We start from the raw sequence: 113,680 nt of genomic DNA, 5'->3' as shown, positions 1-113,680 counted from the left end.
CAACCCAGGGATTATGAGTCCCCTGCGCTAACCGTTGCGCCATGAGCCCGTACGAAAAAGGGCGACGGCAAACGCCGCCGCCCTGAATGCATGGTGGAGAATAGGGGGTTCGAACCCCTGACCTCGTGACTGCCAGTCACGCGCTCTCCCAACTGAGCTAATTCCCCATGGGTTGGTGCGGGAATTACTATACCAGACGAGATTCATTGGTCAACAACTATTTTGAAAAAGCCGGTGATCGTCGAGAGGACAAGAAGAGGCCATTTGCGGGGCTTCGGACGGCCTTCCGTCCAAACCTTGCCGAAGGTCTTTTGCGGAAGACATGGGAAGCACTCCCTAGGCTGTGCCTGCTGGCGAGAATAACCGGTCGTGCGTACGCACGAACGCCACTTCTCGCCAGCCTGCCTACGTTTCCCGAGTTGGGTGAGAGGTGCCTGTCAACAGCTGAGGGTTGTGTGTACGCACGACCCCGGATTGCCGCCACCCGAGACCCTTTCAGAGGTGCAAATGGCAGAAGTCGCAGGTTGTGCGTACGCACAACCCGGATTTTCGGTCGCCGCGCGCCTTCCAGCCAGCCCCTACCAGCTCACCATGCCGTCAGTGATGTCGGCAACGGTCTCGGCACCGCACATCTCCATCGTGTTCGAAAGCTCGCCCCGAAGCTGGGCGAGATAATCGCGCACGCCCCGCTCTCCCCCACCGTACATGGCCACCACGAACGGCCGGCACATGAGGACCGCGCTCGCGCCAAGGGCAAGCGCGCGGAAGACGTCGATACCGGTGCGAATACCGCCGTCGACTAGCACGATGAGCTCCTCCCCGACGGCCCGCGCAATCTCGGGAAGCACGGTTGCTGTGGCCTCGACGCCATCCTGCACACGTCCACCGTGATTGGAGACCACGATGCCGTCGGCTCCGGCCTTGAGTGCCTTCTCGGCACCCCGCTCGGTCATGATCCCCTTGAGGACAAAGGGGGTATCCGCCGCGTGGCACGCTTTGGCGATCTCCCGCAGCTGCGAGACGCCCTTGGTCCCAGCAGGCGGCTGTTGCCCCTTGAGGAAGGGCAGACCGGCCCCGTCGATGTCCATAGCCACGGCCGCAGGACGGGCAGCCAGTGCAAGTTTCAGCTTGTCCCGCACCACATCTCTAGACCAGGGCTTGATGGTGCATATGCCACATCCATCAAGGCCGGAAATGGCACGACAGGCCCCCTCGTGCAATGACGCGGCGAGACCGTCGCCCGTCCAGCCCAGCGTGCCCGCTCCTGCCGCCGCCCGGAGCATGACGTCGTTATAAGAGTCCATGGTGTACTTGGGGCCGTAGTGGAGGTTCACGTCACCGAGCGGGCCCACCATTACGGGAAGGGATAGCTGCCGGTCGAAGAGCGTCACTGAGGTGTCTGGGACAAATGGCTCGTGAATCGTATCCATGTGCACCATCACCGACTGCCAGGCCTCGTAGTTGCGGATGGCCACCATCCCCGTACCCTTGGCACCTGGTCCCGGAATGTAGTTTTTGCAGGCCCTCCCATCACAGATGGGGCATGCCTTGCAGGCTCCCATCTGCCCGTGCGCCGCCTCCGCCAACTCTACGTAGCTCATGCCACCCATGGTGCTCCCCCAAATGCGAAAGGGGCCGCGGTTGTTCTGCGGCCCACATGCTGCTAAAGACAAGAGCTCACGCGCGCTCAGATGCAACGCGTGCCGAGAGAACCGATGCCACCTTGTCGATGTGGACCTCGGTCCGCTCGCCCGTCGCACGCACCTTGAGTTCGACGTTTCCGTTCTTGATGGCCTTCTTGCCGCAGACGACCTGATACGGGAAGCCCATGAGGTCCGCATCGGCAAACTTGACACCCGGGCGCTCCTTGCGATCGTCCACGACGACCTCCACGCCCCTCTCAACGAGTCCAGCGGCAGTCCTATCGGCCACAGGCCACACCACGTCGTCGCTCACGTCAAGGGGCACAACCTCCACCTCGTACGGAGCCACGGCCACGGGGAACGAGATGCCATGCTCATCGTGGTGCTGCTCGACCACGGCGGCAAGCATGCGAGAGACGCCTATGCCGTAGCAACCCATCTGGAGCAGGCGCTCCGTGCCATCGGGGTCGGTGTAGGTGGCTCCCATGGATTCGGAGTACTTGGTGCCGAGCTGGAACACCTGGCCCACCTCAATGCCGCGCGCCATGGAGAGAGGCTTTCCGCACTTGGGACAGAGGTCTCCAGCTTTGGCAGAGATCACGTCCACCCACTCTGCATCGGCAATCTGGAAGTCACGGCCAGGCTTGGCGTGCACGCAGTGGAAGCCCTCCTCGTTGGCACCGATGATCCACCACTGGGAGTCATGTAGCGACACGTCAAAGCACGCGCGCACCCCCTCGGGGAGGCCAATGGGCCCAATAAAGCCCTTGACCAGCCCAAACTGCGCGAATTCCTCCTCGGTCATCATGTGATACGCACCAAAGGCGTGTTCGGCCTTCACGTCGTTCATGTCGTGGTCGCCGGGAACAAAGCAGACGACCGGGCTCCCGTCGCCATCTACGAGCGCCAGCGCCTTGCGTGTAGCGCTCTCGGGAACGTGCAGGAATGCCGCCAGCTCCGCGATGGTGCCGCATCCTGGCGTCTCGAGCTTCTGAAGCTCGCCCCGCTCACCCTCCTCGAGCTGGACCGGTGCGGCTGCCGCCTCGGTATCTGCTGCAAAGCCGCACTCGTCACAGTAGGCGATCTCGGCCTCGCCAGCATCGGCCAAGGCCATGAACTCCACGGACGTGTCGCCGCCAATCTGGCCAGAATCTGCTGCCACGGGAAGCGCCCGCAGCCCCACCCGCTCGCAGATACGCGCATAGGCGCCCTTCTCGTCGTTGTAGGAGCGCTGCATGCCTTCCACGTCCGCATCAAAGGAGTAGGCGTCCTTCATGATGAACTCGCGGCCACGCATGAGCCCAAAGCGGGGGCGAAGCTCGTCGCGGAACTTGTCCTGAATCTGGTAGAGCGTCACAGGAAGCTGCTTGTAGCTGCGAAGCTCGTGACGGACCAAGTCGGTAAAGGACTCCTCGTGCGTGGGACCCAGCGCAAACTCGCGTTCGTGGCGGTCGGTCAGCCGCATGAGCTCAGGACCATAGGCGCTCCAACGGCCCGACTTGCGCCAGAGCTCGCCATCGGTGAGGATGGGCACGAGCATCTCTTGGGCGCCAATGCCCTCCATCTCGTCGCGGATGATGGCCTCGATCTTCAAGAGCGAGCGCCACGCAAGCGGCAGATAGCTGTAGAGCCCCGATGCAGACCTGCGAATCATGCCCGCTCGGAGCAGGAGTCGGTGGCTGGCAAGCTCCGCCTCGGCAGGGTCCTCCTTAAGCGTGGGCGCGTAGAGCCCGGTCATCCTTGCATACGTTTTCACGGTGAGAGTCCTCTCCCCCGGCACCGTGGCCGGGCATCATGCGCCATAAGCGGCACCATGCAATTCTACGGCCGATCAGGCATCAAAGGCGCCGGGGAAACGACGCGCAATCTCGGCCATGAGTTCGTCCACGATTTTGTCAGCAGCCACTTTGCGCAAGGGCTTTCCACTCTCGAAGAGCATCGCCTGTCCGCGGCCACACGCAACGCCAAGGTCCGCATCGGAAGCCTCGCCGGGGCCGTTCACCACACATCCCATAACGGCCACCGAGATAGGCGCCTTGACGCCAGACAGGCGCTCGCCAACCTCCTCGGCAATGGGGATCATGTCGACCTGGCATCGCCCGCAGGTGGGACAGCTCACAAGCTCTGGGAAGCGACGGCGCATGCCGAGCGCCGAGAGGAGCTCCCATGCCACACCCACCTCCTCGACGGGGTCTGCCGTGAGCGAGAGGCGCATGGTGTCGCCAATCCCCTCCTCAAGGAGGATGCCCACGCCTGCCGCATTCTTGACCGTGCCCTGCCTAAGCGTTCCAGCCTCGGTAACGCCTACGTGGAGAGGCACGTCGGGCAGCGCCTCCGAGAGCGCGCGGTAGGTGGCCAGCGTGGTGGGAACGCTGTGAGCCTTGGCAGAGAGCACGATGTCGAGAAAGCCGCGGTCGCGGAAGTGCTCGACAAATCCCCGTGCCGAGGCAACGAGCTTCTCGGGAAGCGTAAGGTCCTGCCGGGTGGCAACCTTATCGTCGAGAGAGCCGGCGTTAACGCCAATGCGTATGGGAATGCCCGCCTCGCCGCAGGCATCAATCACCGCGTCAACGCGCTCCCAGGAGCCGATGTTTCCTGGATTCACGCGGAGCGCCGCGGCGCCGCGGGCCGCAGCCCCCAGGGCAAGCCGATAGTCAAAGTGGATGTCCGCAACAACGGGCAGCGGGGACTCCGCGCAGATGTGCTCGAAGCCGTCGAGCGACGCCGCGTCGGGGACGGCCACACGGATGATCTCGCAGCCGGCCTTGGCAAGCTTGTCGATCTGGGCGAGCGTGGCGGCAGCATCTGCGGTCCTGGTGGTGCACATCGATTGCACCGAGACGGGCGCTCCGCCGCCAACGGGAACGTCTCCCACCATGATGCGACGCGTGAGCTCGCGTGGGAGGGCCTTCTCATCAAGCTGCATGGTTAGCCGCCAATCACAAAGTTGAGGATGTCGTTTCTCATGGCAACGACAAAGACGAAGAGGAAGAAAGCGAGGCCCACATAGCTCACGATGCTCTGGGTGCGGGCGGAGACCTGCCGCTTGGAGATTGCCTGGATGACCTCGATGAGAATCTTCCCGCCGTCAAGCGGCGGGATGGGGAGCAGGTTCATGAAGCCGAGCGACATCGAGATGGCACCCATGAAGAAGACGAGCGTAGGCACGCCAGCCGACGCCGCCTCAGAGGCCATGACCGAGATGCCCACCACCGAGCTGGACTGGTCAAGCACCTCCATCGTGTGGGTGGGAACGATGAGCTTCGCCGCATACTCCGCCACCAGACTCCCGTATGCAACCGAAGCACGAAGCGACTGGCCCAGCGAGGGGTAGTATGTGACGACGTCATTGGTGATGCCCAGATACTCAGCAGCCTGGCCGTCGACAAGGTCAACGGTGGTCTCGTATCGAACGCCGTCGCGCTCGTAGTCGATCGTGAAATCGGTTCCCGAGGAGAGGTAGGACTTGATCGCCGAGACGAGGCCCTCGTAGGTCGAGACCGACTGGCCGTCCACAGCGGTGATGCGGTCTCCGGCCTCAAGCCCGGCTGCCTCGGCAAACGAGTCCGCCGTAACGCTCCCGATTACGGGCTCGTTGGAGGCAACCTGGATGCCTGTGACCATGAAGGAGCCCGCGACAACCACGAGCGCCAAGAGCAGGTTCACGAGAGGACCAGCGAGGAGCATCGCGCAGCGGCGCCAGAAGCCGCATCCCAGGTAGGTGCGCGAGCGCTCGTGGGCGAGAAACTCCTCGGCATCCATGCCGGGATCGCGTGGCTCGCCATAGGCGGTGGTCCCAGCCAAAGAGAAGTCGTGTCCGCGATCGTACTCGGTGAGCAGAGCGCCATCACGGCGGAGGGCCTCGAAGCTCGCCGGCCAGTCGGACTGGCCCTCACGCTCGCCAAGCGCCGGGTCGTAGTGGGGCTTCACGGCGGCCCAGTCCGTAAGCGTGGCAAGAAGGCCATACGCCCTGTCCATGTCGCAGCCGAGCTTGGCGGCCAGGTCGGCAACAGAGATCCTGCCGGCGCGCTGGACGATCATAAGGGCGGGCGCCAGAAGCTCATCGGTGGTGTTCTCCATGCCACAGATGCGCGTGTAGCCACCAAGCAGGATGGGCGTCACGCCAACCTCAGTCCCGTGGCCCTTGCTCTTCCTCGAGAGCTTGAACCGGCAGGGCATTCCCAGGAAGAACTCGGTCACGCGTACGCCGCAGACACGAGCCGCAAGGTAGTGGCCGCCCTCATGCACAAAGACAAGAAGCGAGAGGACGATAACGCCCCAGAAGATTGCAGAGACGACCCCCATCACGAGCGGGCCTCCCTCACTAGCTTGCGTGCAAGGTCACGCGATCGGGCATCGACCTCAGAAAGCTGCTCCAGGCTATCGACGGGCACGGATGTGGTCTGCTCCATGACCCGAGAGATGACGCGCTCGATATCGAGGAAGCCGCACTCGCCTGCGCGGAACGCCGCATTGGCAACCTCGTTGGCCGCATTGGCAGCGCACGGCATCGTGCCCGCGATGCGCCCGGCCTCCTTGACGAGCGCCAGGCAGCCGAAGGTCCTCTCGTCAGCCTCGCCAAAGGTAATGGGAACCTCCTGGCACCAATCGACGGGCTTGGTGGGTGCGCACCAGCGCTCGGGGAAGCTCAGTGCGTACTGGATGGGGATGTGCATGTCCGAGGGGCCAAGCTGCGCCTTAACCGAGCCATCTGCAAACTCGACCATCGAGTGGATGCGGCTCTGGCGCTGGATGAGCACCTGGATGTCGTCTACGCCCATGCCAAAGAGGTGGTGCGCCTCGATGACCTCCAAGCCCTTGTTGGTAAGGGTTGCGCTGTCGATGGTGATCTTGGCGCCCATGCTCCAGGTGGGGTGCACAAGGGCGTCTGCGGGGGTCACGCGTGCGAGCTCCTCTCTCGTCATGCCGTAGAAGGGACCACCCGAGCAGGTGAGCCAAATGCGTACGAGGTCAGACTCCCGTTCCCCAACGAGACACTGGAAGATGGCGCTGTGCTCCGAATCGACGGGAATGAGCCTGCCCGGTTTGGCAAGCGGCACGAGAAGGTCGCCGGCAACGACGATGGACTCCTTGTTTGCATAGGCAAGAATCTTGTCGGCAGCCAGGGCGGCATAGCCGGCAGCCATGCCAGCCTCCCCCACCACGGCATTGACCACGCAGTCTACGTCGGAAAGCTCGGCAAGCCCGGTCACCGCTTGGGGACCAAAGCCCACCTCGCACCCCTCGGGAAGCTCGGCAAGAGCCGGGTCTCCCCTGTGCGAGGCGTCCGCAACGGCCAGGTGCGTGGCGCCAAGCTCCCTCGCGGCGGCGACAAGGGCCTTGCACGACGAGCTTACCGACAGGGCAACGACCTTGAGGCGGTCAGGGTGCTGGCGGCACACGTCAAGCGTCTGCTTGCCAATGGAGCCCGAGCACCCCAGGATGGCGACCCTAAGCACCTCGGGGCGCATGGGGCGCTTGCCCGGGGACGGGAACAAACTCATAGGATTCCCCCAAAGAAGAGTACGAAGTATGCTGCCATGCTGCCAAAGAGCATGGAGTCAGACCTGTCGAGAAGTCCGCCGTGGCCCGGCATGAGGTTGCCGGAGTCCTTGACGCCCACGCCTCGCTTGAGGCGAGACTCGAAGAGGTCTCCGATGACACCGGCGATGCCCACAAGAAGCCCACCCAAGACTGCACGGGGCATGTCGAGGCCCGCAATGCCAAAGGCGGCCAAGGCACCCCAGATGAAAACCGAGGCTATGATGCCGCCGTAGAACCCCTCCCAGCTCTTGCGTGGGGAGATGCGAGGGGCAAGCTTGTGGATGCCAAACCTGGAACCCACGGCATAGGCAAACGCGTCATTGGCCCAGATCGAGGACATGACGCCGAAGGTAAGCGTCGCACCCGTGAAGCCCGTATCCACAACGCGGATGAGAACCAGGCTCGAGAAGGCGAGCGAGGTGTAAAGAGGGCCAAAGACCGTGATGGCAACATCGGCCACGTTCGCGCGGGGCGTAAACACGTACCAGGCGGCGCAAACGGCCAGGAGCAGGAAGGCGACGATGACAAGCCCGCGGAGGCCGGTCGCGTACGCTGCGAGCGGGAAGAGGACGGCCGCACCAAGCCCCACGACCTCGTTGGGCATGCGACCACCCATGCGGGCAATGCGGAAGAACTCCGAGCAGCAGAGCCATGCCATGGCACTGATCATGAGTGTGGTGGCAAAGGGTCCAAGGTACAGGCAGACGAGAACGACAATGGCATAGATGGCACCCGACGTGGTGCGTGTAAGGAGCCGCTCCGTCCATCCCCGCGCGCGCTGTCCCACAAGCGCACCCGCAGTACGGCGCTCCTCCTTGGCATCGCGCCTGTCCTCAAGCTTGTCTATGTGGCGGTCGATGCCGACGCTCTCGCGCTGGTCCTGCGGCCTCTCGGGACCCTTCTCGCTCAATGCTCCACGACACCCCCAAACCTACGGTGGCGCCCCTGGAACACACGGACCGCACGCAGGAAGTCCCATCGCGAGAAGTCGGGCCACATGACGGGGGTCACATAGAACTCGGTGTAGGCAAGCTGCCAGAGCAGATAGTTCGAAAGGCGCATCTCGCCTGACGTGCGGATGAGAAGCTCCGGGTCTGGAAGGTCAGCCGTATAGAGACGAGAGGAGATGGCCTTCTCGTCAATGTCCTCGGGGCGCAGCGTTCCCAGCGCTACATCTTGGGCCACCTCACGGGCGGCGCGGGCAATCTCGGCACGCGACCCGTAGTTCACGGCCAAGGCGAAGGTCATGCCGGTATGGTCGGCTGTCTCGCGAAGGCCCTCATGGAACGCCTCTGCGGTCTCTGTGGGCAGGGCATCGATATCGCCAAAGAAGCGCAGGCGAACGTTTTCCTGGTGAAAGAGCGGAAGCTCGTTTAAGAGCGTGGTCGCGAAGAGGTGCATAAGGAGATTTACCTCGTGCTGAGGGCGGCACCAGTTCTCGGTCGAGAACGCATAGACCGAGAGCACGTCCAGACCGAGCCTCACGCTCGTGGTGACTGCCTCGCGCAGAGAGTCGACGCCGGCCACGTGACCCTCAGAGCGATCGAGCCCCCGAGCCTGCGCCCAGCGTCCGTTGCCATCCATGATGATGGACACGTGACGGGGAATGCGCCCCAGGTCAACGTTGGCAAGGCTTATGTCCTCGGGAGGGTTGGCGTAGTATTCCCCGAGCTTCTTCTCGTCTGCCCGCACCTAGATCTCCATGACCTCGGCGGTCTTCTCCTTGAGCATGGCATCGACGCGCTTGACGTAGTCATCCGTGAGCTTCTGGACCGCCTTCTTCTCGCGGGAGACCTCGTCCTCGGAGAGTTCCTCGTCACGGTCGAGCTTGTTGTTGGTGTCACGGCGGACGTTGCGGATGGAGACGCGAGCCTCCTCGGCGATGTCCTTGCACTCTCGGGCGAGCTCGCGGCGACGCTCCTCGGTGGGCTTGGGGAACGGCAGGCGGATGGTGACACCGTCATTGGACGGAGTGATACCAAGGTCAGACGCCTCGATGGCCTTCTCGATGCTCCTGAGGGCACTCTTGTCCCACGGCTCGATGACCATCATCGAGGCCTCGGGCACCTTCACGCCAGCAAGTTGCGTGATGGGCGTGGGCTGACCGTAGTAGTCGACCTTGATGGGGTCGAGGATGCGTGGGTTGGCGCGACCGGTGCGGACGCGGGAGAAGTTCGTCTGGAGGGCTTCCAGGCACTTGTCCATGTGCTGCTTTGCCTTATCGGTGTACTGGCTCATGCTTACTCCTCCTCGATGACGGTGGTGCCCACGTTCTCGCCCACGAGGGCTTTCATGAAGATCCCATCCTGGTCCATGTCAAAGACCATGATAGGCATCTTGTTGTCATGGCAAAGGGCGGTTGCCGTGGCATCCATTACCCTGAGGTCGCGGGCGAGGACCTCCTTGTAGGTAATGGTATCGAACTTGATGGCCTCCGGATGAGAGACGGGGTCGGCGTCGTAGATGCCGTCGACCTTGGTGGCTTTCATCAAAACCTCAGCGCCCACCTCGCAGGCGCGGAGGGCAGCGGCGGTATCGGTCGTGAAGTAGGGATTGCCGGTGCCTGCGGCAAAAATAACGACGCGACCCTTCTCGAGGTGCCTTATCGCGCGGCGGCGGATATAGGTCTCGCATACCTGGTGCATCTCGATTGCGCTCATGACGCGGCAGTCCATGCCGTTGCGCTCGAAGCAGTCCTGCAGCGATAGGGCATTGATGACCGTTGCGAGCATGCCCATGTTGTCACCCTGCGCGCGGTCCATGCCTGCAGCCGCGCCTTGGATGCCTCGGAAGATGTTGCCACCGCCCACGACGACGGCAATCTGGACACCGTCCTCCCACACGGGCTTGATTTCCTCGGCGAGCCTTTGCGGTACCTTAGGGTCGATGCCGAAGGTCTGGTCGCCCATGAGGGCCTCACCGGAAAGCTTCAGAAGAACGCGCTGGTACTTGTAGGTCGACAAGCAATCCTCCATTCATAGTAACGTCTCGGCAGCCCTTCGCCTTAACCGTAACCCTGTCGATTCTATCAGAGCTCCAAGGTTGCTCCCGTGCGCCCTCGGCGAGTGTAGGGTCTCTGCATACGGAGGACATTTCATCTACCTAAGCCTGCGGGCAAGACAAGAAAACGCCCCATCAGGCCTACGCCTGACGGGGCTCGATGGAGAACTCTGTATGAACCAGGGTTTGTGTCACTCGCCGAAGTTGAATCGGACGAAAGTAACAACCTTGATGTCGTCGCCAAGGTCCTTGGAGACCTTCTTGGCAAGGGAGGAGATGGTCTCGCTGGAATCCTTCACGAAGACCTGCTCGGTGAGGACGCTCTCCTTGTAGAACTTCTCGAGCTTGCCGAGGGCAATCCTCTCCTGGATGGCCTCGGGCTTGCCGGACTCGGCGGCCTGAGCCTTGTAGATGCCCATCTCGTGGTCAATGACGTCCTGGGGGACATCCTCGCGCACGGCGGAGACGGGGTTGGAGGCAACGACCTGCATGGCAACGTCATGCGCGAAGGTCTTGAACTCGTCGGCGGAAGCGGTCTCGGGCTTGGAGAAGGAGAAGCTCACCATGTCGGCGTGCTTGCCGTCGTGGTGGATGTAGCAGCCGATGGCACCATTCTCGGCGGTGAGACGCCCGAAGCGGTTGATCTTCATGTTCTCGCCGATGACGTGGATCATCTCGGTAAGCTCGGACTCGACGGTGCCCTGACCCATGGGGCAAGCCTTGAGGGCATCGACGTCGGAGGGGTTGCTCTTGGCGACAACCTCGGCAATCGCGTGAGCGAAGTCCTTGAACTTGCCGTTGGTGCCCACGAAGTCGGTCTCGCAGGTGAGCTCGACTATAGCGGCGACCTTGGCGTCATCGGAGACGTAAACGGCAATGGTGCCCTCGTTGGTCTCGCGGCCGGCGCGCTTGACGGCCTTGGCAAGACCCATCTTGCGGAGGACGTCGACGGCCTTGTCAAGGTCGCCATCGGCCTCGACGAGGGCCTTCTTGCACTCCATCATCGGGGAGTCGGTCATCTCGCGGAGCTGCTTGACGAGGGCGGCAGTAATCTGTGCCATGTGAACCTCCAGAAGTATTGGTGAGCGTGTCGGTGTGCGGTGGGCGTGACCTACTCAGCCGCAGGGGCCTCGGGGGCAGGAGCGGCGTCCTCCTCGGTTGCGACGGGCGCGGAAGCCTCGCCGGTCTGCATCTCCTCGGCAGTCACCTGGGTCTCGCCGGTGCCGGCCAGCACGGCGTCAGCCGCAAGCTCGCACATAAGGGAGACGGAACGGATGGCGTCATCGTTTGCGGGCACGCCGTAGTCGATGACGTCGGGGTCGGAGTTGGTGTCGAGAAGCCCGACGACGGGGATGTGCAGGCGGTTGGCCTCGCGGACGGCAATCTCCTCGCGCTTGGTGTCGACGACGAAGATGGCCTGCGGGAGCGAGGCCATGTCACGGACGCCGCCGAGGTTCTTCTGGAGCTTGTCGAGCTCCTTGGTGAGAAGCGCCTGCTCCTTCTTGGGGAGGGCGCTCATGCGGCCATCCTCGACCATGGCCTCGAGCTCCTCCATGCGGGCGATGCGGGAGCGCATGGTCACGAAGTTGGTGAGCATGCCGCCAAGCCAACGCTGGTTGATGTAGGGCATGCGGGCACGCTCTGCCTGGGTCTGAACGGGCTCCTGGGCCTGCTTCTTGGTGCCCACGAAGAGGACCTTGCCGCCCTTGGCAGCGGTCTCACGCAGGAAGGTGTAGGCCTTGTCGGCATCAAACAGGGTCTGCTTGAGGTCGAGGATGTAGATGCCGTTGCGCTCGCCAAAGATGTAGGGCTTCATCTTGGGGTTCCAGCGGCGGGTCTGGTGACCGTAGTGGCAGCCTGCGTCGAGAAGGGTCTGGATGGTAACCTTAGCAGCCATGTTTGACCTCCATTGGTTGGTCCTCCGCGCGATGTCATCCCCGAAGTGCCACCCCTGGCCTGGCTTAGAGCCCGGGGCACCACGGCCTTCGGGTCGTCGTGCGTGTGTGTTGTTGCCGCCTGGCAGCGACATGCTGGGCATCTGCGCAGCGATTGAGAAGTATAGCAGGGAAAAGGCAACAGGGGCAAGCGGCGGACCCGGTGCGCGCGGGTTCACCGTTTCACCTTGATTTGAGCGGCTTGGGCCCAAAGCAGAAGTGCTTCACTGCGCCCTCGGATGTGCATGGCGGGTCGCGTCCTTCAGCCGGTCCACCGAGAGGTGCGTGTAGACCTGCGTGGTCGAGAGGCTCTCGTGTCCCAGGAGCTCCTGAACGCTCCTCAGGTCCGCTCCTCCCGCGACAAGCTCGGTGGCGTACGTGTGGCGCATGGCGTGCGGCGTGAGCGTTGGGTCAAGCCCTGCAAGGCGCACGTGCGCCTCGAATGCGGTGCGCAAGGCGTCCGCACTCATGCGCCTTCCCCTGGTCGAGAGGAAAAGCGCCCCGGCGGGACCTTCTGGTGGCGTGCGCTTGGCAAGCGAGGCAAGCCCCTGGCGGGCCTCGTCGAGGTAGCGCCGCAGCCAGTCGAGGGCAACGCCATACAGTGGCACAATGCGCTCCTTGGAGCCCTTGCCAAAGAGCGTGGCTTGGGCCCGGCCAAAATCAATCGAGGGGACGTTGAGGCGAGACACCTCGGAGATGCGGGCACCCGACGCGTAGAGAAGCTCGAGGAATGCGCGATCCCTCAGGCCCGTCGCCGTAGAAGGGTCGCACGTGGCAAGGAGCTTTTGCACGTCCTCATCCGACATCGTCTTGGGAAGGTGGCGCTCCCCCTTTGGCGTAGCGAGTGCCGCCGCGGGATCGATCGAGCAGGCCCCATCCCTAAGCATCCACCCGTAGAAGTCGCGCACCGCCGAGAGATGCCTGTCCACGGTACGCACGGTGTAGCCACCGCGGGTAAGGTCGGCAAGGTAGCCGCGTAGCTCGCGGTGGGTTGCGCACAGCGGATCCACTCCCTCGCGCTCGGCCCAGGAGGCAAACGAGGCGAGGTCTGCCCGATAGGCTCGTATGGTGTTCTCGGAAAGGCCCCGGACCCGTCCAAGATAGGCGAGAAAGTCACGACGTTCTTTTGCGAGCACGCTTGCGCCCAAAGACGCCTCACGCCTGGACGGGCCCGAAGCGGAGCCACCCTCCCGATGATAGGGGCTCATTGCTCCACGCCTCGTCTGGCGCTGGCAAAGAGGTCGCTTCTCTCCTCCACAAACGCGGCCATGTCGGTGCGGGCGCGCTCGGCCATGAGACGCCTGCGGTCATCCTTTCTCCTCGGGGCGTTCTCCAGGGGTGGAACCAGCCCAAAGTTGACGTGCATGGGCTGGTAGTCCACCGTTGCGGGGTTTGTCGCATAGGCGACAAGCGAGCCCAGGGCTCCCGTAACAGGAAGCTCCGCGTGGGGCAGTCTTGCTAGGTCGGCGTAGGTGTTCAGGGCGGCGAGAAGGCCAGACGCTATGGCCTCGACGTATCCCTCGGTTCCCGTGATCTGGCCGGCGAGGCGCGTCTTCGTCCCAGGGATGGCAAAAGAGGAGTCAAGGGCATGGGGTGAGTCAACGAACGAGTTCCTGTGCATGACGCCGTACCTCAGAAAATCCGCCTCCCCAAGGCCGGGAATCATTCTGAAGACCCGGCGCTGCTCAGGCCACGTGAGATTCGTCTGAAAGCCAACGAGGTTGTAGGCGCTGCGCTGGGCGTTCTCGGCACGCAGCTGTACTGTCGCCCAGGGTCGCCTGCCCGTACGAGGGTCTGTGAGGCCCACAGGCTTCAGAGCCCCAAATCGTAGGGAGTCATGCCCCGTACGCGCCACCTCCTCGATGGGCTGGCAGGCGCAGAAGAGGTCCGTCTGCTCGAAGTCGCGCGCGATGACGCGCTCGGCGGAGAGCAGGGCATCCATGAAGATGTCGTATTCGTCGCGTTCCATGGGACAGTTGAGGTAGTCACCCGTGCTCCCCTCCTCATAGCGCGACTGGGAGAAGGCGATGGCGCAATCGATGCTCTCGGCGGAGGCGATCGGGGCCGCCGCGTCATAGAAGGACATGGACCTCGCTCCCACTTTGGCCGAGATGGCCTCGAAGAGCGCATCCGAGCAGAGGGGGCCAGCGGCAATGACTGAGGGCCCATCGGGAATCTGCGTGACCTCCTCGCGAACGACCTCGATCAGAGGGTGTGCCAGGACCGTATCGGTAACCGCCTGCGAGAACCGGTCGCGGTCAACCGCCAGGGCCCCTCCAGCGGGAACCGAACAATCACGGGCGATGGGCAGAAGACGGCAGCCCATGGCCTCGAGCTCCCACTTGAGCACACCCGGGGCACCCTCGGGCCTGGTCGACTTGAGCGAGTTGGAGCACACAAGCTCGGCGAAGCGATCGGTGTGATGGGCTGGCGACATGCGCACGGGGCGCTCCTCGTGAAGCCTCACCCTCACGCCCCTCTCGGCAAGCTCCAGGGCACACTCGCTTCCCGCGAGGCCTGCGCCCACAACGTCAACTGTCTGGTCCATGCTCCTCCTCAGCGCCTGCCGTGTCTCCCTTGGCCGCGGCAGGACCATTGTGCGACAAATAGAACTCGCGTGTCGGTGCGTATCTTCCATCTGGAAGCTTGGTCACCACGCCCGCGGCCTCGTAGTCCGAGAGTGCGCTCAGGACGGTGATGACGCCCTCCCCCAACCGTGCGGCAAGGTCATCGGCACGAGACGGCGAGGCGACAAGAGCCGAGAGTACGCGACCGATGTCCTCGGGCCTTCCGGGGGCGTCGGTGAAACGCAGGCGCCCGTAGTCCAGAGAGATCGCCGCCTCGAGCGAGGCCTCGTCGCAGATGACGCGAGCACCCTCAGATATGAGCCAATTCGTACCGGCAGAAAGGGGCGAGAAGATCGAGCCCGGAATGCCGTAGACCTTCCGGCCGAGCTCTACCGCCACGTCTGCCGTGCTCATGGTACCTGAACGCATGCCCGCCTCGGTGACAAAGAGGCAGCTTGAGAGCGCCGCAATGATGGAGTTGCGTTTGGGGAAGGCGTAGCGCCTTGGTTGTGCGCCCCATCGCTCGAGCGAGATGACCGCGCCACCGGTCGCCACGGCCCCCTCAAAGACATCGACCGAGCTAGAGGGGTACACAAGGTCTGCTCCGCACCCCGATACCACGACGGTCCTCCCACCCGCCCCCAGCGCGGCGCGACCCGCCGCACAGTCGCATCCCATGGCACCACCCGAGACAACGACAATTCCACATTCTGCCGCAACCCTACCAGCCATCTCCGCAACAGCTATGCCATACGGCGTTGCCCTTCTCGCGCCTATGACAGAAAGGCAGGGGCCCGAGAGCACGGTGGGGTCTCCCCTGCCATAGAGCACAGGGGGTGCAGGGTCCAGGTCGAGGAGCGCTGACGGATATGCGTCATCCTCGGGCTCGAGTTCCCAGCGCTTGTCTGAGCAGGATGCAAAGCCGCTCATAGTTGCCTCCTCGACCTGTACTGCAGGGCCTCCCCCACATCATCACGCGAGACAAGCTCGTGACCCCCCAGATCGGCAATGGTCCTTGCCACTCGCGCCACGCGCGCTATTCCGCGACCGCCAAGTGCCATCCTCTCGGCGGACTCCTCGAAAAACGTTCGTGCTGCAGGCTCGAATCCCAGTCGTGCAACTCCGCGGATGCTGTCTCCCAGGCGTGCCTCGTCGCGCGCCTCTCGCCAGGAAGAGAATTCTCGCGCCGACATGACTTGATCGAGCATCTCTTCCGAGCTTGCGCCCACAGAGCCACGGATTACGTCAGTCGAAGCGGGCCGGTGAACATCAACGACCACGTCGATGCGGTCCATCAGAGGCCCTCCGATGCGCCCCTGGTATGAGGCGATCCTCGCGGGCGCACACGTGCACTCATGCCCCTCGTCGCCAAGGTGTCCGCAGGGGCAGGGGTTTGCTGCGGCCACCAGCTGAAAGTCGCAGGGGAAGACATAGACTCCGTCCACCCGCACAATGCGAACCTCGTGGTCCTCGAGTGGCTGGCGAAGCGACTGCAATGCGTTTGTCGCAAACTCCGGAAGCTCGTCTAAGAAGAGCACGCCTCCGTGGGCGAGAGACACCTCCCCCGGCATCACTGGCCTACCCCCGCCAACAAGGCCTCCCACCGAGATCGAGTGGTGCGGCGCCCGGAAGGGCCGCTCCCCTCGCTCGAGAGGCTCGATGGGCTGACCTGCAACCGAGTGGATGAGCATGGACTCGGAGCGTTCGGTGTCCGAGAGCGGCGGCAGGATCATGGGCATCCTGCGCGCAAGCATGGTCTTTCCCGCACCTGGAGGTCCCACCATCAGTATCCCATGACGGCCTGCAGCCGCGATGACCATGGCCCGCTTGGGGATGTCCTGGTCGGCAACGTCCGAGAAGTCCAGCGCGTGGGCCTCTTCGCTCGTATCCAGGCGCTCTGCTCCAAGCGCATGTGCCCCCAGAGGTGGAAGCTCTCTGGCACCCGCCCTTAGACGCGAGATGGCAGGAATGCCAAACGCTTGCGTGGAGAGGGCGCAAGGCAGCCGTGTCTGTTCGGAGCAGACAAGAGAGAGCCCCTCGCGTTCGGCCAGTGCCGCATATGCCACGGCACCTCTCGGAGGACAAACACCGCCATCAAGCGCAAGCTCGCCAACGAAGAGCAGCCTGGAGAGACCCTCAAGCGGAATCTGCCCTGTTGCGGCTAGCACCGCAACAGCAATGGGGAGGTCGAACGCGGTTCCCGTCTTGCGAATCTCTGCTGGGGCAAGGTTCACCGTCACGTGAAGCCTGGGAATCTTGTATCCGCACGCCTTCATGGCACAGCGCACCCGTGACCTTGCCTCGAGCACAGAGGCATCTGGCATGCCGACGATGGAAAGACCGGGAATGCCGCCCGAGACGCTCACCTCAACGGTCACGGGAACAGCCTCGACTCCTCTCAGCGTCGCCGTGGGGATGCGCACATCCGGGCTTCCCATCAGTCGTCCCAGGTGAACGCACCGAGAAGGTGCCGAAGCTTTGCTTGTCCCTCGCCTACGATGTTGATGGCGACAACATCAAAGCGAACTGAGTCAAGCTCGGTGTGCTGCACTAGATAGTAGAGGCCAAGCATGCGGTAGCGGAGCTTCTTCTGAGGGTCAACCGCGAGTTCGGGCACGTAATCCGCCTCATCTCCCAAGGCGAGCCTGGTCTTCACCTCAACGAGGATTGCGCTGCGACGAAGGTCTTCATCGGGGTCGTCCGTGGTGGCGACAATATCAATCTCGCCGGCTGGGCACCGCCAGTTCATGTCCAGGATGCGATAGCCATGGTCTGCCAAGAAGCTCGCCGCAATACGTTCACCCTGTGCACCGAGTTCCTTTGTCGTGTACTCGTCAAGAGGCTTCCTCGGTGAGCTTGAGTTGCCTCCACATCCGGCACCATCGCCCTCGTCAAAATCGACGAGTTTTGTCTCGCCGACACTACCGAAACCCAGCCCGTCATCGTCATGGTCTCGAGGGATGTGCCCAAAGCAGAACTCGCTATGCGCATACCCTCCACCGCCAGGCCAACCAGATATGCCACTTGTACCAAACGCCGACTTACCCATCGAGCTCTCCCTTCTCGTAACCAAACGGGAGAGCGATGATGCCACCGTGCGCTTGCACGCTTCTGACGCTGCGTGGACGCATGCCTTTCAGATGGCCGACGGTTCAAAATGGCCGAAGCGAATACGCCCAGCGAGAGGGCCTGGAGTGACCGGCTCCATCTCTAAGTGTCAAAATCAAAACACGTTGGGAGAATTTTGGGGACTCGGAACCAGAGCCGCTCTAGAACAGTGGAGGTGTCTCGAGGAAGTTCCCGCAGAACGAGACGCGGTGAATGGGCGTGAGCCCGTGCGCCTTGATGGCCGCGATGTGCTCGGCAGACCCATAGCCCTTGCATTCGGCAAGGTGGTAGCCGGGGTACTCCTCTGCAAGCGAGACCATCAGGGCATCCCTTGTCACCTTTGCCACAATGGACGCAGCCGCAATGCACGAGACACGCGCGTCTCCCTTGACAAGTGTGACCTCCCTGGGACTCACGTGCACGGGGTTGCCGTCAATGAGAACCGCACCCGCGTCGACGTCCGCATCATCAATTGCGCGCCTCATGGCCATGCGCAGGGCAACGGCCATACCCAAGGCATCGATGGATGCAGGCTCAACATGGGCGATGCCAATCGCTAACGCAACATCGGCTATCCGCGCAGCGAGGATCTCGCGCTGGGTGGGAGTCAGCTGCTTGGAATCATTGATGCCCCACACAACCGGCTCGTCCGGCAGTGCCACGGCGGCAACGGTGAGGGGACCGGCGAGGGCCCCGCGACCAACCTCGTCGACGCCAAGCACAAGCCCTGGGCCACCAAGCTCTCGAGCCTTGGCATACATGCCCAGTACGCGCTCATGCTCCGCCCGCTCGCGCCCCAGCCTTCTTGCTGCCACCTCGCGCGCATGCTGAACCTGCTTGCGGGGGTCATCGGCATAGCGGGCATCGAGTTTGGCAAACTCGCTTTCATCAGCCGAGGAGAAAAGCGCAGCCACCTCATGAGCCGTGGTAGCAGGTCTAGCCATGGGACTTCCTCCAGCCAAAGACAACGAACACCGCGTCCAAAGCGCAGAACGAATGCATAGCGAAGAGGGGCCACCCTATGCGGGCAGCCCCTCCAGGACAGGCAAAGGGAAACGCTAGCGCTTCTCGGGAATGCGAGCGGCCTTGCCCACGCGATCGCGCAGGTAGTAGAGCTTCGCACGACGCACGGCACCGTGACGGACAACCTCGAGCTTGGCGATCTTGGGGCTGTGAAGGGGGAAGGTGCGCTCCACGCCAACGCCAAAGCTAATCTTGCGGACGGTGAAGGTCTCGCGGGAGCCAGCGCCGCTCATGCGGATGACATCACCCTGGAAGACCTGCTCACGGGTGCGGTCGCCCTCGATGATGCGATAGTGTACCTTGACGTTGTCGCCAACCAGGACCGTGGGGATGTCCTCACGAATCTGCTGACGCTCGATGGCGCGAATGTAATCCATGCTCTTCCTCATCTCTGACCAGAGGTGCCGACGCGCGTGCGAACGGCACATAGGCTTGCACACAAGTGAGAATTATAGAGCACAGAGCCCGATGGGACAAGAACTACATATGTGTGACCCGCACTATCGCCTTGGGCGCGCATACTCCCAACCTGTGCTTTCCGAACACTTAGCCACGGTTAAGCGTTCGGAATCTTCAGCCATAGCCATCAACTCGTAATAAATCGCCGGTTAGACCTGCCATACGCTCGAGAAATCCCTAAACGGCGCGAATGCGGATACAAAGCCATGCCGCCAAGGCAGCCCACTCACACCGGAACAACGCTATAGGCAGAAGCCCGCCACAACGCCGGAGGTAGTATTCGCTTGCCCCACCGAGGATGGGTAGCCCGTCTCGCTTGCCCTAAAGAAGTACGCGCTCGAGCTGGCGTCTGCGTAGTTCAATGGGTACGCAGAACGGTACCACCAGGGGCGAGCGGAACCACGGTACGTTAGTGCAAGGGCGCCAGACGTCCCCCCGGTCTCCCCGGTCACACCTGCTGCCGAGAAATACGCATACTGCGTGCCCTCGGCGTTGAGAACCTCGTCCAGGCCTGCCGTATAAGATATCTCGGAGGAAAACTCATCCTCGAACCAGGTAATCTGTCCACAGACCTCTACGGCAGAGAAGGCCCAGAGCGCGTCCTCCGTCTGTGTGACCGACGCCACATCAGAGGTCACGCCGGTATTGTTGGTCGGCTTCGAGACGCTCACGATGCGTGAGGAAAGGTCGTCCGGCAGAAGTGCGAGGCCATCGGAAGCGAGCCAGGCCCTAAGCGACGATGCCTCCCATCCGCCATCGCTTGTATTTGCGGACTCCATGGGCTGCTCGGCAAGCATGGAGACCATGAGCGTGATGCCCGCGACCCCGGAGCCATCTGCGCGCTGGTCATGGCGGAATCCGACAATTCGCGCGTAGGCCAGCGTGTTGTCATCGAGCACAACCTCGCGCGCATCCGAGACGGGAACCCCAAAGGCGTCTGCCAGGTTGTACTCACGGGCAATCTCGATGCCCTCCTCATCTGAAGCAGCGCAGGCGAGCTTTGCCGAGATCTGCGAGAGCTCATCCCAGGTGTAATCGGTAAACGCCTTGGGCCCCAAAGCCTGCGCAGGTGACGCATCCTGCGCGTCTGCCTGCCGCTGGGTCTCCCCAGCAGTGGTTTCCACCAAATTGGGAAACGCCCTCTCGACAAGCGGGCGAAGGTTGCCCGTCATGGCCAGTGCCAACACGCCCACGGCAAGCGCCACAAACACGCAGGCCACGACGAGAAGCCCCCGCCCCGTGCCCTTCTCTTTGCCGCGACTGTGCTTTCCAGCCATGCACCCTCCCAAGCCGTAAACCAGAACGTGAAGAGCCTACCAGAAAACCGTCCGCCAGAGATATCCGCCACCTCAATGCGCACGGGTCATGACGCCCTTCCACGAGCGTGGTACCGTGAGGTCCTCGAAGACGCGCACGGCATAGCGGTCGGTCATGCCCGAGACGTAGTCTGCCACCTGCACGTCCGGGTGGTCCGCATCGTGCTTGAGATACTCCTCGGGCACCTCATCCATGTGGACCACGAGGTAGTCGAACAGAAGCTCGATCATGCGCGAGGCCTTCGGCTCCTCCTCCTTGGCGTCGCCTTTGGTATACAGGGACTCGAAGAGGAAGGAGCGGAGCCGCATCATCGCGTCCCACACGCCATCCGACATGCGTATGTCACCAGCCTCGGCACTGCCAGCACAGATGTCTCGCACCATCGTGTCGATGCGCCCCGAAGAGCTGTCGCCGAGAAGCTCGCGCGGCGCCAGGGGAAGGTCGTTCTCGGTGAGAAGCCCCGCGCGCTCCGCATCGTCGATGTCGTGGCAGACGTAGGCAATCCTGTCTGCGCACGCCACAACCCTCCCCTCGAGCGTCTGGGCGCGCTTCGAGCCCGTGTGGCAGAGGATGCCGTCCCGAACCTCCCAGGTGAGGTTGAGGCCGCGACCGTCCTTCTCGAGACACTCGACTAGCCGCACGCTCTGCCTGTTGTGCCGGAAGAGGTGTTGAGCCGCCGTGGAACATGGATCGATGCCTCGATAGCGCGCGATGGCGTGCGAGAGGGCCTGCTCGCCGCAGTGGCCAAAGGGCGTGTGCCCAAGGTCGTGCCCGAGCGCAATGGCCTCCGTGAGGTCTTCGTTCAGCCCTAGCGCGCGCGAGATGGTGCGGGCAATTTGCGCGACCTCAAGCGTGTGCGTGAGTCGCGTGCGGTAGTGGTCGCCCTCGGGCGCGAGAAAGACCTGGGTCTTGTTGGCAAGCCTCCTAAAGCTCTTGCAGTGGAGGATTCGATCACGATCGCGCTGGTAGCAGGGCCTGAGGTAGTCCTCCTCCTCGGGGACGTCCCTCCCCTGTGACTGCGCGCTCCTTGCGGCGTGCTCGGAGAGCGCCTCCTCCTCGTAAGCGAGCTGGTCATCTCTGTCGTGAACCCTCATGAGAACCCCTTATGGGACAAACCCCTGTCAAGAAAATGGGGGGAGAGGCGCCAGGCCTCTCCCCCCATTGAGCTAGACGCGCATCAGCATCCACCGACTAGGCGACCTTGGCAGGACCGCCGTTGGAGTTGATCTTTGCCTGCGCGGCAGCAAGACGCGCGATGGGTACGCGGTACGGCGAGCAGGACACGTAGTCGAGGCCAAGGTCATAGTAGACCTGGATGGACTCGGGGTCGCCACCGGTCTCGCCGCAGACGCCGCAGACGATGTCGGGGTTGGCCTTGTGGCCACCCTCGACGCCCATCTGGACGAGCTTGGCAACGCCGGGGTCGACGGTCGCGAACGGGTTGCGCTTGACGATCTTCTTCTCGAGATAGAGCGGCATGAACGCAGACTCGACGTCGTCACGGGAGAACCCGAGGCAGGTCTGGGTGAGGTCGTTGGTGCCGAAGGAGAAGAAGTCGGCGTGCTTGCCGATCTCGTCGGCAGTGATGGCAGCGCGAGGGAGCTCAATCATGGTGCCGATGGGGATCTCGAGCTTGACGCCAGTCTCCTCCTCGACCTCCTTGAGGGTCTTCTCGACGCCGGCACGGACGAGCTCGATCTCGGTCTCGAAGGCGACGAGCGGGATCATGATCTCGGGCTTGGGGTCGAAGCCCTCCTTCTTGAGTTCGGCAGCAGCGCCCGCGATGGCGCGGACCTGCATGACGTTGAGCTCGGGGTACACGATGCCCAGGCGGCAGCCGCGGAGGCCGAGCATGGGGTTGGCCTCCTGGAAGGAGTCCAGCTTGGCGAGAAGGGCGCGCTTCTCGGTGCAGTCCTTGCCGGTGCACTCCTCCTTGGCAATCTCGACCTCGAGGTCACGCGGGCTGTCGAGGAACTCGTGCAGGGGCGGATCGAGCAGGCGCACGATGACGGTCTTGCCGTCCATGGCCTTGAACATGCCGAGGAAGTCGCCCTTCTGGGCCTCGCCAAGCTTCTTGAGGGAATCCTGCTTGACGTCGTCGGACTCAGCGAGGATGAAGTTCTGGATGAGCTGCTTGCGCTCGCCAAGGAACATGTGCTCGGTACGGTCGAGACCGATGCCCTCGGCGCCGTTGTCGGCAGAGAGCTGGGCGTCGGCGGGGTTGTCGGCGTTTGCGCGGACGCCGATCACGCGGCCACACGAAGGATCCTTGCGGACCTCGTCTGCCCAGTCGAGGATGGTCTCGAGGTCGCCGCCGAGTTCGGGGCGGACCAGGGGCACCTCGCCCAGGATGACGTCACCCGTGGTGCCGTCGATGGAGACGATGTCGCCCTCGTGGAGGATGACGTCGGTACCTGCGACCTTGCACTCCTTGTTGGGTGCGTCGATGTGGAGGGCCTCGACGCCGCAGACGCAGGGGGCGCCCATGCCACGGGCGATGACGGCCGCGTGGGACGTCTTGCCGCCGTGGGACGTGAGGATGCCCTCAGCAGCGACCATGCCCTTGAGGTCATCGGGCGTGGTCTCCCAGCGCACGAGGATGGAGGGCTTGCCGGCCTCCCTGAAGGCCTCCGCGTCGGCAGAGGAGAAGACGACGGCACCGGTGGCGGCACCAGGGGAGGCGTTCAGGCCCTTGGCGAGGACCTCGTACTTGGCCTTGGGGTCGAACTGCGGGTGCAGGAGCTGGTCGAGCTGCTCTGGAGCGACGCGCATGACGGCGGTCTCGCGGGAGATGCGACCCTCCTCGTACATCTGGATGGCGACCTTGAGCGCGGAGAGCGCCGTGCGCTTGCCGACGCGGGTCTGGAGCATCCAGAGCTTGCCCTCCTGGATGGTGAACTCGAGGTCCATCATGTCGGCGTAGTGATCCTCGAGGATCTCGAAGACGTGATAGAGCTCCTTGCCAGCCTCCTCGAGACCAGGGGTCTTGGGAAGGTCGGAGATGGGCTCGGTGTTGCGGATGCCGGCAACGACGTCCTCGCCCTGTGCGTTCACCAGGAAGTCGCCATAGCGCTCGTTGGTGCCGTCGGCGGGGTTGCGGGTGAACGCGACGCCGGTAGCCGAGGTGTCGCCCATGTTGCCGAAGACCATGCACTGGACGTTGACTGCGGTGCCGAGGTCATCGGGGATCTTGTTCTGCTTGCGGTAGAGGATGGCGCGCGGGGTGTTCCAAGATCCAAAGACGGCCTGCTCAGCAAGACGCAGCTGGAGGTACGGGTCGTGCGGGAACACGGGCTTGCCGTCAACGACGACCTCGGGGTACTTCACGGGGTCGACGTTATCGGAGAAGATCTGCTTGAACGTGACGACGAGGTCCTTGAGGTCGTCGGCGTTGAGCTCGGTGTCGAGCTTCACGCCGCGCTCGGCCTTCTTTGCGTTGATGGCGTCCTCGAAGAGCTGGCCGTCGACGCCCATGACAACGCCCGAGAACATCTGGACGAAGCGGCGATAGGAGTCATAGCCAAAGCGGGGGTTGCCGGTCTTCTTGATGAGACCCTGGACGGAATCGTCGTTAAGACCGAGGTTCAGGACCGTATCCATCATGCCGGGCATGGAGAACGGGGCGCCGGAACGGACGGAGACGAGCAGCGGGTCGTCCTTGTCGCCAAGCCTCTTGCCCATGCGCTTCTCGAGATCCTTGCGGTAGACGTCAATCTCGTCGAGAACGCCGTCGGGCCAGACGTTGCCAGCGGACGAATAAGCGACGCAGGTCTGGCAGGTGATGGAGAACCCCGGAGGAACGGGGAGGCCTATGTTGGCCATCTCCGCCAGGTTGGCGCCCTTGCCGCCGGTGATCCACTTCGCCTCGTCGACGGCAGAACCGGCAACTTCGGTCACGTTGTTGCCGTTCTCGTCCTTTCCGAAGCGGTACACGTGCTTCTCAGACATTTCACTCCCCTGTTCGAATAACCAGACACGCCTCGTGGCGCGCACTCACATCGGATGCCCAGGCTCGGGCTACCGCAGCGCTCAATTTTAAACAGACCAATTTCCAACGGACGCCAAATTCAAGTACCAACCGGTGGACGGGAAAATAAGCCGGTGAACGGACGGAAAATGGGGACAGACGTTAGTCCAGCTCCCTGAACGGAGTGCACCCTGATTGGCTGACGCTACTCGTTCTCTGCGGGACGCCCAGAGTACGTGGCACCAATCGCGTGGCTCGGCTCCTCGCCCGTAAGTGTCGAGATGACCGTGACGGCAGGCCCCAGAAGGTCGATGGAGGGAATGCCCCTCCTGTCGAGCTCGCGGCGAATCTCGCGGCGAAGCTGGCCGTTTGCAAAGGTGTGGAAGACGGCGCTGGGCCTGTCGGAGTCGAAGTTCTTGTCGAAGTAGTCTCGGACCTGCTCGACGCTCTCGACGCCTGACACGCGGATAATCTCGACGGAGCCATCGCCAAACTGTGCGGCTGCGGCTTCCACAACGGCCTTTGCAGTCTCGCCACGTGCGTCAGAGAGCACGTAGATGGCGGGGACAACGTGGCTGAAGACATCGTCGTCCAGATCAAGTTTCCTCATAGTCGATCCTCCCAAATGACGCAATCGTGTGGGGACGTTGCAGCAAGTGTAACCGCTCTTGCACTACTTTCGCTTCGAAAGTGCGCCAATATCGGCGACGTCACCAAAGACTCCAGCGAAACGGTTAAGAAGGCGAAGCCTATTGTCCCTCACGGACGGGTCGGAATCCATCACGAGGACGTCGGTGAAGAAGCGGTCGATGGGTGCGCGCAGATCCGCCAGCGCCTCGCAGGCACCAGCAAAGTCGCCAGACCCAAGGGCAGAGGAGACGGCCTTCTCGCCCTCCTCACAGGCAGCGAGAAGCGCCTTCTCGGCATTTCCCAGAAGGTGCTCGTCAACCTCGGTGCCAAGCGCGGCGTCGGCGAGGTGAGCGGCGCGGGCATAGGCCGTGGCGAGGTCTTCGAAGAGCTCGGGGCTCTCGGAGCGGGCGTGGTCAAGGGCTGCCGCGCGGCGAACGAACTCGTCGGGGTCGATGACGCCAATGGCACTCACGGCCTCGATGGCGTCGGGTGCGATCCCCTCATCCTTGGCGATGGCAGCAAGGCGACCCTGGAAGAAGGAGGCCACGGCCGCGGCTACGGCATCCGCGTCGAAGGCAATGCCCTGCTCGGCGTAAGACGAGAGCGCAAGGTTGATGAGAGGACGCAGGTGGACGGCAGGAAGCGTGCGCAGCATGGCAATCACACCGATGGCAGCGCGGCGCACGGCGAAGGGATCGGAGGAGCCCGTAGGCGGCTCGTCGATGGCAAAGATGCCGCAGGCGGTGTCGAGCTTATCGGCAATGGCCACACACTTGCCTGCAAGGCCAGAGGGAAGCTCGTCGCCGGCAAAGCGAGGGCGATAGTGCTCGCGGATGGCGTCACAGACCTCCTGGGGCTCGCCTGCGGCCTTTGCATAGTAGCCGCCCATAACGCCCTGCTGGTTGGTGAACTCGACCACGGCCTGGCTCACGAGGTCTGCCTTGGCGAGATGCGCGGCGCGCCTTGCGAGCCCGCAGGCCTTCTCGTCTGCGCCGGCGGACTGTGCCACCGCAGAGGCAAGGACCTCCATGCGGGAGACCTTCTGACGCACGGTGCCGAGCCTCTCCTGGAAGACGACGGTACCAAGGCGCTCCACGAACTCGTCCATGGGCACCTTCAGGTCCTCCTCGTAGAAGAACTTGGCATCGTCGAGGCGGGCGCGGACAACACGTTCGTTGCCGTCGGCCACGGTCGCTGAGACCTTGGGGTCGGCGTTGGAGACAACCACGAACTCGCGCGTGAGGTTGCCCTCGCCGTCGTAGACGGGGAAGTAGCGCTGGTTCGAAAGCATGGACTCGCAGATGATCTCGTGCGGGACCTTGAGGAACTCCTCGTCGAAGGTGCCGACAAGGACCGTCGGCCACTCGCAGAGGTTCACGACCTCATCGAGCGTGCGCTTGGGCGTGTCAACGTGGGAGCCAGGGCGCTCTGCCTCGACCTGCCGGACGCCCTCGAGGATGGCCGCGCGGCGCTCGCCCTCGAGCAGCACGCCATTCTCGCGCAGTACATCGGCGTAGACCGCGGGACTTTCTACCCTGTGGTCCCCTGGCCCCAGCACACGGTGCCCGCATGTGGTGCCGGAGCTTGTGACGTCGGCATAGCTTACGGGGACGACCTCGTTGCCGAGAAGGGCGCAGATCCACCGGATGGGACGCACAAAGGTCTGGTGCTCGGAGCCCCAGCGCTGGCTTCTGTAGTTGGGCCACTCGATTGAGCCGATGACCCGCTCAGAGAGGGCCGAGAGGATGGGCGCGGCAGGTCGGGCATCCACGTGCTTCTCGGCAAAGACGTACTCCCGGCCGTCGGTGTCCACGCGACGTGCGAGCCCGGATGCGTCAACGCCAAACTTGCGGGCAAAGCCCTGGGCGGCCTTGGTGGGTGCACCGGTAGCGTCAAACGCGATGCTTGCCGCCGGGCCACGCCTGACCTCATTGAGCTCGTCGGTGGCAGGGGCGACGTCGTGGACGCGCGCTACGAGCCTACGCGGAGACTGGTGGGTCTCCACGTTGCCGTGCGCAAGGCCCGCCTCGTCAAGACCCTTGCGCATCAGGTCACCAAGCTGCACCACGGCGTGGCTCAGCGGGGCGGACGGCATCTCCTCGCAGCCTATCTCGAGCAGGAAGTCCCTCGTCTCGGCCATCTAGGCCACCTCCCCCTTCTTGGCGGGCGCGCTCTTCTCGCCAGCGACCTCGGCGAGGTAGGCCTCGCAGCATTCCTTGGCAACGGTGCGGACGCGCAGGATGTAGTTGGCACGCTCCGTGGCGGAGATTGCCCCGCGGGAGTCAAGCAGGTTAAACGCATGGCTGCACTTCATCACGCAGTCGTAGGCGGGAAGCGGCAGGTGGGCGTCCAGGCAGGAGTGGCATTCGGCCTCGTACTCGTCGAACTTCTCGCGCATGAGGTCAACGTTCGCCACCTCAAAGTTGTAGGAAGAGAACTCGCGCTCGTTCTCGTAGAAGACGTCTCCGTAGGTCATGGGGGTGCCGTCGGGCAGGTAGCTCCACGTGATGTCATAGACGGAGTTCACACCCTGCGCATACATGGCAATGCGCTCGAGACCGTAGGTGATCTCTGCCGGCACCGGGTCAACCTCGATGCCACCGACCTGCTGGAAGTAGGTGAACTGCGTGACCTCCATGCCATCCATCCACACCTCCCAGCCAAGGCCCCAGGCACCCAGCGTCGGGCTCTCCCAGTCGTCCTCGACAAAGCGCACGTCGTGCTCGGCAGGGTCAAGGCCAATGGCGGCAAGAGAGCCAAGGTAGAGGTCTTGGGAGTCGATTGGCGAGGGCTTGAGGAGCACCTGGAACTGATAATAGTGCTGCAGGCGGTTGGGGTTCTCGCCATAGCGGCCGTCAGCGGGGCGGCGGCACGGCTGCGGATAGCAGGTCCGCCAGGCAGCAGGACCGAGCGAGCGCAGAAGCGTAGCCGTGTGGAATGTTCCCGCGCCCACCTCTGAGTCGTATGGCTGCATGACGGTACAGCCCTTGTCGGCCCAGTAATGCTCAAGGGCGAGAATCGTGTCTTGGAACGTCAGCGGGCTTTCGCTCATATCTGTCCTTCCTCCTGACGGGGGTCGCGACGCAGACGCTACAGCGCCCTCGCGTCTGAGATCGGTCAATAGATGCAGAGTATCTTCGATGTCACGGCACTCACCCTCACCGCGCCAAAGTAGCGCGAGTCGAGCGAGTTGGTGCGATTGTCACCCATGACCCAGACGCAGCCATCCGGGACCGTGTAGGGGTAGGCAATGCCCGCAGAGCCAGCCTGGTCCGAGAGTGAGTAGCTGGGTTTGCCAAGCGTATAGGAGGACTCGTCGAGCTGGGTGCCGTCTACATAGACGTTGCCGTCACGCAGGTCGACGGTCTGCCCCGCCACGGCAATGACGCGCTTCACCAGGGTGGTACCGGGCTCACGGGGACTCTCGAAGGTCACGATGTCGCCCGCCCTGGGCGACTCCCAGTTGAGAGAGACCTTCTCGCCAAGGAGCAGGTCGCCCTCCTGGATGGTCTCGAGCATCGAGCCCGAGGGCACCTCGTAGACCTCCACGACAAAGGTGCGCAGGAGAAGCGCCACACCAAGTGCCACGAGTATGGTCACGACGATATCGAGAAGGCCTCCGTGCCTCTCTTTGGTGGGACCCTTGGCCACGCTATTCGCCTCCTGTTGCAGAACCATCATCGCCAGGCTCGTGCGGAGCCTGGCCCTCCCCCATCACGCGACGGGCGAGCTCCCACTCCTCATCCGAGAGCCCCGCGCCATCGAGCAGGTCGGGACGCCATCGAGCGGTGCGCTCAATGGCGCTTCTCCTGCGCCATGCGTCCACGGCGCCGTGGTCGCCGGAAAGCAGGACCTCCGGCACACGCAGGCCATCGTAGTCCGCGGGCCTCGTATACTGCGCATATTCGAGAAGCCCACCAGAGAAGGACTCGTCCTGCGCGCTCATCTCGTCACCGAGAGCCCCGGGGAGAAGCCTCACGATGGCGTCGATGGCCACGAGGGCGGGGAGCTCCCCGCCCGTAAGGACATAGTCCCCAAGCGAGAGCACATCGTCTGCCAGGCTATAGGCCCGCTCGTCCATACCCTCGTAGCGGCCGCATACAAAGAGGAGTCGCTCCTCTTTGGCCAAGCGGGCGGCTGTCGCCTCGTCAAAGCGCGTACCACAGGGCGAGAAGAACACGACGTGCGGGGCACACTCCCCACGCGAGGAGAGGCCCTGCACCGCCTCGAAGATGGGCGCGGGCTTCATGAGCATGCCCTGCCCTCCCCCAAAGGGAGCGTCATCCACCGTTCGATGGCGGTCATGCGTCCAGTCGCGAAGGTCATGCGCGGTAAACGAGAAGATGCCCCTCGCCTGTGCCCGCCCCATGATCGACGCATCGAGGTAGGGCGAGAAGACTCCTGGAAAAACGGAGAGGGTCTCGATGATCACTGGTCCCCGCCCCCATCGACGAGGCCGGAGGGGGTGCGCACCGCAATGGGGCCATTGTCGGGAACCTCGGAGACCACCTCGTCCACGACGGGTACGAGGACCTCGCCAAAGGGACCCTCGATAACCCAGACGTCGTTGGCTGGGCCAACCATGACCTCGCCGATGGTTCCGAGGAAGCCGAGTCTCTCGTCTTCCACCTCACGCCCAAGGAGCGCCTCGGCGTCATGAAGCGCCACGTCGTCAGGAAGGTCGCACTCTCGAGCCAGGAGGTAGCGTCCGCGCAGGGCATCGGCCCCCTCGATGCCGCCCACCCCAGAGAGCGAGACGAGCTGGCCACGAGGCCCGTCGCTCACACTTGCGACCACATGCGACCTAGGGCCCTTAAGGCGGGGCGGCACCACGAAGACCTCGAGGCCCTCGCGAACAAGAGGGGGAAGGCCGTGAACGGCAACCGTCACGACCTCCCCCCCTCTTCCGTGCGACTTCTCTACACGGGCTATGACTCTGTAGCGATCCCGCAAGGTTGCCTAGCCTACGACCTCGACCTCGACAGAAGTCCCCACGCGCTGCCCCAGGGCACGCGCGAGGGTACGGATGGCTTTGATGGTACGGCCCTTACGGCCGATGACCCTGCCGGCATCCGCCTCGGCGCAGGTGACCTCGATGAGCGCACCCTCGTCGCCGTCGGTCACGTCAAGTGACACGGCGCCCTCATTGTCAACGAGACCGCAGACGATGTACTCGACGAGGTCGGCGACCTTGTCAGAGGGAATCTCCTGCTCCTCGTTGACCTCGTCGTTCATGGTGTCATCCATTGTGGAACGCCCCTACTCGGCAGCGGCCTCAGCAGCCTCCTCGGCTGCCTTGGCAGCCTTGGCAGCGGCCTTCTTGGAGATCTTGGTCTTCTTCTCGACGACGGGCTGACCGTTGCGGACAACGTCGATGAGGTGAGAGACGGAGTTGGTTGGCTGAGCACCCTTGGTGATCCAAGCGTCGACCTTCTCGAGGTCGATCTCGATGGTCTTGGGGTTGGTCAGGGGGTTGTAGCGACCCACCTGCTCGATGTAACGGCCATCGCGAGGCATGCGGCTGTCCGCAACGACGATGCGATAGTACGGGCGCTTCTTGGCACCGTGACGGGCCAGACGAATCTTAACTGCCAATGAAAACTCCTCCATACGAGCGGTGCCCTGGTGTGGTGTCATGGCTGCACCGCATAGCCACATAGCAACAAGACATTCTACGCCCACGTGGCATGTGCGCAAGTTGCAGATTTTGTGAACCAAGGGTCAACGAGCTGTATCAGCTTTGAATTTAAGCGGGATTTAAGTCTCACAACGTACGATTATGCAGGCAAGGCACAAGTGAAGGAGGACCCCATGAACGTTCTCGTTGTCGAAGATGAGCGAAACCTCGCCGACGCCATTGTCCGTATCCTCTCCGATGCGGGCTACAACGCCGAGGCTGTCTACGATGGCACGTCTGGCCTGTCAAGCGCAAAGAGCGGCCTTTATGACGCAATCATCCTTGATGTGATGCTGCCTGGCATGAACGGCTACGACGTGGTGCACGAGCTCCGTCGTGCAGACATCTCGACGCCAGTCCTCATGCTTACGGCACTCAACTCCACCGAGGACAAGGTCGAGGGCCTTGATGCCGGTGCCGATGACTACATGACGAAGCCCTTCGAGGCCCAGGAGCTCCTCGCCCGCCTGAGGGCAGTCACTCGCCGCAAGGGCGAGGTCATGATTGACGAGATCAAGTTTGCCGACCTCACGCTGGACCTCACGACGCACGACCTCTCTTGCGGAGACAAGAGGATCCACCTCTCGGGTAAGGAGTTCGAGCTCATGCGCATGCTCATGAGCGCCTCCTCGCGCGTCATTTCGAAGCAGGACCTCCTCACGAGGGTCTGGGGTGCCGATGCGGAGGCCTCGGAGAACTCCGTTGAGGCCTACGTCTCCTTCCTGCGCAAGAAGCTCAACCACGTTGGCTCCAAGGTCCAGATCACCACGCTCAGGATGCTTGGCTACAGGCTGGAGCTCTTCGAGGACTAGCGACGGGGCCTGCCGGGCGGTTAGGGGGGATGCCAGGGATGCTTCAGAAGCTTCGCAGGGAGTTCGTGGTCATCACCATGGCGCTCGTAGGCCTGGTGCTTGTGGTTGCGCTCGGTTCCACGCTGGTGAGCGGCTACATCAACCAGACAAACATGGTCAACACAGCGCTCACCCGCGGACTCACGGGCGACCTTGACTTTACGCCGCATTTTGGGGAGCCCGATGGCGACAAGGACTCGCATGGGACCAACTTGCTCACGCTCTCCGCCGACGTCTCAACCGACGGCACGATAATCGCCAAGAGTTCCTACTACATCGACCCCGACATCCTCACGCAAATCATCTCCGAGGTGCTTTCGTCGAGCGAGGACTCTGGCTACAACCCCCAGCTTCGCCTCTCGTGGATGCGCGCCCAAAACAGTACGGGATGGCGCATCTCGATCGTTGACACGCAGTATGTGGAATCCTCGCTCGCCAGGCAGACCATGACCGACGTCGTCATTGTCCTCGTCTCCATGGTCGTGCTCTTCCTCATTGTCTGGGTGCTCTCGGCGTGGATCTTGAAGCCAATCCAGAAGTCGTGGGAATCTCAGCGACGCTTTGTCTCGGACGCGTCGCACGAGCTCAAGACGCCCTTGGCGGTAATCCTTGCAAACACGCAGATATTGCTCGACGACCCACGCATGCCGCCAGACACAAGGACATGGGTCGAGAGCACCAATGACGAAGCGACCCACATGAAGGCGCTTGTCGAGGACCTGCTCACGCTTGCGCGCACCGACGAGGCCCAGGCAGACGGGGCAAAGCGCGTCCTGGCTCTCGAGAATATCGACTTCTCGGAGGTCGTGGACGAGTGCGCCATCGAGTTCGATGCCGTGGCGTATGAGCGCGGCAGCTCCATCGAGAAGGACATCGAGCCCAACATCTATCTGCAGGGAGACCGTACGCAGCTTGCACGTGCCGTGCGCACCCTCATCGACAATGCGACCAAGTACGCCATCAAAGGCACTGTCGTCAATGTGCAACTTAGGAAGGCCGACAAGCACGCGGTGCTTACGGTAAACAACGCGAGCGCCCCGATGGGCCCCGATGACCTCGAGCACATCTTCGACCGCTTCTATCGCTCGGACAAGGCGCGCAGCCGCGAGGAGACCGGCGGCTTTGGGCTGGGGCTTGCCATCTGCAAGGGAATCATTGACGCTCACGGCGGCTCCATCAAGGCCACAAGCACCGTTGAGAAGGGCACCACGTTCACGGTCACCCTATAATCGGGGCATGGACGAGCATTCACATGACATTCTCGAGTGGGACGGTCCGGCCATAGGCCTCATGGACCTCGATGCCTTCTTTGCCTCGGTCGAGCAGCTCGACCATCCGGAGTGGCGAGGGCTGCCTGTGATAGTTGGCGGCTCGGCAGACCACCGCGGCGTGGTCTCCACGGCATCCTACGAGGCGAGACGCTATGGCGTCCACTCGGCCATGCCATCAGCCCAGGCTAGAAGGCTCTGCCCCAACGCCATCTGGACGCACGGCAACTTCACGCGCTATCGCGAGGTGAGCGCGGCCGTGATGGGCATCCTCTCCGCCGAGACCCCACGCGTCGAGCAGGTCTCCATCGATGAGGCATTCTTCGACGTGACGCCAGGGCGCTTCTCGCGCGAGAGCCCCCTCGAGATTTGCCGCCGCATCCAGGCACGCGTTTCCGCCCTTGGCGTGAGCTGCTCCATTGGCCTTGGCATCAACAAGACGGTCGCAAAAATTGCTTCCGATAGGGACAAGCCACGCGGGCTTACCGTGGTCTTTCCTGGTACGGAGGAAGCGTTTCTCGCCCCACTGCCCGTAAGCACCATGAGCGGCGTTGGCCCAGCCACCGAAAAACGCCTGGTGGCCATGGGAATCCAGGTGCTTGGCGACCTTGCGAAGGCGAGCCCGGTTAAGCTCGAGCGCACATTTGGCGTCATGGGCCCTCGTATGGCAGTAAGGGCAGCCGGACTCGAGCGGAGCGTTGTGGCCGAACGTGCTAAGCCCGAGGAGGCCAAGTCCGTCTCGAACGAGCGGACCTTCGACCACGACCTCACGACGGGGGACGAGGTGCGTGCGGCCATACTCCACATCTCGTCGATGACGGGAAGGCGCCTGCGAAGGCGTGGGCTCACAGGCGGGACGGTCACGCTCAAGCTCCGCTACGCCGACCTCCACGTGCGCACAGCACAGCGGCAGCTCTCCTCGCCAACCAATGACGAGCACGTCTTTGGCCCCGTCGCTGTAAGACTTCTGGAGGGGCTCTGGCAGGAGGGTACGCCCGTGCGCCTCGTGGGCGTGGGAATCTCTGACTTCTCTGGGGCCCACGGGCGGCAGATGGGGCTCTTCGACGAGGCTGCAGCCGAAGACGGCCATGCCCACGACCACGCAGCCCTCTCGCAGCTCACAGACGCCCTACGCGACCGCTTTGGCGATGACGCGGTGAGCTATGGGCGAGACCTGCGCTTCAAGGATCGCACCACGGGTACGGCTCCCATGGGGAAAAACGACGACTGAGCGTGAGACAGGCCGTCCTACTCAGCGGCCTCTGCTGCCTCACCCGTGTTGTCTGCGGCATCTCCAAGATCCATTTCGACCTCGGGGGCATCTCCCCAGAGCTTCTCCAGGCGATAGAAGTCACGGGTCTCGGGCTTGAAGACGTGCACAACGACGCTGCCAAAGTCGATGAGAACCCAGTTCCTGCCCTCGCGCCCCTCAGTCGAGACTGCCATGGCGCCGCAATTGGTGCGAACCTTCTCGCGAATCTCGTCGACAATGGCGTCAGACTGGGGGTTGCTCGTGGCAGAGCAGATCACAAAATAGTCGCAGACGTCCGTCTTGGCCGTAAGATCGAGAACAACGATGTCCTGTGCCTTCTTGGAGTCTGCCGCCATGCTGGCGACGCGTGCAATTTCATACGGTGTTACCGACATGTCTCTCTCCCGTTAAGCGCCACTGCCAGCCCTGGCGGCGGCGAGCTTGTTGTATGTATCGATGGTACCCGGCCAGAGGTACCGTGAGCCTTTGAGCACGTAGATAATGCCACCAACAAAAGAATCCCAGAAGAGGTCCGGAAGAGCCACCTTGCCCACAAGTGCGCGCGTCTCCTCGATTCCAGGGCTCTTTTGTCTTAGGGGCTCAATGCCATCCGCCACAAAGAGCACCATGTCGAGCGGGCTCATCTCCGGAGCGGCGGTCGTGTGGACCTCGATGGCATGCCAGACCTCGGAAGGGACTTCGGGGTAGCGCACGGGCAGGTCCCGGGCCGCAACAATGCCGTGGAGCAGGGGCACAACCAGGACAGGGTCGACGCCCATGTCGACGCCGAGCTCGCGGGCACGAGCAAGGACCTGCTCGGACGTAAGGGCCTTATCCCAGTCATGGAGAGTCCCTGCCAGCCTGGCCTCGAACGGATCGGCCCCATAGGCCAAGGCCAGCCCCTCGGCACATGACGCAACCGAGAGCGAGTGCGCAAGGCGATGCTTCTTGCGTTCGAGCTGGATTGCAAGATCGGCCTCCAGACGAGCGATGAGAGACCGCTGGGCCTCGCTGTAGCCAGGCTCACGATGGTGTACGACCTCTTCGTACCCCGTCACGCAACCACCTCCGAGGTGTGGCCGTAGCGGTTGGTTGCGGTCCCATAGAGGCCGCGTTTGTGGAGGTATCCCGTCACGGGATCTGGCGTGAGGTAGCGAAGGCTCTGACCCGCCCTGACGCGGTCGCGCAGGTGGCTTGAGGAGATGGCCAGGGCGGGAACGGAGAGGTACGTCACGTCAAAGCTCAGGCCCGAGGCGTCGATGGCATCCCAGGCACGGTCGAGGTCATAGCCCGGCCGCGTCGCCGCAACCAGATGCGCGAGGCGGGCGATGTCGGCAGTGTCACGCCACCTGACTATCTCGGTGATGGCATCCGCTCCGGTGATGAAGTAGAACTCGACGTTTTCCGGGTAAAACTCGCGAAGGAGACGCAGGGTGTCCGCCGTGTAGGTGACGCCCTCACGATCGATCTCGAAGCGCGAGGCAACGAAGTGCGGATTGTCGGCCGTTGCAAGAAGCGTCATGGCATAGCGGTCCTCGCCCGAGCTCACGCTGCGGTCCTGCTTGAAGGCAGGCTTTCCCGCAGGCATGAAGACCACCAGGTCAAGCGCAAGATCGTCGAAGGCCTGCTCGGCCGCCACAAGGTGCCCGTTGTGGATGGGGTCAAAGGTGCCGCCCATGATACCCAGGCGATAGATGCGGCCATCGTCTGTTCCGAGCACCGGAAGGTCGCGCTCCCTCAGGGTTCCCACGTCGACGCTCATCGTACCTGGCCATCCCCTCGCACGACGTACTTGGTGGTGGTGAGAGCCGAGGCACCCATGGGGCCGCGGGCATGCAGCTTCTGGGTGGAGATGCCAATCTCGCCACCCAGACCAAAGACGCCCCCGTCCGTGAAGCGCGTGGACGCGTTAGCATAGACCACCGCAGCGTCAACGCCTGCGAGAAACGCCTCGCAGGCATCGTAGGAGTCGCTCACAATGGCCTCGGAGTGGCCGGTGCCGTAGCGGTTGATGTGGGCGATGGCCTCGGCCACGTCCTGGACGCACTTGACGCTCATCTTGAGGTCGAGGTACTCCCTACCCCAGTCATCCTCGGCCGCCTTGCCCATGGGAACCTCGCAGCCAGCGGCGATCTTGCACGCAAGAGCATCGCCCACAAGCTCCACGCCACGCTCGTCAAGCGCCACAAGGACAGGCGGCAGCAGCCTCTCGGCGGCGCAGGCATCGACGAGAAGCGACTCGGCAGCGTTGCAGACGCCAGGCCTTGAGCACTTGGCGTTGACAACAATGCCTACGGCCTTCTCAGCGTTGGCTTCGCCGTGAAGGTAGATGTGGCAGTTGCCGATGCCCGTCTCGATTACGGGAACCGTGGCGTTCTCCACGCAGTAGCGGATGAGTGAGGCGCCACCGCGCGGGATGAGGACGTCTACGAGTCCCGTGGCGTGGACAAGCTCCGAGGTCTGGGTGTGCTCGGCATCATCTTCGACGTACTGGATGGCGTCGGCAGGAAGCCCCGCCTCTACAAGGGCGTCACGGCAGCAGGCAGCAAGTGCCATGCAGGACTCGCAAGCTGCAGCACCGCCCTTAAGGACGCAGGCGTTACCCGCGCGAACGCATAGCCCAAAGGCATCGGCCGTGACGTTGGGCCTTGCCTCGTAGATCATGGCGACCACGCCCATGGGAACCGATATGCGCTCAACACGCACACCCGAGTCGAGCGTGCGCCCCCAGCTCACACGACCCAGGGGGTCCTCCTGACGCGACATCTCCTCGAGGGAAGACGAGATGGCCTCAAGTCGGTCGGCGTCCAGCAGGAGCCTGTCAAGCAGGGGGGCAGGCATGCCTGCCTTGCGGGAGCGCTCCATATCCCTGGCGTTGGCCGAGGCGATAGCATCGTTTCGTTCGCGGATGAGCCGCGCCGCAGCACGAATGGCAGCGGACCTCTTGGCGGCGGAGGCTTGCCCAAGCGTGTGCGAGGCCTCTCTTGCGAGCTCCGCCTTTGTTCGAGCCTCTGACATTGGGTAGCTCCCTTCCGAGCCATGGCAGTTATCGATATCGTACCAGCACGGGGCCGGTCATCGCATGCGGCAAATGCTAGAAGACGAGCAGCTCGTCGCGATGCACTGCGGGCTGCGCGGCCTCCGGACCCAGGAAGCGGGCAATGACATCGAGCTTGAGGCCCCTCACGCGTGACATGTCCTCGGAGGAGTAACGCACGGCACCCCGGCCGAGGAGCGTTCCCGAGAGGTCGCACACGTCCACCACGTCACCCGCGACATACGCACCACGGGTCTCGACGACGCCAACGGGAAGGACGGAGGCGCCTCGCTCTGTAACAGCCCGAGCCGCCCCGTCGTCCAGAACGAGGGTGCCACGCACGACCTCGGCAAGGCCTATCCAAAGCTTGCGCCCGAGCTCGTGCGACGCCTCCTTGGTGCCAGCCTCAAAACGCGTACCCACCCCCGTGCCGTGAACGGCGTCGAGAAGGGTCCTGTCGTTTCTCCCGCGGCAGATGACCATGGGGATGCCGGCTGCGAGCATGGCACGACCAGCACGCACCTTGGAGGCCATGCCACCCGTGCCATAGCTGGTGCCCGTGCCTCCGGCCATTGACGAGACGCGCCCGTCTACCTCGCACACGCGCTCGACGAGCTTGGCCGTGGAGTCTGTCTGCGGGTTTGCGGTATAAAGGCCGTCGACGTCCGACAGGACCACATAGAGGTCAGCCGAGACAAGGCCGGCCACGATGGCACCGAGCATGTCGTTGTCACCAAAGGCGAACTCGGCAACGGAGACGGTATCGTTCTCGTTGACCACGGGCATGGCGCCAAGCTCGACGAGGCGCATAAGGGTGTTGCGCGCGTTGAGGTAGGCTTCTCGGTCGACAACGTCACGCCTCGTGAGAAGAACCTGGCCGCAGGGGATGCCGCGCTCGGCGAGAACGTCTGCGTAGGCCTCGGTGAGCTTTGCCTGCCCAGCAGCTGCGCACGCCTGCAGCGTCACGGTGTCTGTGGGCCTCTCGGCCAGGCCGAGTTCCTCTTGTCCTGCCGCTGCGGCGCCTGAGGAGACAAGGACGACCTGCGTCCCCTCGCGGGCAAGCTCGACCACCTGGTCGCAGAGTGAGCGGATGAAGCCGCGGTCGAGAGCACCCGTCTCATCCACAAGGGTGGACGAGCCGACCTTAGCGACTACGAGCGAGGGGGCCTGCGACATCAGTCGTCACCCCCGTCATCACGCACGTCGGGCTCGCCCTCGACAAGCTCGGCAAAGTCATCCTCGGCGGACTCGCCCTCATACGTGAAGGCAAGATCGAGGATGCGCACCTCGTCTCCGGGCCTGCAGCCGGCTTTCCCAAGGCGGTCATCAAGGCCAGACCGGTCAAAGCGATGCTGCAGGTACGCCACGGCCTCATCGTTGTCCCAATCGGTCTGGATGGCCATGCGCTCGATGGCCGCGCCGCTCACGCGCCAGGCATTCGGGCCCTCGCGAGTAATGGAGATGGTGCGGTCTCTCTTCTGGCGGCGGCGCTCCCATTGTGCAGACGCCTCGACAGCCTCGCCCGTGGGCGCAGGCATCTCGGTACGGAGCTTTGCCACGGCATCCGCAGTTGCGCTCACCATGGCATCGATGCCCTCACCGGTTACCGCAGAGATTGCATAGAAGGGGTGCCCATCGGCTACGGCAGCCTCGCGAAGGGCGCACGCGGCATCCTCGGTACCCGGCATGTCGCACTTGTTGGCGATCACGATCTGCGGGCGCTCCGCAAGCTCGGACGCGTAGGCGGCAAGCTCGGCGTTGATGGTGTGATAGTCGTCAACGGCCCCTCGCCCCTCAAAGCCTCCCGTCACGTCAACGACATGCAGGATGAGGGCCGTGCGTTCGATATGGCGCAGGAACTCGTGACCGAGTCCCTTGCCCCCTGATGCACCCTCGATAAGGCCAGGAACGTCGGCGCAGACAAATGAGCGTCCATCACGGGCACGGGCTACGCCAAGGTTAGGGACAAGCGTGGTGAAGGGGTACTCGGCAATCTTGGGCCGAGCGGCTGAGATGCGAGCGATGATCGAGCTCTTCCCCACCGAAGGCATGCCCACAAGGGCTGCGTCGGCCATGAGCTTCATCTCGAGCTCGATCCAGTGCTCCTGAGCGGGCTCGCCCTTTTCGGCAAACGCAGGCGCACGGCGCACCGGCGTCACGAAATGGGTGTTGCCAAGGCCACCCATGCCACCTGGCGCCACGACCACACGCTCGCCCGGACGCGTGAGATCGGCAATCTGGTAGACCGGCTTTTGCGTGAAGGGATCAAGCTCACGCACAACCGTGCCCAAGGGGACGTGCAGGATGAGGTCGGCACCGTCTTTGCCATGCATGCGCTTGCCCTGGCCGTGGATGCCCCTCTCGGCCTTGAAGTGGTGCTTGTAGCGGTAGTCGATGAGAGACGAAAGCTGTGGGTCCGCCTCGACGATGACGTCTCCGCCATGCCCTCCGTCACCGCCGTCGGGCCCGCCCTTGGGAACGTGCGCCTCGCGGCGGAACGACATGCAGCCGGCACCGCCGTCGCCGCCTTTTACGTTTATGTGACACAGGTCTGTGAATGTGACCATGCTTTTCCTCCTAAGCCACCCCCGATAGTACGGCAACTCGCAGGGGGACGTGTGAGAGGTGCCCATATAAAACAGGCCCCGCCGAAGCGGGGCCCAGTCTGCCCTATAGCCCTATAGTATGCGCCACTATTCGGTGATGACGTTGACGACGTGCTTCCTGCCCTTCTTGAACTGCACGACGCCATCGGCGAGAGCGAAGAGGGTGTCATCCTTGCCACGGCCAACGTTGTTGCCGGGGGTGATGTGGGTGCCGCGCTGCCGAACGATAATCTGACCGGTCTTGATGGCCTGACCGCCATAGATCTTCACGCCAAGGCGCTGCGCGTGGGAGTCACGGCCGTTGCGGGATGAGCCGAGGCCTTTCTTGTGTGCCATAAGTGCTACCTGCCTAACTGAAGTGGACGGAGTGGTTGAGGCTACGCGGTTGGGAGCTCGGAGATCCTCAGCTTGGTGAGGTTCTGACGGTGACCCTTGGTGCGGTGGTAGCGCTTGCGCTTCTTGAACTTGAAGACGAGGAGCTTCTCGCCCTTGTGCTGGTCGACGACCTCGGCGGTGACCTTCTTGTCCTCGAGGGCGGCAGGGTCAACGATGGTCTTCTCGCCGTCGTTCAGAAGGAGAACGTCGAGCTGGACCGAATCGCCAGGCTGCGCGTCGAGCTTCTCGACGTCGAGGACGTCGCCCTTGGCGACCTTATACTGCTTGCCACCAGTTGCTACGATTGCGTACATGTGTGTAACCCTTCATTGCTGGCATGAGTGCAACAGTAAGCTATCTTACTAGCCGCGCGGGAAACCGTCAACGAAAAATCGTCTTGACCTGCGGTGCCGCAAGGGAAACCGAATCGGGAACCATGGCCTGGCACTTTTCCGCACAACCTTAGTAAGTCTAGCCTGCTTGTTGCCCTTGGCAAAAGCCACTACATTGGCTCCACAAGACTCCCATCTTCGGCCTCGTGCCACTGCCCAAGCCTACAAACCGAGATGGCGGGCATGGGGACCCCAGCCTCCCGTGCTGCCTCGGAGATGAGAATGGCAGGCCTAAGCGACCCCTCCTCAGTGGAGCGACAATCCAAGAGAAAGCCGTTCGAGCTTGGACGGGCCTCGACCGAGACGAGCGTGCGCGTGAGGTCCACGCGCTTCTCCTTCTCGCCGCGCAGATAGGTGAAGCTCCCCCTTGCTCGCACGGCACCGATGCCCCATGCCAGCGCATCGGTGCTTGTCTCGTCAATCACAGTGACGCTCCACAGAGATCGCGTGAGCCACGCCTCAAGGGCAGGCAGCCCATAGGGAACGTACGCCGAGGCAGTGGGCGCCAAAAGACTGGGGCTCGATGCGGCAAGCTCCTCCAATACCTCCTCGGGATCGAGCTCCTCAGTGAGGAAGAGGTCGAAGTACTCCCCCATCGAGGCCGCACCCACGGGGAGCGCCTGCGAGAACTGCAGGCGCATGCGACGCGCAAAGCCATTCCCCACCGCAAAGGGCAGCTGCGAGCGCCTAACGCTCCTGTTGATGGTGTTGATGACCTCGAGGTGGCCGAGATGCGCCAGGCGACCGTCCTTGCGATACCTCACGCGGAGGCGGTGCTGGTTGAGCCTGCTGTTGGTGATGGCGGCGGTGTTGATCATGCGCGCTCGCCCCACACGACGTTGCCGACGCCAAGCGTTGGGCACACGCCACAGCCGACGCAGGATTCGCGGGTGCAGTCCGGCGTGGTAACGCCCTGGGCGGCGCGGCGCCACTCGCGCTGCAGGAAGCCCTTCGAGACGCCGGGAGAGGTGTGGTCCCATGGGAGCCGCGCGTCGAGAGGAAATCCCTCCGAGGCAATGGAAGGCAGGTCGTAGCCCAGATCGGCCGCGGCGGCCTCCCAGTTCTCGTAGTGGAATTCGCTCGTCCACGCATCAAAGCGGCAGCCGTGGCGCCAGGCGGCCATCACAAGGTCGAAGCCGGCGCGCCCCATCTTCGAGAGCGCCCCCTCGACAAGTGAGGTTCTGGGGTCGTGGTAGGAGATCTTCGCGTCGTGGTCGGTGTTTGCCCCCAGAAGAAGCCGTGCGCGACGCTCCACCTCGGCCACTTCGAGCTGCCCCGCCCACTGGAAGGGCGTGTAGGCCTTGGGCACAAATACCGCGACAGACGCCGACACCTGCACCTTGCTCTTCTTGCCGCGCCCCACAACCCGATGCCCAATCTCGAGCACGCGGTGCACGGCGGCGGGAATGGCGAGGATGTCTTCGTCCGTCTCGGTGGGGAGACCCATCATGAAGTAGAGCTTGACGCGACGCCAGCCGTTCTCGAAGGCGTTGGTCGCAGCTCGCTCGAGGTCCCCCTCGGTCACGTTCTTGTTGATCACGTCGCGGAGGCGCTGCGTGCCCGCCTCGGGCGCGAACGTGAGGCCACCTCGCCTGGAGCCGGAGACCGCGTTTGCCATCTCCACCCCAAAGGAGTCCAGACGCTGCGAGGGGATGGAGACCCTAATGCCCCGGCCCGAGAGCTGCCGGTCAAGCTCGTGCAGCATGGGGGCGCACTGGGAGTGGTCTGTGGTCGAGAGCGACGTGAGCGAGAGCTCGTCATAGCCCGTCTCGGCAAGGCCGTGCCTGCCTGCTTCCACAACTTGCTCCATGGGCCTCTCGCGCACGGGACGATAGGTCATGCCTGCCTGGCAGAAACGGCACCCGCGGGCACACCCGCGCAGCACCTCGATGGCAAGACGGTCCTGAACGATGCCCATATAGGGAACGATGCGCTCGGCGCAGGCCGGCATAGACGAAAGGTCCGCCACGCAGCGCTTGACGACAACCGCAGGTGCGCCGGTACCAGGCTTGGGAACCGCATAGCCCCACCTGGTTGACGTCTTGTCAATAACTATGTCGTATAGGGCGGGGACGTAGACGCCCTGGATCTGCGAGAGCGCCAGGAGGATGCCTTCGCGAGAAGACCCGGCGGCACGACCGTCTCGCACGCATGCGGCCATCTCGACGATGGCATCCTCGCCGTCTCCGAGAAGGATGGCATCGAACATGGGGGCGAGGGGTTCCGCATTCCACACGGAGGGCCCGCCTGCGATGACGATTGCGTCATCCTCGGTGCGCTCGTCTGCGCGAACCGGAATGCCTGCAAGGTCAAGCGTCTCGACGATGTTTGTGACAACCAACTCGTGGGCCAGCGTAAAGCCCACAAGGTCGAAGGAGGCCACCGGCGCCGCAGACTCAAGCGCCAGCAGCGGTACGCGTCGCTCGCGCATAAGGTCTGCCATGTCATGCCACGGGAGGTAGCACCTCTCGCAGGAGATGCCCTCCGCCGCATTGAGGGCATCGTAGAGGATGGCGATGCCGAGGTTTGGCTGGCCAACCTCATAGGCGTCAGGGTAGATAAGGCAGGCGTGGAAGGGACCGGGTTGGTCCTCGATGGCGCCCCACTCGTGATCTAAGTAGCGCGAGGGCTTCTCGACCAGGGGCAGCAGGGGCTCAATGAGTCTGAAGAGGTCCTCTCGGGCTTGGCGCAAGGCTACTCACCCCTGGCTACGGAGCCGTCGGGACAAATGATGACGTAGGCGGGTGCGGAGGAACAAAAAGCACGCCTTGGTTGCGCTGCGCCCCCCTCGGCCTCGCCCGGCTCCCCCACCTTCTTGGGCAACTCAAGGTGGCGCGCCGGCACCTGGCGTGATATTTCCTCACCATGTGGGCGAACCGAGCCATCCTCGAAGTCAAAGCGAACTTGCAGAACACGTCCGGTAACCATGGTGCCGGCATAGCCCATGGCCCCCTTGAAGGCCCAGCCGAGTCCCGGAACAAGGTTCGAGGCAGCGCGGGCGAGCGCACGGTAGCCAAAGCCGGCGCCCACAACCCCCACCAGCTCAAGCGCACGGGAGAGGTCAAGGCCACGCCCATAGGCAACGGCAACGTCGAGGGCAAGCTTTGCCTGGTTGGCGGTCATGACGACCATGTCGGAACCGGGAATAAGCGTCACGGCACCCACGGCGGCGTTCTCCATGGCGCAACGCCTCACCAGGTTGTCGACCTCGGCGGGCCGGCAGAAGGGGAAATTGGCGGCAAGGGCCAGGCCCTTGCCCGTGGCCTTCACGAGCCACGTGCCAAGCCTCGGGACAAGGTCGCGGGCATCGGCGCTCGCGAGCACCTCTACAAGGGGAGCAATCTCGTCGGGAAGATTGAGGTCGGGGACTTCAAGCGCAGATTCGGCCACAAGGGCAACGGGGACGCCACGCCGTGCGGCGTCACGGGCAAGGGCAGCCTCGGCACCGCCCTGGCTGCCACAGACGACAATGACAGCGTCAGGGGCCATACCGTCGGGCGCGGGAGCGTCAACGGGACGGACGTCCACGATGCCGGATGCCCCACGGGCAACAAGCGCCTCCTTGATGGCGAGGACAAGTCCTCGAGGCGCCGCCGAAGAGATGCGCACCCAGAGGCGCACCACCTGAGAGCCACCCTCCTGGGCTTCCTTGCCCGCTCCGGCGACCTCGAAGACCTTTCCCCATGGAAACTTGCGCGCCATATTCCTCCTTATGAGCAGCAGCCGCTACGCGGACTTCTGCCGGTGTCTCCACACAGACTGTACCATCCCCACGGCCATGAGCTGCGCAATCATCGAGGTGGCACCATAGCTGACAAACGGAAGAGGGATGCCTGTGATGGGCATGATGCCCATGCACATGCCGACCTCCTCGAGCACCTGGAATGTCCACATTGCAGCGCATCCCACGCACACGAGCTTACCGAACATCGACTCGCAGCGCATGGCAAGAAGTACCGTCGAGAAGATCATCCAGGCAAAGAGGCCGAGCAGCGCGACGCCGCCCACAAAGCCAAACTCCTCGGCAAGAAGCGCAAAGACGAAGTCCGTCTGCGCCTCGGGGAGGAATCCGTTGCCTGCCTGCGTGGCACCGCCAATGCCCTTGCCGAGAAGCCCGCCGGAGCCCACGGCGATCTTTGCCTGTTGGAGGTTGTAGCCGTTATTGGTCGGGTCGACCGATGGGTCCACAAAGACGATCAGGCGATTGAGCTGATATGTCTTCAGGAGGTGCGGGAACCCATCAAGCATGGACGTAATGATGATGACGGCAGACCCCGCGACGATAAGTGCGATGGTCACCAGCACCCAGCTGCGCTTTGCTCCCGAGCAGATGATAATGGCAGCACCAAACACCAGGACGACAAGGCCGGTGCCGAGGTCTGGCTGAAGCAGGATCAGCGCGAACGGCATAAGCAGGATGGCACACAGGCGAACGTAGTCGCGGAGTGACTCGATCCTGCCATTGTACTGGGCGCCAAGCGCAGCCATGAGGTAGATGACCACAAGCTTCGCAAGCTCGGAAGGCTGGAAGGTGACGCCAATGCCGGGAATCTTGACCCAGCCCGTGATGCCCTTGGCGGAGTAGCTCAAGCCTGGAATCTTTGGCGCAATCATGAGCACGCACGCGATAATGAAGAGCGCGCGCGTCATGCCCTGGAGGTTTCTGTAGTCATGGCGCCACATGAGCACGGCACCCACAAGCCCCATGGCAATGCCCACCAGATGCCGCGGGAAGCTTGCCTCGGCAATGGTGAGCGAGGCGGACCAAATCACGACCACACCGTAGACAACGAGCAGAAGCGCAGGTATGAGCTGAGAGAGGTACAGACCGTCTAGCGCCTTGCCAATACGACCCGAACCCGAGGAGGCAGACCTCGAGGAGCCACGGTTGAGGTGATTGCTTGCCGAGTTGAGAAGTCCCTGCCGTCTTGCCATTTCTGCCATAGGTGCACCCCCTATCGGTCGACGTTCGTCGTGTCGTATGGCTGGTCGTCTGGCTGCCCATAGATAGCGCCGATGATGTCTCGCACGATGTACATGCCAGAGGAGGCACCGGAGAGTACGCGGTCAACGTTGGCTCCAACCACATACTTGGGATTCTCCGCTGGCACAAAGGCCATGAACCAGCCAACGGGCTCACCCACGGACGTCTGCTCGGCCGTACCCGTCTTGCCACGCACGGAAACGTCGAGGTTGGTCCAGTGGGCAGCCTGGGTGACAGACTCTTGATATACGACACCCGAGAGGCCCTCGTCCACGACGTCAAGGTTGGCGGAATCCTCGTCGGCGTTGATGATGGCCTCGGGGCTGTAGTCGATGACCGTGCCAGATCCCGTACCGCTCTTGACGCTCTTGAGCACGTGCGGCTTGTAGATGGGCCCCCGGTTGGCGATGCCGGCATAAGCGTCGACCATCTGCATGCATGTCACAAGCAGGTCGCCCTGGCCGATGGCAAGGTTGCAGTTGTCACCGCCCTGCCACGTGCGCTGCTCGTCGGTGGCACTTGACCAGTAGCTCCACTTCCACTCGGCGTCCGGCACGCGGCCTTGCGCCTCGCTGGGCAGGTCAATGCCTGTAAGGGAGCCAAGTCCGAACTTCCTGAAGGTCTCCTGCATCCCCTCGGGGTTGTTCTGGTCGTAGTAGAAGCCCTTGCCTATCTCATAGAAGACGACGTCGCAGGAGTAGGTGATGCCGGTGACGAGGTTCATCTCGCCGTGCCCCGTCGTCCACCAGCACTTCATTGGGTAATCGTCTCCAAACCCCGTCCACCAGCCCGTGCAGTACCATGAGGAGCTGGCGGTGGCAATGCCGTTGCTCAGGGCGGCGAGCGTGGTGAGGGACTTGATGATGGAACCCGATGGATACTGGCCGGCTATGGCACGGTTCATGAGCGGGTAGTTCGATGCCTCAGACTGGAGCGTCTCCCAGTCGCTTGTCGAGATGCCGCCAACAAAGATGCTCGGGTTATAGGTGGGATAGCTCGCCATGGCGATCACCTCGCCATTTGTGCAGTCGATGGCAACGGCGCACGCACCCGTAGCGGAGTAGCCGGCCTTCCTCTGGTACTCAACTACCTTGACAATCGACTCCTCGGCCGCCTGCTGGATATCCGCATCCAGCGTGAGAATGACGTCCGACCCACTCCTGGGTTCCACATAAGTCGAGTAATCGAGGACGTTACCATCAGCGTCAACGTAAACGGTCTGCTCGCCCGCAACGCCCTGAAGCACGCTCTCATACTCGAGCTCCACGCCCGACTGACCCACCGTATCGCCAGAGCTGTAGTGCACGGCACCTTCGTCGGAGGAATCCGTAGAGTTGAGCTGCTCGGATGTTACGGTGCCAGTATAGCCGACAACGTGTGCCGCAAGAGACCCGTAGGGATAGGAACGCTGCGTGCGCTGGTCCACCGAAACTCCCGGGAATACCGTGGGATGCTCACCGAGGAATGCCACGACCCTTCGTGAGACGTCGACAGACACGGGACGCAGGCTCTGGGCGCCGGCAGAGGAGTCTTCGACCTTGCGCTTGACGGCAAGGGCCGGCATGCCAATGAGGTTGCCGATGAGCGTGACCTCTATGTCGTCGTCTGCCACGTCTGCCTCAGCAAGGACCGTAAGGCTCGATCGGTTGGCAACGATCTCCTTCCCGTTTCGGTCAAGGATGCGCCCGCGCGGCGCGGGGACGGAAACGGTACGCGTGCGGTTTGACTCTGCCTGCTGGGTGTACTCGTCGGAGGAGAGGAGCTGCATCGACCAGAGTTTGCCGAGAAGCACCGTGAAGATGCCGCCAGTGACGACCGCCTGGCCCACGAGGCGCCCCTGTGTGGTTGTCTCGGCCGAGGTGTCCGATCCTCCGGATGCCTTGGGACCGTTGCCACCGATATCAAATTTGAAGTTGGCCTCAGAGCGCCCAAACACGAGGAACACCGCAATGAGCACCGCCGCCACAGCGACACAGAGGATGATGATAATGATCGTAAGGTTCATGGCGCGACCCTAGAGGCCCCTGGTGCTGAGATGCGCGCCGCCACGACCGCGCCTACCCATGGAGAGGCCTGGCCTGCCACCTCCGAAGCGCGAATAGAACCAGGCAAAGGGCAGAAAGGCGACGATGGTGAGCAGCGCTGTGGGAAGCATACGCAAAAGCAGGACGTCAAGCAGGGAGGATGACTGCCCGACCATGAGCATGGCCAGGTGGTAGATGAGAGACACCACAAGTGCAGCAATCGAGAACTCCACGACGCAGGCACCAAACTCCCCTGCCATGCGGTTTCTTCCATCCTGGCCCATCAGGTAGGCGGCAACGGCACAGCACCCCGCCATGAGGCCCACCGGACCCGTGGTAGAAAGGTCAAAGACGAGACCTGCGGCAAAGCCGGCAAGAACACCATTTCTCCCACCAGCATTGAACGCGACACACGCGGTAAAGACGAGGGCGAAGTTCGCGCGCCCATTACCAAGAGCAATGTTGGGAGCGAGGGCAAGCTGGAGCACCAAGCACACAAGGACGAGGATGAGAGCGCCTCGCCGGTCCCTGTTCTTATCAGCCACCTGCACGGCGAACCCTCCTTCCTAGTTGCCGGTGGTCGTCGTTGTGGACGACGTTGTCGAGGTCGTGCCGTCTGACGTGGTCGAGCCAGCGCTTTCGGTATCGGCCGTGGTTGCAGCACTCGCCGAGGTCTCCTGGACGTCTGCAGACGCAACATCTTCGGATGTTGCTATCTGGGAATCCGTGAGCGACGTGATGACAAGGACCTCCTCGGCATTCTCCATGTGCGCGTAGGGCTCAACGACGATCGTGTAGTACATCGAGCCAGGGTTCTTCTCGACGCTCGTTACCTTGCCCAGAGGGAGTCCCTTGGGGAAGACGCCTCCCAGGCCGCTTGTGACCACAATGTCCCCAACCTCGACCGTCTGGTCGGTGCGAATCATATCGAGGCGGACCTCCCCTGCCGCAGACCCATCGAGCATGCCTTGGGCCCTGCTCGACTGAACCATGGCAGAGATGCTCGAAGACTCATCGGTCATGAGAAGGACCGTGGATGATGTGGCCCCGCATTGGACGATCTGCCCGATGACGCCAGACGACGAGGTCACAGGCATCCCGACGGAGAGCCCGGAGCTGGTGCCCTTGTCGATGGTGACCGTCGACGACCACGAATCGCTGGACCCCGAGATGATATGGGCAGCGGTCGACTGGAGGTCGTATGTGCTCTGGAGGTTGAGAAGCCCCTGCAGGCGAGTTGCCGTCTGCTCGGCCTCTTCGAGCTCGGCGTTCCTAGTGCGCAGTTCGTCGTTTTCGGCCTGGAGCTCCGAGAGCGTCGCCTGGTCTGCAGTGAGGTTGGAGAAGATGTTGCCCAGGCCCTGGAAGGGCATCGATATGGCAGACCCTGCCAGCCTCACCGGCGCGGTGATGGTCTGGAATCCGCCACGCACAACGCCAAGCGGGCCGCTCTCCCCCGTGCGAACGCCAATGGTGAAGAGGACGACCGAGATGATGAGGCACACCACGAGCTCGCGCCCACCCGTACCCTGGTTGTTGTTGCCCAGCCCCGACGTAGGGACCCTGTTGCCTCTGCGCGGCACGCCTACTGTCCCGTACTCTGGACGAAGCCACCGGAAAGCGCATTTGCCTCAAGGACCTTAGCACAACCGGTAACGACGTTTTCGAGAGCCGTGGGGCTCACGTTGACAGGCACGCCGGTCTCCTCGCGAAGCCGCTGGTCAAGGCCGCGGAGAAGGCCTCCGCCACCGGTGAGCAGAATGCCGTAGAACATGAGGTCAGACGCAAGGTCTGGCGGCGTTACATCGAGAGCGTCCTTGACGGCCTTCGTGACCTCGTCGAGGGGGCGATCAAGGGCGCGGCGAATCTCCTCGCTCTCGATGCGAACCGTCTTGGGCAGGCCGCTCATGACGTCACGGCCATTCACCTCAACGTCGAGCTCCTCGGCCAGGGGTGCGGCGGAGCCAACCTTGATCTTGATGTCCTCAGCGGTGCGCTCGCCGATGGAGAGGTTGTAGGCGTCACGAACGTGCTCGAGGATGGTCTGGTCAAACTCGTCACCGGCGGTACGGATCGACTGCGAGACGACGATGCCGCCCATGGAAATGACGGCGACCTCGGTGGTACCGCCACCAATGTCAACGACCATCGAACCCGTTGGGTCCTCGATGGGAAGGTCCGCGCCAATGGCGGCGGCCATGGGCTCCTCGATGAGGTATGCCTGACGAGCGCCCGCCTGGATGGTCGCCTCGAAGACAGCGCGCTTCTCGACGGACGTGACGCCAGATGGAACGCACACAACAACACGAGGGCGAGGGGACCAGGGGTAGCGACGCTCTCGGGCCTTCTCGATGAAGTACCTGAGCATGACCTCGGTGACATCGAAGTCGGCGATGACACCGTCCTTGAGCGGACGCTCGGCAATGATGGAGCCAGGGGTGCGGCCTATCATGCGCTTTGCATCGGCGCCAACAGCAAGGACACGGCTCTCGCTCTTGTCGATGGCAACAACGGAGGGCTCGTTGATGACGATGCCCTGGCCTCGCACGGCTACGAGCGTGTTGGCGGTGCCCAGGTCAATAGCCAGGTCGCCACCGTATTCGCCAAACAGTGAGTCGAAGATCGACATAGCTTCCATATCCCGTCTGCACGCCAAGGCTGGCATGCGTTGCATGGTGCAGAGAGTGACTAGCCCTGGGTCGAGGTACCCGTGGTGGTCGTGGTCGTTCCAGTGGTGGTCATCGTGGCGGTCGTGGTCGAAGCCGCAGACGCAACGTCGCTCGTTACATTGGTGACCTTCCAAGAGATGCCATCACGCACGAGAGAAACGGTGTAGGTCTGGCTCTCCCCGCTTGGGAGGGAGGCCGTGACCGTAACCGTGGACTCGGTCATGCTCCTGTCAACCTCGGTGGACTTGATGGTTGCTCCAGAGGGCACCGTGGCCTCGATGGCCCCGGCATCAGAGGCAGGCACCGAGGCGGCCAAGAAGCTCCCCAGATCCGTACCGGAGGTCTTGGCATCAAAGAGCTGCTCGACCACGGCCTCCTGGGTAGGCCAACCGTAGCCGCGATAGTATGCGTAGCCTGCAGCGCCAAGCGCAACCACCAAGAGGATGAGAATCGCGATGAAGACCTTGAGACCGCGGTGGTTGTGCTTGCGGCGGATCTTGCGCTCCTTCTTGTCCTGCTCGACAAGGTCCTCCTCGGAGACCGAGAAGAAGCCCGTGTCATCGGCAGAGGGCATAAGCTCGCCCGAGGCACCCGTCGGGTCGAGAGGGTCATATTCCCCGCCATATCCGGCTGCAGCCAGGAGCGCATCGGTATCAGATGGGCGCTTCTTGCCGGTGATGGCAGCCATAGCCTTACGTGCCGCGTCATAAGACGCCTGGGCCTCGGGAGAAAGCGCGAGCGTGCCGTCGGCGGTGGCGTGGTCGAAGGCATCGACTGCCTCGGACATGCGGTTGGCGGCCACGTAGGCCAGGCCAAGGTCGCAATAGATCTGGTTCTGACTCTGGAGAGGAGCCGAGAAATCAAGCGCGGTGCGGTATGCCTCAACGGCATCGACCGGACGCCCGAGCTGTATGAAGCAGCTGCCAAGGTCGCACAGCGCAGACGACGGGTTGGGGTTCGACTCGTCAATGGCGGCGTTTCGATAGGCAATGCCCGCGTTGCGAGGGTCGCCAAGACGCTCGTAGGCGGTACCAAGGGCCATGTGAGCCTTGTAGGGTGTAGCGTAGGAAGCGTCAGACAGCGCCTGAGCAAGCGCCGTGACCGCCTCTGCGGGGCGTCCCGCAGCGAGAAGTGCCCGGCCACGGTTACACGAGAGAGGTCCTATCTTACCGTACGCAGCGTCGCGCAGCGCACTCTCGTATGCCGCAGCCGCAGACTCGTACTGACCAAGCTTCATATAGCAGTTGCCCACGAGGTGGTCGACAGCCCCAGAGACCTCTCCAGGGTTCTTGGCCTGGGAGAGCCTGTCGACCGCGGTGAGCCAGTCACCCTGCTGATAGGCGGACTTGCCTGCTTCGTATGCCTGCTGATTCACGTGAGACCCCCTCGCTTCGACACCGGCAAAAGCTATGCGCGGTGTTCGATGGTAATCGAGTTGATAGTGTCACCCTTGCGTAGGGCGGCAATGGTGTCGAGACCCTCGACGGTCTGCCCGAACACGGTATAGCCATTATCCAGGAAATGCTGGGGGCCGAGGCAGAAGTAGAACTGAGAGCCGGCAGAGTTGGGGTCAGATGCACGCGCCATGGCAAGCGCACCGTCCTCGTGGCTGTTATGCGGGTTGGTGGTGTACTCCTCGTGGATGCGATATCCAGGACCGCCGGTGCCGTTGCCTGCTGGGTCGCCACCCTGAATCACAAAGGCGGGCTCATAACGGTGAAACGTGAGGCCATCGTAGAAGCCCTTCTCGGCAAGCTCGCAGAAGTTGGCTACGTGAATGGGGGCACCCTCGCCGTCAAGACGCACCACGACAGTGCCCCTGCTAGTATCGAACACTGCAACCTCGTCGCCCCTTACCTCGTACTTTGGGGTATAGAGTGGTGTGGAACCAAAGAGACCCATGTCCCCTCCAAAGCGTCCGCGCGCGGCGCCCACGCGGCACCGGCAGAGTCGTGCAATCATCTATCTATACGATAGTACCAGCAAGCAGCGGCCTGCACGCAATCGCCAGACGCCGATGATGACTTGCGGCTACTGCTCTGCCGGCTTCCACGATTCGTAATTCTCGTCAAAAAGCGTCTTGTAGCTGTCGGTGCCAGAGGAATAGCCAATCTTCTTGAGCGGTGCCATGGTCTTCTCCTCTGAGGCCATGGTGGCCGAGACCTCCCATGCCTCGCAGATGGCATCGGAACGGTTCCGCAGCCAGTTGCCCAGCGTAGCCATGTTGGCAATGTCGCTTGCATAGGTGCCATTGCCATCGTCGAGCGAGGAGATGTCGTCGATGAGGTTCGAGAGCGCGATGGCGGTCTGCTCGGCCGTCTCCTTTCCCTGCTCGCGCTCCGAGGAAGTGCCGCTCACGCCGACAGACACAAGGTCAGAGACGCTCTGGTCAAGCTCATCGGCATAAGTCCCCAGCTTGTCATAGTCATCACTGATTGCCTGGTAGACCGAGACGGTCCCAGAGCCAGAGTCCGTCGCGGCACCATCGCTGGAACCATCGCTTGAGCCATCCGTTGAGTCGGACGATCCATCCTGGCCGGTAAGCGAGGAAATATAGCCTGGGTAGCCCGCCATCGAGGTATCGGCATCCGTCTGTGCGTGTGTTACATAGAGACTGGGGTCCCAAGGGTGCGTAATCCAGAGGGCCGTGCCCCCAGCCAACGCAATGGCAGCAACGGCCGCCACCATGAGCACGCGCGTGCGTGGCATGCGGTCATGGCGCACGGTTGCAGACTCCGGACTGGCCTCGGAGGGAATGGCGCTCTCGATGCGAGGTATGGCACGAGTGGAATCTGCCCCTCCCCCAGGGGCGTCTCCCCCATCTTGGTCGCTTGCCCCCTCGATGGTAGGGATGCCCAGGTCACGAACCGCGAGACCGGTCTTCGAACGAGCGGGGGCACCCAGGGGGGCACCACACTTGGGACATGAGTGCGCCTCGGGTGGAACGAGCGCCCCACAGGTGGGACACCACACAACCTTAGTTACAGGAATTCTCTGCGTAAGGCCAAGATCGTAGTGGCAGACAGAACAGGTGGCAGCACCCGCAGGCACCTCCGCACCACAGTTTGGACACCTCATGCGCAACCCTCCCGTCTGACTCTTACCCACCGAAGCCCGCCTAGGCGCACATTCTCCTCATTCCGACAGACCCGCACAATACCATCAAGCGAGAACCCACAGGTCTAGGAAATCTCATCGAGCACATAGGGCAGGATGCCTCCCTTTTCGAGGAAGCGGCCCTCCATGGGCGTATCCACCCTCACGACGCAGGAGAAGACGGTTGTTGTGCCATCGGGCCTTGTCGCAGTGACCTCAACCTCGTGGGGGCTGGGGAGCCCGCCGGCAAGGCTCACGGGAGCAACGGTGAAGGCCTCTTCGCCGGTAAGGCCGAGCGTGGTGGCGCTCTCACCTTCCTTGAACTGGAGCGGAAGCACGCCCATTTGCACCAGGTTGGAGCGGTGAATGCGCTCGAAGCTCTCGGCAATGACCGCCTGGACGCCCAGGAGCAGCGGCCCCTTGCCCGCCCAGTCGCGGCTGGAGCCAGACCCATAAAGCTTGCCCGCGATGACCACGAGAGGAACGCCTTGCTCGGCGTAGTCCACGGCAGCGTCGTAGATGCTCTTGACCTCGCCGTCGGAGAAGTCGCGCGTCCAGCCACCAACACGGCCACCCGCCAGCGCGTTTCTCAGCTTGACGTTGGCAAAGGTGCCGCGAGCCATGACCTCGTGGTTACCCCTGCGGCTGCCGTAGGTGTTGAAGTCCTTCTGCACAACGCCATGCTCGGTGAGGTAGCGCGCCGCCGGGGAGTCGGCCGCAATGGCGCCCGCGGGAGAGATGTGGTCGGTGGTCACAAAGTCGCCGAGAAGCGCCAGCGCCCGCGCGTCCTTTACCTCGACCGTCTCGCGTCGCTTGGCGATGTCGAAGTACGGTGCACGGCGCACGTACGTAGAGCCCTCGTCCCAGGGGAAGGTCGAGGACGAGGAGGACTCGATGGCACGCCAGGAGGCAGAGCCCTCCTTGAGCGAACCCTTGGCTTCGGCAAAGAGCGACGATGTGAGGACCTGTGCGAGAAGATCGTCGACCTCCTCGTTGGTGGGAACCAGATCCGCCAGCATCACGGGCTTGCCTTCGGCATCCGTGCCCACGGGCTCGTGCGCAAGGTCGACGTCCATGGTGCCCACCAGCGAGTAGGCAACCACGTAGGCGGGCTGGCAGAGGTAGTTCTGGCTCACGTACGGCGAGATGCGGCCCTCGAAGTTGCGGTTGCCCGAGAGCACGCTCGTGAGCTCCATTTCGTCTGCGCGCTCACGCAGGGCAGGATGGATGTCTCCGGAGTTGCCGATGCAGCTCATGCATCCAAAGCCACAGGTAAAGAAGCCGAGCTTTGCAAGGGGCTCCGTGAGGCCCGCGCGCTCGAGCAGAAGTTGCGTGGCATGGCTGCCCGGGGCGAGGATCTTCTTGACCCAAGGCTTGGGGGCAAGCCCACGCCCGACGGCGCGCTTGGCGAGAAGGCCGGCGGCCACCATCATGGACGGGTCCGTGGCGGTGGTGCAGCTGGTGATGGCGGCAATGGCGAGGGCCCCGTGGCGAAGCCCGAAGGCCTTATCGCCGCAGGTGACATCGAAGCCCTGCGTAAGGTCGCCGTGACCGTTCTTCTCGGCACTCCGCTCGAAGCGCTCCTTGAGGCCGGCAATGGCCACACGGTCGTGGGGGCGAGAGGGACCGGCCAAGCTCGGCTCGACTGTCGCAAGGTCGAGCGTGACGGTACGCGCGTATGCGCGGCCGGAGGTGGCGCCAAAGGTGCCCTGACGCTCGAGGTAGGCACGGGCGAAGGAGACGTCTGCAGCGTCGCGGCCGGTGAGCGTGAGGTAGTCCAGGGTCTTCTCGTCCACGGGGAAGAGCGTGGTGGTGGCGCCGTACTCGGGGGTCATGTTGGCGACGCAGGAACGCTGCGTGGCAGAAAGGCTTGCCACCCCCTCGCCCGTCACCTCAACGAGACAGCCGACGACACCTGCCGCACGCATGAGCTGCGCGACCGTGAGTGCGAGGTCCATGCCAGAGACGCCGTCGCGAAGGGCACCGGAAAGGCGCAGCTCCACAACGGGCGGGACAAGCATAGAGATGGGCTGGCCTAGGGCCGCGGCCTCGGCCTCGATGCCCCCCACGCCCCAGCCCATGACACCAACGCCGTTTGCCGTGGTGGTGTGGGAGTCGGTTCCCACGAGCGTGTCGAAGCACGCAACGGGCTCGTCAAGCATGGAGAGCGCATCGGTGGTCACCACGCGGCAGAAGCGCTCGATGTTGAGCTGGTGGCAAATGCCGGCTCCAGGTGGCACGATCTCCACGTTCTCAAAGGACTGGCTCGCCCACTTGAGGAAGGCAAAGCGCTCGTGGTTGCGTTGGGCCTCGAGTTCCTGGTTCTTCTCGCAGGCGTCGGCCTCGCCGGCAACGTCGGCAATGACCGAGTGGTCAACTACCAACGTGCAGGGTATGTGCGGGTTGACGCGCGAGGGGTCTCCCCCGCGGGCAACCATAGCATCGCGCATGGAGGCGAAGTCCACGAAGACCGGCACGCCCGTGAAGTCCTGGAACAGGACACGTGCCGGCATGAACTCGATCTCTGTGCCCTGCTCGCCGGCAAGCCCTGCTTCGACCACGGCACGAGCCTGGCGCACGGCGTCGGCATCGCTGACAGAGTGCCTCACGACATTTTCGAGGAGCTCAACCAGGGCACGAGGCAGCCGTCCTGCACCGGGGATCCCAGAGACGTCAAAGGTGAGGGCCTCTCGGCCGGCCACGCTCACGCGGACGGGACGGCGGGCGGCAAGGACCGCGTCCTCGAACTCCCTGGTGCTAGGCGTACCTTCTGTGATTGACATGGGTCTCCTCCAGTCTGTCCGCAAGGCGGGCGATGCCCTCGCCGTCTTTGGCAAGGGCGATTGATCGATTGAAGAGTACATCGAAGAGGACGCACGAGAGCGCGCCCGCAACGATGACCAAGACACACATACTAGGCGTGAGCGGGGCAACCTTGAAGAAGGCACCAAACACCGTACATCCGACGGCAACAATCCCGGCAACCGTCACGAGCAGCGCCGTCCTGAGAGGGGTGAGGGGCTGGGAGATGCGCCAGATGAGCCGTATGCCGACAATGGCAACGAGAAGCATGCAGACGGTCGAGGTCTCGGAGAAGGTCATAGGCATGGCACGCTCGGCGACAAGGGCCATCGCAAGCGCCACCGTGATGCCCGCCGAGGCAGGCATCGAGCGCGCCAGCACGTGACCAAGAAATCCGCCGCTCACGCGATCGTGGTTGGGCTCGAGCGCAAGCACAAAGGAGGGAATCCCGATGATGGCAGCCGAGATGAGCGACATCTGGATGGGAATAAAGGGGTACGGTGGAAAGAAGATGCAGATGAGGGCGAGAAGTGCCGTGTAGACGGTCTTCACGAGGAAGAGCGAGGCGGAACGCTGCAGGTTGTTGATCGAGCGGCGACCCTCTGCCACCACTTCGGGCATGTGAGAGAAGTCGTTGTCGGCAAGGACTATCTCCGAGACGTTGCGCGCTGCAGCAGAGCCCGAGGCAACCGAGATCGAGCAGTCGGCCTCGCGCAGGGCCAGCACGTCGTTCACGCCGTCACCGGTCATGGCAACAACGTGGCCATCCTCGCGGAGGGCACGCACGAGAGAGCGCTTCTGCTCTGGCGTCACCCTGCCAAAGACGTGGTAGTGCCGCGCTGCCACCACGAGGTCATCCTCCGTGGCGAGGGTCGAGGCATCCACGGCCTCGCTCGCGTGCGGGACGTCCGCCCTAGCGGCGATGGCCGAGACGGTCATGGGGTCGTCCCCGGAAATGATGCGTAGGTCAACGCCCTGTTCGACAAAGTAGCGCATAGTCTGGGGCGCCGTCGCGCGGACCTCATCGCGAATGCCCACCACGCCGAGAAGCGAGGCCTTGCCCTGTGGAACGCCCTCCTCGTCGAAACCGGCGACTTCGCAAATGACGAGCACACGCTCACACGCATCGAACGCGGAAGAGATGACGGCCGCTTGCGCCGTGCCCTGCTCGTCCAACACAAAGCGTGCGGCCCCCAGCACAAAGGCTCTGCCTTCTGCTGTCACGCATCCCGAGCGCTTGCGACGAGAGTCGAAGGGGATCACGCACCGGGAACCCCTCCCCCTCGCGATGCCCACGGCATCAGCGTGGGCGAGCAGCGCTTGGGCCGTGTCGTTGGCGTCAGCTTCGGAGGCGCGGACGACCGCGGCGAGGGCCTGCTCGACCTCGTTGCCCGTATGGCCCTGTGCCGGCTCGACGTGTGAGACCTCCATATGGCCTGTTGTGATGGTCCCCGTCTTGTCAAGGCAGAGCGTGTCAACACGTGCCAGCGTCTCCACGCAGTATGTCTGCTGCACGAGGACCCTGCGCATGGCAAGCCGCGTTGTGGCGATGGCCAGGATGCTCGAGGTAAGCAGCACCAGCCCCTGGGGGATCATGCCCACCACGGCCGCAACGGCCGAGAGAATGGCATCGTTCATGGTGGAGCCATCCGTGAAGACGGTGCGAAGGAAGAGTCCGATGCCCAACGGGAAAAGCGCGTAGGTGCCAAGTCGGATGATGGCATTGAGCGAGTCGAGGATCTGGGAGTGAACGGGCTTGACGTATTTGGCCTCGGCGTTGATGCGTGCGGCATAGCCCTCCTGGCCCACCTTGGTCACGCGGGCAAGAAGGTCACCAGAGTCAATAAAGCTGCCGCTCAAAAGCGTGTCCCCCGGCCCTTTGGGAACAGGGCGGCTCTCACCCGTGAGCAGGGACTCGTCCACGTGCACCTGGCCTTTGAGTATCACGGAATCGGCAGGGACCTGCTCACCGTGAGCTAAGAGAATGCAGTCGTCCAGCACCAGCTCCAAGGGGAGAATCTCTGACACCTGTCCGCCGCGCATGACGCGGACGCGCTTCTCCGTAAGGATGGAGAGCCTGTCCACCATGCGCTTGGCACGAATCTCCTGGAAGACGCCGATGACCAGGTTGCAGATGACAACACCTAGAAAAAGGAGGTTTCGCCATTGGCCGGTGACGGCGACGAGCACTGCCATGCCAACGTTCACGGCGTTGAAGAGCGTGAATGCGTGCTCAGCAAGAATCTGCCCCACGGACTTTGTCTTGACGTCCGTGTTGGCGTTGGTTTTGCCGGCGGCGACGCGCTCCTCGACCTCGGCAGACGAGAGCCCCGTGACCTGGGTCTCTAGCGTGCTGTCGCTGGCGTGCGTGGCGTGGCGCTTCTCTGTCATGGACTCCCCTCGCTTGGGTGCTGGCATATACGTCACCAATATCTGGTGGTCCATTGTATGCGAGGGCCCCCGCATGAGCTACGTGGCGCGTTAGGCGTTGTGGGCGAGTCGTGATGGCATGCAATCGCCCTCGACGGTAGCCAAGCTAAGAAGTTTGCCTATAATCAAAGGGTCACTGGCCCCGTAGCTCAGTGGATTAGAGCGTTCGCCTCCGGAGCGAAAGGCCGTGGGTTCGAACCCCACCGGGGTCACCAGGTAGATGCAGCCCAGGGCATGCGTTGTCCTGGGCTTTTTCTGTTTGGGGCGGCCTGCTCGCGCGAGGGCGCGGATGGTCCGGCAGGGGCGCGGCGGCGCGAGGCCGGCGGGAGCGATACCATGGGTTCCAAGAGGCCCAAAAAGCTGGTCCGTTCAGAAGGCGTAGGAGGCACCCCCATGACCACCGCAGTTAGATACTACTCTCGATCCGGAAACACGAAGGCCGTCGCGGAAACAATCGCCAAGGCCGCAGGCGTGGATGCCGTCTCCGTAGACTCAGCCGACGCGGGCATAGACGCACCCGTCGACGTGCTCTTCGTTGGTGGCGCGCTCTACGCGTATGGCATCGACTCGCATCTGAGGGCATACCTGGAATCCCTTGACGGGAGCCTCGTGGGCAAGGCGGTGGTCTTCTCGACCTCCTGGATCTCGAAGCACGCGATTGAGCTTGTGCGGGAGGCGCTGGCCGAGAAGGACGTGAGCGTGGCGGAAGAGACGCTGTACTTCCGCGGGAAGCCCAACGAGGCCCAGCTGGCGGAGGCAGAGGAGTTCGCGCGCAAGTTCCTGTAGGGGGGTTGTTTGGGGAGGCGCGGAGAAGGGGCCGTGGGCCGATTCTGCCGGCCTCGCGGTCTACTTGCGCGACTGTCCTGGCAGTGATGATTCAGGGACTGCGGACGATGCCCAAGGCAGACGTCACCCTCACGTCGCACTCTTCTCTACTTCTGTGATGCGAGATAGTAGTCAAGCGCATCACGGTAGACATCGGAGGTCTTGATACCCTTGCTGCGGACTATGGCCTCCACGCGCTGCGCGTCACGTGCATCATAGATGACCGTCACGCGCTTCTTTCCCACCTCGACGAGGTGGGAGCCGGTGAAGACCTCCCCGCCCCCGCTTGGGTAATCGCCGCTCTCGTAGGGCGCAGCCATCGCATCGGGTTCGTTGTCGGTGAGGTCGTGCTTCCTCATGCTGAGATGTTCACGCCTCTCACCTCTCCAGTAGCCGACCGTGTGCTTCTCCGCGTGCCGGCCGCACGAGAGCTGTCTGGCGAATCAGGCGCGCCCTCTCACGTCGCACTCGGGCACGTGCTTGTGGAGGCACGGGGCTGCGATCTTCAATGCCTTGCCCTCATTTACAACCCTCTCGCTCGGCAATGTCGACAAGCGAGAGGGCTTCTCCGTCCTCTAAGCCCTCGCCGCAAGCTCATGATCAATGGTCTGTCGCACGAAGTCCGACTTCGTGATTCCCGTCTCCTGCTGAATCCTCTTCATTGCCACGACACGGGAGTGAGGAACCTTAACGGTTATGGAATCGAGCGGCTCCCCAGAGACCCTCGGCCTACCGACAATCACCTCTCCGAAGCGCATGTGCGACCAATCGTCGCTCTCGTACTCGTTCGCCCATGCATCCAGCTGCTCGCCAGTCATACCGAACTTCCTGCGCAGCTCCTCGTTGTTCTTCACCGTCTCCTTCCTCCCTCACTCATCCCAAGCCCCCTCTTCGCGTTCTCTGTCGGAGGAATGAAAGCGTGGTAGATGAGGAAGTTACCCTCATCATTGTGAATTGCCACAAGCTCCATGACCCTTCCCTTGCCATCGATGCCTATCGCAAGGTACTCTCTCAAGCTCTTCTCAATCCTCGGTCGGCTCCTGATGGCGTTGTCCCAGGTGGCCACCGCATCAGCCTTCGATATGCACTGGTCCGGATGTCTCCACTCGACCATGCCGTCAGCAATAACCTTGTTCAATGGAACAATCACCACCCCTCAAGCAGGTAATGCAAAACACTCTTACCACCAGAACGGCAGCAATATGTCCGACCCACGAATCCATCCCTCCTCGCCCGCATGATTCTCGTGTAGCTGCTGTCATGCGAGATCGGAGGCTTCGATGGAGGACGGGACAGAGGCCCTCGTGGCAGTGAAGGCGAACTCCGAGGAGCTGAGGCTCATCGGCGTGTCCAAGCGCGGAGGAGTCTTCGACTGGTCTGAGTACACGAGGGACCCCGTCGATGGATGGATCACCAGCTCGACGGGAACGCTCGTGGCCGATGGCAACCTCGGTGCCGCCACGCTTGTGCTCGTCCCATCCTCCGATGGCAGGTGGCTCGCCTCGGCATCCGTGGCTACCCCGGACGGTGCCGACCCCCGGGACAGCAGCCTAACCGAGAGGTTCCCGTCAAGATCCCTACCAACCCAAAACGTGAGTGATACGTCGTCGAACAGCATCGGCCCGTATGCGCCGTCCATTGCGCCACCACCCAATCACGCCAGGCACCGCTTGCAATGCCGCTCGCACGCACTTGCGGAATGCCCAGCCTAGCAGAGAGGCGTGGGCATCTACCGGTTAGCGAAGGGCGGGCCTTCAGGGCTCGACCGGCAGACGGACCGGGTGCCGACTGACCCTCACGAGGCAGACGAGACAGAGGGAGCACAGGACCGCCTTTGCCCGCGCATTGCTCTGGTTGACCCACCTAGTTCGATGGCACGCCGAGGCCCTTCTCCCACGTCCTAAGTGACTCGACCCTGTTGAATTCGAGCAGGCCATCGAGCCTGCCCTCCCCATGGAACTCGTCGAGGGCACCGTAGTAAGCGATGCGGTCCTCGGCCCTCTGCGCGATCGGCGGGTTGCCGAGTGCCATGAGCACGTAGTTCTGCATCAGCCGCGCAGTCCTGCCGTTCCCATCCGCGAACGGGTGTATGTCCACGATCTGCGCATGCAGGTACGTCGCGCATACCAACGCCCTCTTGGGGCCAAGCGGTTGCTCCATCGCCGAGCGCACCTCGTCGAGCACCCCGACGAGCGCCTCTTCGCACTCCTCTGGCGCAAGCCCGACCTCCGCGCCCGGCCCGACGCCATAGTCGCTCAGCTTGAGAGTTCCCGGCCTCTCGCCCCTTTCCCACCTCGCGCGGTCGTACGTGTGCTCGGTCAGTGTCCTTTGCACGTCGAGGACCAGAGCGAGGTCCAGCCCCGGCGGGGTCGGGCTGAAGGCGTCGCGCACCGCCGCGTCCCACGCCAGCTGGTGGTTCGAGACCTCGAACACGGCGTGCAGGCTACCCGTGTAGTTCGAGAGCTCGCTGTCGCGCATTATCGTCTCGGTGTCGTGCAGCGTGATCTCGTCGTTCTCGATCTTCGTGCTGTTGTACGTGACATCGACCGCCATCCGCTCGGACAGCGTGCGTTGCCGCGTAGCCCCAAGGGACCTCCACCTGTCGCAGAGCACATCGTAGGCACCTTCAACGTCCATCCTCGCCCTCCAGGTAGTCGCTCAGCCTCGGAGCCCGTCTCGCCCGACCGTCCCGTGATGCGTTCTCTGGACCCTGCTCGCGTCCGTCGCTCACCAGGATGACGTTCCCCGCCGCCCTCGCGGCGTCCAGCGACCCGTAGTGGGCGATCGTCCGGAGCAGCTGCTCGTCCGTCATCAGGCCGCCCTCGCCCTTCCAGAGTCTCATCGCGGCACCCCTCTCGTTGCGCGTCCTGCCCCTACGATAGCATTGCCCGGGCCTCTTCCCACCCGTCTGGCCGCGTACACCCACTCCCCGCGCGGGCCCGCCATGCTCGGATTCACTGCAGACGCCCTCCCCACCAGCGCTTGGAGCGCCCCCTCGAAAGGACTTGCGAGGCGAGGGGAACGCCATCGAGTGCTGGCCACGGTGATGGTAGTAAGGCAGTGAGCGCCATTTGAGTCGGTAACGCACTGCTCCCGTAGAAGCACGGCACCCGCCAGCCGACGGCTGGCGGGTCATTTCCTAGGCAATGGACATAAGACCCTCGGCGAGGATGCCGCGGGCATATGCCCCCGTCGACTTCCCCTCGGCCTTCGCCTCCCTCTCAAGGGCCCGCTTCATGGCAACGGGAACCTTGAGCGAAAGCGTCACCGTCTCGGCCGCAGCCTTCGGGAGCTTGCCCTCGACAACCTCTCCGACGTTGACCCAGCCACTCGGCCACTCGTCGCGCTCAAGCGCGCTCTCCCAGTTGGCAATCATCTCATCTGTGACAACCCTGCCGTTCTCGGCAACGATCCCATCCATGTCTACCTCCATCCCAGCTCACGCTTGAACTTCTTCGTCGGCGGCACCATCGCGTGGAACACGCACCACACGCCGTCTATGTCCATAAATCCAACCAGCTCGACAAACCTCCCGTCCGGGAGCACGCCGACCGAGATCCAGAGCGGCGGGTCATCCGTGCCGTTGCACTGGCGGCACCTGATTGGGTTCTCCCACGCATAGGCGACCTCGCCGCTGGTGAGCCCGTGCTTCAGGGCGTTCCCATGTACTCTGACCACCGTAGCCCACCTTTTTCTTCGCAATCATGTATACCCACAAGTATACCTATTCAAGAACGCCACTTCGTCATTCGATCTAGGAATGGCAGGGGGCAGGGGTGAAGACGTGCGCAGCATCGCCCATAGACTTGTTGGGGTTTCTGTTCGGCCTGCTGGAGCCTATGGAAGCAGATGCATCGCCCCACCCAACCCAGGTTGCTTTGACACACCCCCGCAGCTTACGTTGGGAATGGTAGCGATGCTCTTCCCAAGCCAACCAGCTACGCCCCTCTCTTCCCAGTCCTTCTCGCCATCCAAACCGTCGCGCCCATTAGCTCGCCTTTGTTAACGCCGCAGGCACCAGCGCCGACAACAGGTTGCACCGTGGTAGCATTCGAAGTCATATGCGACAACACGGCTGTGGCCCGCCGCAGCTCGGGAAAGGCAAACTACCATGATTGCAGTAGTCAAAGAGACAGCGACGCCAGACCAGCTCGACCACTTCGTCAAGTGGATTGAGGGCCGTGGGTTCAAGACCAACGTCTCCCAAGGCGACAACGAGACCATCGTCGGCATCATTGGCGACACCACCCAGATTGACCCCTTTCTCCTCGAATCCATGGACATCATCGAGCGCGTCCAGCGTGTCTCAGAGCCCTTCAAGAAGGCAAACCGCAAGTTCCACCCGGAGGACACGATTGTTGACTGCGGCCACGGGGTGAAGATTGGTGGCGGCAACTTCCAGGTCATAGCCGGCCCCTGCTCGGTCGAGGGCGAGAATCTCCTCGAGATTGCCCGCGCGGTCAAGGCCTCGGGTGCCACGCTTCTTCGCGGCGGCGCTTACAAACCGCGGACCAGCCCCTACTCGTATCAGGGCATGGGCGAGAAGGGCCTTGACCTTCTCGCCGATGCGGCAGGCGAACTCGGCATGCCCATCGTGACCGAGGTCATGGATCCACGCGACGTGCAGTTCTTCCTCGATAAGGGCATCGACGTCATGCAGATCGGCGCGCGCAATGCCCAGAACTTCCCGCTCCTTCGCGAGGTGGGCAAGACCCAGGTGCCCATCCTTCTCAAGCGTGGCCTCTCCGAGACCATCGACGAGCTACTCATGGGTGCCGAGTACATCATGAGCGAGGGCAACCCCAACGTCATCCTGTGCGAGCGCGGCATTCGCACCTTCGAGACGCGCACGAGGAACACCTTCGACGTGAACGCCATCCCCGTGCTGCACCACCTCTCCCACCTGCCGGTTGTTGGCGACCCCAGCCACGCCACCGGCTACACGCGCTACGTGCGATCCGCCGCCTATGCAGCGACGGCCGCTGGCGCGGACGGCCTTGAGATCGAGGTGCACGACAACCCCAGCGAGGCGTGGTCAGACGGCGCACAGGCACTCACCCCAACCCAGTTCGACGACGCGATGCGCCGCATCCGCCTTATCCGTGAGGCAGTAACCGCCCCCGTCGGGGAGGCGGAGTAGATGGCCATGGCAAACCCAGACGTACCCACCTTTGTCCCCGACCGTACGGGCATCGTTGGCCTTGGCCTCATGGGCGGCTCCTTCGCCAAGGCGCTCGCTGCGGCAGGGCGCGAGGTCTACGGCTGGAATCGCACGCGCTCCATCACCGAGATGGCAGAGATTGAGACCATCAAAGGAGAGCTCACCGACGAGACCATCCCCACCTGCGAGCTCATCATCCTCGCTGGCTATCCCCAAGTGAGCATCGACTGGCTGGGCGAGATGGCCCATCTCATCTCACCTGGGGCCATAGTCATCGATGCGGTTGGCGTGAAGCGCATCATATGCAAACGCTGCGGCAAGATCTCGGAGGGCCGGCCTTGGACCTTCGTGGGCTGCCACCCCATGGCAGGCACGCAGTATTCGGGCTTCGCCCGCGCACGGGCGAACATGTTCCACAACGCTCCCATGGTCGTAGTGCCACCACAGATGGACGATTTCGAGCGCGTGGCCATTCTCGAGCGGCTCAAGCACCTGCTTGAGCCGTGCGGCTTCGGCTCGTTCACCCTCTCCACAGCCGAGAACCACGACCGCATGATTGCCTATACCTCGCAGCTCGCGCACGTGGTCTCCAATGCATACGTCAAAAGCCCCACCGCACAGGAGCACAAGGGCTTCTCGGCAGGCTCATACAAGGACCTCACGCGTGTGGCGCGCCTCAACGCGCCCATGTGGACCGAGCTCTTCCTCGACAACGCAGACAACCTCTCGCGTGAGGTTGGAACCATCATCGACAACCTTCAGGCGTATAAGGACGCAATCGATGCCCAGGATGCCGAGAGGCTCCAGGCGCTCCTCGCAGAGGGCGACCGCCTGAAGAAGGAGGCAGAGGCACGATGAGCGAAACCCACGTCATTCCCGTGCACGCCCCCTCGCGGTCATACGAAGTATACGTTGGTCGAGGGCTTCTCTCCTCGCTGGGTAGTCTTGTTTCCAATGCATGCCCATCGGCTACTCATATCGCTCTCATCTCCGACTCAAATGTGGCACCGCTTTACGCGCAGCCTGTGGAGGACTCGCTCCGTGGCAAGGGGCTTGATGTCGCCACCATCACGTTCCCCGCCGGCGAGGAGCACAAGCGTCTCTCGACCTTAGGCGAACTTCTCGAGCAGATGGCCCAGCGCGAACTCACCCGCACCGATGCCGTAGTTGCCCTGGGCGGTGGCGTCACCGGTGATATGGGAGGTCTTGCCGCAGCAATCTACCAGCGCGGTATTCAAGTGGTACAGGTGCCAACTTCACTTCTCTCCATGGTTGACTCTTCCGTGGGAGGAAAGACCGCCGTCGACCTTGAAGCGGGAAAGAACCTTGCCGGTGCCTTCCTGCAACCCTCGCTTGTCGTTGCCGACACAGATTGCCTTGCAACAATCTCACAAGAGCTGCTGCGTGACTCTTGCGGCGAGATGATCAAGCATGGCGTCCTTGCAGACGAGAGCCTCTTCGAACGGCTGCGAGAAGAGCCGGTGTGCGAATCGGGCTTTGACCCCGGTAAGCTTGTGGGCATTGTCGCTAGAAACGTCGAGATAAAGCGCGATGTGGTCGAGGCCGACGAGCAGGAGCACGGACGGCGCCAGACGCTCAACCTTGGCCACACCATCGGGCATGCCATCGAGGCAGCAAGCAATTTCTCCTTGGGCCACGGGAGTTGCGTGGCCACAGGCCTTTGCTGCGTTGCTCGCGCATCTGCCCAGCTGGGGTGGTGCGAGCAGGATGTCGCAGATCGAATTGTGGCATGCGTCAAAGCCTACGGGCTGCCCACCAGCACCTCAATCGACCATGACGTACTTCTAAAATATGCAGCCCGAGACAAGAAGCGCCGGTCAGACGGGGTCACCCTCGTGGTACCTAAGCGCATCGGGCAAGTCGGGCTACGCAAGGTTTCCCTTGACGAGCTTCGTCGCATCATTGATCTGGGCTGCGGGGGGTAGCCACCATGGATATGACCATTCGCCCGGCAGGGCTCCGCGGCACCATTCCTGCCATCGCCTCGAAGTCGATGGCGCACAGGCTGCTCATCATGGCCGCGCTCTGCCCTGGCACTACGGACATCAACTGCAACACGACGTCCCAGGACATCGACGCCACGGTAGGATGCCTCGAGGCGCTGGGCGCACGCATCGCATACACGCGCCTGGGCTTTAGGGTCAACCCGCTCCCGGGCACCCCCGCAACAGACAACCGCCGCATGGCGCGCACGAACGCTCGCCTTGACTGCGGTGAATCCGGTTCCACGCTTCGCTTCATGCTCCCCGTTGTGGCGGCCCTCGGGAGAGGCGCCACGCTTGACGGGCGTGGCCGTCTCGTCTCGCGTCCCCTCTCCCCGCTCTATGAGGAGCTTGTATCGCACGGGGTCACGCTTTCGGCGCGTGGCGCACTTCCGCTCACGGTAGCAGGGCAGCTTCTGCCCGGTCGCTTCACCATTCCCGGGAACGTCTCCTCACAGTTTGTGAGCGGCCTTCTCATGGCGGCACCGCTTCTTTGCTCGCCAACCGAGATCGTGGTGACCGAGCCCGTGGAGTCACGGTCCTACATTGGACTCACCATCCGTGCGCTCGAAGAGTTTGGCATCAACGTGGACGTGTCGCACGAGACTATGGATAGCAGCCCTTCGACGGTATTCTCGGTTTCCCCCGCTCGGGGTGCCGTCTCTCCAGGAGAGGTCACGGTCGAGGGAGACTGGTCGAACTCCGCGTTCTGGTTGGCCTCGGGCGCCATATCGGGAAGCGTGGGCGTAACAGGGCTCGACCCTGCAAGCGCCCAGGGCGATAGGGCCATCCTTGCCTGCCTCGCGGCGCTTGGCGCACGCGTGAGCAGGTCTGGGAGCATGGCATCTGCCACGCACGACAAGCTCGTAGGCCGCACTATCGATGTCCGGGACATCCCCGACCTCGTACCTCCCATTGCTGCCGTTGCGGCCAATGCCGAGGGGACGACGGTTATCGCCAACGCCGGGAGGCTTCGCCTCAAGGAGTCGGACCGCCTCGCAACCGTAAGCGCAGTTCTTGCGGCCATGGGGGCAGACGTCCACGCAGAGAACGACTCCCTTGTCATCCATGGACACAGCCCGCTTTCTGGTGGAGTTGTTGATGCGGCCAACGACCACCGCATTGCCATGATGGCAGCCATCGCCGGCGCCAACGCCACAGGCCCCACAACCATCCGCGGCGCAGAGTGCGTCGCCAAGTCCTACCCACGCTTCTTCGAGGACTTCCGCGCCCTCGGAGGCATCGCAGAGAAAGGCTAGAGATGCCCTCGAGCTTTGGAGAGACGCTTCGCGTCACGATATTTGGCCAGTCCCACTCCCCCGCCATCGGTTGCGTGGTCGAGGGTCTCCCTTCAGGCCTCGTGGTTGACCAGGGTGCACTCGAGGCTTTCATGGCGCGACGTGCTCCTGGCCAGGGAAGTTGGACAACGCCCCGCCGCGAGGAGGACCGCCCACGCATTGTGAGCGGTCTCAATGTGCAGGGCACCACATGCGGCGCGCCTCTTGCGGCAACCATCGAGAACACCAACACGCGCTCTGGTGACTACGACAACCTCCTCAAGGTTCCTCGCCCCGGTCACGCAGACCTCACCGCCTGGGAGAAGTGGCACGGCAACCAGGATGTCCCGGGAGGCGGCCACTTCTCTGGACGCCTCACGGCGCCGCTCTGCCTCGCAGGCGGCATCGCGCTGCAGGCGCTCGCAGCACGCGGCATGCGCATTGGGGCGCACCTGCTTTCCGTCTCAGACGTAGAGGACGAGTGCTTCGACGCCATCGACAACTCTCCCGCAGCTCAGGAGCACCTCTCGGCCCAGCTCGACATCCTCGCCGACGGCCCGCGCTTCCCTACGATTGACCCCTCTGCCGGGCAGCGCATGCTTGCCGCAATCGACGGCGCACGCCGCAACCTCGACTCCGTTGGCGGCGTCATCGAGTGCGTTGCGTGCGGCATGCCTGCAGGAGCAGGCTCGCCCATGTTCGATGGCATCGAGAACATGCTGGCGCGCGCGGCCTTCGGCATCCCCGCCGTCAAGGGCATCGAGTTTGGGCGCGGCTTCGAGGTGGCAAGACTCCGCGGCAGCGAGAACAACGACCCCTATGAGATGCGCGATGGCAAGCCCACCCCAAAGACCAACAACGCCGGGGGCATCCTTGGCGGCATCACCACCGGAGCTCCCGTGCTCTTCAGGATCGCCATGAAGCCCACCTCGTCCATCTCGCGCGAGCAGGACTCGGTCGACCTTGAGAGCGGCACCAACACCAAGCTCACCGTCCACGGTCGGCACGACCCGTGCGTAGCCACGCGCGCCGTCCCCGTTGCCGAGGCAATCTGTGCCCTTGTGCTTCTCGACGCACTGCTCAGCTATCCCGCGGGGTAAACAGCATCAAGCAGCCCCGCTTGTCCCACCGCCAGGAACCGGAGAACCACATGGAAGACCTCTCAGACATCCGCCATGAGATAGATTGCATCGACAACCAAATCCTCGAGCTCTTCGGGCGTCGCATGGGCTGCGCCGAGCGCGTCGCCGCATACAAGCGCGCCAACAACCTCCCCGTACTCGACCGCCCCCGCGAGCGTGAGCACATGGCATCTCTTGCCGCCAAGGCCCCCGAGGAGCTGAGAACCTACACCGAGGTCCTGTTCCAGCTCCTCATGGAGGCGTCGCGCGCGCGGCAGGGCCAGCGTCTGGCAGCAGATCACGCGTCCGAGACCCTGGTGAAGATCGACCAGGCGAGAAAGGCCACCCCAGAGCTCTTCCCGCGCGAGGCCTTCGTGGCTTGTCAGGGAGTGGAGGGCGCCTACTCGCAGTTTGCCGCGGATCGCATCTTCAAGCATCCGCTCATCTCGTACTTCGAATCATTCGAGGGAGTCTTCCGCGCCGTCGAGTCGGACTTCTCGCGCTATGGCGTCCTACCCATCGAGAACTCCACGGCAGGCTCCGTGAACAAGGTCTATGACCTCATGATGCAGCACGACTTCCACATCGTGCGCACCACCCGCGTGAAGATCGACCACAACCTCCTTGCCAAGCCCGGCACGGCTGTCGAGCAAATCCGCGATGTGTACAGCCACGAGCAGGCCATCAACCAGTGTGCCGGTTTCATCGAGCGCATGGGCCTCACGCCGCACGTGGTCGAGAACACGGCCATGGCGGCAAAGAGCGTTGCCGACAGCGGCCGCACCGACGTGGCCGCACTCTCGAGCCGTGCCTGCGCCCAGCTCTACGGCCTCGACGTGCTCATGCGAGACGTCCAGGACCGAGACGACAACTACACGCGCTTTGCCTGCATCTCCAAGTCTCTTGAGATCTACCCCGGGGCAGACCGCACCTCTCTCATGATCGTCGTCGACCACCAGCCGGGCGCTCTCTTCAAGGTGCTTGCGAAGTTCTATGCGCTTGATATCAACATCATCAAGCTCGAGAGCCGTCCCATCCCTGGCCGTGATTTTGAGTTCATGTTCTACTTCGACGTGGAGTGCTCCGTCTCGGCACCCGAGTTCCGCACGCTCATGGCGACCATTGGCGATGCCTGCGAGGAGTGCCGCTATCTCGGCAGCTACTCGGAGGTGCTCTAGATGGCAGGCACGCCCAACGCGGGGGTCGACGCTGGCTCGGCACCCTTTGGCCTGCTTGGCAGGAATCTTGGCCATAGCTGGTCGCCCCGCATCCACGCGGCGCTGGGCAGTGTCCCCTATGAACTTTTCGAACGTGAACCCGATGAGGTCGAGCGGTTCGTGCGCGAGGGCTCGTGGGCGGGGCTCAACGTCACCATTCCCTACAAGCGTGACGCCGCCCGCCTTGCAGACGAGCGCTCCCCGCGTGTAGAGCGCCTAGGTGCAGCCAACACCCTGGTACGCAGGCCGGATGGTACGATATTTGCCGAGAACACCGACGTGCTGGGCTTCTCGCTCATGCTCGAGCGCTTCTGTAGCCGAAGGCTCAACGCGGGCGCACGGGAACTTCTGGGCGGCAAGTCCGCAGCTGTCCTGGGCAGTGGAGGGGCGAGTGCCGCCGTCCAGGAGGCGCTCGAAGACGTTGGCGCCGAGGTCTCCGTTATCTCTCGCGCGGGAGACGACACCTACGAGACGCTGGTTGAACGCCATGCGGACGCAGTCCTCATGGTGAATGCCACGCCGGTGGGCATGTATCCCGCCTGCCCCGCAACGCCTGTCTCCCAAGATGACCTTGCGCGCATGGGTAACCTTGCGGGCGTGCTTGACGTGATCTACAACCCCACGCGCACCGGAATCGTGCTCGCCGCGGAGCGTCTCGGCATCCCCGCCGAGACGGGGCTCTCCATGCTCGTGGCGCAGGCCCTGCGATCAAGCGAACTCTTCCAGGGTCGCACGCTCGACGCCTCCCTCGTCGACGTCATCGGGCGGCAGATCCTTTCCGAGACCTCCAACGTGGTTCTTATCGGCATGCCGGGGTGCGGCAAGACCACCACGGGCAAGCGGCTCGCGCGCATGCTGGGAAGGCCCTTTGTCGATATCGATGGCGCCATCGAGACAAGCGCAGGCGCAAGCGCCGCAGACATCATTCGCACGCAGGGCGAGAAGGAATTCCGTCGCGTGGAGTCCAGAGTCACAGGCGAGTATGGCGCGCGCTCCGGGCTTGTCATCGCCTGCGGCGGCGGCGTGGTCACCGTTGCCTCGAACTACGACCTTCTCCACCAGAATGGCACCATCGTCCACATCGACCGCCCCATCTCGGAGCTCGAGACCTCGGGAAGGCCCGTCTCGGCCGCAAGGGGCGTGGAGACGCTTGCCAGGGAACGCATGGGCAGCTACCGCGCATGGGCAGACGTGACCCTTCCTTCGACGGGATCTCCAGCCGGTAACGCACATGCGATTCGCGAGCTCCTGGGGCTCTAGACCGCATGTAAAACCCCTGGCAGGCACCAAGCAGACATACCAGGCTTTCCGCCCGCCGAGAATGGGCGACGCCTACGGAGTTCGATGCTACCAAACAGCGTGACGCTGCGATGAGAGTTCTATACTCTGCTCAACACATTTGAACAAGTGGAGCAGCGATGGAAGAGCCTTAGGAAGGCCTTCTTGGAGCAGCGCGTCGCGTGTCGAAAGGTTTATCACAATGGCAAAGACGGGTGTCGCCGAGCAGGTTCTTGATGCACTCGGAGGCAAGGGCAACGTCACAGCAAATGACATCTGCATGACAAGGCTCAGGATTCTCACCGATAGGCCCGACCTCGTCGACATGAACAAGCTTCGCTCAATCAGGGGCGTTCTGGGAACCGTCCGTCGCGGTCCCAACGGAGTCGAGATTGTCTTTGGACCGGGCTCCATCACCGAGGTCAGCGACGACATCATACAGCTCACCGGCATTAAGCCTAGCTACTCGGCATTCCGGGAGTTCTCTTCTGCCCCTGAGGACTCTATAAGCGTGCAGATAAACGGCCACGCACCCATCCCCAAGGCGGTTCGCGCTGCCGTCGCGGCCAAAAAGCCGTTGGCCTCCTGCCGCGTTGAGATGCCTGATGATGGAGATGGCGAAGACGCGGATGACATGGACGAGCTCGCCTCGCTTCTCGAGGCCACAAATGGTGCCGAGATCGGACGTCTCATGGTAATCAACGGTCCCAACATCAACATGCTAGGCGTGCGCGAGCCCAAGATCTATGGCCGCAAGACCTATGCCGACCTTGTGCGCCTGTGTCGCAAGGCCGCCTGCGAGGAGGGCTTTGCCGAGTGTCGCTGCTTCCAGTCGAACCACGAGGGCGACCTTGTCGACGTTATCCAAGCCGCCTACGGCGAGTTCGATGGCATCATCATCAACCCGGCGGCATACACGCACACCTCGGTTGCCCTGCTCGACGCATTGAAGTCCGTTGCCATCCCCGCCATCGAGATCCATATCTCGAAGGTAGACGAGCGCGAGGCCTTCCGTCAGGTCTCCTACGTTCGCACAGCCTGCTTCGAGACCATCGTTGGCATGGGGCTCGAGGGCTACCGCAAGGCCATCAAGGACATGGCGACGTATCTTCGCGAGCATCCAGCGGACAAGGACGCCTAGCGGCAAGAGCCTGCGGTCGCCTATCGCACCAGAGGGTTGCAGCACCACGTGGCAGGCTCGCTCACCAGCCAGTCGACAGGCACGTCATGCCCGCCTCTGGGAAGCGGGTTGCCCGAGAGCTGCCGTGCGCGCACCAGCGCGATCTTCTCGCCCGGGTAGAAAGCGAGAAATCTGTCGTAGCAGCCGCCACCATAGCCAATGCGGTATCCATCGGCATCAAAGACCAGGCCGGGCACGATGCATACGGAGCCAACCATTTGGGCTGGCGTAAGAGGACGCCCACAATCGGATGACGGCTCCATAAGACCGCGCAGCCCAGGCTCAAGGTCATCCTCAGAAGAGATCACGTAAAAGTCGAGCATGCGAGAGGAACGACACCGGGGAACTGCCACCTGCTTGCCCGAGGCCCAGGCAGAGCGCATGAGTGCATGGGTATCGACCTCGCTACCAAACGAGACATAGGTGAGAACGAGAGACGTCTCTTTCCAAGCGGGCAGGTCTTCAAGCCTCAAGAGAATATGGGCGTCTACGGAGGCGCGGACAGTGGAAGACATTCGGGTGCGAATGCGCACATACTCCTCGCGGAGAGCAGTCTTGCCAGCGTCTGAACCTTGGGAACTTGCCACCTTATCCTCCTTCTCCTGCTTGCCCATACTTTACCGCATAATCCGCCCAACCATGGCATTATTGCCCGAGTAGCAATGTTGCGATGCGCAACCAAATGTAACCACACTGATGAAACCCTCGACCTATAGATATGCGTTGTTGCCGTAACATAGGAACCTATGAATGCACGCACCGCACCGTGGTACTGACCAGAAAAGAACCAGGAGACATCATGCCCAACGAGGGAAGCTATGAAGCCGCACTCAAGCGCAGCGACCAGATCCAGGCCGACCTGCCCAATCACCCCGAGAACTACACCATGCTCACGGGTGACAGGCCCACGGGTCGCCTGCACCTTGGGCACTACTTTGGCACCATCAAGGAGCGCGTGCGCCTCCAGAACCTTGGCGTTCGCACCAACATCGTGATTGCCGACTACCAGGTAATCACCGACCGCGACACCACCGAGCACGTCCGCGACAACGTGTACAACATGGTTATCGACTACCTTGCCTGCGGCATCGACCCCGGGAAGACCATGATTTTCACGCACTCGGCGGTCCCCGAGGAAAACCAGCTCATACTCCCGTTCCTCTCGCTTGTAACCGAAGCCGAGATGGAGCGTAACCCCACCGTGAAGGCCGAGCAGGCCGCTTCTGGCCACGCCCTCACCGGCCTTCTCCTCACCTATCCCGTACACCAGGCATGTGACATTCTCTTCTGCAAGGGCAACGTGGTACCCGTGGGCCGCGACCAGCTTCCCCACATCGAGATCACCTCAAAGATTGCGCGCCGCTTTAACGAGCGCTACGGCAGAGTGTTTCCCGAGGTGTCGGGCCTTCTCACCTCAACGCCACTCCTTCCCGGCCTCGACGGACGCAAGATGGGCAAGTCCTACGGCAACGCCATCTCGCTCTCGATGACGGCAGAGGAGACGGCCAAGCTCATCAAGAAGTCCCAGACCGATTCCGAGCGTAACATCACCTTTGATCCCGAGAACCGCCCGGGCGTATCGGCGCTGCTCACCACGGCCGGGATCTGCAGCGGGCGTGACCCTCAGGAGATTGCCGAGGAGATTGGTATGGGTGGTGCGGGCCAGCTCAAGCGTTATACCACGGAGGTTGTAAACGGGTATCTCGCCCCCATCCGCGAGAGCCGCGAGAAACTAGCGGGCGACCTCGACTACGTGAAGGATGTCTTGCATGATGGCAACCGCTGCGCAAACGTGGTTGCCCATGAGACGCTGAACCAGGTCCGCGAGGCCATGGGAATGGTGTACTAGTAGCGAGAATCGCGCACGGCCGGACGAGCATGGCCTTCTGTTCACGAGCATGCCTGCTGCGTAGCCAACCCACGAATGTGTTGCGGACCACAACACATTCGTCGACGTTTCTGTGACATCCTGCGCGCGTCACACATTCGTGCACGATTGTGTGACGCGCCGCAACACATCCATAGGGGAATGCCCCGTCTGAGGCTCCCTTCGGGGATACCCCATTTCACGAATTGACGGTTGGTGGCAGTTTTATCGGGACGGACCGAGTATCAAGAAGTTCAACTGTTGATGATTTGCAGGTCAGAGATTTGCGACCTCGACAGACTCATATCAAGGATTTGCCAAAAACTGCCACCAACCGTCAATTCGTGAAAGTCGAGGTCTTGCCATCTGACATTCGGCCCTAAATATAGCCCTCAGCAAAGGGCCCTACCGTGGCTTCCCTCCGCTGCAACATGCGCCAACACATAGGCCGGAGCGCAAACGTAGACACGACCTCGCGCATCACGCAGATTGCAGTAGCGCTTGGGACGATTGTTCAGGCCAACGAATTGATAGCGCTTCCCGCGTACATCGAGAAATGCGCCAACAAGAGGTTCTACCTGGGCTCGCGCAGCCTCGGGCACCCGCCGCGCGGGCTCACGACGCGTCGCACGCACGTCAGACCCATAGGCAGCATTAACCCTCGCCGCCGCATCTTTGAAGTGCTGCCCATGGTCAAAGCACCCTGGGAGTGTGTGGATGAGCTCGTGGAAGAGAATATCGCGCATCTGAGCATCGGTCTCGCACGCATCGACGGAGCAAGAAATCTGAAAGAGTGGCCGACGCCCACCACGCAGCTTCTTGCAGCTCCCAATCCGAGTGCGGTTGTGCGTAAGCCTCACGGCCGGCAGGTACTCCCGCGGAGAAAGGCCGATACGCCGCAGGCAGGACGCGCATTCCGCAAGCATCCCATCGAACCTCTCCTGAGTCTCCTTCTCCAACTGCGTACGGCCTACTTGAGCGTCGCGTACATCACGGCCTTAATCGTGTGCATGCGGTTCTCGGCCTCATCGAAGACTCGCGAGCGTGGTCCCTCGAAGACTTCGTTGGTGACCTCCATCTCGGGGAGGCCGAACTTCTCGTAGATGCCCTCGCCAATGGCGGTGTGACGGTCGTGGAAGCTGGGCAGGCAATGCATGAAAATGGCACCGGGCGCTGCCTTGGCCATAACGTCAGCCGTAACCTGGTAAGGCCTGAGGAGCTCAATGCGCTCGGCCCAGAGACTATCGGGCTCGCCCATGGAGACCCAGATGTCCGTGTAGATGACGGAGGCGTTGCGCGCCCCCTCGTCCACGTCCTCGGTGAGGGTGATGGTGGAGCCAGCCTCGGCGGCAATGGCGCGGCACTGCTCGACGAGCTCGGACGCGGGCATCTGCTTGGCGGGGCCACAGGCACAGAAGTCGATGCCGAGCTTGGCACATACAACCATGAGGGAGTTGCCCACGTTGTTGCCTGCGTCACCCATAAAGGTGAGCTTGCGGCCAGCAAGGTCTGCGCCAAACTCCTCGCGCATGGTAAGGACATCAGCAAGCATCTGCGTGGGGTGGAACTCGGTGGTCAGGCCGTTCCACACGGGAACGCCAGCATAATCGGCAAGCGTCTGCACGATGGACTGCGCGTAGCCGCGGTACTCAATGCCGTCAAACATGCGGCCAAGCACCCTGGCGGTGTCTTCGATGGACTCCTTCTTGCCCATCTGGCTCGAGCCGGGGTCGAGGTAGGTCACGTCCATGCCCAAGTCATGCCCGGCAACCTCAAAGCTGCAGCGAGTGCGCGTGGAGGTCTTTTCGAAGAGCAGGACGATGTTCTTGCCCTCGAGATAGCGGTGCGGCTCGTGCGCATGCTTCTTTGCCTTGAGGTCGGCAGAGAGGTCGAGAAGGTAGCAAATCTCCTTGGGCGTGAAGTCGAGCAGCTTGAGAAAGTTGCGTCCAGAGAGGTTGACGGCCATTGGCGGTCCTTTCTTCCCTTAGCGGGACAAGGGGTGCGGTGTCCACAGAACGGACAACATGGACCAGTCTAACCCCTCGCCGGCAAGAAGAAGCAACCGCACGCCTACTTCACGGCATCCCTCCAGAACGCCATGCTCATGCAGTGCGGACCTCCCCGCCCACGAGAGAGCTCGGCGGACGGAATCTCGAGGAGGTTCACGCCTTCGTGATAGAGGATGTCGTTGGTGACGGCATTTCGCTGGTAGACCATCACGGTCCCGGGACGCACCGCAAGCGTGTTGGAGCCATCGTTCCACTGCTCGCGGGCAGCGGCGATGGGGTCGTCCCCCCCGCACTTGATGAGCCGCACGGCAGGAAGCCCCAAGGCTCCGGCTAGCACCTGATCGAGCGTCCCCTCCATCTGCGAGATGCGCGTCTCGCCCTCATGTGGCCCCCGCGTAATCGAGAAGACCTTGAGCGTGCCCAAGATTCCGGGGTGCACCGTGAAGGTGTCAACGTCTACCTGCGTAAATACGGTGTCTAAGTGCATGAACGAGCGCTTGTGGGGAATCGAGAAGGCATAGACGGCCTTCACCGGAGAGTCCTCACTCCAGAGGAGGTGCCTCGCCAGCCGGTCGATGGCGGCAGGCTGCGTGCGTTCGGAGATGCCCACGCCAACCACGGAGGGACTCAGCACCAGGATGTCGCCGCCCTCAATATGATAGGGGCTTGCGGGGTCGTACCAGATGGGCACGTTCTTGTACTCGGGATGGCATGTGAAGAGGTAGCGCCCGAAGAGGGACTCGCGGCGCCTCGTGGCCGAGCGCATGCGGTTGAGGCTCACTCCACCACCAATGACCGAAAAGGCATCTCGAGTAAAGTAAACGTTGGGAATGGGGTCCACAAGGATGGGGCTGTCTTCTCCGCCACCCGCCTCCATCACGTCTGCAAGCGATGCGTCCTTCACGGAGGAAAGGTCAACTTCGTCGGAACGCACGCCAGTGATTGCCTTTTTGACCAGTTCAAGCGGATTGCCAATGCCTTCCAGGCGCTGACGCACGGCCTCTCGCACTCCGGGGCCGTCAATGCCGCACTCGGCAACGTAGTCGCGGATGAACTCCCCGCGGATAGAGGGGTCCGCCGTAAGGGCCTCTGCCACCAGCTGGTCCAGATAAAGCACTTCAACGCCCTCGTCGCGAAGCATCTGAGCAAAGCGGTCGTGCTCGGCCTGGGCTGTCTCAAGGAACGGGATGTCGTCAAAAAGAAGCCGGCCGATGTTATCCGGCGAGAGGTTGAGAAGCTCGTCACCGGGCCTATGAAGCATGACCTTGCGCAGCTCGCCTATCTCCGAGCCAATGTTGAGGCCCCTCGTCATCGCGCCCTCCGTAATGCTCCCGTAAGCTTGACCCTGCCATACAAACGATACCCCATGAAAGCGGTAACGTCCTTTTCCGCCCTGCTAGAATCATGACGAGAACAATCAACCTATTCGCGCGCCACCGCGCACGGGAGGGATGGAAATGTCCAGTACGCAGAGTTCCGCACCCCAGCCATCGACCAAGAAGGCTGACGCTCGAGACACGGCCCTCAAAAGGGCCGCGGCCGAGTTCGCAGACGACGCCACCGAGAAAGACGGGACGGGGGCCCGCCGTAAGCGTGACTTCTCCTACACACAGAACCGTGAGCTGAGCTGGCTACGCTTTGACTGCCGCGTGCTTGACGAGGCCTTCGACGAGTCCGTCCCTCTCTTCGAGAGACTCAAGTTCTGCGCCATCTTTGGGTCGAACCTCGATGAGTGGTTCATGATCCGCATCGGTGGCCTCTCCGACCTTGCCTCCCTCAAGAACCAACCACGCGACAACAAATCGAACAAGACGCCCGCCGAGCAGCTCGACGACGTCTTTGCCGTGCTCCCTGCAGACGTAAGCCGCCAGCAGGAAGCGCTTGCGCTCGTCGAGGGCAAGCTTGCCGAGCACGGCCTCCAGCGCGTCTCGCCCGACGCCTACACGCCAGAGGACCGCAGCTCCCTCTCGAAGTACTTTGATGCGCATCTGGCACCCATCATCTCCCCCATGATCGTTGACCCTCGCCATCCCTTCCCCAACCTGAGGAACGGCCGCCTCTTCGTGGCATGCACGCTCAACGGCCCCGACGAGGCCGGTGTCCTGGGCATCATTGAGGTCCCCGCATCCGAGCAGCGCGTAGTTGCGCTCCCGTCCAGCGCCCGCACCTTCCGATACACCCTCATCGAGGACGTCATGCGCACGTTTCTCGACCGCAGCTTTGGCGACTACGCACCCAAGAAGTCTGCCGTGCTGCGCGTCACGCGCAATGCCGACATCGACCCCGACGGCGAGGGCGTCGAGGAGGAGGAGGACTACCGTCAACACATGAAGAAGATCCTCAAGCTGCGCCAACGCCTGCAGCCGGTGCGGCTTGAGGTCTCGGGAGAGCTTAGTCGCAAGTGGGAGACGCTCATCACAGAGGAGCTTAGCCTGGAGGAGCGCCGCGTCTTTCGTGTGTCCATGCCGCTTGGACTGGGCTACGTCTACGGCCTCGAGGACAAGATTCCCGATTGGGCTCACGCTGCCGTGGTCTTCCCGCCCTTCGAGCCCCAGCCCTCCCCCATGGTCGACCCCAGGCTTCCCATGCGTGGGCAGGTCGAAGACCACGACGTCCTTCTCACCTACCCGTACGAGGGCATGTCTCCGCTCCTTCGTCTGGTGCGCGAGGCGTCTGCAGACGACCGATGCATCTCCATCAAGATCACGCTGTATCGTGTGGCCAAGAGCAGTCACCTCTGCGAGAGCCTCATTGCCGCAGCCGAGGCCGGCAAGGACGTGACCGTCCTCATGGAGCTGCGCGCCCGCTTTGACGAGGAGAACAACATCGCCTGGGCAGAGCGCCTCGAGGACGCGGGCTGTACCGTCATCTACGGCTCCGAGGGCTTCAAGTGCCACTCGAAGATCTGCCAGATCACCTACCATGATACCGCAGGCATCAGCCGCATCACCTGCCTGGGCACGGGCAACTTCAACGAGAAGACCGCCAGGCTCTACTCGGACTTCATGCTCATGACCGCCAACGCCACTATCGGCACCGACGGAAACACCTTCTTCCGCAATCTCTCCCTGGGCAATCTCCGCGGCTCCTACCAGCTCCTGGGCGTTGCACCGGTGAGCCTCAAGCCGCTTGTCATGCGCGGCCTCGACCGAGAGATCAAGCGCGCCCGCGCCAGTCAGCCCGCCCAGGTCTTCCTCAAGATGAACTCCCTCACCGACCGCGACGTCATCGACAAGATTGCCGAGGCATGCGAGGCGGGCGTGCACGTCCTCATGATCGTGCGCGGCATCTGCTGCATCCGTGCCAACGTCCCCGGCAAGACCGACGGCCTCGTCGTACGCCAGATCGTGGGCCGTTTCCTGGAGCACGCCCGCGTCTACGCATTTGGTGCCGAGTCCGATACGATCTATCTCTCCAGCGCTGACATGATGACGAGAAACACCGAGCGCCGCGTCGAGATTGCCTATCCCGTGCTTGACCCCACGTGCCGCGCCCTGGTCACGACTTTCGTGAACCTCCAGCTTGCTGATAGCGTGAAGGCCCGTCAGCTTACCTCCGAGGGCACCTGGGAGAAGGTGCCCCGCGATAAGGACGAGCCGGCCATCAACAGTCAGGAGGTCCTGCTCGCCCTTGCCCGCGTGCGTGCGCGCGCCAAACACGAGGCAGACAAGCTCACGCCCTTCTCGCGCATCGAGAAGATCCCGCACGGCCTTGCCCAGGCACTCTCTTCACTGCCCGCTACGGGTGGCTACGACTACCCCCGCGTCATCGAGAGGCTGGCTGCGTCTACCGACCCCACGCCTGAGGCCTCGATGCGCATCGCCGAGCGCGAGGAGATGCGTGAGGAGGCCGAGCAGCTTGAGGAAGAGCGTGCAGCCCGGATTGCCGAGCGCGTGCTCACCGCCGCGGAGAGCGCCGAGGTAGCCGAGGTGACAGAGGAGGCAGGCGACAAGGACGCCCATGCCGGCATCGCAACACCCGTTGAGGGGTCCGGCGCTTCGGGACCCACAGCGGGGGCATCCGAGGCCGAGGCTGCACCAAAAGTCCGGAAGCAGCCCGAACCCAAGCCCGCACCGCAACGCGTGCACGAGCCTGCGCCCGTCCCACAGAAAAAGCGCGGCCGCGTGTCCACGGCATTCTCGCTTATTGGCAAGGGCTTTGGCATACTCTTTGGTGGACCCATGGATGAGGGCTAGGGAATGACGACTAGAACACTAGAGATAGAGCGAATGGGCTATGGCCCTGAGGCCATAGCCCACGACGCTGACGGCAAGACCGTCTTTGTGACGGGGGGAGTTCCCGGAGACACCGTTGAGGCCGAGACGGACGCCGAGGAGGCCCGCTTCTCGCGCGCTCACGTGACCAAGGTGCTTGAGGCCTCGCCCGACCGCGTGACGCCCCTCTGCCCGTTTGCAGGCGTGTGCGGGGGGTGTCCCTGGGCTCACCTCTCCTACGAGGCACAGCTTACGGCCAAGCGGGCAGGCGTCGTGGATTCCCTCGTGCGCCTCGGGCACTTCTCTCCTGACGAAGCCGACGCCCTGGTGGCACCCATCGTTGCCCCGGGTGACCCTTGGGGCTATCGCAACAAGGTCGAGCTTGCCGTCGAGACCCAGCGTGGGCGCACCGTTGTGGGCATGCACGCCGCGGGTTCTGCTGGCGTGGTGAAGGTCCCTTCCTGCCCGCTTCTCGACTCGAAGTTCAAGAGCGTCGTCAAGGCCGTTCAGGGTTCCATGAACTTCCTTGCGGGCTCGCGTGACCTTGGGCTCGAGCGCGTGGGCGTGCGCGCCTCTCGCCGCACCAAGGAGCTCGAGGTGGCCCTATGGGGCTCACCTGGCCCCTTCCCACGCCCGCAGGTAGCGAAGGTGCTGGGGGACGCCGCCAAGGTGACCTCTGTCGTGCGCGTCATGCAGAAGGGACCTGCCAAGGCTCGTCGCATTGCGGGCATCGAGCGGCTCTCGGGCAAGGGCTCGTGGGGCGAGCTTGTTGGCAACGAGTCCATGCGTGTCTCGGCACCGTCCTTCTTCCAGGTGAACACGAGGGGTGCTGACAAGCTCGTCTCGCTGGTTATGGAGGGTCTCTCCCCCACCGAGGACGACGAGGCCATGGACCTCTACTGCGGCGCCGGCACGTTCACGTTGCCCTTGGCCAGAAAGGCAGGTTTTGTCTCGGCCGTCGAGTCGTACGGCCCAGCCGTACGCGACCTGCGAAGCAACCTCAGCGCTGCAAACCTCACGAACGTCGACCCCATCGGCGGCGACGCGGGCATTGAGTTTCCCGATGCCGACGCGGACATCATCATCGTCGACCCGCCGCGGGCGGGACTTGCCGCAGACGTGGTCCCCATGCTCTCAGACCAGCCGGCACGCGCCATTGCCTACGTCTCATGCGACCCGGCAACACTCGCCCGTGACCTCGCGCGCTTCCGTGATGAGGGGGTCTTTGAACCTGTGAGAGTGACGCCCGTCGACCTCTTCCCGCAGACCTTCCACGTTGAGAACGTGACGATTCTCAAGCGGATGCGGCGGTAGGCGCTCGGCGAGCCTCTTCTGGCAAGCGATACGGCCTACGCCAGGATCCCGTCGAGCTGCGCGGCAGCATCGGCAATGGCCCCGGGCATGTCCCCTATGGCTGAGGCGAACTGGGCATCGTGCTCGGAGGCTCTCTGGAACGCCTGCCAGATGCCGCACTTGAGGGCGTCGTTCTCGTAGAGCTGCCTCCTCAGGCAGGAGTGGATCTCGTCCTGCCAACCCGAGGCATCGGCACCGAGAAGCCCCTCCACACGTCCGAGCGAATCCCACTGGGTGATGTCGCACTGCAGGTCCCAGTCGGCCTCGTCAGCTATGGCCATGAGTTCACGCAGGCGCCCCTCCGACCAGTCGCGCAGCTCCTCCCGCCTTACGGCGACGGTGGATGCGCCCGCAGCCCCGCGCTCGACGTCGGACTGGGTGGACCTCGCCGCCGCCTCGAACCTGGCAAGCCATACGGTGTCGACCTCTATCCCCAGGAACGAGAGCAGCCACTGGATGGCCAGCGCACGCGTGCGGTCATCCTTGAGCGCCCAGACGAGGGTGTCGAGGGACACGTCGGCTGCGATGGGCACGCTGAGGCCCCCAACGACGAGAAGGTCCGCGAGCCCGTCGAGGTCGGGGTCGGTGCCGAGGAGTTGCTGTAGGAGGAGCGCCGAGCCGGGATAGCCGCCCAGGCAGGCCACAAGCGTCCCCACGGCCTCCGGGTCCTCCCCGATGATGCGGGCAACGTCTCCCGGATTGTCCGCGCACCCTCCAAGGAACTCGGCGACCGCCTCCTGCCGGTGCGCGGGCAGGTTGTGGACCACCCAGGAGGTGAAGCCGTTGATGGTGCGCCAGTAGTCGCTGGGCGTGCCGGACACGTCCAGCGAGAAATCCCTGGTGTCTGCGAAGAGCGATATCGGTGCGTGGTTCTCCGGGAGGAAGGCGGCATCGCCGCGAAAAATCGAGAGCAGGACGGGCACCACGCCCTCCTCGTGCCGCTCGGTGAAGTGGGTCTCCCCGGCAACGGGCTCGAGAAGGGCACTCACGAAGTCGCCCTCGTAGTTGTACGCGTGTATGATGCCGCGGCGCTCCGCCACCTCGCGCGCGTACTTCCCGAGGAACTGCGGCCCGAATCCCTGACCGTCGAACGAGTAGCATCCGTCGACGGCGGGGTTGGTGATGGCCGAGTACATCGCCTTGTTCCCGCCCTTGGAGTGGCCGCTCACGACGACGATGCGCCCGCCGCCATAGCGGGAGTCCATCGCGGTCACGTACTCGCTCGCCGCGACCTGGGCTTGGGTGTCCGACTGGTAGAGTCCCCGCATGTTGTCGGCCCACTCGCCGCTGAACGTGCCCCTGAACACCACGTACATCTTCTCGTCGCCCACGAGCGTCATGTTGTAGCTGGTCTGCGGGAGGTCGGTGCCGGGAGCGGTCGTGCCCGGGGCGGTGAGGTCGACCACCGTGAGGCTACTGATGGAGTCCGTGCTGGCCGCGTGCTCGACGAGACTCCAGTACTGCTCATCGGTGATGAACTCGTCATGGGCGCCATAGGCCATCGGATCAGAGAGTATCTTGTTTAGCACGTCTTCTAGCGTTACGGATGGGTGAGCCTCGGTGCCCTTCTGCCCAGACAAATCGTTATAGGCCTTTATGAAACCCTTTTCGTAGATGAGCGTGTTGAGCACCGCAAGGTCCTCCGCCTCAGACATCCCCGCTCGCCCCCTCGTAGCCGAGGGTGGAGTCGAGCCTGAACTCCCATGTCACTAGCCCCTCGTCATCCTCGTGATCTCTGATGAAATCGAAGGTGAAGGCTGCCCCTTCGGTGGGCACTCCAATTCTCGCAACGTAGACGTGGACGTCCAGCCCCTTGGCGGCGAGGCTCGAGCAGAGGAGCTCGACGCGGTCCCTGAGCTCCGCCTCGGTGATGCCCGACTCCGCCGACACGTATGCCCCGATTGCGCCGCCGACCTCCGACCTGACCACATCGAAGCTGGCCCCGGGGTGATCCCCATAGTAATAGGAGTCGGTTATCGTCTCCCTCAGAACCCTCTCCCCCTCCGGCAGGTCGCCGAAGGCCTCGTCAAATGATGCGGTAACCTCAGCGTCCCACTCGTCGCGCACGAGGACTATCTGGTAGTCGTCCTCCCACTGAAGCGGGGCCCTTCCCTCGCCGTAGAAGCTGGCCCTGACCTCCGAGCCGGCCTCGGGGCCGGTCGTGACGGTGAGGGTGGCGACGGTCTCCCCCTTGAGGACGCCGCTCGGCACCGCCGCGTAGGTGCAGGCGAAGGACTCCCCGTAGCGGGCGGCGAGGTAGTCCTCCGCGAACTCGGCGTGGCGGATGGTGCGGTAGGCGGAGTCGAAGTCGTAGCCGAGCCCTATCCAGTCCGTGCCGTCCGCGAGAGCCCGCTCGAGGCCCTCCACGACCCAGTCGGGCGCCGATAGGTGCCTCGCCGCCTCAAGGTCCCTCTCGGTGACCTCGTCGCTCTCCACGTCCGGCCTCCACTCGCCCACGCCCTCTCCCCCCTGGGCCCCGCACCCACGCAGCGCCGCGCACCCGGCGCTGCCCGGCAGCGCAAGCGCCGCCGCCAGCGCGGCGGCGACCGCCAGCCCCCGGCGCGCCACCCTACTCGCCCCCCAGGCGCCCGACGAGCCCCGCGGCGGCCCCGTCGGCCGTCCGGAACTCGTCGCGGGCGTTGGCCACGAAATCGGCCGTACGTCCGATCATCGACGACAGGGCCTCGGCATAGGCGCCCACAGCGCCACCAACCGAAGCGACGGCGTCCACCCCGGCACCCGTGGACGAGTCGAACCCGCAGGCGTCGCACGCCACCTCCGATGCCCTCGCCTCCAGCCGACGGAGGCCAGCAATCGCGGCGTCAATGCTTGCCGACGTTATTGATATCTGCCCGGAGCCAGTCATCATATCCCCCTAGTCCAAGAGTGCGTCATCCTCGTCAAGGTTGGCTATGAGGTCATTGGCCCTCGGCGCCAGCTGCGACACGGACTCCCCAAGGGCCGCACCAGCTCCGGAGACGATTGGAATCACCGACTCTACCGCGGAAGCGAATCGCTCTGAGGCAATGCCCTCGACGGCGAGGGCGCGCAGGATGGCGTTGTACTGCTCGCCAATCTCCACGAGGGCCGCCGCGCTCTGCATGACCCTCTTCACGTTGTCTGAGACCTCGCTGTCGAGAATCCTGAGATCCATGCTCACCAACCCCCTCTGCGACACCGTCAGAGCATCGCCCTGCGTCTGGCCTGCTCCTCTGCCTCGAGCCTTGCCTGCTCCGCACGCTCCCGCACCCTCTCTGCGCGAATCTCGTCTCGGAGCCACGACGCCCGAAGGCGCTCCTGCTCGAGTTCGTCCTCCAGGCGATATTGCATGGACCGCACCCTGCACTCGATGTCATCGAAGACCATCGAGACCCTCCGGCCCATTTCACACCTCAGGTGATTCCCCATGCGCTCGGCATACTTCTGGCCAATGCGCACTCCGGGAACCTCCGCCGCCCGCTGGACAACGCAGATCCTATCAAAGAGCTGATCCTGGAAGTACCCCGAGGACATCGACACCTCGTGCCGGAACTCCGACAGGTCCTCGATGTTCCGTTCGAGCTCCGCCATGTGGCCCGTGCAGGCATCCAGCTGTCCGTTCAGCATGGCAAGGCTGGGCATAGGAACCTCCTTTGTCGCGAAGGCGGGGCAAGGTCATGGCCGGCAATACCCTCTGACTCGCATGGGACGCCCCCTCATTCAGAACGGATCCAATAAGCTGACGTCTTGAGGTTATTGTACATAAGAAACTGTTCACCCATATGAGGGAAGTGCCGGTCTCAACAGCCTTAAGGGAAGGCTCACCGAGTTGCCTATCCAGAAGCACCACTCGAGCGACTCGTAAATCCCCCTGCTCAGCTAGGAATAAACCGCAGTTCAAAGGGTCTTTCTTGGCTCACGGGACTTTTATTACCGCAGACGGATTTGCATTGCATACCGCAACGGAAACGTGTAAAAAGATTAGGACCTTGGGTAAGAGGCCCAAGGACAAACAGCCAAGTGAGAGGAACGCAACATGAAGGCTTCTGTCAACGAGGATTGCATCGGCTGCGGTCTTTGCGAGGGTACCTGCCCCGACGTCTTCAGCATTGGCGACGACGGCGTAGCACACGCCATTGAGGGTAACGTACCCGAGGACGCCGAGGACGGCGCCCAGGAGGCGGCAGACAACTGCCCCGTCTCCGCCATCACCATCGAGTAGCCTATACGGCCCATACGGCATCGGCGCAATCGAGGGGGTCGCAGAAGCGGCCCCCTCGATTTGTGTCTCTCGGCCCTTGCCCCATTTATGCTACGGTACGAACAACAGAATCCAGAGATTGGAAACACATGTACCTGGCATCTCAATCGCCCAGGAGGCGTCAGCTCCTTGAGGCGGCGGGTTTCTCGCTCGCCATCATGCCCGCAGACATCGACGAGGCCCGCCGGTGCGCAGAGACGCCAACGCATCTTGTAGAACGTCTGGCCCGCCAGAAGGCCGAGGCCACTCGCGTCTCCCTTGCAGGTACCGCTACCGAAGACGTTCTTCTCGCCGCAGACACCATCGTGTGGACCGAAGACGGAGACGTCCTCGGAAAGCCCAAAGACAAAACGGCCGCACGCACGATGCTTCGTGGGCTCTCGGGGTGCGCGCACCACGTCTCGACGGGCGTCTGCCTCATGCACCTGGACCATGATGCGCAGGTGCTGGCCAACCGCTCCTTTGTCGAGACCACGCGCGTCTCGTTCTTTCCCCTCGCAGACGATGAGATCGATGCCTACATAGCCTCTGGCGAGCCCATGGACAAAGCTGGTGCCTACGGCATTCAGGGACGCGGCAGACTCCTTGTGAGCGACATCAAGGGCGATTGGGCAAACGTCGTGGGGCTGCCGGTGGCTCGCGTCGTGCGGGAACTCGAGTCGCTTCTCGGAAGAAGCGGCCTTGTCGCCAGCTGCCTAGAAGGCAAGACATCGCACATTCGCAATTACCACTGACAGACCCGCATTCCAGGACGAGAGGAACCCCCATGGAGCACATCGAGAGCATCACCCAGATTCCGGGAATCTTCGCTGCGCATGCGACCAATGCCAAGGCTGGAACCGGTTGCACGGTCATCGTATGTCCCAAGGGGGCGACGGGCGCCGTGGACGTGCGTGGAGGAGCGCCCGCGACGCGTGAGACAGACCTTCTCAGGCCAGAGGAGACTGTCCAGACACTGAATGCCATAGTGCTCTCGGGTGGGTCGGCATATGGCCTCGCAGCGTCCTGTGGCGTCGCAGAGGAGCTGGAGCGTCACGGCATTGGCCTCGACGTGGGCGTGGGCGTAGTGCCCATCGTGTCCGGCGCTTGCGTCTTCGACCTGGCTTGCGGAGACCCACACGTACGACCCACGGCAGAAGACGGTGCGAGGGCTGCACGCCTTGCACTCGAGGATGCGGGAGAGCTCCTTGCACGCGGCAACGTGGGTGCCGGCACGGGCTGCACCGTGGGCAAACTCGGCGGGCCAGAGCGTGCCATGAAGGGCGGGCTTGGGGAGGACGTCGAGGTGGCGGGCGCACTTGTCTGTGGCGCGGTAGCCGTTGTGAACGCCTGTGGAGACGTGGTTGACCCCACAACCGGCACCCCAATCGCCGGCATCCGCACGACAGACGGCACCGCCCTTGCGAGCAGCGATGAAGAGCTTCTCTCGCTTACCGCGCAGATGCCCCTCGACCGCAGGGCCAACACGACCATCTCGTGCGTGGTCACCAACGCGCGACTCACCAAGGCCCAAGCCACAAAGGTTGCCCAGATGGCAGCGGACGCCTACGCGCACGCCATCAGGCCAACGCATACCACCAACGATGGGGACACGGTTTTCGTGATGGCCACAGGCGAAATCGGGGCGCAGGTAGATTTAGTCGGAGTTCTCGCCACACGTGCCCTTGAGCGTGCCATCGCAGACGGTGCCAGGAGCGCAACTGGGGCATACGGCCTCCCTGCTGCCCGCGATTTGGCATAACTCCTACGACGCAGCTGCCCCGCTGGCAGCCACGCCACATCGGACCCCATAGAACCCCCTGCGGGCCGCAGGCCCCTAGTTGAACTTCACATGTCTCTGGGCTACGCGATAGCCCCAGAGCGTGATGTCCTTGCCAACCAGGCCCGGCAGGTTCGTGACGATGCCCACCATGCCATGGCGAGCACGGCGATACATCTTGGGGTCGTAGTCCTTGAGGTCTGACCAGAGCCTCTGCAGCCGCTCCTCGGCATCGGGCCTGTCGGACTTCTTCGAGAAGACCGAGCAAATCGCCATGATGATCGTGAAGTAGCCCATCATGTACTCGCGAAGCCTGCGGGGCTGCACGTCATCGTAGAGGTGGTAGGCCTCCCACATCACACGGGCAACGCGCCAGTAGTGATCCACGCGGCTCGTGAGCACCACGTCGTTCACGGACTGGTCCTCTCGCCCAATGAAGTAGCGATAGAGGTCCACGTCGAGGTAATACAAGGTATGGCACTTGGGAAACGGCACGTAGGCGTAGATGTTGTCCACGTAGAAGGTGTGGGCCGGCATCTCGAGGTTGGCCGAGCGCAGGGTCTTGGTGCGATATGTGAGGGCATGCATGAGCAGATATTGCGTCTTCTTGAAGCGGCCAATCTCGCCCCAGGTGAACACACGGTCAGCAGGAAGCACCCGACGGTAGTCGATGACGTTTTGCGCGCCGTCCTCCACGTGCTCGTACACGTAGTTCGTGATCACGAGGTCCACCGGGTCGCCCAACTCGCCAAAGCGGCGCAGCGTGGTGAGCAGGCGCTGCAGGGCCTCGGCGTCAACCCAGTCGTCAGAGTCGATGTTCTTGAAGTAGGCGCCCCGAGCGGCACCCACGGCTGCCATAACAGCCCTTCCGTGGCCACCGTTCTCCTGGTGGACCGCACGGATGATGTCGGGGTAGCACGCGGCCCAGTCGTCGGCCTTCTGGGGCGTGTCATCCTTGGTGGAGCCATCGTCCACAATCACGATTTCCACGTCTTCGGCATAGTTCGACCCCTCGAGGATGGACGTGATGCACTTGTCCATATATGCCGCCGCGTTATAGCACGGGACGCCAAAGGTGATGGTCTTCTCCATGTATGTATTCCGTCCTGACTCGTGTAAGCGTATGTGTAGGCAAGCGCGGCCACGATGCCCAGCCCAAGGCACTCGTGCGGGCACACAATGGGGACGAGGCAATGGCCCCGCCCCATGAAGTTGCGTTAGTTATGTGCCTGAATGAGCTCGTCGGAGAGGCTTAGCGCAGAGGCAACCACGCCATCCATGTCGTAGTAGCGATACTCGGCAAGACGGCCCACGCAGTGGAAGTTGAGAATGCCAGCGACACGCTCGCGGTAGCGGCGATAGAGCTCGAGGTTCTCGTCCTCCAGGATGGCATAGTACGGGGTCTGTCCGCTCTCGGGCATGTAGGCCTTGGAGTACTCGCGCATGATGGTGGTGCGACCGGGAGCCACCTGGCCGGTCATGTTCTTGAACTCGGTGATGCGCGTGAAGTCCTCGGAGATGGTGTAGTTGACGGTGCCCACCGGCTGGAACTGGTCGATAGGCAGGGTCTCGAACTGCATGTCGAGCGTGCGGTACGGCAGCGCGCCGAGGTCAAGCCCAAAGAGTTCATCAAGCGGACCGGAGTAGACGATCTCCCCGCCATAGGGGTGCCCGCAGACGAGGACGTTCGAGGTGCCCACCCTGAGGATGTCGCGCACGTCCACACCGAGGAAGACCGACACCAGGTCATGGTTGAGCATGTTCTCGAAGAGCTTCGTGTAGCCCTCGGCAGGCATGCCCTGATACTTGGCCGTGGGGAAGTAGCGATCGTCATCTCCCACAAACACAGGCACGCGACCGGTGATGGATGGGTCAATCTGGTCGGGTGTCTTGCCCCACTGCTTCATCGTATAGTGGAGAAAGACGTTCTCGTACACGTAATCAGCTACCTCGGAGAGCTCGGGATCGTTCTTCTCGCGCAGCTCCATGATGGGGACCTTCTTGTTCTCGCCGAAGGTTGCCACGAGCTTCTGGTAGAGCGCCTCTCCCCTCTCGTCACCAAAGGCGAGCTTGAGGGAGGCGTGGTTGAAGGGCACGGGCATGAGCGTCCCGTGGATGTTGGCGAGGACCCTGTGCTGGTAGCCCGTCCACTCCGTGAAGCGCGAGAGGTACTGATTCACGCGGTCGTTCAGGGTGTGGTAGATGTGCGGGCCGTACTTGTGCACCAGTATGCCTGCATCGTCCACATAGTCGTAGGCGTTGCCGGCAATGTGGTCACGCCGCTCGATGACGGCCACCTTCATGCCACACGCCTCGGCGAGACGACGGGCGCAGACGGCACCCGCATAGCCCGCGCCCACGATGATGGCGTCATACGCGTCTGGGTTGAAGCCGGCAGGCAGACCATTTGCGATTCCCATGAATGTCCTTCCCAAGCGCCCCGCGGGGCCCCGTTACACCAACCGCGAAAGGCGGCAAACAAGAACTGAGCGCATGTGCGAGGCACAACACAACCCAATCTGGCTGTTGATTCTAACACTCGCTCCTATAATACGTATGGTCCCCCTGCAGGCGGTGGGTATTGGCCGCACAATCTCCAGGTCATAGCCCGCACAAGGCCAGCTTGGGAAGGTATTCGGAATACGCTAGTACAAAGGGAGCACTGATGAGCGAGTTTCTTGACCGCATGAAGAAGGCCGCGAGGGCCGACAAGAAGACGATTGTCCTTCCCGAGGGCGAAGACCCGCGTACCATCGCGGCTGCGCGCCAAATCGTAGATGAGGGCATCGCCGACCTCGTCATCCTTGGTGACCCCGAGAAGATCGACGTCCCCGGCGTCACCGTGATCGACCCCCGCAAGGCCGAGAGGCACGACGAGTACGCCGCCGCCTTTGCCGAGCTGCGCAAGAAGAAGGGCATCACGCTGCCCGAGGCGATGGCGCAGATGAACGATGCCACCTACTTCGGCACCATGGTGGTCAAGATGGGCGACGCCGACGGCCTGGTCTCTGGCGCATGCCACTCCACCGCCAACACGCTGCGCCCCGCACTCCAAATCCTCAAGACCGCCCCTGGCACCAAGCTCGTCTCGGCGTTCTTCATCATGTGCACGGACAAGGCAGAGTACGGTGAGGACGGCACCCTGCTCTTCGCCGACTGCGGCCTCAACATTGATCCCACGGCAGACGAGCTCGCCGAGATTGCCATCGCCTCCGCGGACTCCTGGAGGAAGTACATGAGCTCCGAGCCCAAGGTTGCCATACTCTCCTTCTCCACCATGGGTTCCGCCAAGGGCGACGTTCCCGCCAAGGTCCAGGAGGCCACCGCGCTTGCGCACGAGAAGGCACCCGAGCTTGCCGTCGACGGCGACCTGCAGCTTGACGCCGCGCTGGTGCCGGCCGTCGCCGAGCTCAAGGCCCCTGGCTCCAAGGTCGCCGGCCACGCCAACGTGCTTGTCTTCCCCGACCTCGAGGCCGGAAACATCGGCTACAAGCTCGTCCAGCGCTTCGCTGGCGCCGAGGCATACGGCCCCATCCTCCAGGGCATCGCCAGGCCCGTCAACGACCTCTCGCGCGGCTGCTCTGCCGAAGACATCGTGGGCGTCGTTGCCATCACCGCCGTCCAGGCGCAGATGGCCGGGTAGGGCATCCCCCTCCCGACATTGCTGCTTGAAAGTTGCCGCCCCGGCACGGTGCCGGGGCGGCAGGCTATAGCGCGCACGAGACAGGCCAGGCTAACCGTATTACCCCAGCGGATGCGGGCCGGCAGCGCGAACCTCAGGCGTCATCGACTGCAGGCGCTTCTCGGCATTGTCGACGAACATCTGCGCAAGCCTCTCGGCCGTGGCGTCGTAGGCGTCCTTGTCAGCCCAGGTGCTACGCGGGCTGAGCAGCTCGTCGGGCACACCCGGACAGCTCGCAGGCACGTCGAGGTTGAAGCGCTCGTCGTGGACAAACTCGGAGTCGTCGATGATTCCGGACTGCGCGGCCTCGACCATCTTGCGCGTGTACTTGAGCTTGATGCGGCTGCCGGTACCGTAGGAGCCGCCAGACCAACCGGTGTTGATGAGGTAGACGCGCGTGCCGCTGTGCTTGATCTTCTCGCCGAGCATCTTGGCGTAGACCATGGGGTCAAGCGGCATGAACGGCTCGCCAAAGAGCGAGGAGAACGTGGGCGTGGGCTCCTTGATGCCACGCTCGGTGCCGGCGACCTTGGAGGTGAAGCCGGTCATGAAGTGGTACATGGCGGAGTTCTCGTCCAGCTTTGAGATGGGCGGAAGCACGCCAAAGGCGTCGGCGGTGAGAAAGATCACGACATCGGGCGTACGCTTGGCACGGCCCTTGACCACGGCGTTGTCGATGAACTCGACCGGGTAGGCAACGCGGCCGTTCTCGGTCAAGGAGTCGTCGTCGTAGTCGGCAACACGGCTGTTGGGATCAAGCACGACGTTCTCGCACAGGGCGCCAAAGCGGATGGCATGCCAGATCTGCGGCTCGGTCTCCTCGGAGATGCGGATGGTCTTGGCGTAGCAACCACCCTCGATGTTGAAGACGGAATCCTTAGCCCAGCCGTGCTCGTCGTCACCGATGAGCAGACGGCCCTCAGCCGCGGAGAGCGTGGTCTTGCCGGTGCCAGAAAGGCCAAAGAAGACCGTGGTGCCGTGAGACCGGGGGTTCATGTTGCAGGAGCAGTGCATGGTAAGCACGTTATCCTCAACGGGGAGCAGGTAGTTCATGACCGAGAAGATGGACTTCTTGATCTCGCCGGAGTACTGCGTGCCGGCAATAAGAACCACACGCTCCTTGAAGTTGATAATGACGGCGGCCTCGGAGTGGGTGTGGTGCACTGCCGGGTCGAGCTTGAGGCCGGGGCACGCCATGACAACGAAGTCCGCGCGGCCATAGTTGGCAAGCTCCTCTTCGGTGGGGCGCACGAGCATCTGGTGCGCAAAGAGCGCCTGGCTGGCAAGCTCGGTCAGGACCAAGATCTTGCGAGAGTAGCGCCTGTCCGCGCCGGCGATGCCGCGGACCATGAAGATGCGGCGCTCGGACAGGTACGAGATGACCTCGTCGTGAACGCGCTGGTAGTCCTCCTCGGAGAAGGGCACGTTCACGTTGCCCCAGGCAATCCTGTCGTGTACGTCTGGGGTGTCCACGACGAAGCGGTCCTTAGGCGAGCGGCCCGTGTACTTGCCGGTGGTGACCGCAAGCGCGCCCGTGCTGGTGAGAATGCCCTCTCCACGCGAGACGGCCTTCTCAATCAGACAAGCCGGTGACGGGTCTATTGCCGTCCTGTCATCCGTGTGGTGAATCCCATACTGCTCAAGCTCCTCAACGACCATGCGGACCTCCTAGGTGCAGCTAACGTGCGCCGAACAAAGACAAGCATGCAAGCGGCTGCGCAGCGAGGGCGCATACACCGCAGGATTGGCTGCCACACGGGACTAGACCCCTGGGGCGCCACACCCGACATTTGATTCTACCCGCAGCCCCGCCCGAGTGACCATTTGTTAACAATCGCGGCATTTTGACGAACCTTTGGTGAACTTCCGTCCCATCGGGATGGAAGTGACGAAATGATTGCGACGCGGCACGTGCGCAACGCCGGATTTTGGGAATAGACAAAGGGGATATCGGTTGGCTTTGGCCAGGTATCCATTGGGTTTGCACACGACGTTTGGGGGAAGCGATGTCGACCATCACCACGATACGCAAAGACGCACTCGAAGCCTCGATAGGTTCCATGGGTGCGCAGCTCATGAGCCTCAAGCTCAACGGGAGCGAGTACCTCTGGCAGGGCGACGAGCGGTTTTGGCCGAGAAGGGCTCCCATCCTCTTCCCCATCGTGGGCTGCCTACGCAACGGCGTTGCAAAAAGCGCGGCCGGCGAGGTTCGCCTTGGTCGCCATGGGCTTGCCAGAAACTGCGAGCACCGCATTGTCGAGCAGACCGAGGACTCCGTGACCTTCGAGCTCGAGAGCACCCCAGAGACCATGCGGGCCTACCCTTATGCCTTCCGCCTCAACATGACCTACGCAGTTGACGGGGGGCGCATGGCGCAGCGATACACCGTCACCAACACCGGCGACGAGATCATGCCCTTCACGCTCGGCGGACACCCAGCGTTCAACGTACCGGCACCCAACACCAACGGCGAGACGTTCGATGACTACGAGCTGCACTTCGCCCGCCCGTGGACTGCCGCCTCACCTGCCATCGACACCGATGGCCTCTGTGACTTCCAACATCCCCTCACGGTCCTGAAGGACACAGACGCCCTGCCCCTCTCGCACGGGCTCTTCGACAAGTACCTCACGCTCACGTTCCAGGACGTGCCCGGTCGTACGGTCACCCTCCTGGGGACAAAGAGCGGGCATGGCGTAGAGCTTGACTTTGACGACTTCCCCTACCTGGGCGTCTGGTCTGCCCCAGGCGCGCCCTTCGTGGCGGTTGAGCCCTGGCGCGGCGTGGCCACCTGCTACGACGAGTCTGACATCTTCGAAGAAAAGCGCAGCATGGAGTCCCTCGACCTGGGCGAGAAGGTCTCCTACGAGTTCTCCGTATCGCCGTTCTAGACTCCGGTCCGGGCGATACGAAATTGCTGCGGCTTTTCGCCGTTTAGGCATGTCTAACCGGCGAAACCCCTCGAGTTATTATCCGTCTCGTAGATTTTGGACGGTTACGGCAGGCCGTTACGGCAGGCCAAGTGTCCGGAATCCACGGTTCAATCCCAGCTCCCCGCACTCTAGCCTTGGGATTCCGCCACACAAACGGGACCCGACAACCGTCGGGCCCCGCCGCTTTCGCCACTATTGGCAACAAGCCTTACTTGGAGAGAAGCTCCTCGACATCGAGGGCGATCATGTACTCCTCGTTGGTGGGAACGACAAGGACCTTCACCTTGGAGTCCAGCGTGGAGATGACGCGCGGGTCATCCGAGCGGACCTCGTTGGCCCTCTCGTCAATCTTGACACCGAGCCACTCGAGCTCCTTGGCCACACCCAGGCGCATCCCAGCCGAGTTCTCGCCGATACCGGCCGAGAAGGCCATGGTGTCAAAGCCGTGCATGGACTGCGCCATCTCGGCGATGAGCTGGGAGGTGCGGTAGTAGAACATCTCGAGTGCCATCTGGCAGTTCTTGTCGCCCCTCTTGGCACCCGCCTCGATGTCACGCGAGTCGGACGAGACCGCAGAGAGCGCGAGCAGGCCGGACTGCTTGTTCATCATGGCATCGACCTCGTCGATGGTGTAGCCGCCCTCGCGCACCAGGTAGCAGACGGTCGCCGGGTCGATGGTGCCGCAGCGGGTACCCATGATGAGGCCGTCGAGCGGCGTGAGCCCCATGGTGGTATCCATGTCATGCCCATCTTGGATGGCCGATAGCGAGGCGCCGGAGCCAAGGTGGCAGGAGACGAGCTTGTGGACGTCACCGTTGAGGAACTCGTTGGTAGCGCGCCAGATGTAGCGGTGGGAGGTGCCGTGGGCACCGTACTTGCGAACATGCAGCCTGTCGACCACGTCCCTTGGGAGGGCGTAGCGCCATGCCTTCTCAGGCATGTTGTGGTGAAATGCGGTATCCGGAACGATCACATTGCCGATGGCGGGGAACATCTCGCGGCAGATCTCGATGACGTCGGCCTCGGCATAGTTGTGAAGCGGTGCGAGAGGCGCAACCTCGCGTACCCAACCAAGTGTCTCGTCGGTTACAGCCTTAGATGACGGAAAGTACCAGCCACCCTGAACCACGCGGTGACCAATGCCCTCTATCTTGTCCGTATCAAAGCCGGCATCACCAAGGATCTGAAAAACATATGTGACAGCAGTCTTGTGGTCGGGCAGGGCCACCTCGAGCCTCTGCTTCTCGCCGCCACGCTCCTCATGTCCAACAAACGAGCCGTCGATGCCTATGCGCTCGCAGTTGCCCTTCGCGTAGACCTCACGGGTTTTGGTGTCGAGCAACTGGTACTTGAGAGACGAGCTGCCGGCGTTGATGACAAGAACGTTCATGAGTCTCCTCTCGGAAGGGGCGCACCCCGATTAGGCACAGAGCAATGGCCATGATAGCGCCGCACGGGCGCAATACCATCCAAATGGTCGCCACACGCGCGGAAGGTGCAGAATCCTCCCGAAACGGCAGCACTTGCGCATTGCCGCCCGCGTGTTGCCGCTAGGTCTTCTCGTCCAAGAAGAGCGTTCTCTCGACAAGCTCGCAGGCAATGTCGATGCAGCGGGGGCACGGGCAGAGAACCACGCCGGTCTCGCGCCCCTTGAGGTCGCGGCAAGCCGTGGCGCCAGCCTCATGCGAGAAGTCCGACACCATCTTGCGCGAGAGCGCATAGGTAGAGCCCTTGCTTGTGGGGTGCGCAAGGTCGGCCGTGCTGTTGACAAGACCCGCCAGCATGCAGGCACCGGAGAGCGCACCGCACGTGCCCTCCATGCCGCCCATGCCAAGCCCCAGCCCCTCGCACGCCTTGAAGAGCGCGGCCTCGTCCATGCCCACAAGGTCGGCATAGGTGCAGGCGACGGCCTGGGCGCAGTTGTAACCCCGTGCGTGACGCTCGGCGGCAAGCCCGCTTCTGGGCCCCACGCTACTTCCCCTCCCCTGCGTTGGGGTCGAGCTTGCGACCGCCAAGCACGTGCACGTGCAGGTGATGCACGGACTGCCCGCCGTCGTCACCGGTGTTCGTGATGCAGCGGAAGCCGGTCTTGTCGATGCCGGTCTGCTCGGTCACGACCTTCACGGCATGCGCGATGGCGGCCAGCGTCTCGGCAGGAACGCTGTCGGTGATGTTCTCGTAGTGCTCCTTGGGCACCACGAGCACGTGCGTGGGGGTAAGCGGGTTGATGTCCGGGAAGGCGACGACGAGGTCGTCCTCGTACAGGAAGTTGGTGGGAATCTCCCCGTTGGCAATCTTGCAGAAGAGGCAGTCTGACATGTCTTCTCCTTCACTCATGGTGTGCGAGAGACCAGCGGTCCTGCATGCGCAGGCCCCCTCGCAGGGGTTTACTCGTTGAGGTAAGCCGTAGACGGGGCTGCGGTGGTATCTGTAACGGGGGCATCCTCGTCGGTTGCGTCGAGAAGCACGCGCACCTTCTGCTCGGCGTTGGCCAAGCGCTCCCTCAGGCTCTTGAGGAGCTCGACGCCCCTGCTGTAGCGCTCGAGCGACTCCTCGAGCTCGAGGTCTCCGGCCTCAAGCGAGCGCACGATCTGCTCAAGCTCGACGGAGGCCTCCTTAAAGCTCAGGTCCTCGACGTTCCTGGTGTCTGTGGCGTTGTCCTCTGCCATGGTGGCCTTCCTTTCTCGCGGCATCACCGCGCGTTCTTGATGTTTCCGACGGCGCCTCTCGCGCCGGCTCTCGTAATCTAAGAGGTGGTGCCCCCAACACTGGTCACCGTTGCCCCCAGCTCCCCTTCCCCGAGAAGAACAGAGATGCTTTCTCCGATCCCTACCTGGGCTGCATTGGAAAGCACGTGCCCCTCGGCATCACGCGCCAAGGCATAGCCGCGACCGAGGACCCTCAGCGGCGAGAGGGCGTCGAGCGTCGCGGCATAGTGCGCGACAGACGTCTGGTGCGGGCGCAGGAGCGCCTTGCCGGCAACGGCAAGGCGACGGGCGTCATCTCTCACGCGCTCCCGCGAGCGTGCAAGTGACTTGGGGATGGCGGCGTGAAGGCGCTCCCCGGTGAGATCGAGCGTGCGACCGCGGTCATCGAGCATTGCCATGGGGTCGGTGAGGCAGCGGCGCGATGCGAGCGAGTCCACACAGGCCGCAAGGCGAGAGACATGCGCCTCTATCGACCGGGCCGCTCGTGCCCCAAGAGCGCCAACCGTGGTGGAATCCGCCTGGAGAATGGCCGCCATGGCGTTGCCCAAGCGAACGCCACGCTGGTTGATGAGGGTCTCTATCTCGTTCATGGCGGGAGCGACAGACTCTGCTGCCGCCGTGGGCGTGGAGCAGCGACGGTCCGAGACCATGTCGCAGATCGAGGTGTCCGGCTCGTGCCCGATGCCCGTGACCACAGGCACGGGGCAGGCCGCGACGGCGCGGGCAAGGGCCTCGTCATTGAAGCACATGAGGTCCTCGAAGGAACCGCCGCCACGCACGAGCAGGATGGCGTCGGGGCGGGAGCCCGCCGCGACAGCCAAGGCGCGGATGATGGTTGCGGGGGCATGCTTCCCCTGCACGGCACACCCCACCGCGTCTATCTGGACCAGCGGATTTCTCCTCCGCAGCGTGCGCCTGACGTCTTCGATGACGCTTCCCGAAAGCGACGTAACCACGCAGACCCTCGTGCAGAAGGCGGGAATGCGGCGCTTTCTCGAAGGGTCCATGAGGCCCTCGCGCTCGAGCTTGCGTGCGAGCTCTGCCACCTGCTGGCGAAGAAGCCCCTCCCCCGCCACCGTGATGCTCTTGGCGACAAACGAGAGCTTGCCCGTGTTCTGGTAGACATCGAAGGCCCCCACCATCTGGATCTGCAGGCCATCGCGCAACTGTGCGCCCGACGTCTCGACAAAGTCCTTATAGACGCCGCGCCAGGCAATGGTCGACATTGATGCCGTGGCATCCTTGACCTCGAAGTAGCAGTGACCGGAGCGTGCGTTGGGGCCGCGAAAGCCGCTCACCTCGCCCATGACAACCATGGTGGGAATCTGCGCCACCTGCCCCTTTGCCACCTGCACCGCCTCGGTCACCGAGAGCGGTTCTTCTTTAGTGCCCGACATGGGCTAGCTCCTCCTATCGTTGCGACCGATGAGATAGAGCAGTTGGACCACCGAGACGAGCGCCGCGGCAACGTAGGTGAGAGCTGCTGCAGTGAGCACCTCTTTGGCTCCCTGGCGATCAATCCCCTGGCCGTGCGTCTCGAGAAACTGGACGGCACGATAGGATGCGTTGATCTCTACAGGGAGGGTAACCAGCTGGAAGATAACGGAGAAGGCAAAGAGGACGATGGCAAACTGCACGAGGCCGGCAATATTCAGGAAGACGCCAGCGAGAAACACCAGCATCCAAGCGTTTTGCGAGAAGTTCACAACCGGCACCAGTGCCGTACGGACACGCATGGGCCCGTAGTTCTTGGCTCGCTGTACCGCATGGCCAGCCTCGTGGCATGCCACGGCGACGGATGCCACAGAACCTCCGCGCATATTCTCGTTCGAGAGGTGCAGGTTGTTGTCGCGTGGGTCGTAGTAGTCTGTGAGATGGCCGGAAACCGAAGCGATGCCCACGTTTGAGGCGCCACCCTCGTCGAGCATCTGACGCGCAACATCCGCCCCGGTACCCTCAAACGAGGCGTCGACCTTAGACCACCGCGTATACTTGCGCTTGATGTAGGACTGGGTGGCAAGACCTAGGACTAGCGACAACAGCACAATCGCGTAGTAAGCGAAGTCAATCCCGTAGTAGTAATAACCCATGTGAAAAGCTCCAATCATTGGGGGCCGTGGGGCATATGTACCCAAGGCCGTCCGGTACCAATGATGATACCGGAGCCGCGCGACACAAATTACGCGATAGGCGGGGCTGGTTGGAGTTGGCTGGCAATTCTTCGTCATCGTGCGTACACACGATTGAGCTGCCCTGCCAGCCAACGCCCATGGGACTCCATGCGGCAGAGATCGTGCACAAAAACGCCTTATCGAACGACTTTTTCTGATCCGCTGCATGAAAACGGTCTATCGCAAGACGACTTTCGCGATACTTTATCAATAATTAAACTACAGTTCCATGAATGTGTATATTTTGGTAATAATATGCACATTCATACAATTATAGTTGCATTATTGATAAATGTACTCGGAAAGGACCTTACGATATCGCCTTTTCATGCAGCGAGAGCCGAAATTCCCTTCGATAGGGCACTTTCATGCAGGCGCACGCGACATCTGCCCTCATTAGCCGCCCTCACTCTTTGGGAAACGCTATCTCGTCCGCGTCGGCAAAGCGGGCAGGGGCGTCGGAGCAGGGCTGATACGAACTCATGCTGTCGACCACGATGTTACATGCCCCAGGAAGAACCTTGGCCCGGTATTCGGTGACACCAGAGCTTGCCACGTCGCCGTCTATCTCGAGCGGCACGTGGCGCTCGGTGCGCACCGTAATCTCACGGCCTCGGAAAAACTCCAGGTGCGGGCGGCCAATGGACTTGCCCGACCTGTCAACAATGCCCGAGAAGAGCGGGCGAAGCATCTGCGCGGCGTCCTGTGTCTCTATCACAATGACGTCGAGAAGCCCATCGTCCATCCTGCAGTCCGGCACAATCTGGATGTCGCCCTGAATCATGGCATTGTCTGCCACCATGCAGGAGATTCCCCTTCGGTGGTACTTCTGACCATCTACAACAATCGTGAATTCCTCAACGGTGGGCCGGGGGTTTGCGAACGCAGCAGCAAAGTAGGCGGCCTGTCCCATAGCGGCCTTCTTGGGCAGGGCGGCCTCCATAAGCCGAGCGTCAAAGCCCGTGCCAGACATGATGCCAGACCCTCTCACATGCTCGTTGCCCCGCTCGTCAACCCAAGAAATCTCGGCAAGGTCAACGCTTGCGGTGTGGCCAACGCGGCATGCTCGGGCCAGTGCCGCCGGCTCCGGCGCGTTGCCAACATTTGCGAAGAGCAGGTTTGCCGTACCCGAGGGAAACACGCAGACGGGCACATTGCGGTTGCGGAGGGCATACAGCAGCCCCGTCACCGAGCCATCACCACCCGAGAGCACGCAGATGTCAAAGTCATCAGCGTCACCCACAACATCCTCCGGGACGAAGTCCGGTGCAAGCACACGGAAGGTGCACTCGTCTCCAGCGTGAACGAGAGCACGCTCGAACTCGAAGATGGCATCGGACCCAAAGCCCGACAACGGGTTGTGGATGATGACACTGCGCATGATAGTCCTCCCCGGTCCCCCAACAAGGGATAGCATGTATCATGTTCCGGGCACCGGCCCCCGCCGGGCCACAGTCACATGGTAGACCATCGCCATTGCCTTTGCCTAACACCTTTGAGCTGGGAGAGTCGAGTGTACATATCCACAAGCGACGAACTGAGGTCCTTCTGCGAGCGAATTGGGAAGGAGCATGTCATAGCCGTGGACACGGAGTTTCTCCGTGAAAGGACCTACTACCCCAAGCTTTGCCTCGTGCAGGTTGGCACCATCTCTGAGATTGGCGCCATCGACCCCATCCTCATCGGGGACCTCTCGCCCTTGGCGCGCATCTTTGCCAACGAGCGTGTCACCAAGGTGTTTCACGCCTGCGGACAGGACCTCGAGGTCATTCTCGATGGCATGGGCGTAACCTGTACCTCGGTCTTTGACACGCAGGTGGCGGCAGCCTTTCTGGGCATGCGCCAGCAGGTGAGCTACGGGTCTCTCGTCGAGGCCTACGCGGGAGCGAGGCTTCCCAAGGCAGAATCGCTTACGGACTGGTCACGCCGCCCTCTCGATCCCGAGCAGCTCACCTATGCCGAAGATGACGTGCGATACCTGCCTGCCATCTACGGCCGCATGATGGAGCAACTGATCGAGAAGGACAGGCTTGCCTGGGTGCAGCCCGAGATGGCCGAGGTAGCCAACCCCTCCCACCTGCGCAGAGACCCGCGCGACGCCTACCTGAGGCTCAAGCGCTCGGGTTCCCTCACGCGCCGGCAGCTCGCCATCGCGCGTGAGGTCTGCGCCTGGCGTGAGCAGACGGCAGCAAGTCATGACATCCCCCGCAAGTGGGTTCTCTCGGACGAGGTCGTCGTCGAGATTTGCAAGCGCGCACCGCATACCCGCGACCGTCTGCGCAAGATCCGTGGGGCAGACCAGCTTAACGAGAAGGACGTGCATAACCTTCTCGGGATGGTGCGCGTCGGCGAGAACGTCCCCACCTCGGACTGCCCGCAGCAGGAGCGCCATACGCACCCGTCATCGGAGCTCGAGAGCGTCGTGGACCTCATGAACGCCCTGGTAAGGATCGTCTCCGAGAGGACCGGCATCGCAACGCAGCTCATCGCCACGAGAGATGACCTCGTGGAGTTCGCCCAGGACAGCTCGAAGTCAAGGCTCGCAACAGGCTGGCGCCACGAGCTTGCCGGCAGGCAACTCGAAAGCCTGCTCAAGGGCTCGGTGGGCCTCACGGTGCGGGACGGTCACCTCGAGGTCATCTAGGCTAGGTCGTGCACCTTAAGGCTACGCCTCGTCATCCGGGGGGAAGCGGATGCCGCACTGTTCGCGAGCCGCATCCATAATGCCAAGAGACACCAGCGTGACGTCGCCCCACATGTCAGCGTGCCCCCGAGCAACGGCGTCACCGGACACGGCACGGCAGAAGTCATCCAGCTCGCAGACCATGTCGTTCTCGGGGTTCTCGACGACGACCGTGCGCTCGCTTCCGCCGACGGTCCCCCACGTAAGCCCTTGGTCCACGTGCTCGATCACCCTCAGGTGGCAAGGCTTTGTGATGTCGTCAAAGACGAGGGAGGCTCTCTCGCCTTCTATCTGGCACGGTGCAAGGTCATCGGATATCTTGCCAAACGAGATTGAGACCACCTTGTCCCCATATCCCAAAAGCATTGCCCCGGCAAGGTCAATTCTCCCATAGGGGGAATCTGCCGGCTCGCCAGGAACTGGTGCCGTAATGAGAGACGCCTGCACCGTTTCCTGATGTCCAAAAAGCGAGACAGCCGGCTCCACGCAGTAGACGCCAATATCCATGAGCGAGCCCTCGGAGAGCCGCGGGTCAAAGACGTTCAGGCGCTCTCCGGCACGAAGCCGCTTGATGCGAGAGGTAACTTTCGAGAAGCCCCAGTGAGCAAGACGGATCTCGCCAAGCTCGGGGAGCGTCTCGGCAACGGCCCTGAAGCCGGGCGTGTGAATGGAGCGCATGGCCTCCATGCAGACAACGCCGTGCTCAGAGGCCGCGTCAAACACCCCTCGCGCCTCGCGGGCATTGGAGGCGAGGGCCTTCTCGACCAGCACGTGCTTTCCGGCCCGCACCAAGGCGAGCGCCTGGGGAGCATGCAGTCCGTTGGGAGAGCTCACATAGACGGCATCGACATCGGGATTGGCACACAGATCGTCGAGGGAATCGAAGGCGAGGCCCCCGCCATGCTCGCGCGAGAACGCCTGTGCCCGAGAGAGGTCCCTCGAGTACGCACCCGCGTACACGGCCCCGTCATAAGACGCAAGCGCATCGAGGAATCGTCGGGCTATCCCGCTCGTTCCAATGGTTGCGATACGCACCTTGCTCTTGCCTGTCATGGGGCGCCCCTTCCCTCAAGCCTTCGACAATTGGATTCTAGAGCAGGAGTGGTGCAGATGCGCCCTCGAAGCCCTACGCGTGAGCGGATTCGCCGACCGGCACATCAGCCACAGGGCCAGCAAACCCAAGGCACGATTGCACCGCCTGGATGACCGTCTGGGAAAGCTCATTCTCGCTCATGCTTCGCTCCCCAAAAAGCCAGCTCGCCAGCAGCGAGACGATTCCGCCGGCGGCAAAGTCGACGGCACATGCGACCCGCGATGATACCGATGCCGTAACCGGGGAGGACGCAGCCGAGGGGCCACTCAGACGAGCAGAGAGCTCGCGCCGGAAGCGCTCGGAGAGTAGCGTGCGCACGGGCGTATGCGCAAGCGAGCCAAACGCTGTGGCGCCGTCTGATGCAAGGGCCTTGAGCTGCGACAGCACCTTCGAGAGCCCTGCCGGCGTGTTCACATCACCGGACGACACGATGCCAGAGACCTCCTCAACGGCGTCGTCCTCGATTTCCTTCAGAACCGCGCGCACGCTTGGGTAATGCGCGTAGAACGTCTTCTTGTTGATGAGAGCCCGGTCGGCGACGTCCTTTGCGGTGATGTCCTGGGTTGGCTTCTCGGTAAGCAGCAGCACAACGGCAGAGCGTATGGCGGCCTGCGAGCGCTTTACGCGAAGATCGATATGCCCCCTGAGCTTTGTGCCCATATTGCTCACCCCTCGAATACGATGCCATATTGAGCGAATGCAACGCTGCTTCCAATAGTATACTTATTTCCAGAATTGGAAATAAGTTAGCCATCCGGATTGAGGGAGCCACGCGTGGATTCTACCCCAGAAGCGATACGCCAACGTTACGAGGAGCTCGCCGCACCAACGCTCGCAGCTCCGCGCGTGGCGCTCATGGCTGACTATGTGCAGCATGGCGAGACCACCACGCTCGAGCATGTAGCCGCCGTCTCCTACCTGAGCCTGGCTCTTGTGCGGACGCTCAACCTTACCTGCAACGAGCGGGCCCTCGTGCGCGGGGCACTTCTCCACGACTACTACCTCTACGACTGGCATGACCACCAAGCGGCCCCCGACGCGTGGCATGGCTTCACACATCCGCACCATGCGCTAAGAAACGCCGAGCAGGACTTCCCCGACCTTACCGACCTCGAGCGAGACATTATTGCCCACCACATGTTCCCCCTCGTGCCGTCACCGCCACGCCACATGGAGGCGTTCGTGGTCTCTCTTGTGGACAAGGCCTGCTCGACCGTCGAGGTCTTCGCCAAGCGGCCATGGTCTAAGAAGTTGCATGGAGGTGTGGCATGCTAGCCCACGCCAGGTCGGCCATCGAGGCCCTTGCCATAATGCCTGCGCTCGATCTTTCAGCCTTCCACCTTGCCATCCTTATACTCTCTATGACCACCATCTCGATTGGCGGCTGGGTCTGGGAGACCATCTACTGCTCCATCGTGGAACGCCGTCCGGTGCGCCGGGGCTTCCTCTTTGGCCCGAGCTGCCCCATATACGGTTCGGGCGCCATCATCGTCTACGCACTTCTCGGCCACATCGAGAGTCCGTTCGTCGTCTTTGCGGCGGGCGCGGTGCTGGCTACCGCTATTGAGTACGCCACAGGACGCGTGCTGGAGAAGCGCTTTGGCAGGCGCTGGTGGGACTACACCGGCTGGCCCCTCAACTATCGCGGGCTTATCTGCCCCATCGCCTCGGCACTTTTCGGCTTCTTCTCAGTGCTCGTGGTCTTTGCCATAGAGCCGCAGCTCATCCTCTTTTTCTCATCCTGGGGAGAGTTCGCATGCGAGGCCGCGGCAACGGCGTGCCTCGTGACATACGGTGCAGACACGGCGCTCTCGTCCTTTGTGCACAGCGCCAGTGGGAATGACGGAAGGATCACACTTAGACGCTAGGTCGAATTGCTGCTAAGGTGGGGTGACCAACTACCATACCGGAGGCAGCATGTACTCATTTGACAGCAGGGTGCGCTACAGCGAGTGTGACGAGAACGGCGTTCTCGCGTTGGTGCCCATGATGAACTACCTGCAAGACTGCTCTACTTTCCAGTGCGAGGCCAAGGGAAGGGGCATTAGGGAGCTTCGCCGCGACCACCTCGGCTGGTTTGTGACGTCTTGGCTCATTGAGATAAGCTCACTCCCCCGCTTCTGCGACACCATCACAACGAGCACCTGGTGCTATGGCATGAAACGGCTCCAGGTGGGACGCTGCTTCGAGGTTCTGGGAGCAGATGGAACGCGTCACGTACGTGCGGACTCCCAATGGTATATGTACGACTTCTCGCGGGAGCATGTCATCACCATCCCGGATAGCGAATCGGTCTATCTGGAGGGTGACGAACGCCCGAAAGACCTCCCGCAGATCTCTCATCACCTCAAGCCCCAGGGCGAAGGCACGCCCACATCCGCAATCGTCATCACCGAGCAGCACCTCGACACCAACCGTCACGTGAACAACGCCGAGTACGTGCGCTTTGCCCTTCTTGCCGCGGGCGAGTTGGGACACGCCATGGACCTTGCGAGCCTCGAGGTGCAGTACCGCGCCATGGCTCTTCTCGGCGACACGCTGCAGCCGGTGGTCTATGGCGGCGGCAGCGAGGTCACCGTGAGCATTGACGGCGTGGACGGCAAGCCCCGCGCCATCGTGAGGATGGAGGGGCGCGCGTAATGGCCGAGCAGGACGAGAACACATCCACGATACACGTGGCGGCAGCCATCATCCAGCGAGACGAGCGCATCCTGGCGGCACGCCGCGCGCATGGCATGGACGGCTGGGAGTTCCCCGGTGGCAAGGTCGAGCAGGGCGAGACGGGCGAGGAGGCCTGCCGCCGCGAGGTCATGGAGGAGCTTGGCTGCAAGCTCCAGGTCATGTGGCCTCTTGACACGCTGACGTATGACTATCCTGAGTTTCGCCTGGTCATGGACTGCTTTGTGTGCACGCTGGCACCAGACGCAGAGCCCAAGGCCAAGCCTGGAGAGCACAAGGAGCTGCGCTGGCTTGGGCACGGGGACCTTCTCGATGTGGCGTGGCTGCCAGCAGACCAGGGCCTCGTCCAGACACTGGGGCTCGCCTGGGACCAGTTCATGGAGTCGGAACACCTGTAAGGGCAAACCTGCCCATACGCCACCACACAGAGGGGGAAACCCATGAGCAAGGCAGACGACATCTTCGTCGACATGTGCACCGATATTCTCGACCACGGCACCACGACCGAGGGGCAAAAGGTTCGCCCGCACTGGGAAGACGGGACGCCGGCCTATACCATCAAGCGCTTTGGCGTATGCAACCGCTACGACCTGCGCGAGGAGTTCCCCGCCATCACACTACGTCGCACGGCACTCAAGAGTGCGATGGACGAGGTTCTCTGGATCTACCAGCGCAAATCGAACAACGTCCACGACCTCCACAGTCACATCTGGGATGAGTGGGCAGACGGGACCGGTTCCATTGGCAAGGCGTACGGCTACCAGGTGGGCAAGATCTCCCACTATGCCGACGGCGACTACGACCAGATGGACCGCGTCTTAAAGGACCTGCGCGAGAACCCCTATTCGCGCCGCATCATGACCAACCTCTACACCTTCTCGGACCTCTCCGAGATGCACCTGTACCCTTGCGCCTATAACGCCATCTACAACGTGACGCAGGAGCCCGGCGAGAGCCGTCCCACGCTCAACATGCTCCTCGTACAGCGGAGCCAGGACGTGCTTGCCGCCAATAACTGGAACGTATGCCAGTACGCCATTCTGCTCATGATGGTGGCACAGGTATCCAACATGAACGCCGGTGAGCTGGTGCACATGATTGCCGACGCCCACATCTACGACCGCCACGCACCCGTCATTCGCGAGCTCATCTCGCGTCCGCGCCTCTCCGCCCCGCAGGTGAGCCTCAATCCCGAGGTCACGAACTTCTACGACTTCACGACCGATGACCTTATCGTCGAGGGCTACCAATGCGGCCCACAGGTAAAGGGCATCCCCATCGCCATCTAGGAGGAACCATGAATGCAATCGTCGCCGCCTGCAGCGACTGGGGCATAGGCTACGGGGGCGAGCTTCTCGTCCACAGCAAGGTCGACATGCACCGCTTTGTTGAGCTGACCATGGGCGGCACGGTTGTCATGGGCAGAAGGACCCTCGAGAGCTTTCCTGGGGGCCCCCTCAAGGGGAGAAGAAACGTCGTGGTCACCCATAACCCAGGCGAGCTCCCCAGGGGCGTGGTGGGTGTGGTCTCCCCCGCCGGTGCGCTCGATGCGGTTGCGGCCGATGACCCCAACAAGGTGTGGCTCATCGGCGGGGAGTCCGTCTACCGAGCGCTTCTCCCCCACTGCTCACATGTCTACGTGACCAAGTTCGACGTCGAGAAGCCCGCGGACGCCTTCTTCCCCAACCTAGACGAGGACCCTGCATGGCACGTCGAGTCCACGGAGCCCGGCGGCACCACCAAGAGCGGCATCACCTTCACCTTCGTCACCTATGAGACAGGGGGACTGCCCCCTGTCTCATCCCTGCGCTGACGCTTCCTCCGCTGTGCGAATGTCTGTCCCGCCATAGAGCGCCGTGTAGAAGTCATCCGAGAGCGGCGTGTCGACGCTCCAGGTACCATTGTCTCCCTTCGTGAGGGAGACCGTGGCCTCCGTAGTGGCAGTGGTAGCGTCTTCGGCATCGAGGCGCTGGTAGAGGTAGTCGAAGAGCTTGTCGACCAGGGCTGCTCGCCCACCCGAGTCAAGGGTCGGCTGCATATCGTCGGTAAGCATCCATGCCTCGAAGTCCGATGCCGCATTGGTGATGGCGTCCGAGAGGACCGCGTTGGTGACGCTCACGCTCGCGGTGGCCGTCTTGCCGTCCTCGGCAACGCTCACGTCACCCACCTCATACGAGAAGTGTGAGAGCACATGCCTGTGGTACTCGGCCCCATCAATGCCAAACCCATCAAGCTTGGCTATGGTCGCATCATCGCCAAACTGGGGACTGGGTACGCCGCCATCGACAGGCTTGTCATCGCCCTCCTCATCATCCTCCCTGGGATGCGCGATGGCATCGTAGCCATCCATGAACTGCGTCACAGTCTCCGTGACCTTCTCAGCATCGCTCTTGCAGGCGGTAAGCGAGAAGCACACGACAAGCGCAAGGGCGAAAACCCCAAGGCACGAGAGCGCTTGGCCAAGCGGGCGGCGAGAATTGCGAGAGACACGCATGTGGAACTCCTTGTGATGCGGAGACATTCCTGAAGGGCACCTGCCAAGCTTAGACGAACAGGCGCGCCCTGCACGCAAAGAGGCACCCAACGGCCGCTGGGTGCCTCGGCTGAGCGCGACAACAACAACGTCTGTGGCGCGGAGGCCTACTCGTAGTCGCTGGCGACGTCAATCCAGTTGTTGAGGAACTCCTCGTTGTCCTTGCGACCACGCGAGAGCTCGGCTGCAGCAACAACGGGCAGCCAGTAGCTGATCTTCTGCTTGGCGATGTCCGCGGTCTTGGAGTACAGGTCGAGGTACTTGTCAGCGGCAGCGGGGAACTCAAGCGTGAGCAGCATGTAGGTCATGGCCGCATCGGCGTCGGGCAGGCCGACGGTGACATGCGTCCAGTCGCACACGAAGAGGTTGCCATCCTCGCCCACGACAACGTTAGTGGGGTTGAAGTCACCATGGCAGATGGAGCGGCCCTTGCGAAGGCGGTCGGCACGCATCTGCAGGTCGTAGCGGGCAGACGGGTCAAGCGACTTGACGCGTCCAATCATGCGGACGATCTTGTCGCACTGGCCGGTGAGCGCCTGTGGGGCGGGCGTGTTCTGGACCTTGACCTGAAGGTCCACGAACGTCTTGAGAAGCTCATCGAACCTCTCGGTACCCTCGGCCTCCTTCATGAGGTCGTGCAGGGTGCGGCCAGGGAAGTACTCGTAGGCGAGGGCCCACGAGCCGTCCTCGACCTGCGACACCTCGAGGACCTTGGGGGTGTTGAGACCCTCGACCTGCTCAATGCGGGCGAGGTTCAGCGCCTCACGAAAGATATCGACAGCGGGCTTGGTGCGCACAAAGGATTTCACAATCCTGTTGCCATCCTTGTAGACAACCTTGTTGTGGCGGCGAGCAAGCTCGACGCGCTCGTCAGAAAGCTGCATGATGATGCCTCCTAGTAGCCGGATGTGGGATGACTAGTCCTCGTATGAGCTGGCAGGACGGCCGTAGTAGGCGTCGAGGTAGAGCTCCTTTATCTCGGATACGAGCGGGTAGCGCGGGTTGGCGCCGGTGCACTGGTCGTTGAAGGCCTGCAGGCTCATGTCGTCGAGGGTATCAAGGAAGTACTGCTCGTCAACGCCGTACTCGGCAATCGTGTGCTTGACGCCCACATGGTCGAAGAGTCCGCCGATCATCGTGAGGAAGTTCTCGAAGACCTCCTGGTCGTCCCTGCCCGTGGCACCACAGAAGCGGCCGGCCTCGGCGTAGCGGTGCAGCGTCTTGGGGTGGTCGTACTGTGGGAAGGTGCCCATCTTGGTGGGGCGCTCGGCTGCGTTGTAGCGCATGACGCGTCGCAGAATGACTGCGTTGGCCAGGCCGTGCGGAATGTGGTGGAAGGCGCCAAGCTTGTGGGCCATGGAGTGGTTAATGCCCAGGAACGCGTTTGCGAAGGAAAGGCCGCCCAGGCAGGAGGCATTGGCCATGTGGTCGCGGGCCTCGACGTCAGAGCCGTCGTCATACGCGCGCGGCAGGTACTGGAAAACGAGCTTCATGCCACGCAGTGCAAAGGAGTCCGTGTAGTCGGACGCCATCATCGAGGCGTAGGCCTCAAGGCAGTGTGTGAGGACGTCAACGCCAGAGGCGGCGGTGAGGCCCTTGGGCTGCGTCATCATGTTGTCAGTGTCGACAATGGCCATGTTGGGCATGAGCTCGTAGTCCGTGACGGGCCACTTGATGCCAGTCTCGGCATCGGTGATGATGGCGAACGGCGTGACCTCGGAGCCGGTGCCCGAGGAGGTGGGGATGGCCACGAAGAAGGCCTTCTTGCCCATCTTGGGGAACGTGTAGACGCGTTTCCTGATGTCCATGAAGTCCATGCTCATGTCAGAGAAGTCCTCGTCAGGGCTCTCGTACATGGACCACATGATCTTGCCGGCGTCCATGGCGGAGCCGCCGCCGATGGCGATGATGCAGTCGGGCTGGAAGGCGCGGAGAAGCTCCTCGCCCTTCTCGGCATCCTGGAGCTTGGGGTCGGGCGAGATGGACCAGAAGGACTCGTGCGCGATGCCCATCTCGTCGAGAGAGGCCTCGATTCTCTTGGTGAAGCCGCTCTCGTACAGGAACTTGTCGGTGACGATGAAAGCGCGCTTCTTGCCGTAGACGTCCTTAAGCTCGCGCAGGGCGACGGGCATGCAGCCCTTCTTGAAGTAGATCTTCTCGGGTGTACGGAGCCACAACATGTTCTCACGCCTCTCAGCCACAGACTTGATGTTCAGAAGGTGCTGGGGGCCGACGTTGCCGGAGACGGAGTTGCCACCCCAGGAGCCGCACCCGAGCGTGAGCGAGGGAGGCAGCATGAAGTTGTAGAGGTCACCGATGCCGCCCATGGCGGCAGGGGTGTTCACGAGGATGCGGCAGGCCTTCATGACCTCGGCGTGGTGGGCAATCTTGTCCTTCTCGTTGGGGTCAACGAAAAGCGACGCCGTATGGCCGTAGCCGCCGTCCGCCACGAGGCGGGAGGCCTTTGCGATAGCGTCATCAAAGTCGGTGGCATGGTACATGCCAAGGATGGTGGTGAGCTTCTCATGCGCCCAGGGCTCGGAGGGGTCAACCGAGGCGACCTCGCCGATAAGGACCTTGGTCGAAGGCGGAACCTCGACGCCGGCGGTGGCAGCAATCTTGGTCGCGGGCTGGCCGACCATCTTGGCGTTGACGCCACCGTTCACGATAACGGTGTTGCCAACTTTGGCGATGTCCTCCCCCTGCAAGAAGAAGCAGCCGCGCTTCTGGAACTCGGCCTTCACCTTGTCGTAGACCTTGTCGACCACGATCACGTTCTGCTCGGTTGCGCAGATCATGCCGTTGTCGAATGTCTTGGAGTGGATGATGGAGTTCACCGAGAGTTCGATGTCGGCGGAATCATCGATGATGGCGGGGTTGTTGCCAGGGCCAACGCCCAGGGCGGGCTTGCCCGAGCTGTAGGCGGCGTTGACCATGCCCGGGCCACCGGTGGCCAGGATGCAGTCGACGGAGCCCATGAGGGCACCGGTGAGCTCAATCGTGGGCGCAGGCACCCAGTCGATAATGCCCTTGGGGCATCCTGCGGCCTCGGCGGCGTCACGCACGATACGGGCAGCCTCGATGGTGCACTTCTTGGCGCGCGGGTGTGGGCTGATGATGATGGCATTCCTCGTCTTGAGGCAGATCAGCGTCTTGAAGATTGCCGTAGACGTGGGGTTGGTGGTGGGGATAACGGCGGCGATGATGCCAAGGGGCTCGGCAATCTTCTTGTAGCCAAACGCTGGGTCATCCTCGATAACGCCGCAGGTCTTGAGGTCCTTGTACTTGTTGTAGATGTACTCGGAGGCAAAATGGTTCTTGATGACCTTGTCCTCCATGATGCCCATGCCGGTCTCTTCGACCGCCATCTGGGCGAGAGGAGTGCGTGCCTTGTTTGCTGCCATGGCGGCAGCGTAGAAAATCTTGTCCACCTGCTCCTGGGTGAACGTGGCGAACTCCGCTTGGGCGGCGCGCATCTCCTTGATGCGTGTTGCCAGCGCGTCCACGCTGTCAATGACCGTAGCCTTCTCTGCCATGTTACCTCCATATCCACAATCGACCGACCGATTGGGGCCAGTCAAACCAACAACAAGCAAACGAACGTGAGGTAAAGCGTGTTTTGGTACATACGGTGCGTCAAGTAAATAGGCAGACGGCTAGCCTTCTCCCCCAAACGCCACTCGACGCTCATATCATACCGCTTACGGTTGATTGTGCATATAGATGAGCACATTGTTTGCCAAAAGGTTTCTGTCCTACGAAAGCCTACAACCCAGGATAACGTTCCCGTACCGCCCGTCTCGGACGGCTGGTGGGCAGGGTGTTAGTTAGACCGTCGCTGTGCGCACACATGACAATGGTTTTCCGGCACTCGGCACGATTGGTGCTGGGGTGTCTGCGCATCAACGGGCAATGGGCCTGTTATCTATCCAGCTGTTTGAGCCTATGCTCCAAGGCTATAACCTGACGCATGGGGTCATCGGGCGTGCAAGTTACCCGGTGCCAAGTGTCTCCGCCACGGACCCGAAAGTCCACAAATGGCCCAAAGCCGCCTTCAAGCGTGCGCGCTGCCACCGAGAACGACGCGTCCTCCTTAACCCCCGGGTACACCACACCCTCGACCACCGGGTGGCACACGAGATACCTCGCAACCACCTGCGCCGCATCGGACGATTTTCGCCACTCCTGAAGCCTGTGTTCGAGAAGCGCGTGCTCCCTCTCCCCCACCTCCACACCGGCTGCAAGCAGCAAGCGCCCCTCACCTGATATGCCTCGATAGACCCACACAAGAACGCGGCCATCTGGCCCCTCATCCATCGGCATGAAGGCTACGTCTGCGCCGAGGCGCACCGCGGGGCACGCGCCCCCCGTAAGAGAGAGATCGCAGGCGAGAGAGGCTCCCCCATCGTGCGCGGCGGCAGCCAGCGCCCGAATGTCAGCACAGCGCTCGGGCTTTCCGGCAAGCGGCGCTACCACTTGCACGCCGAGAAGGGCCCGATCGAGCTCCCCCTGGCTCACCACGCGCAGCACGAAGGGTCGCTTGGACATGGTCCTTGCTCCTCTCGGTAAATGGACACAAGCGGCGAGGCGACCTTAGCGGCCGTCCCGCCGTAGGCTATCACAGGCTTGTCTCAGCCGACGCGCACTACCCTCGACGCTCGCGAATCTCCTCGGTGATGCTGGCCACGAACTCGTCAAGCCGGCGCTGGACGGTCTCGTTGGAGCGATCACGCACGGAAATGAAGTCGCCCTCGGCCTCCTTCTCGCCCAGGATAAGCATGTAAGGCGCACGGTCCACCGAACGGGCCTCGCGAATTTTGTAGCCAATCTTCTCGTCGCGCTCGTCCACCTTCACGCGCACGCCGGCATTACGGAGAACCTTGGCAACCTGGTCGGCATATTCGCGGGTCTTCTCGGAGACGGGCAGGACCTTCACCTGGCAGGGCGAGAGCCACACGGGAAACTTGCCTGCGTACTGCTCGATGAGCATGCCGATGAAGCGCTCGAAGCTGCCGAAGCCCGCGCGATGGATCATGATGGGC

Annotated in this window: 110 protein-coding genes and 3 tRNA genes (2 of these 113 only partly in view); 29 read left to right on the top strand and 84 right to left on the bottom strand. The window is 62.7% G+C overall.

Annotation, left to right across the window (positions count from 1 at the left end; translation table 11 throughout):
• The 31 genes from ACO59D_RS00795 to rpsP form a co-directional block, all read right to left on the bottom strand.
• Positions 1-49 (bottom strand) — tRNA-Ile (locus ACO59D_RS00795) (it extends 27 nt beyond the left edge of the window).
• 42 nt (positions 50-91) lie between these two features.
• Positions 92-167: transfer RNA gene (locus ACO59D_RS00790), tRNA-Ala, on the bottom strand.
• Positions 168-578: 411 nt separating this feature from the next.
• Positions 579-1,610 (bottom strand): alpha-hydroxy-acid oxidizing protein, encoded by a 1,032-nt coding sequence (locus tag ACO59D_RS00785; RefSeq protein WP_485125362.1) that lies wholly within the window; start codon positions 1,608-1,610, stop codon positions 579-581.
• 67 nt (positions 1,611-1,677) lie between these two features.
• The gene (locus ACO59D_RS00780; RefSeq protein ID WP_485125361.1) at positions 1,678-3,399 is read right to left on the bottom strand and encodes a proline--tRNA ligase; all 1,722 of its coding nucleotides are present in this window, start codon (positions 3,397-3,399) and stop codon (positions 1,678-1,680) included.
• 75 nt (positions 3,400-3,474) lie between these two features.
• The gene (ispG, locus tag ACO59D_RS00775) at positions 3,475-4,569 is read right to left on the bottom strand and encodes a flavodoxin-dependent (E)-4-hydroxy-3-methylbut-2-enyl-diphosphate synthase (protein WP_485125360.1); all 1,095 of its coding nucleotides are present in this window, start codon (positions 4,567-4,569) and stop codon (positions 3,475-3,477) included.
• 2 nt (positions 4,570-4,571) lie between these two features.
• Positions 4,572-5,948, bottom strand: a complete 1,377-nt coding sequence (locus ACO59D_RS00770) for a M50 family metallopeptidase (RefSeq protein ID WP_485125359.1) — start codon at positions 5,946-5,948, stop codon at positions 4,572-4,574.
• On the bottom strand, positions 5,948-7,147 hold the full coding sequence (gene dxr, locus ACO59D_RS00765) for a 1-deoxy-D-xylulose-5-phosphate reductoisomerase (RefSeq protein WP_485125358.1): 1,200 nt from the start codon (positions 7,145-7,147) through the stop codon (positions 5,948-5,950). Before dxr ends, ACO59D_RS00770 begins: the two co-directional genes overlap by 1 nt.
• On the bottom strand, positions 7,144-8,097 hold the full coding sequence (locus ACO59D_RS00760; RefSeq protein WP_485125357.1) for a phosphatidate cytidylyltransferase: 954 nt from the start codon (positions 8,095-8,097) through the stop codon (positions 7,144-7,146). Before ACO59D_RS00760 ends, dxr begins: the two co-directional genes overlap by 4 nt.
• Positions 8,094-8,879: an undecaprenyl pyrophosphate synthase gene (uppS, locus tag ACO59D_RS00755; RefSeq protein WP_485125356.1), complete on the bottom strand. Its 786-nt coding sequence runs from the start codon at positions 8,877-8,879 to the stop codon at positions 8,094-8,096. Before uppS ends, ACO59D_RS00760 begins: the two co-directional genes overlap by 4 nt.
• A complete protein-coding gene (gene frr / locus ACO59D_RS00750; protein ID WP_485125355.1) occupies positions 8,880-9,425 on the bottom strand; it encodes a ribosome recycling factor in 546 nt (181 codons plus the stop codon).
• Between the two features lie 2 nt (positions 9,426-9,427).
• Positions 9,428-10,150, bottom strand: a complete 723-nt coding sequence (gene pyrH, locus ACO59D_RS00745) for a UMP kinase (protein ID WP_485125354.1) — start codon at positions 10,148-10,150, stop codon at positions 9,428-9,430.
• Positions 10,151-10,378: 228 nt separating this feature from the next.
• Positions 10,379-11,248 carry a translation elongation factor Ts gene (gene tsf, locus ACO59D_RS00740; protein ID WP_485125353.1) on the bottom strand — a complete coding sequence of 290 codons (870 nt, stop codon included), beginning with the start codon at positions 11,246-11,248 and terminating at the stop codon, positions 10,379-10,381.
• 50 nt (positions 11,249-11,298) lie between these two features.
• Positions 11,299-12,084 carry a 30S ribosomal protein S2 gene (gene rpsB / locus ACO59D_RS00735; RefSeq protein WP_485125352.1) on the bottom strand — a complete coding sequence of 262 codons (786 nt, stop codon included), beginning with the start codon at positions 12,082-12,084 and terminating at the stop codon, positions 11,299-11,301.
• Positions 12,085-12,345: 261 nt separating this feature from the next.
• Positions 12,346-13,257 carry a tyrosine recombinase XerC gene (locus ACO59D_RS00730; protein WP_485125351.1) on the bottom strand — a complete coding sequence of 304 codons (912 nt, stop codon included), beginning with the start codon at positions 13,255-13,257 and terminating at the stop codon, positions 12,346-12,348.
• 68 nt (positions 13,258-13,325) lie between these two features.
• On the bottom strand, positions 13,326-14,669 hold the full coding sequence (trmFO, locus tag ACO59D_RS00725) for a methylenetetrahydrofolate--tRNA-(uracil(54)-C(5))-methyltransferase (FADH(2)-oxidizing) TrmFO (RefSeq protein ID WP_485125350.1): 1,344 nt from the start codon (positions 14,667-14,669) through the stop codon (positions 13,326-13,328).
• A complete protein-coding gene (locus ACO59D_RS00720) occupies positions 14,653-15,618 on the bottom strand; it encodes a DNA-processing protein DprA (protein WP_130812126.1) in 966 nt (321 codons plus the stop codon). Before ACO59D_RS00720 ends, trmFO begins: the two co-directional genes overlap by 17 nt.
• Entirely contained in the window at positions 15,615-17,126 is a 1,512-nt protein-coding gene (locus ACO59D_RS00715; protein WP_485125349.1) for a YifB family Mg chelatase-like AAA ATPase, read from the bottom strand. Before ACO59D_RS00715 ends, ACO59D_RS00720 begins: the two co-directional genes overlap by 4 nt.
• On the bottom strand, positions 17,126-17,737 hold the full coding sequence (locus ACO59D_RS00710; protein WP_485125348.1) for a YraN family protein: 612 nt from the start codon (positions 17,735-17,737) through the stop codon (positions 17,126-17,128). Before ACO59D_RS00710 ends, ACO59D_RS00715 begins: the two co-directional genes overlap by 1 nt.
• A gap of 220 nt (positions 17,738-17,957) precedes the next feature.
• Entirely contained in the window at positions 17,958-18,740 is a 783-nt protein-coding gene (locus ACO59D_RS00705; RefSeq protein WP_130812129.1) for a ribonuclease HII, read from the bottom strand.
• A gap of 114 nt (positions 18,741-18,854) precedes the next feature.
• Positions 18,855-19,196: a 50S ribosomal protein L19 gene (rplS, locus tag ACO59D_RS00700; RefSeq protein WP_130812130.1), complete on the bottom strand. Its 342-nt coding sequence runs from the start codon at positions 19,194-19,196 to the stop codon at positions 18,855-18,857.
• 324 nt (positions 19,197-19,520) lie between these two features.
• A complete protein-coding gene (locus ACO59D_RS00695; RefSeq protein WP_485125347.1) occupies positions 19,521-20,555 on the bottom strand; it encodes a DUF6273 domain-containing protein in 1,035 nt (344 codons plus the stop codon).
• 72 nt (positions 20,556-20,627) lie between these two features.
• Positions 20,628-21,689: a deoxyguanosinetriphosphate triphosphohydrolase gene (locus tag ACO59D_RS00690; protein ID WP_485125346.1), complete on the bottom strand. Its 1,062-nt coding sequence runs from the start codon at positions 21,687-21,689 to the stop codon at positions 20,628-20,630.
• Positions 21,690-21,786: 97 nt separating this feature from the next.
• Complete coding sequence (gene ppdK / locus ACO59D_RS00685) at positions 21,787-24,543, bottom strand: pyruvate, phosphate dikinase (protein ID WP_485125345.1); 2,757 nt, start codon at positions 24,541-24,543, stop codon at positions 21,787-21,789.
• 224 nt (positions 24,544-24,767) lie between these two features.
• Positions 24,768-25,172: a kinase/pyrophosphorylase gene (locus ACO59D_RS00680; RefSeq protein ID WP_485125344.1), complete on the bottom strand. Its 405-nt coding sequence runs from the start codon at positions 25,170-25,172 to the stop codon at positions 24,768-24,770.
• Positions 25,173-25,235: 63 nt separating this feature from the next.
• Positions 25,236-27,332 (bottom strand): glycine--tRNA ligase subunit beta, encoded by a 2,097-nt coding sequence (gene glyS, locus ACO59D_RS00675; RefSeq protein ID WP_485125343.1) that lies wholly within the window; start codon positions 27,330-27,332, stop codon positions 25,236-25,238.
• Complete coding sequence (locus ACO59D_RS00670) at positions 27,333-28,244, bottom strand: glycine--tRNA ligase subunit alpha (RefSeq protein WP_485125342.1); 912 nt, start codon at positions 28,242-28,244, stop codon at positions 27,333-27,335.
• Positions 28,245-28,309: 65 nt separating this feature from the next.
• Positions 28,310-28,843, bottom strand: a complete 534-nt coding sequence (gene lepB, locus ACO59D_RS00665) for a signal peptidase I (protein ID WP_242622204.1) — start codon at positions 28,841-28,843, stop codon at positions 28,310-28,312.
• Between the two features lies 1 nt (position 28,844).
• Positions 28,845-29,624: a tRNA (guanosine(37)-N1)-methyltransferase TrmD gene (gene trmD / locus ACO59D_RS00660; RefSeq protein ID WP_130812137.1), complete on the bottom strand. Its 780-nt coding sequence runs from the start codon at positions 29,622-29,624 to the stop codon at positions 28,845-28,847.
• Positions 29,621-30,082: a ribosome maturation factor RimM gene (locus ACO59D_RS00655; protein WP_242622205.1), complete on the bottom strand. Its 462-nt coding sequence runs from the start codon at positions 30,080-30,082 to the stop codon at positions 29,621-29,623. The genes trmD and ACO59D_RS00655 overlap by 4 nt, the downstream gene beginning before the upstream one ends.
• A gap of 69 nt (positions 30,083-30,151) precedes the next feature.
• The gene (locus tag ACO59D_RS00650) at positions 30,152-30,439 is read right to left on the bottom strand and encodes a KH domain-containing protein (protein WP_242622206.1); all 288 of its coding nucleotides are present in this window, start codon (positions 30,437-30,439) and stop codon (positions 30,152-30,154) included.
• A gap of 12 nt (positions 30,440-30,451) precedes the next feature.
• The gene (gene rpsP / locus ACO59D_RS00645) at positions 30,452-30,787 is read right to left on the bottom strand and encodes a 30S ribosomal protein S16 (protein WP_485125341.1); all 336 of its coding nucleotides are present in this window, start codon (positions 30,785-30,787) and stop codon (positions 30,452-30,454) included.
• A gap of 216 nt (positions 30,788-31,003) precedes the next feature.
• On the opposite strand from rpsP, the gene ACO59D_RS00640 reads away from it, so the two are divergent.
• Genes ACO59D_RS00640 through dinB form a run of 3 tightly spaced genes read left to right on the top strand, consistent with a single transcriptional unit; the run spans position 31,004 to position 34,219 of the window.
• Positions 31,004-31,681, top strand: coding sequence for a response regulator transcription factor (locus ACO59D_RS00640; RefSeq protein ID WP_130812140.1), 678 nt, complete (start codon positions 31,004-31,006; stop codon positions 31,679-31,681).
• Positions 31,682-31,719: 38 nt separating this feature from the next.
• Positions 31,720-32,949: a sensor histidine kinase gene (locus tag ACO59D_RS00635; RefSeq protein WP_485125340.1), complete on the top strand. Its 1,230-nt coding sequence runs from the start codon at positions 31,720-31,722 to the stop codon at positions 32,947-32,949.
• Positions 32,950-32,956: 7 nt separating this feature from the next.
• A complete protein-coding gene (gene dinB / locus ACO59D_RS00630; RefSeq protein WP_485125339.1) occupies positions 32,957-34,219 on the top strand; it encodes a DNA polymerase IV in 1,263 nt (420 codons plus the stop codon).
• Positions 34,220-34,236: 17 nt separating this feature from the next.
• Here the strand turns inward: dinB and rsfS are convergent, their stop codons facing one another.
• The 21 genes from rsfS to ACO59D_RS00525 form a co-directional block, all read right to left on the bottom strand.
• The gene (gene rsfS / locus ACO59D_RS00625) at positions 34,237-34,635 is read right to left on the bottom strand and encodes a ribosome silencing factor (RefSeq protein WP_485125338.1); all 399 of its coding nucleotides are present in this window, start codon (positions 34,633-34,635) and stop codon (positions 34,237-34,239) included.
• A gap of 12 nt (positions 34,636-34,647) precedes the next feature.
• Entirely contained in the window at positions 34,648-35,298 is a 651-nt protein-coding gene (yqeK, locus tag ACO59D_RS00620; protein ID WP_485125337.1) for a bis(5'-nucleosyl)-tetraphosphatase (symmetrical) YqeK, read from the bottom strand.
• Complete coding sequence (nadD, locus tag ACO59D_RS00615; RefSeq protein WP_130812145.1) at positions 35,295-36,002, bottom strand: nicotinate-nucleotide adenylyltransferase; 708 nt, start codon at positions 36,000-36,002, stop codon at positions 35,295-35,297. The genes yqeK and nadD overlap by 4 nt, the downstream gene beginning before the upstream one ends.
• Positions 35,999-37,258 carry a glutamate-5-semialdehyde dehydrogenase gene (locus ACO59D_RS00610; RefSeq protein ID WP_485125336.1) on the bottom strand — a complete coding sequence of 420 codons (1,260 nt, stop codon included), beginning with the start codon at positions 37,256-37,258 and terminating at the stop codon, positions 35,999-36,001. The genes nadD and ACO59D_RS00610 overlap by 4 nt, the downstream gene beginning before the upstream one ends.
• A 76-nt stretch (positions 37,259-37,334) precedes the next feature.
• On the bottom strand, positions 37,335-38,453 hold the full coding sequence (proB, locus tag ACO59D_RS00605) for a glutamate 5-kinase (RefSeq protein ID WP_485125335.1): 1,119 nt from the start codon (positions 38,451-38,453) through the stop codon (positions 37,335-37,337).
• Positions 38,453-39,844, bottom strand: coding sequence for a GTPase ObgE (gene obgE / locus ACO59D_RS00600; protein ID WP_485125334.1), 1,392 nt, complete (start codon positions 39,842-39,844; stop codon positions 38,453-38,455). The genes proB and obgE overlap by 1 nt, the downstream gene beginning before the upstream one ends.
• A gap of 126 nt (positions 39,845-39,970) precedes the next feature.
• A complete protein-coding gene (gene rpmA / locus ACO59D_RS00595) occupies positions 39,971-40,219 on the bottom strand; it encodes a 50S ribosomal protein L27 (RefSeq protein ID WP_485125333.1) in 249 nt (82 codons plus the stop codon).
• 41 nt (positions 40,220-40,260) lie between these two features.
• Entirely contained in the window at positions 40,261-40,572 is a 312-nt protein-coding gene (rplU, locus tag ACO59D_RS00590) for a 50S ribosomal protein L21 (protein ID WP_485125332.1), read from the bottom strand.
• Positions 40,573-40,760: 188 nt separating this feature from the next.
• A complete protein-coding gene (locus tag ACO59D_RS00585; protein ID WP_485125331.1) occupies positions 40,761-41,468 on the bottom strand; it encodes a TIGR03936 family radical SAM-associated protein in 708 nt (235 codons plus the stop codon).
• Complete coding sequence (locus ACO59D_RS00580; RefSeq protein WP_485125330.1) at positions 41,465-43,342, bottom strand: TIGR03960 family B12-binding radical SAM protein; 1,878 nt, start codon at positions 43,340-43,342, stop codon at positions 41,465-41,467. The genes ACO59D_RS00585 and ACO59D_RS00580 overlap by 4 nt, the downstream gene beginning before the upstream one ends.
• 2 nt (positions 43,343-43,344) lie before the next feature.
• Positions 43,345-44,352, bottom strand: coding sequence for a hypothetical protein (locus ACO59D_RS00575; protein ID WP_485125329.1), 1,008 nt, complete (start codon positions 44,350-44,352; stop codon positions 43,345-43,347).
• Positions 44,353-44,376: 24 nt separating this feature from the next.
• On the bottom strand, positions 44,377-45,594 hold the full coding sequence (locus ACO59D_RS00570; protein WP_485125328.1) for an FtsW/RodA/SpoVE family cell cycle protein: 1,218 nt from the start codon (positions 45,592-45,594) through the stop codon (positions 44,377-44,379).
• Between the two features lie 11 nt (positions 45,595-45,605).
• The gene (gene mrdA, locus ACO59D_RS00565) at positions 45,606-47,639 is read right to left on the bottom strand and encodes a penicillin-binding protein 2 (protein ID WP_485125327.1); all 2,034 of its coding nucleotides are present in this window, start codon (positions 47,637-47,639) and stop codon (positions 45,606-45,608) included.
• A 9-nt stretch (positions 47,640-47,648) separates the two neighbouring features.
• Positions 47,649-48,209, bottom strand: a complete 561-nt coding sequence (mreD, locus tag ACO59D_RS00560; protein WP_485125326.1) for a rod shape-determining protein MreD — start codon at positions 48,207-48,209, stop codon at positions 47,649-47,651.
• 15 nt (positions 48,210-48,224) lie between these two features.
• A complete protein-coding gene (mreC, locus tag ACO59D_RS00555) occupies positions 48,225-49,238 on the bottom strand; it encodes a rod shape-determining protein MreC (RefSeq protein ID WP_130812157.1) in 1,014 nt (337 codons plus the stop codon).
• A 2-nt stretch (positions 49,239-49,240) separates the two neighbouring features.
• Positions 49,241-50,284, bottom strand: coding sequence for a rod shape-determining protein (gene mreB, locus ACO59D_RS00550; protein WP_032111833.1), 1,044 nt, complete (start codon positions 50,282-50,284; stop codon positions 49,241-49,243).
• Positions 50,285-50,343: 59 nt separating this feature from the next.
• Positions 50,344-51,699, bottom strand: a complete 1,356-nt coding sequence (locus tag ACO59D_RS00545) for a tetratricopeptide repeat protein (RefSeq protein WP_485125325.1) — start codon at positions 51,697-51,699, stop codon at positions 50,344-50,346.
• A gap of 32 nt (positions 51,700-51,731) precedes the next feature.
• Complete coding sequence (locus ACO59D_RS00540) at positions 51,732-52,226, bottom strand: peptidylprolyl isomerase (RefSeq protein WP_130812159.1); 495 nt, start codon at positions 52,224-52,226, stop codon at positions 51,732-51,734.
• A 129-nt stretch (positions 52,227-52,355) separates the two neighbouring features.
• Entirely contained in the window at positions 52,356-53,402 is a 1,047-nt protein-coding gene (locus tag ACO59D_RS00535; protein WP_485125324.1) for a zinc ribbon domain-containing protein, read from the bottom strand.
• Positions 53,403-53,506: 104 nt separating this feature from the next.
• Positions 53,507-56,203 (bottom strand): aconitate hydratase AcnA, encoded by a 2,697-nt coding sequence (gene acnA / locus ACO59D_RS00530; RefSeq protein WP_485125323.1) that lies wholly within the window; start codon positions 56,201-56,203, stop codon positions 53,507-53,509.
• Positions 56,178-58,613 (bottom strand): HAD-IC family P-type ATPase, encoded by a 2,436-nt coding sequence (locus tag ACO59D_RS00525; protein ID WP_485125322.1) that lies wholly within the window; start codon positions 58,611-58,613, stop codon positions 56,178-56,180. Before ACO59D_RS00525 ends, acnA begins: the two co-directional genes overlap by 26 nt.
• A 177-nt stretch (positions 58,614-58,790) precedes the next feature.
• Here ACO59D_RS00525 and ACO59D_RS00520 point away from each other — a divergent pair.
• Together ACO59D_RS00520 and ACO59D_RS00515 are read left to right on the top strand one after the other, a co-directional pair.
• Positions 58,791-58,867 (top strand) — tRNA-Arg (locus ACO59D_RS00520).
• A 178-nt stretch (positions 58,868-59,045) separates the two neighbouring features.
• A complete protein-coding gene (locus ACO59D_RS00515) occupies positions 59,046-59,438 on the top strand; it encodes a flavodoxin family protein (protein WP_165443630.1) in 393 nt (130 codons plus the stop codon).
• A 146-nt stretch (positions 59,439-59,584) separates the two neighbouring features.
• Here ACO59D_RS00515 and ACO59D_RS00510 read toward each other — a convergent pair whose 3' ends face one another.
• The 3 genes from ACO59D_RS00510 to ACO59D_RS00500 form a co-directional block, all read right to left on the bottom strand.
• Positions 59,585-59,836 carry an NADP oxidoreductase gene (locus tag ACO59D_RS00510; protein WP_485125321.1) on the bottom strand — a complete coding sequence of 84 codons (252 nt, stop codon included), beginning with the start codon at positions 59,834-59,836 and terminating at the stop codon, positions 59,585-59,587.
• 216 nt (positions 59,837-60,052) lie between these two features.
• On the bottom strand, positions 60,053-60,331 hold the full coding sequence (locus ACO59D_RS00505; protein WP_485125320.1) for a hypothetical protein: 279 nt from the start codon (positions 60,329-60,331) through the stop codon (positions 60,053-60,055).
• Positions 60,328-60,615, bottom strand: coding sequence for a hypothetical protein (locus ACO59D_RS00500; RefSeq protein WP_485125319.1), 288 nt, complete (start codon positions 60,613-60,615; stop codon positions 60,328-60,330). Before ACO59D_RS00500 ends, ACO59D_RS00505 begins: the two co-directional genes overlap by 4 nt.
• 142 nt (positions 60,616-60,757) lie before the next feature.
• Between ACO59D_RS00500 and ACO59D_RS00495 the strand changes: the two genes are divergently transcribed.
• Complete coding sequence (locus tag ACO59D_RS00495) at positions 60,758-61,189, top strand: hypothetical protein (RefSeq protein WP_485125318.1); 432 nt, start codon at positions 60,758-60,760, stop codon at positions 61,187-61,189.
• A 151-nt stretch (positions 61,190-61,340) separates the two neighbouring features.
• Here the strand turns inward: ACO59D_RS00495 and ACO59D_RS00490 are convergent, their stop codons facing one another.
• From ACO59D_RS00490 to ACO59D_RS00475, 4 genes are all read right to left on the bottom strand, one after another.
• Entirely contained in the window at positions 61,341-62,114 is a 774-nt protein-coding gene (locus tag ACO59D_RS00490; protein ID WP_485125317.1) for a Fic family protein, read from the bottom strand.
• Positions 62,104-62,319: a hypothetical protein gene (locus tag ACO59D_RS00485; RefSeq protein WP_130812167.1), complete on the bottom strand. Its 216-nt coding sequence runs from the start codon at positions 62,317-62,319 to the stop codon at positions 62,104-62,106. Before ACO59D_RS00485 ends, ACO59D_RS00490 begins: the two co-directional genes overlap by 11 nt.
• 297 nt (positions 62,320-62,616) lie before the next feature.
• The gene (locus ACO59D_RS00480; RefSeq protein WP_130812168.1) at positions 62,617-62,898 is read right to left on the bottom strand and encodes a hypothetical protein; all 282 of its coding nucleotides are present in this window, start codon (positions 62,896-62,898) and stop codon (positions 62,617-62,619) included.
• Between the two features lie 2 nt (positions 62,899-62,900).
• Positions 62,901-63,155, bottom strand: coding sequence for a hypothetical protein (locus ACO59D_RS00475; RefSeq protein ID WP_485125316.1), 255 nt, complete (start codon positions 63,153-63,155; stop codon positions 62,901-62,903).
• A 433-nt stretch (positions 63,156-63,588) separates the two neighbouring features.
• Here ACO59D_RS00475 and aroF point away from each other — a divergent pair, with 433 nt between their 5' ends.
• The 8 genes from aroF to aroQ all read left to right on the top strand — a co-directional run bounded on the left by aroF (position 63,589) and on the right by aroQ (position 72,675).
• A complete protein-coding gene (aroF, locus tag ACO59D_RS00470) occupies positions 63,589-64,617 on the top strand; it encodes a 3-deoxy-7-phosphoheptulonate synthase (RefSeq protein ID WP_485125315.1) in 1,029 nt (342 codons plus the stop codon).
• Positions 64,618-65,496: a prephenate dehydrogenase gene (locus tag ACO59D_RS00465; RefSeq protein WP_485125314.1), complete on the top strand. Its 879-nt coding sequence runs from the start codon at positions 64,618-64,620 to the stop codon at positions 65,494-65,496.
• Positions 65,493-66,584, top strand: a complete 1,092-nt coding sequence (gene aroB / locus ACO59D_RS00460; protein ID WP_485125313.1) for a 3-dehydroquinate synthase — start codon at positions 65,493-65,495, stop codon at positions 66,582-66,584. Before ACO59D_RS00465 ends, aroB begins: the two co-directional genes overlap by 4 nt.
• 5 nt (positions 66,585-66,589) lie before the next feature.
• Positions 66,590-67,900 (top strand): 3-phosphoshikimate 1-carboxyvinyltransferase, encoded by a 1,311-nt coding sequence (gene aroA, locus ACO59D_RS00455; RefSeq protein WP_485125312.1) that lies wholly within the window; start codon positions 66,590-66,592, stop codon positions 67,898-67,900.
• A gap of 2 nt (positions 67,901-67,902) precedes the next feature.
• Positions 67,903-69,018: a chorismate synthase gene (gene aroC / locus ACO59D_RS00450; RefSeq protein ID WP_485125311.1), complete on the top strand. Its 1,116-nt coding sequence runs from the start codon at positions 67,903-67,905 to the stop codon at positions 69,016-69,018.
• Positions 69,019-69,068: 50 nt separating this feature from the next.
• Complete coding sequence (locus tag ACO59D_RS00445; protein ID WP_485125310.1) at positions 69,069-70,217, top strand: bifunctional chorismate mutase/prephenate dehydratase; 1,149 nt, start codon at positions 69,069-69,071, stop codon at positions 70,215-70,217.
• On the top strand, positions 70,218-71,516 hold the full coding sequence (locus ACO59D_RS00440; protein ID WP_485125309.1) for a shikimate kinase: 1,299 nt from the start codon (positions 70,218-70,220) through the stop codon (positions 71,514-71,516).
• A 220-nt stretch (positions 71,517-71,736) separates the two neighbouring features.
• A complete protein-coding gene (aroQ, locus tag ACO59D_RS00435) occupies positions 71,737-72,675 on the top strand; it encodes a type II 3-dehydroquinate dehydratase (RefSeq protein WP_485125308.1) in 939 nt (312 codons plus the stop codon).
• Between the two features lie 20 nt (positions 72,676-72,695).
• On the opposite strand, the gene ACO59D_RS00430 is transcribed toward aroQ, so the two are convergent.
• Positions 72,696-73,301 carry a 5-formyltetrahydrofolate cyclo-ligase gene (locus ACO59D_RS00430; RefSeq protein WP_485125307.1) on the bottom strand — a complete coding sequence of 202 codons (606 nt, stop codon included), beginning with the start codon at positions 73,299-73,301 and terminating at the stop codon, positions 72,696-72,698.
• A 212-nt stretch (positions 73,302-73,513) separates the two neighbouring features.
• On the opposite strand from ACO59D_RS00430, the gene trpS reads away from it, so the two are divergent.
• A complete protein-coding gene (gene trpS / locus ACO59D_RS00425) occupies positions 73,514-74,563 on the top strand; it encodes a tryptophan--tRNA ligase (protein ID WP_485125306.1) in 1,050 nt (349 codons plus the stop codon).
• Between the two features lie 988 nt (positions 74,564-75,551).
• Here the strand turns inward: trpS and argF are convergent.
• Together argF and ACO59D_RS00415 are read right to left on the bottom strand one after the other, a co-directional pair.
• Complete coding sequence (gene argF / locus ACO59D_RS00420) at positions 75,552-76,547, bottom strand: ornithine carbamoyltransferase (RefSeq protein WP_485125305.1); 996 nt, start codon at positions 76,545-76,547, stop codon at positions 75,552-75,554.
• 104 nt (positions 76,548-76,651) lie between these two features.
• A complete protein-coding gene (locus tag ACO59D_RS00415) occupies positions 76,652-77,902 on the bottom strand; it encodes an arginine deiminase (RefSeq protein ID WP_130812193.1) in 1,251 nt (416 codons plus the stop codon).
• A gap of 145 nt (positions 77,903-78,047) precedes the next feature.
• Here ACO59D_RS00415 and ppk1 point away from each other — a divergent pair, with 145 nt between their 5' ends.
• Positions 78,048-80,786, top strand: a complete 2,739-nt coding sequence (gene ppk1 / locus ACO59D_RS00410) for a polyphosphate kinase 1 (protein WP_485125304.1) — start codon at positions 78,048-78,050, stop codon at positions 80,784-80,786.
• A gap of 3 nt (positions 80,787-80,789) precedes the next feature.
• Complete coding sequence (gene rlmD, locus ACO59D_RS00405; RefSeq protein WP_485125303.1) at positions 80,790-82,118, top strand: 23S rRNA (uracil(1939)-C(5))-methyltransferase RlmD; 1,329 nt, start codon at positions 80,790-80,792, stop codon at positions 82,116-82,118.
• 35 nt (positions 82,119-82,153) lie between these two features.
• Here the strand turns inward: rlmD and ACO59D_RS00400 are convergent, their stop codons facing one another.
• The 5 genes from ACO59D_RS00400 to ACO59D_RS00380 all read right to left on the bottom strand — a co-directional run bounded on the left by ACO59D_RS00400 (position 82,154) and on the right by ACO59D_RS00380 (position 85,778).
• On the bottom strand, positions 82,154-83,812 hold the full coding sequence (locus ACO59D_RS00400) for an Mbeg1-like protein (RefSeq protein WP_485125302.1): 1,659 nt from the start codon (positions 83,810-83,812) through the stop codon (positions 82,154-82,156).
• Complete coding sequence (locus ACO59D_RS00395; RefSeq protein ID WP_485125301.1) at positions 83,805-84,614, bottom strand: hypothetical protein; 810 nt, start codon at positions 84,612-84,614, stop codon at positions 83,805-83,807. Before ACO59D_RS00395 ends, ACO59D_RS00400 begins: the two co-directional genes overlap by 8 nt.
• A gap of 112 nt (positions 84,615-84,726) precedes the next feature.
• Entirely contained in the window at positions 84,727-85,023 is a 297-nt protein-coding gene (locus tag ACO59D_RS00390; RefSeq protein WP_130812198.1) for a hypothetical protein, read from the bottom strand.
• A gap of 9 nt (positions 85,024-85,032) precedes the next feature.
• Complete coding sequence (locus ACO59D_RS00385) at positions 85,033-85,311, bottom strand: hypothetical protein (protein WP_130812199.1); 279 nt, start codon at positions 85,309-85,311, stop codon at positions 85,033-85,035.
• A 26-nt stretch (positions 85,312-85,337) separates the two neighbouring features.
• Positions 85,338-85,778: a hypothetical protein gene (locus tag ACO59D_RS00380; RefSeq protein WP_485125300.1), complete on the bottom strand. Its 441-nt coding sequence runs from the start codon at positions 85,776-85,778 to the stop codon at positions 85,338-85,340.
• A 394-nt stretch (positions 85,779-86,172) separates the two neighbouring features.
• Between ACO59D_RS00380 and ACO59D_RS00375 the strand changes: the two genes are divergently transcribed.
• The 3 genes from ACO59D_RS00375 (at position 86,173) to ACO59D_RS00365 (ending at position 88,138) form a co-directional block, all read left to right on the top strand.
• The gene (locus ACO59D_RS00375) at positions 86,173-86,358 is read left to right on the top strand and encodes a ferredoxin (RefSeq protein ID WP_130812202.1); all 186 of its coding nucleotides are present in this window, start codon (positions 86,173-86,175) and stop codon (positions 86,356-86,358) included.
• Between the two features lie 128 nt (positions 86,359-86,486).
• Positions 86,487-87,131 carry a Maf family protein gene (locus ACO59D_RS00370; RefSeq protein WP_485125299.1) on the top strand — a complete coding sequence of 215 codons (645 nt, stop codon included), beginning with the start codon at positions 86,487-86,489 and terminating at the stop codon, positions 87,129-87,131.
• 32 nt (positions 87,132-87,163) lie between these two features.
• Positions 87,164-88,138, top strand: coding sequence for a P1 family peptidase (locus ACO59D_RS00365; protein ID WP_485125298.1), 975 nt, complete (start codon positions 87,164-87,166; stop codon positions 88,136-88,138).
• Positions 88,139-88,213: 75 nt separating this feature from the next.
• On the opposite strand, the gene ACO59D_RS00360 is transcribed toward ACO59D_RS00365, so the two are convergent.
• On the bottom strand, positions 88,214-89,248 hold the full coding sequence (locus ACO59D_RS00360) for a glycosyltransferase family 2 protein (protein WP_485125297.1): 1,035 nt from the start codon (positions 89,246-89,248) through the stop codon (positions 88,214-88,216).
• A 125-nt stretch (positions 89,249-89,373) separates the two neighbouring features.
• Positions 89,374-90,576 (bottom strand): UDP-galactopyranose mutase, encoded by a 1,203-nt coding sequence (gene glf / locus ACO59D_RS00355; protein ID WP_485125296.1) that lies wholly within the window; start codon positions 90,574-90,576, stop codon positions 89,374-89,376.
• A 245-nt stretch (positions 90,577-90,821) separates the two neighbouring features.
• On the opposite strand from glf, the gene pta reads away from it, so the two are divergent.
• A complete protein-coding gene (gene pta / locus ACO59D_RS00350; protein ID WP_485125295.1) occupies positions 90,822-91,799 on the top strand; it encodes a phosphate acetyltransferase in 978 nt (325 codons plus the stop codon).
• A gap of 99 nt (positions 91,800-91,898) precedes the next feature.
• Here pta and pckA read toward each other — a convergent pair whose 3' ends face one another.
• Complete coding sequence (gene pckA, locus ACO59D_RS00345; protein WP_485125294.1) at positions 91,899-93,497, bottom strand: phosphoenolpyruvate carboxykinase (ATP); 1,599 nt, start codon at positions 93,495-93,497, stop codon at positions 91,899-91,901.
• Between the two features lie 347 nt (positions 93,498-93,844).
• Between pckA and ACO59D_RS00340 the strand changes: the two genes are divergently transcribed.
• Positions 93,845-94,729 carry an aldose 1-epimerase family protein gene (locus ACO59D_RS00340; protein WP_485125293.1) on the top strand — a complete coding sequence of 295 codons (885 nt, stop codon included), beginning with the start codon at positions 93,845-93,847 and terminating at the stop codon, positions 94,727-94,729.
• Between the two features lie 250 nt (positions 94,730-94,979).
• Here the strand turns inward: ACO59D_RS00340 and ACO59D_RS00335 are convergent, their stop codons facing one another.
• The 7 genes from ACO59D_RS00335 to ACO59D_RS00305 form a co-directional block, all read right to left on the bottom strand.
• Positions 94,980-96,161, bottom strand: coding sequence for an acetate/propionate family kinase (locus ACO59D_RS00335; RefSeq protein ID WP_485125292.1), 1,182 nt, complete (start codon positions 96,159-96,161; stop codon positions 94,980-94,982).
• Positions 96,162-96,321: 160 nt separating this feature from the next.
• A complete protein-coding gene (locus ACO59D_RS00330; protein ID WP_485125291.1) occupies positions 96,322-96,741 on the bottom strand; it encodes a C-GCAxxG-C-C family protein in 420 nt (139 codons plus the stop codon).
• A gap of 1 nt (position 96,742) precedes the next feature.
• Positions 96,743-97,090: a histidine triad nucleotide-binding protein gene (locus ACO59D_RS00325; protein WP_130812220.1), complete on the bottom strand. Its 348-nt coding sequence runs from the start codon at positions 97,088-97,090 to the stop codon at positions 96,743-96,745.
• A 68-nt stretch (positions 97,091-97,158) separates the two neighbouring features.
• On the bottom strand, positions 97,159-97,440 hold the full coding sequence (gene xseB, locus ACO59D_RS00320; RefSeq protein WP_485125290.1) for an exodeoxyribonuclease VII small subunit: 282 nt from the start codon (positions 97,438-97,440) through the stop codon (positions 97,159-97,161).
• A 77-nt stretch (positions 97,441-97,517) separates the two neighbouring features.
• A complete protein-coding gene (gene xseA / locus ACO59D_RS00315; protein WP_485125289.1) occupies positions 97,518-98,876 on the bottom strand; it encodes an exodeoxyribonuclease VII large subunit in 1,359 nt (452 codons plus the stop codon).
• 3 nt (positions 98,877-98,879) lie between these two features.
• The gene (locus tag ACO59D_RS00310; RefSeq protein ID WP_485125288.1) at positions 98,880-99,569 is read right to left on the bottom strand and encodes a zinc metallopeptidase; all 690 of its coding nucleotides are present in this window, start codon (positions 99,567-99,569) and stop codon (positions 98,880-98,882) included.
• Between the two features lie 487 nt (positions 99,570-100,056).
• Positions 100,057-101,031 carry a diacylglycerol/lipid kinase family protein gene (locus ACO59D_RS00305; RefSeq protein ID WP_130812224.1) on the bottom strand — a complete coding sequence of 325 codons (975 nt, stop codon included), beginning with the start codon at positions 101,029-101,031 and terminating at the stop codon, positions 100,057-100,059.
• A 132-nt stretch (positions 101,032-101,163) separates the two neighbouring features.
• On the opposite strand from ACO59D_RS00305, the gene rnd reads away from it, so the two are divergent.
• Entirely contained in the window at positions 101,164-102,294 is a 1,131-nt protein-coding gene (gene rnd, locus ACO59D_RS00300) for a ribonuclease D (protein WP_130812225.1), read from the top strand.
• 21 nt (positions 102,295-102,315) lie between these two features.
• Here rnd and ACO59D_RS00295 read toward each other — a convergent pair whose 3' ends face one another.
• On the bottom strand, positions 102,316-103,386 hold the full coding sequence (locus tag ACO59D_RS00295; RefSeq protein ID WP_485125287.1) for a Gfo/Idh/MocA family protein: 1,071 nt from the start codon (positions 103,384-103,386) through the stop codon (positions 102,316-102,318).
• Between the two features lie 73 nt (positions 103,387-103,459).
• Positions 103,460-104,086, bottom strand: a complete 627-nt coding sequence (locus ACO59D_RS00290; RefSeq protein WP_485125286.1) for a TetR/AcrR family transcriptional regulator — start codon at positions 104,084-104,086, stop codon at positions 103,460-103,462.
• A gap of 114 nt (positions 104,087-104,200) precedes the next feature.
• Here ACO59D_RS00290 and ACO59D_RS00285 point away from each other — a divergent pair, with 114 nt between their 5' ends.
• Genes ACO59D_RS00285 through ACO59D_RS00260 form a run of 6 tightly spaced genes read left to right on the top strand, consistent with a single transcriptional unit; the run spans position 104,201 to position 107,918 of the window.
• Positions 104,201-104,701 (top strand): HD domain-containing protein, encoded by a 501-nt coding sequence (locus tag ACO59D_RS00285; RefSeq protein WP_485125285.1) that lies wholly within the window; start codon positions 104,201-104,203, stop codon positions 104,699-104,701.
• Positions 104,695-105,294 (top strand): putative ABC transporter permease, encoded by a 600-nt coding sequence (locus ACO59D_RS00280; protein WP_130812229.1) that lies wholly within the window; start codon positions 104,695-104,697, stop codon positions 105,292-105,294. Before ACO59D_RS00285 ends, ACO59D_RS00280 begins: the two co-directional genes overlap by 7 nt.
• Before the next feature lie 49 nt (positions 105,295-105,343).
• The gene (locus tag ACO59D_RS00275) at positions 105,344-106,066 is read left to right on the top strand and encodes an acyl-[acyl-carrier-protein] thioesterase (protein WP_485125284.1); all 723 of its coding nucleotides are present in this window, start codon (positions 105,344-105,346) and stop codon (positions 106,064-106,066) included.
• Positions 106,066-106,503 (top strand): (deoxy)nucleoside triphosphate pyrophosphohydrolase, encoded by a 438-nt coding sequence (locus ACO59D_RS00270; RefSeq protein WP_485125283.1) that lies wholly within the window; start codon positions 106,066-106,068, stop codon positions 106,501-106,503. Before ACO59D_RS00275 ends, ACO59D_RS00270 begins: the two co-directional genes overlap by 1 nt.
• A 42-nt stretch (positions 106,504-106,545) precedes the next feature.
• Positions 106,546-107,394 carry a thymidylate synthase gene (gene thyA, locus ACO59D_RS00265; RefSeq protein ID WP_485125282.1) on the top strand — a complete coding sequence of 283 codons (849 nt, stop codon included), beginning with the start codon at positions 106,546-106,548 and terminating at the stop codon, positions 107,392-107,394.
• Positions 107,395-107,402: 8 nt separating this feature from the next.
• Positions 107,403-107,918: a dihydrofolate reductase gene (locus ACO59D_RS00260; protein WP_485125281.1), complete on the top strand. Its 516-nt coding sequence runs from the start codon at positions 107,403-107,405 to the stop codon at positions 107,916-107,918.
• On the opposite strand, the gene ACO59D_RS00255 is transcribed toward ACO59D_RS00260, so the two are convergent.
• The 5 genes from ACO59D_RS00255 to thrS all read right to left on the bottom strand — a co-directional run.
• Positions 107,904-108,599 carry a hypothetical protein gene (locus tag ACO59D_RS00255; protein WP_485125280.1) on the bottom strand — a complete coding sequence of 232 codons (696 nt, stop codon included), beginning with the start codon at positions 108,597-108,599 and terminating at the stop codon, positions 107,904-107,906. The genes ACO59D_RS00260 and ACO59D_RS00255 overlap by 15 nt on opposite strands.
• Positions 108,600-108,745: 146 nt before the next feature.
• Positions 108,746-109,522, bottom strand: a complete 777-nt coding sequence (locus tag ACO59D_RS00250) for a phosphotransferase family protein (protein WP_130812235.1) — start codon at positions 109,520-109,522, stop codon at positions 108,746-108,748.
• 33 nt (positions 109,523-109,555) lie between these two features.
• Positions 109,556-112,174, bottom strand: coding sequence for a bifunctional acetaldehyde-CoA/alcohol dehydrogenase (gene adhE / locus ACO59D_RS00245; protein WP_485125279.1), 2,619 nt, complete (start codon positions 112,172-112,174; stop codon positions 109,556-109,558).
• A 385-nt stretch (positions 112,175-112,559) separates the two neighbouring features.
• Positions 112,560-113,186: a hypothetical protein gene (locus tag ACO59D_RS00240; protein WP_485125278.1), complete on the bottom strand. Its 627-nt coding sequence runs from the start codon at positions 113,184-113,186 to the stop codon at positions 112,560-112,562.
• Positions 113,187-113,283: 97 nt separating this feature from the next.
• Positions 113,284-113,680: the end of a threonine--tRNA ligase gene (thrS, locus tag ACO59D_RS00235; protein WP_485125277.1), read on the bottom strand. Its footprint extends 1,370 nt past the window's final position; 397 of the gene's 1,767 nt are visible here — the last part of the coding sequence; its start codon lies beyond the right edge, outside the window; the stop codon is at positions 113,284-113,286.

The sequence above is a fragment of the Tractidigestivibacter sp. genome, from assembly GCF_057241865.1.
Note: the sequence above shows the minus strand (reverse complement) of the source record. Positions and strands in the feature narration are given on the sequence as shown.

Excerpts from the sequence above, each read along its gene's own strand:
- ACO59D_RS00770 (WP_485125359.1), bottom strand. The coding sequence starts at position 5,948 with ATGGGGGTCGTCTCTGCAATCTTCTGGGGCGTTATCGTCCTCTCGCTT.
- rplS (WP_130812130.1), bottom strand. The coding sequence starts at position 19,196 with ATGGATTACATTCGCGCCATCGAGCGTCAGCAGATTCGTGAGGACATC.
- ACO59D_RS00610 (WP_485125336.1), bottom strand. The coding sequence starts at position 37,258 with ATGTCAGAGGCTCGAACAAAGGCGGAGCTCGCAAGAGAGGCCTCGCAC.
- ACO59D_RS00485 (WP_130812167.1), bottom strand. The coding sequence starts at position 62,319 with ATGAGACTCTGGAAGGGCGAGGGCGGCCTGATGACGGACGAGCAGCTG.
- ACO59D_RS00715 (WP_485125349.1), bottom strand. The coding sequence starts at position 17,126 with ATGGGAAGCCCGGATGTGCGCATCCCCACGGCGACGCTGAGAGGAGTC.
- pta (WP_485125295.1), top strand. The coding sequence starts at position 90,822 with ATGAGCGAGTTTCTTGACCGCATGAAGAAGGCCGCGAGGGCCGACAAG.
- adhE (WP_485125279.1), bottom strand. The coding sequence starts at position 112,174 with ATGGCAGAGAAGGCTACGGTCATTGACAGCGTGGACGCGCTGGCAACA.
- rsfS (WP_485125338.1), bottom strand. The coding sequence starts at position 34,635 with ATGTCGGTAACACCGTATGAAATTGCACGCGTCGCCAGCATGGCGGCA.
- ACO59D_RS00480 (WP_130812168.1), bottom strand. The coding sequence starts at position 62,898 with ATGGATGGGATCGTTGCCGAGAACGGCAGGGTTGTCACAGATGAGATG.
- xseA (WP_485125289.1), bottom strand. The coding sequence starts at position 98,876 with ATGTCGGGCACTAAAGAAGAACCGCTCTCGGTGACCGAGGCGGTGCAG.
- aroB (WP_485125313.1), top strand. The coding sequence starts at position 65,493 with ATGAGCGAAACCCACGTCATTCCCGTGCACGCCCCCTCGCGGTCATAC.
- pckA (WP_485125294.1), bottom strand. The coding sequence starts at position 93,497 with ATGGTCGTTGAGGAGCTTGAGCAGTATGGGATTCACCACACGGATGAC.
- ACO59D_RS00365 (WP_485125298.1), top strand. The coding sequence starts at position 87,164 with ATGGAGCACATCGAGAGCATCACCCAGATTCCGGGAATCTTCGCTGCG.
- tsf (WP_485125353.1), bottom strand. The coding sequence starts at position 11,248 with ATGGCACAGATTACTGCCGCCCTCGTCAAGCAGCTCCGCGAGATGACC.
- xseB (WP_485125290.1), bottom strand. The coding sequence starts at position 97,440 with ATGGCAGAGGACAACGCCACAGACACCAGGAACGTCGAGGACCTGAGC.
- aroQ (WP_485125308.1), top strand. The coding sequence starts at position 71,737 with ATGGCAAAGACGGGTGTCGCCGAGCAGGTTCTTGATGCACTCGGAGGC.
- ACO59D_RS00415 (WP_130812193.1), bottom strand. The coding sequence starts at position 77,902 with ATGACGAGGGGCCTCAACATTGGCTCGGAGATAGGCGAGCTGCGCAAG.
- ACO59D_RS00515 (WP_165443630.1), top strand. The coding sequence starts at position 59,046 with ATGACCACCGCAGTTAGATACTACTCTCGATCCGGAAACACGAAGGCC.
- ACO59D_RS00340 (WP_485125293.1), top strand. The coding sequence starts at position 93,845 with ATGTCGACCATCACCACGATACGCAAAGACGCACTCGAAGCCTCGATA.
- ACO59D_RS00510 (WP_485125321.1), bottom strand. The coding sequence starts at position 59,836 with ATGAGGAAGCACGACCTCACCGACAACGAACCCGATGCGATGGCTGCG.
- mrdA (WP_485125327.1), bottom strand. The coding sequence starts at position 47,639 with ATGAACCTTACGATCATTATCATCATCCTCTGTGTCGCTGTGGCGGCG.
- ACO59D_RS00690 (WP_485125346.1), bottom strand. The coding sequence starts at position 21,689 with ATGAGGGTTCACGACAGAGATGACCAGCTCGCTTACGAGGAGGAGGCG.
- rlmD (WP_485125303.1), top strand. The coding sequence starts at position 80,790 with ATGACGACTAGAACACTAGAGATAGAGCGAATGGGCTATGGCCCTGAG.
- ACO59D_RS00295 (WP_485125287.1), bottom strand. The coding sequence starts at position 103,386 with ATGACAGGCAAGAGCAAGGTGCGTATCGCAACCATTGGAACGAGCGGG.
- ACO59D_RS00525 (WP_485125322.1), bottom strand. The coding sequence starts at position 58,613 with ATGACAGAGAAGCGCCACGCCACGCACGCCAGCGACAGCACGCTAGAG.
- ACO59D_RS00275 (WP_485125284.1), top strand. The coding sequence starts at position 105,344 with ATGTACTCATTTGACAGCAGGGTGCGCTACAGCGAGTGTGACGAGAAC.
- ACO59D_RS00785 (WP_485125362.1), bottom strand. The coding sequence starts at position 1,610 with ATGGGTGGCATGAGCTACGTAGAGTTGGCGGAGGCGGCGCACGGGCAG.
- ACO59D_RS00465 (WP_485125314.1), top strand. The coding sequence starts at position 64,618 with ATGGCCATGGCAAACCCAGACGTACCCACCTTTGTCCCCGACCGTACG.
- ACO59D_RS00280 (WP_130812229.1), top strand. The coding sequence starts at position 104,695 with ATGCTAGCCCACGCCAGGTCGGCCATCGAGGCCCTTGCCATAATGCCT.
- ACO59D_RS00305 (WP_130812224.1), bottom strand. The coding sequence starts at position 101,031 with ATGCGCAGTGTCATCATCCACAACCCGTTGTCGGGCTTTGGGTCCGAT.
- trpS (WP_485125306.1), top strand. The coding sequence starts at position 73,514 with ATGCCCAACGAGGGAAGCTATGAAGCCGCACTCAAGCGCAGCGACCAG.
- ACO59D_RS00720 (WP_130812126.1), bottom strand. The coding sequence starts at position 15,618 with ATGAGCGGCTTTGCATCCTGCTCAGACAAGCGCTGGGAACTCGAGCCC.
- thyA (WP_485125282.1), top strand. The coding sequence starts at position 106,546 with ATGAGCAAGGCAGACGACATCTTCGTCGACATGTGCACCGATATTCTC.
- ACO59D_RS00570 (WP_485125328.1), bottom strand. The coding sequence starts at position 45,594 with ATGGCAGAAATGGCAAGACGGCAGGGACTTCTCAACTCGGCAAGCAAT.
- mreB (WP_032111833.1), bottom strand. The coding sequence starts at position 50,284 with ATGTCGATCTTCGACTCACTGTTTGGCGAATACGGTGGCGACCTGGCT.
- dxr (WP_485125358.1), bottom strand. The coding sequence starts at position 7,147 with ATGAGTTTGTTCCCGTCCCCGGGCAAGCGCCCCATGCGCCCCGAGGTG.
- ACO59D_RS00250 (WP_130812235.1), bottom strand. The coding sequence starts at position 109,522 with ATGCAGCTTTCTGACGAGCGCGTCGAGCTTGCTCGCCGCCACAACAAG.
- proB (WP_485125335.1), bottom strand. The coding sequence starts at position 38,453 with ATGTCGCAGGCCCCCTCGCTCGTAGTCGCTAAGGTCGGCTCGTCCACC.
- acnA (WP_485125323.1), bottom strand. The coding sequence starts at position 56,203 with ATGTCAATCACAGAAGGTACGCCTAGCACCAGGGAGTTCGAGGACGCG.
- ppk1 (WP_485125304.1), top strand. The coding sequence starts at position 78,048 with ATGTCCAGTACGCAGAGTTCCGCACCCCAGCCATCGACCAAGAAGGCT.
- ACO59D_RS00325 (WP_130812220.1), bottom strand. The coding sequence starts at position 97,090 with ATGTCAGACTGCCTCTTCTGCAAGATTGCCAACGGGGAGATTCCCACC.
- ACO59D_RS00390 (WP_130812198.1), bottom strand. The coding sequence starts at position 85,023 with ATGACTGGCTCCGGGCAGATATCAATAACGTCGGCAAGCATTGACGCC.
- ACO59D_RS00380 (WP_485125300.1), bottom strand. The coding sequence starts at position 85,778 with ATGCCCAGCCTTGCCATGCTGAACGGACAGCTGGATGCCTGCACGGGC.
- trmFO (WP_485125350.1), bottom strand. The coding sequence starts at position 14,669 with ATGGACCAGACAGTTGACGTTGTGGGCGCAGGCCTCGCGGGAAGCGAG.
- ACO59D_RS00575 (WP_485125329.1), bottom strand. The coding sequence starts at position 44,352 with ATGGCGCGCAAGTTTCCATGGGGAAAGGTCTTCGAGGTCGCCGGAGCG.
- ACO59D_RS00255 (WP_485125280.1), bottom strand. The coding sequence starts at position 108,599 with ATGCGTGTCTCTCGCAATTCTCGCCGCCCGCTTGGCCAAGCGCTCTCG.
- ACO59D_RS00240 (WP_485125278.1), bottom strand. The coding sequence starts at position 113,186 with ATGTCCAAGCGACCCTTCGTGCTGCGCGTGGTGAGCCAGGGGGAGCTC.
- ispG (WP_485125360.1), bottom strand. The coding sequence starts at position 4,569 with ATGCAGCTTGATGAGAAGGCCCTCCCACGCGAGCTCACGCGTCGCATC.
- ACO59D_RS00710 (WP_485125348.1), bottom strand. The coding sequence starts at position 17,737 with ATGGGTAAGTCGGCGTTTGGTACAAGTGGCATATCTGGTTGGCCTGGC.
- ACO59D_RS00695 (WP_485125347.1), bottom strand. The coding sequence starts at position 20,555 with ATGGCTGGAAAGCACAGTCGCGGCAAAGAGAAGGGCACGGGGCGGGGG.
- aroC (WP_485125311.1), top strand. The coding sequence starts at position 67,903 with ATGCCCTCGAGCTTTGGAGAGACGCTTCGCGTCACGATATTTGGCCAG.
- ACO59D_RS00635 (WP_485125340.1), top strand. The coding sequence starts at position 31,720 with ATGCTTCAGAAGCTTCGCAGGGAGTTCGTGGTCATCACCATGGCGCTC.
- frr (WP_485125355.1), bottom strand. The coding sequence starts at position 9,425 with ATGAGCCAGTACACCGATAAGGCAAAGCAGCACATGGACAAGTGCCTG.
- ACO59D_RS00540 (WP_130812159.1), bottom strand. The coding sequence starts at position 52,226 with ATGGGTCTCTTTGGTTCCACACCACTCTATACCCCAAAGTACGAGGTA.
- ACO59D_RS00490 (WP_485125317.1), bottom strand. The coding sequence starts at position 62,114 with ATGGACGTTGAAGGTGCCTACGATGTGCTCTGCGACAGGTGGAGGTCC.
- ACO59D_RS00335 (WP_485125292.1), bottom strand. The coding sequence starts at position 96,161 with ATGAACGTTCTTGTCATCAACGCCGGCAGCTCGTCTCTCAAGTACCAG.
- ACO59D_RS00290 (WP_485125286.1), bottom strand. The coding sequence starts at position 104,086 with ATGGGCACAAAGCTCAGGGGGCATATCGATCTTCGCGTAAAGCGCTCG.
- aroA (WP_485125312.1), top strand. The coding sequence starts at position 66,590 with ATGGATATGACCATTCGCCCGGCAGGGCTCCGCGGCACCATTCCTGCC.
- ACO59D_RS00375 (WP_130812202.1), top strand. The coding sequence starts at position 86,173 with ATGAAGGCTTCTGTCAACGAGGATTGCATCGGCTGCGGTCTTTGCGAG.
- glyS (WP_485125343.1), bottom strand. The coding sequence starts at position 27,332 with ATGGCCGAGACGAGGGACTTCCTGCTCGAGATAGGCTGCGAGGAGATG.
- ACO59D_RS00680 (WP_485125344.1), bottom strand. The coding sequence starts at position 25,172 with ATGAGGAAACTTGATCTGGACGACGATGTCTTCAGCCACGTTGTCCCC.
- ACO59D_RS00400 (WP_485125302.1), bottom strand. The coding sequence starts at position 83,812 with ATGTCTGAGGCGGAGGACCTTGCGGTGCTCAACACGCTCATCTACGAA.
- rpsB (WP_485125352.1), bottom strand. The coding sequence starts at position 12,084 with ATGGCTGCTAAGGTTACCATCCAGACCCTTCTCGACGCAGGCTGCCAC.
- rplU (WP_485125332.1), bottom strand. The coding sequence starts at position 40,572 with ATGTACGCAATCGTAGCAACTGGTGGCAAGCAGTATAAGGTCGCCAAG.
- argF (WP_485125305.1), bottom strand. The coding sequence starts at position 76,547 with ATGGCCGTCAACCTCTCTGGACGCAACTTTCTCAAGCTGCTCGACTTC.
- ACO59D_RS00650 (WP_242622206.1), bottom strand. The coding sequence starts at position 30,439 with ATGGATGACACCATGAACGACGAGGTCAACGAGGAGCAGGAGATTCCC.
- ACO59D_RS00670 (WP_485125342.1), bottom strand. The coding sequence starts at position 28,244 with ATGAGCGAAAGCCCGCTGACGTTCCAAGACACGATTCTCGCCCTTGAG.
- ACO59D_RS00370 (WP_485125299.1), top strand. The coding sequence starts at position 86,487 with ATGTACCTGGCATCTCAATCGCCCAGGAGGCGTCAGCTCCTTGAGGCG.
- ACO59D_RS00360 (WP_485125297.1), bottom strand. The coding sequence starts at position 89,248 with ATGGAGAAGACCATCACCTTTGGCGTCCCGTGCTATAACGCGGCGGCA.
- ACO59D_RS00385 (WP_130812199.1), bottom strand. The coding sequence starts at position 85,311 with ATGGATCTCAGGATTCTCGACAGCGAGGTCTCAGACAACGTGAAGAGG.
- ACO59D_RS00495 (WP_485125318.1), top strand. The coding sequence starts at position 60,758 with ATGGAGGACGGGACAGAGGCCCTCGTGGCAGTGAAGGCGAACTCCGAG.
- ACO59D_RS00585 (WP_485125331.1), bottom strand. The coding sequence starts at position 41,468 with ATGATCAACACCGCCGCCATCACCAACAGCAGGCTCAACCAGCACCGC.
- rpmA (WP_485125333.1), bottom strand. The coding sequence starts at position 40,219 with ATGGCACACAAGAAAGGCCTCGGCTCATCCCGCAACGGCCGTGACTCC.
- ACO59D_RS00260 (WP_485125281.1), top strand. The coding sequence starts at position 107,403 with ATGAATGCAATCGTCGCCGCCTGCAGCGACTGGGGCATAGGCTACGGG.
- ACO59D_RS00310 (WP_485125288.1), bottom strand. The coding sequence starts at position 99,569 with ATGGGTTATTACTACTACGGGATTGACTTCGCTTACTACGCGATTGTG.
- obgE (WP_485125334.1), bottom strand. The coding sequence starts at position 39,844 with ATGGTCACATTCACAGACCTGTGTCACATAAACGTAAAAGGCGGCGAC.
- ACO59D_RS00640 (WP_130812140.1), top strand. The coding sequence starts at position 31,004 with ATGAACGTTCTCGTTGTCGAAGATGAGCGAAACCTCGCCGACGCCATT.
- ACO59D_RS00270 (WP_485125283.1), top strand. The coding sequence starts at position 106,066 with ATGGCCGAGCAGGACGAGAACACATCCACGATACACGTGGCGGCAGCC.
- nadD (WP_130812145.1), bottom strand. The coding sequence starts at position 36,002 with ATGAGCGTCGACGTGGGAACCCTGAGGGAGCGCGACCTTCCGGTGCTC.
- ACO59D_RS00535 (WP_485125324.1), bottom strand. The coding sequence starts at position 53,402 with ATGAGGTGTCCAAACTGTGGTGCGGAGGTGCCTGCGGGTGCTGCCACC.
- ACO59D_RS00705 (WP_130812129.1), bottom strand. The coding sequence starts at position 18,740 with ATGGCTAGACCTGCTACCACGGCTCATGAGGTGGCTGCGCTTTTCTCC.
- ACO59D_RS00440 (WP_485125309.1), top strand. The coding sequence starts at position 70,218 with ATGGCAGGCACGCCCAACGCGGGGGTCGACGCTGGCTCGGCACCCTTT.
- aroF (WP_485125315.1), top strand. The coding sequence starts at position 63,589 with ATGATTGCAGTAGTCAAAGAGACAGCGACGCCAGACCAGCTCGACCAC.
- ppdK (WP_485125345.1), bottom strand. The coding sequence starts at position 24,543 with ATGTCTGAGAAGCACGTGTACCGCTTCGGAAAGGACGAGAACGGCAAC.
- dinB (WP_485125339.1), top strand. The coding sequence starts at position 32,957 with ATGGACGAGCATTCACATGACATTCTCGAGTGGGACGGTCCGGCCATA.
- ACO59D_RS00445 (WP_485125310.1), top strand. The coding sequence starts at position 69,069 with ATGGAAGACCTCTCAGACATCCGCCATGAGATAGATTGCATCGACAAC.
- glf (WP_485125296.1), bottom strand. The coding sequence starts at position 90,576 with ATGGGAATCGCAAATGGTCTGCCTGCCGGCTTCAACCCAGACGCGTAT.